This window comes from Thermopolyspora sp. NPDC052614, from assembly GCF_040678635.1.
In the GTDB taxonomy this organism is placed as follows: domain Bacteria; phylum Actinomycetota; class Actinomycetes; order Streptosporangiales; family Streptosporangiaceae; genus Thermopolyspora.
In genome coordinates this window covers 495281-610623 of record NZ_JBFATZ010000002.1, presented here as the reverse complement: position 1 = coordinate 610623, position 115343 = coordinate 495281, and the positions used below count along the sequence as shown (strand labels likewise).

General features: G+C 71.3%; 101 protein-coding genes, 1 tRNA gene, 2 pseudogenes and 2 riboswitches (1 of these 106 cut by a window edge). Of the genes and pseudogenes, 34 read left to right on the top strand and 70 right to left on the bottom strand.

The annotated features are described in order from the left end of the window. From AB0K60_RS06235 to AB0K60_RS06170, 14 genes are all read right to left on the bottom strand, one after another. Positions 1-343: the beginning of a ribonuclease HII gene (locus tag AB0K60_RS06235; RefSeq protein WP_364049161.1), read on the bottom strand. Its footprint begins 344 nt before the window's first position; only the first 343 of its 687 coding nucleotides appear in the window; it begins with the start codon at positions 341-343; its stop codon lies beyond the left edge, outside the window. Between the two features lie 118 nt (positions 344-461). Then, entirely contained in the window at positions 462-1190 is a 729-nt protein-coding gene (gene lepB / locus AB0K60_RS06230) for a signal peptidase I (RefSeq protein ID WP_364049159.1), read from the bottom strand. A gap of 158 nt (positions 1191-1348) precedes the next feature. Further along, positions 1349-2251 carry a signal peptidase I gene (gene lepB / locus AB0K60_RS06225; RefSeq protein WP_364049157.1) on the bottom strand — a complete coding sequence of 301 codons (903 nt, stop codon included), beginning with the start codon at positions 2249-2251 and terminating at the stop codon, positions 1349-1351. A 179-nt stretch (positions 2252-2430) separates the two neighbouring features. Beyond that, positions 2431-2790 (bottom strand): 50S ribosomal protein L19, encoded by a 360-nt coding sequence (gene rplS / locus AB0K60_RS06220; RefSeq protein ID WP_364049155.1) that lies wholly within the window; start codon positions 2788-2790, stop codon positions 2431-2433. Between the two features lie 288 nt (positions 2791-3078). Beyond that, positions 3079-3894 (bottom strand): tRNA (guanosine(37)-N1)-methyltransferase TrmD, encoded by an 816-nt coding sequence (trmD, locus tag AB0K60_RS06215; RefSeq protein ID WP_364049153.1) that lies wholly within the window; start codon positions 3892-3894, stop codon positions 3079-3081. After that, the gene (gene rimM, locus AB0K60_RS06210; RefSeq protein ID WP_364049151.1) at positions 3894-4409 is read right to left on the bottom strand and encodes a ribosome maturation factor RimM; all 516 of its coding nucleotides are present in this window, start codon (positions 4407-4409) and stop codon (positions 3894-3896) included. Before rimM ends, trmD begins: the two co-directional genes overlap by 1 nt. 237 nt (positions 4410-4646) lie before the next feature. Beyond that, a complete protein-coding gene (locus tag AB0K60_RS06205) occupies positions 4647-4889 on the bottom strand; it encodes an RNA-binding protein (protein ID WP_364049149.1) in 243 nt (80 codons plus the stop codon). 1 nt (position 4890) lies between these two features. Then, positions 4891-5343, bottom strand: coding sequence for a 30S ribosomal protein S16 (gene rpsP / locus AB0K60_RS06200; RefSeq protein WP_364049147.1), 453 nt, complete (start codon positions 5341-5343; stop codon positions 4891-4893). Positions 5344-5702: 359 nt separating this feature from the next. Then, positions 5703-5834: a hypothetical protein gene (locus AB0K60_RS06195; protein ID WP_364049145.1), complete on the bottom strand. Its 132-nt coding sequence runs from the start codon at positions 5832-5834 to the stop codon at positions 5703-5705. A 53-nt stretch (positions 5835-5887) separates the two neighbouring features. Further along, on the bottom strand, positions 5888-7438 hold the full coding sequence (gene ffh / locus AB0K60_RS06190; RefSeq protein WP_364049143.1) for a signal recognition particle protein: 1551 nt from the start codon (positions 7436-7438) through the stop codon (positions 5888-5890). A 238-nt stretch (positions 7439-7676) separates the two neighbouring features. After that, positions 7677-8267 carry an ATP/GTP-binding protein gene (locus tag AB0K60_RS06185; protein ID WP_364049141.1) on the bottom strand — a complete coding sequence of 197 codons (591 nt, stop codon included), beginning with the start codon at positions 8265-8267 and terminating at the stop codon, positions 7677-7679. Continuing rightward, a complete protein-coding gene (locus tag AB0K60_RS06180) occupies positions 8248-8631 on the bottom strand; it encodes a DUF742 domain-containing protein (RefSeq protein ID WP_364049139.1) in 384 nt (127 codons plus the stop codon). The genes AB0K60_RS06185 and AB0K60_RS06180 overlap by 20 nt, the downstream gene beginning before the upstream one ends. A 5-nt stretch (positions 8632-8636) precedes the next feature. Further along, complete coding sequence (locus AB0K60_RS06175; RefSeq protein WP_364049309.1) at positions 8637-9050, bottom strand: roadblock/LC7 domain-containing protein; 414 nt, start codon at positions 9048-9050, stop codon at positions 8637-8639. Positions 9051-9055: 5 nt separating this feature from the next. Continuing rightward, positions 9056-12226, bottom strand: a complete 3171-nt coding sequence (locus AB0K60_RS06170) for a nitrate- and nitrite sensing domain-containing protein (protein ID WP_364049137.1) — start codon at positions 12224-12226, stop codon at positions 9056-9058. Positions 12227-12734: 508 nt separating this feature from the next. On the opposite strand from AB0K60_RS06170, the gene AB0K60_RS06165 reads away from it, so the two are divergent. The 5 genes from AB0K60_RS06165 to AB0K60_RS06145 are packed head-to-tail and all read left to right on the top strand — an operon-like array spanning position 12735 to position 17224. Beyond that, on the top strand, positions 12735-13730 hold the full coding sequence (locus AB0K60_RS06165) for an ABC transporter substrate-binding protein (protein ID WP_364049135.1): 996 nt from the start codon (positions 12735-12737) through the stop codon (positions 13728-13730). Continuing rightward, positions 13727-14515 (top strand): ABC transporter permease, encoded by a 789-nt coding sequence (locus AB0K60_RS06160; protein WP_364049133.1) that lies wholly within the window; start codon positions 13727-13729, stop codon positions 14513-14515. Before AB0K60_RS06165 ends, AB0K60_RS06160 begins: the two co-directional genes overlap by 4 nt. A 23-nt stretch (positions 14516-14538) precedes the next feature. Next, complete coding sequence (locus AB0K60_RS06155) at positions 14539-15321, top strand: ABC transporter permease subunit (RefSeq protein ID WP_364049131.1); 783 nt, start codon at positions 14539-14541, stop codon at positions 15319-15321. A gap of 24 nt (positions 15322-15345) precedes the next feature. Continuing rightward, on the top strand, positions 15346-16137 hold the full coding sequence (locus AB0K60_RS06150) for an ABC transporter ATP-binding protein (RefSeq protein ID WP_364049129.1): 792 nt from the start codon (positions 15346-15348) through the stop codon (positions 16135-16137). Positions 16138-16183: 46 nt separating this feature from the next. Continuing rightward, the gene (locus AB0K60_RS06145) at positions 16184-17224 is read left to right on the top strand and encodes a methyltransferase (protein WP_364049127.1); all 1041 of its coding nucleotides are present in this window, start codon (positions 16184-16186) and stop codon (positions 17222-17224) included. A gap of 34 nt (positions 17225-17258) precedes the next feature. Here the strand turns inward: AB0K60_RS06145 and AB0K60_RS06140 are convergent, their stop codons facing one another. The 21 genes from AB0K60_RS06140 to hutU all read right to left on the bottom strand — a co-directional run bounded on the left by AB0K60_RS06140 (position 17259) and on the right by hutU (position 43855). Then, a complete protein-coding gene (locus AB0K60_RS06140; RefSeq protein ID WP_364049307.1) occupies positions 17259-17819 on the bottom strand; it encodes an ATP/GTP-binding protein in 561 nt (186 codons plus the stop codon). A 13-nt stretch (positions 17820-17832) separates the two neighbouring features. Continuing rightward, positions 17833-18234 carry a DUF742 domain-containing protein gene (locus AB0K60_RS06135; protein WP_364049305.1) on the bottom strand — a complete coding sequence of 134 codons (402 nt, stop codon included), beginning with the start codon at positions 18232-18234 and terminating at the stop codon, positions 17833-17835. A 62-nt stretch (positions 18235-18296) separates the two neighbouring features. After that, complete coding sequence (locus AB0K60_RS06130) at positions 18297-18710, bottom strand: roadblock/LC7 domain-containing protein (protein WP_364049303.1); 414 nt, start codon at positions 18708-18710, stop codon at positions 18297-18299. 5 nt (positions 18711-18715) lie between these two features. After that, positions 18716-21799, bottom strand: a complete 3084-nt coding sequence (locus AB0K60_RS06125; protein WP_364049125.1) for a nitrate- and nitrite sensing domain-containing protein — start codon at positions 21797-21799, stop codon at positions 18716-18718. Between the two features lie 298 nt (positions 21800-22097). Then, positions 22098-23387: a glycosyltransferase gene (locus tag AB0K60_RS06120; protein WP_364049123.1), complete on the bottom strand. Its 1290-nt coding sequence runs from the start codon at positions 23385-23387 to the stop codon at positions 22098-22100. 122 nt (positions 23388-23509) lie between these two features. Continuing rightward, positions 23510-24586: an ABC transporter ATP-binding protein gene (locus tag AB0K60_RS06115; RefSeq protein ID WP_364049121.1), complete on the bottom strand. Its 1077-nt coding sequence runs from the start codon at positions 24584-24586 to the stop codon at positions 23510-23512. 7 nt (positions 24587-24593) lie between these two features. Further along, the gene (locus tag AB0K60_RS06110; RefSeq protein ID WP_364049119.1) at positions 24594-25361 is read right to left on the bottom strand and encodes an ABC transporter permease; all 768 of its coding nucleotides are present in this window, start codon (positions 25359-25361) and stop codon (positions 24594-24596) included. Then, positions 25354-26286, bottom strand: coding sequence for an ABC transporter permease (locus AB0K60_RS06105; protein ID WP_364049117.1), 933 nt, complete (start codon positions 26284-26286; stop codon positions 25354-25356). The genes AB0K60_RS06110 and AB0K60_RS06105 overlap by 8 nt, the downstream gene beginning before the upstream one ends. A gap of 23 nt (positions 26287-26309) precedes the next feature. Then, positions 26310-27443: a spermidine/putrescine ABC transporter substrate-binding protein gene (locus AB0K60_RS06100; protein WP_364049115.1), complete on the bottom strand. Its 1134-nt coding sequence runs from the start codon at positions 27441-27443 to the stop codon at positions 26310-26312. Positions 27444-27645: 202 nt separating this feature from the next. Then, complete coding sequence (locus AB0K60_RS06095) at positions 27646-28170, bottom strand: ATP/GTP-binding protein (RefSeq protein ID WP_364049301.1); 525 nt, start codon at positions 28168-28170, stop codon at positions 27646-27648. A 52-nt stretch (positions 28171-28222) separates the two neighbouring features. Next, a complete protein-coding gene (locus AB0K60_RS06090) occupies positions 28223-28582 on the bottom strand; it encodes a DUF742 domain-containing protein (RefSeq protein WP_364049299.1) in 360 nt (119 codons plus the stop codon). A 114-nt stretch (positions 28583-28696) separates the two neighbouring features. Then, entirely contained in the window at positions 28697-29119 is a 423-nt protein-coding gene (locus AB0K60_RS06085) for a roadblock/LC7 domain-containing protein (RefSeq protein WP_364049113.1), read from the bottom strand. Beyond that, positions 29116-31818 (bottom strand): nitrate- and nitrite sensing domain-containing protein, encoded by a 2703-nt coding sequence (locus AB0K60_RS06080; RefSeq protein ID WP_364049111.1) that lies wholly within the window; start codon positions 31816-31818, stop codon positions 29116-29118. Before AB0K60_RS06080 ends, AB0K60_RS06085 begins: the two co-directional genes overlap by 4 nt. Positions 31819-32125: 307 nt before the next feature. Continuing rightward, complete coding sequence (locus tag AB0K60_RS06075) at positions 32126-34501, bottom strand: [protein-PII] uridylyltransferase (protein ID WP_364049109.1); 2376 nt, start codon at positions 34499-34501, stop codon at positions 32126-32128. A gap of 4 nt (positions 34502-34505) precedes the next feature. Continuing rightward, a complete protein-coding gene (locus tag AB0K60_RS06070) occupies positions 34506-34844 on the bottom strand; it encodes a P-II family nitrogen regulator (RefSeq protein ID WP_364049107.1) in 339 nt (112 codons plus the stop codon). After that, complete coding sequence (locus AB0K60_RS06065; RefSeq protein ID WP_364049105.1) at positions 34841-36226, bottom strand: ammonium transporter; 1386 nt, start codon at positions 36224-36226, stop codon at positions 34841-34843. The genes AB0K60_RS06070 and AB0K60_RS06065 overlap by 4 nt, the downstream gene beginning before the upstream one ends. A 363-nt stretch (positions 36227-36589) precedes the next feature. Further along, positions 36590-37540 (bottom strand): sigma-70 family RNA polymerase sigma factor, encoded by a 951-nt coding sequence (locus AB0K60_RS06060; protein WP_364049103.1) that lies wholly within the window; start codon positions 37538-37540, stop codon positions 36590-36592. Between the two features lie 189 nt (positions 37541-37729). After that, on the bottom strand, positions 37730-38938 hold the full coding sequence (gene hutI / locus AB0K60_RS06055; protein WP_364049101.1) for an imidazolonepropionase: 1209 nt from the start codon (positions 38936-38938) through the stop codon (positions 37730-37732). Positions 38939-39175: 237 nt separating this feature from the next. Then, positions 39176-40636 carry a formimidoylglutamate deiminase gene (locus AB0K60_RS06050; RefSeq protein WP_364049099.1) on the bottom strand — a complete coding sequence of 487 codons (1461 nt, stop codon included), beginning with the start codon at positions 40634-40636 and terminating at the stop codon, positions 39176-39178. Positions 40637-40730: 94 nt separating this feature from the next. Continuing rightward, on the bottom strand, positions 40731-42053 hold the full coding sequence (locus AB0K60_RS06045; RefSeq protein ID WP_364049097.1) for an allantoate amidohydrolase: 1323 nt from the start codon (positions 42051-42053) through the stop codon (positions 40731-40733). 149 nt (positions 42054-42202) lie between these two features. Next, a complete protein-coding gene (gene hutU, locus AB0K60_RS06040; protein ID WP_364049095.1) occupies positions 42203-43855 on the bottom strand; it encodes a urocanate hydratase in 1653 nt (550 codons plus the stop codon). A 469-nt stretch (positions 43856-44324) separates the two neighbouring features. On the opposite strand from hutU, the gene AB0K60_RS06035 reads away from it, so the two are divergent. The 4 genes from AB0K60_RS06035 to AB0K60_RS06020 all read left to right on the top strand — a co-directional run bounded on the left by AB0K60_RS06035 (position 44325) and on the right by AB0K60_RS06020 (position 51422). Beyond that, positions 44325-46274 (top strand): ABC transporter ATP-binding protein, encoded by a 1950-nt coding sequence (locus AB0K60_RS06035; protein ID WP_364049093.1) that lies wholly within the window; start codon positions 44325-44327, stop codon positions 46272-46274. Between the two features lie 144 nt (positions 46275-46418). Further along, entirely contained in the window at positions 46419-47819 is a 1401-nt protein-coding gene (locus tag AB0K60_RS06030; protein ID WP_364049092.1) for a DUF4331 domain-containing protein, read from the top strand. An 85-nt stretch (positions 47820-47904) separates the two neighbouring features. Further along, a complete protein-coding gene (locus tag AB0K60_RS06025; protein ID WP_364049090.1) occupies positions 47905-49641 on the top strand; it encodes a hypothetical protein in 1737 nt (578 codons plus the stop codon). Then, the gene (locus AB0K60_RS06020; protein WP_364049088.1) at positions 49638-51422 is read left to right on the top strand and encodes a High-affinity nickel-transporter; all 1785 of its coding nucleotides are present in this window, start codon (positions 49638-49640) and stop codon (positions 51420-51422) included. The genes AB0K60_RS06025 and AB0K60_RS06020 overlap by 4 nt, the downstream gene beginning before the upstream one ends. An 89-nt stretch (positions 51423-51511) precedes the next feature. Here AB0K60_RS06020 and AB0K60_RS06015 read toward each other — a convergent pair whose 3' ends face one another. From AB0K60_RS06015 to AB0K60_RS06005, 3 genes are all read right to left on the bottom strand, one after another. Further along, positions 51512-52507, bottom strand: a complete 996-nt coding sequence (locus AB0K60_RS06015; RefSeq protein WP_364049297.1) for a LacI family DNA-binding transcriptional regulator — start codon at positions 52505-52507, stop codon at positions 51512-51514. 470 nt (positions 52508-52977) lie between these two features. After that, positions 52978-53880 (bottom strand): hypothetical protein, encoded by a 903-nt coding sequence (locus AB0K60_RS06010; RefSeq protein ID WP_364049086.1) that lies wholly within the window; start codon positions 53878-53880, stop codon positions 52978-52980. Positions 53881-54000: 120 nt separating this feature from the next. Further along, positions 54001-54723, bottom strand: coding sequence for an FCD domain-containing protein (locus AB0K60_RS06005; RefSeq protein ID WP_364049084.1), 723 nt, complete (start codon positions 54721-54723; stop codon positions 54001-54003). 216 nt (positions 54724-54939) lie between these two features. Here AB0K60_RS06005 and AB0K60_RS06000 point away from each other — a divergent pair, with 216 nt between their 5' ends. From AB0K60_RS06000 to AB0K60_RS05970, 7 genes are all read left to right on the top strand, one after another. Continuing rightward, a complete protein-coding gene (locus AB0K60_RS06000) occupies positions 54940-56286 on the top strand; it encodes a glutamine synthetase family protein (protein ID WP_364049083.1) in 1347 nt (448 codons plus the stop codon). 13 nt (positions 56287-56299) lie between these two features. Then, the gene (locus AB0K60_RS05995) at positions 56300-57643 is read left to right on the top strand and encodes an aldehyde dehydrogenase family protein (RefSeq protein WP_364049081.1); all 1344 of its coding nucleotides are present in this window, start codon (positions 56300-56302) and stop codon (positions 57641-57643) included. 87 nt (positions 57644-57730) lie between these two features. Continuing rightward, complete coding sequence (locus tag AB0K60_RS05990; protein ID WP_364049079.1) at positions 57731-58495, top strand: 3-oxoacyl-ACP reductase; 765 nt, start codon at positions 57731-57733, stop codon at positions 58493-58495. A gap of 76 nt (positions 58496-58571) precedes the next feature. Further along, positions 58572-59282, top strand: coding sequence for a gamma-glutamyl-gamma-aminobutyrate hydrolase family protein (locus tag AB0K60_RS05985; protein ID WP_364049077.1), 711 nt, complete (start codon positions 58572-58574; stop codon positions 59280-59282). Positions 59283-59301: 19 nt separating this feature from the next. After that, positions 59302-59399: riboswitch (glycine riboswitch) on the top strand. After that, positions 59400-59497: riboswitch (glycine riboswitch) on the top strand. A 46-nt stretch (positions 59498-59543) separates the two neighbouring features. After that, positions 59544-60662, top strand: coding sequence for a glycine cleavage system aminomethyltransferase GcvT (gcvT, locus tag AB0K60_RS05980; RefSeq protein ID WP_364049075.1), 1119 nt, complete (start codon positions 59544-59546; stop codon positions 60660-60662). Next, positions 60659-61048 (top strand): glycine cleavage system protein GcvH, encoded by a 390-nt coding sequence (gene gcvH / locus AB0K60_RS05975; protein WP_364049073.1) that lies wholly within the window; start codon positions 60659-60661, stop codon positions 61046-61048. The genes gcvT and gcvH overlap by 4 nt, the downstream gene beginning before the upstream one ends. 198 nt (positions 61049-61246) lie before the next feature. After that, positions 61247-62623, top strand: coding sequence for an L-serine ammonia-lyase (locus tag AB0K60_RS05970; protein WP_364049071.1), 1377 nt, complete (start codon positions 61247-61249; stop codon positions 62621-62623). A 22-nt stretch (positions 62624-62645) separates the two neighbouring features. Here AB0K60_RS05970 and AB0K60_RS05965 read toward each other — a convergent pair whose 3' ends face one another. Both AB0K60_RS05965 and AB0K60_RS05960 read right to left on the bottom strand, forming a co-directional pair. After that, complete coding sequence (locus tag AB0K60_RS05965; protein ID WP_364049069.1) at positions 62646-62759, bottom strand: tetratricopeptide repeat protein; 114 nt, start codon at positions 62757-62759, stop codon at positions 62646-62648. A 23-nt stretch (positions 62760-62782) separates the two neighbouring features. Further along, positions 62783-64660: a tetratricopeptide repeat protein gene (locus AB0K60_RS05960; protein WP_364049067.1), complete on the bottom strand. Its 1878-nt coding sequence runs from the start codon at positions 64658-64660 to the stop codon at positions 62783-62785. A gap of 869 nt (positions 64661-65529) precedes the next feature. Between AB0K60_RS05960 and AB0K60_RS05955 the strand changes: the two genes are divergently transcribed. After that, positions 65530-67041 (top strand): hypothetical protein, encoded by a 1512-nt coding sequence (locus AB0K60_RS05955; RefSeq protein WP_364049065.1) that lies wholly within the window; start codon positions 65530-65532, stop codon positions 67039-67041. Here AB0K60_RS05955 and AB0K60_RS05950 read toward each other — a convergent pair. Next, positions 66931-67461 (bottom strand): hypothetical protein, encoded by a 531-nt coding sequence (locus tag AB0K60_RS05950; RefSeq protein WP_364049063.1) that lies wholly within the window; start codon positions 67459-67461, stop codon positions 66931-66933. The two genes, AB0K60_RS05955 and AB0K60_RS05950, sit on opposite strands and share 111 nt — an antisense overlap. 133 nt (positions 67462-67594) lie before the next feature. Next, complete coding sequence (locus AB0K60_RS05945; protein WP_364049061.1) at positions 67595-68317, bottom strand: DUF6286 domain-containing protein; 723 nt, start codon at positions 68315-68317, stop codon at positions 67595-67597. A gap of 176 nt (positions 68318-68493) precedes the next feature. Here AB0K60_RS05945 and AB0K60_RS05940 point away from each other — a divergent pair, with 176 nt between their 5' ends. Beyond that, positions 68494-69681, top strand: a complete 1188-nt coding sequence (locus AB0K60_RS05940) for an amino acid deaminase/aldolase (protein ID WP_364049059.1) — start codon at positions 68494-68496, stop codon at positions 69679-69681. 45 nt (positions 69682-69726) lie between these two features. Here the strand turns inward: AB0K60_RS05940 and AB0K60_RS05935 are convergent, their stop codons facing one another. Continuing rightward, complete coding sequence (locus AB0K60_RS05935) at positions 69727-70056, bottom strand: DUF3618 domain-containing protein (RefSeq protein WP_364049057.1); 330 nt, start codon at positions 70054-70056, stop codon at positions 69727-69729. Positions 70057-70275: 219 nt separating this feature from the next. On the opposite strand from AB0K60_RS05935, the gene bcp reads away from it, so the two are divergent. From bcp to AB0K60_RS05905, 6 genes are all read left to right on the top strand, one after another. Next, the gene (gene bcp, locus AB0K60_RS05930; protein WP_364049295.1) at positions 70276-70746 is read left to right on the top strand and encodes a thioredoxin-dependent thiol peroxidase; all 471 of its coding nucleotides are present in this window, start codon (positions 70276-70278) and stop codon (positions 70744-70746) included. 239 nt (positions 70747-70985) lie between these two features. Further along, a tRNA-Leu gene (locus AB0K60_RS05925) sits at positions 70986-71058 on the top strand. Positions 71059-71328: 270 nt separating this feature from the next. Further along, a complete protein-coding gene (locus AB0K60_RS05920; protein ID WP_364049055.1) occupies positions 71329-72528 on the top strand; it encodes a histidine kinase in 1200 nt (399 codons plus the stop codon). Then, complete coding sequence (locus AB0K60_RS05915; RefSeq protein WP_364049053.1) at positions 72525-73202, top strand: response regulator transcription factor; 678 nt, start codon at positions 72525-72527, stop codon at positions 73200-73202. The genes AB0K60_RS05920 and AB0K60_RS05915 overlap by 4 nt, the downstream gene beginning before the upstream one ends. A gap of 306 nt (positions 73203-73508) precedes the next feature. Further along, positions 73509-74207, top strand: coding sequence for an ABC transporter ATP-binding protein (locus tag AB0K60_RS05910; RefSeq protein ID WP_364049293.1), 699 nt, complete (start codon positions 73509-73511; stop codon positions 74205-74207). 3 nt (positions 74208-74210) lie between these two features. Next, the gene (locus AB0K60_RS05905; RefSeq protein ID WP_364049051.1) at positions 74211-76751 is read left to right on the top strand and encodes an FtsX-like permease family protein; all 2541 of its coding nucleotides are present in this window, start codon (positions 74211-74213) and stop codon (positions 76749-76751) included. A 310-nt stretch (positions 76752-77061) separates the two neighbouring features. Here AB0K60_RS05905 and AB0K60_RS05900 read toward each other — a convergent pair whose 3' ends face one another. From AB0K60_RS05900 to AB0K60_RS05865, 8 genes are all read right to left on the bottom strand, one after another. Then, on the bottom strand, positions 77062-77334 hold the full coding sequence (locus tag AB0K60_RS05900; protein WP_364049049.1) for a hypothetical protein: 273 nt from the start codon (positions 77332-77334) through the stop codon (positions 77062-77064). Then, positions 77331-78113 carry a toxin glutamine deamidase domain-containing protein gene (locus tag AB0K60_RS05895; RefSeq protein WP_364049047.1) on the bottom strand — a complete coding sequence of 261 codons (783 nt, stop codon included), beginning with the start codon at positions 78111-78113 and terminating at the stop codon, positions 77331-77333. Before AB0K60_RS05895 ends, AB0K60_RS05900 begins: the two co-directional genes overlap by 4 nt. A gap of 161 nt (positions 78114-78274) precedes the next feature. Beyond that, entirely contained in the window at positions 78275-79984 is a 1710-nt protein-coding gene (locus AB0K60_RS05890) for a molybdopterin-dependent oxidoreductase (protein WP_364049045.1), read from the bottom strand. Between the two features lie 35 nt (positions 79985-80019). Next, positions 80020-80658 carry an RdgB/HAM1 family non-canonical purine NTP pyrophosphatase gene (rdgB, locus tag AB0K60_RS05885; protein WP_364049043.1) on the bottom strand — a complete coding sequence of 213 codons (639 nt, stop codon included), beginning with the start codon at positions 80656-80658 and terminating at the stop codon, positions 80020-80022. Continuing rightward, a complete protein-coding gene (rph, locus tag AB0K60_RS05880; protein ID WP_364049041.1) occupies positions 80655-81371 on the bottom strand; it encodes a ribonuclease PH in 717 nt (238 codons plus the stop codon). The genes rdgB and rph overlap by 4 nt, the downstream gene beginning before the upstream one ends. Positions 81372-81381: 10 nt before the next feature. Then, positions 81382-82140: an MBL fold metallo-hydrolase gene (locus AB0K60_RS05875; RefSeq protein ID WP_364049039.1), complete on the bottom strand. Its 759-nt coding sequence runs from the start codon at positions 82138-82140 to the stop codon at positions 81382-81384. Between the two features lie 9 nt (positions 82141-82149). Continuing rightward, positions 82150-83010, bottom strand: coding sequence for a glutamate racemase (gene murI / locus AB0K60_RS05870; RefSeq protein ID WP_364049037.1), 861 nt, complete (start codon positions 83008-83010; stop codon positions 82150-82152). Positions 83011-83120: 110 nt separating this feature from the next. Continuing rightward, positions 83121-83933, bottom strand: a complete 813-nt coding sequence (locus tag AB0K60_RS05865) for a thioesterase family protein (protein WP_364049035.1) — start codon at positions 83931-83933, stop codon at positions 83121-83123. 212 nt (positions 83934-84145) lie between these two features. On the opposite strand from AB0K60_RS05865, the gene AB0K60_RS05860 reads away from it, so the two are divergent. Further along, the gene (locus AB0K60_RS05860; RefSeq protein WP_364049033.1) at positions 84146-85975 is read left to right on the top strand and encodes a DUF3352 domain-containing protein; all 1830 of its coding nucleotides are present in this window, start codon (positions 84146-84148) and stop codon (positions 85973-85975) included. Between the two features lie 81 nt (positions 85976-86056). On the opposite strand, the gene AB0K60_RS05855 is transcribed toward AB0K60_RS05860, so the two are convergent. From AB0K60_RS05855 to clpS, 6 genes are all read right to left on the bottom strand, one after another. After that, entirely contained in the window at positions 86057-87004 is a 948-nt protein-coding gene (locus AB0K60_RS05855; RefSeq protein WP_364049031.1) for a cysteine synthase, read from the bottom strand. Positions 87005-87043: 39 nt separating this feature from the next. Further along, complete coding sequence (locus AB0K60_RS05850; RefSeq protein ID WP_364049029.1) at positions 87044-87322, bottom strand: MoaD/ThiS family protein; 279 nt, start codon at positions 87320-87322, stop codon at positions 87044-87046. Between the two features lie 134 nt (positions 87323-87456). Continuing rightward, positions 87457-87591: a hypothetical protein gene (locus tag AB0K60_RS05845; protein ID WP_364049027.1), complete on the bottom strand. Its 135-nt coding sequence runs from the start codon at positions 87589-87591 to the stop codon at positions 87457-87459. Positions 87592-87628: 37 nt separating this feature from the next. Next, complete coding sequence (locus tag AB0K60_RS05840; RefSeq protein WP_364049025.1) at positions 87629-88075, bottom strand: M67 family metallopeptidase; 447 nt, start codon at positions 88073-88075, stop codon at positions 87629-87631. Between the two features lie 10 nt (positions 88076-88085). After that, positions 88086-88619, bottom strand: a complete 534-nt coding sequence (locus AB0K60_RS05835) for a DUF2017 domain-containing protein (protein ID WP_364049023.1) — start codon at positions 88617-88619, stop codon at positions 88086-88088. 7 nt (positions 88620-88626) lie between these two features. Then, positions 88627-88914 carry an ATP-dependent Clp protease adapter ClpS gene (gene clpS / locus AB0K60_RS05830; protein ID WP_364049021.1) on the bottom strand — a complete coding sequence of 96 codons (288 nt, stop codon included), beginning with the start codon at positions 88912-88914 and terminating at the stop codon, positions 88627-88629. A 147-nt stretch (positions 88915-89061) separates the two neighbouring features. Here clpS and AB0K60_RS05825 point away from each other — a divergent pair, with 147 nt between their 5' ends. Both AB0K60_RS05825 and AB0K60_RS05820 read left to right on the top strand, forming a co-directional pair. Continuing rightward, positions 89062-90390, top strand: coding sequence for a nicotinate phosphoribosyltransferase (locus tag AB0K60_RS05825; RefSeq protein WP_364049291.1), 1329 nt, complete (start codon positions 89062-89064; stop codon positions 90388-90390). A 45-nt stretch (positions 90391-90435) separates the two neighbouring features. After that, positions 90436-91011 carry an isochorismatase family protein gene (locus tag AB0K60_RS05820; protein ID WP_364049019.1) on the top strand — a complete coding sequence of 192 codons (576 nt, stop codon included), beginning with the start codon at positions 90436-90438 and terminating at the stop codon, positions 91009-91011. Between the two features lie 10 nt (positions 91012-91021). On the opposite strand, the gene AB0K60_RS05815 is transcribed toward AB0K60_RS05820, so the two are convergent. The 6 genes from AB0K60_RS05815 to AB0K60_RS05790 form a co-directional block, all read right to left on the bottom strand. Then, the gene (locus tag AB0K60_RS05815) at positions 91022-91450 is read right to left on the bottom strand and encodes a hypothetical protein (protein WP_364049017.1); all 429 of its coding nucleotides are present in this window, start codon (positions 91448-91450) and stop codon (positions 91022-91024) included. Positions 91451-91571: 121 nt separating this feature from the next. Next, entirely contained in the window at positions 91572-93329 is a 1758-nt protein-coding gene (locus tag AB0K60_RS05810) for a DEAD/DEAH box helicase (protein ID WP_364049016.1), read from the bottom strand. A 91-nt stretch (positions 93330-93420) separates the two neighbouring features. Beyond that, positions 93421-94218, bottom strand: a complete 798-nt coding sequence (locus tag AB0K60_RS05805; protein WP_364049015.1) for a hypothetical protein — start codon at positions 94216-94218, stop codon at positions 93421-93423. 116 nt (positions 94219-94334) lie between these two features. After that, positions 94335-95228 carry a zinc metalloprotease gene (locus AB0K60_RS05800; RefSeq protein ID WP_364049014.1) on the bottom strand — a complete coding sequence of 298 codons (894 nt, stop codon included), beginning with the start codon at positions 95226-95228 and terminating at the stop codon, positions 94335-94337. Positions 95229-95766: 538 nt separating this feature from the next. Beyond that, entirely contained in the window at positions 95767-96015 is a 249-nt protein-coding gene (locus AB0K60_RS05795; protein WP_364049012.1) for a DUF3039 domain-containing protein, read from the bottom strand. Between the two features lie 252 nt (positions 96016-96267). Continuing rightward, positions 96268-97845, bottom strand: coding sequence for a DHA2 family efflux MFS transporter permease subunit (locus tag AB0K60_RS05790; RefSeq protein WP_364049010.1), 1578 nt, complete (start codon positions 97843-97845; stop codon positions 96268-96270). 182 nt (positions 97846-98027) lie between these two features. Between AB0K60_RS05790 and AB0K60_RS05785 the strand changes: the two genes are divergently transcribed. Then, entirely contained in the window at positions 98028-98759 is a 732-nt protein-coding gene (locus AB0K60_RS05785) for a TetR family transcriptional regulator (protein WP_364049008.1), read from the top strand. 21 nt (positions 98760-98780) lie between these two features. On the opposite strand, the gene AB0K60_RS05780 is transcribed toward AB0K60_RS05785, so the two are convergent. The 4 genes from AB0K60_RS05780 to AB0K60_RS05765 all read right to left on the bottom strand — a co-directional run bounded on the left by AB0K60_RS05780 (position 98781) and on the right by AB0K60_RS05765 (position 104210). Continuing rightward, positions 98781-99359: a YqgE/AlgH family protein gene (locus AB0K60_RS05780; protein ID WP_364049006.1), complete on the bottom strand. Its 579-nt coding sequence runs from the start codon at positions 99357-99359 to the stop codon at positions 98781-98783. A gap of 275 nt (positions 99360-99634) precedes the next feature. Then, positions 99635-101044 (bottom strand): NAD-dependent malic enzyme, encoded by a 1410-nt coding sequence (locus AB0K60_RS05775; RefSeq protein ID WP_364049004.1) that lies wholly within the window; start codon positions 101042-101044, stop codon positions 99635-99637. 254 nt (positions 101045-101298) lie between these two features. Continuing rightward, entirely contained in the window at positions 101299-102198 is a 900-nt protein-coding gene (locus tag AB0K60_RS05770; RefSeq protein WP_364049002.1) for a tetratricopeptide repeat protein, read from the bottom strand. Between the two features lie 344 nt (positions 102199-102542). Beyond that, positions 102543-104210 (bottom strand): methylmalonyl-CoA mutase family protein, encoded by a 1668-nt coding sequence (locus AB0K60_RS05765; protein ID WP_364049000.1) that lies wholly within the window; start codon positions 104208-104210, stop codon positions 102543-102545. A 169-nt stretch (positions 104211-104379) separates the two neighbouring features. Here AB0K60_RS05765 and AB0K60_RS05760 point away from each other — a divergent pair, with 169 nt between their 5' ends. Next, entirely contained in the window at positions 104380-106185 is a 1806-nt protein-coding gene (locus AB0K60_RS05760; RefSeq protein WP_364048998.1) for a S8 family serine peptidase, read from the top strand. Positions 106186-106438: 253 nt separating this feature from the next. On the opposite strand, the pseudogene AB0K60_RS05755 reads toward AB0K60_RS05760, so the two are convergent. After that, positions 106439-106951, bottom strand: a pseudogene (locus AB0K60_RS05755) (MarR family transcriptional regulator); the annotation flags it as partial. 324 nt (positions 106952-107275) lie between these two features. On the opposite strand from AB0K60_RS05755, the gene AB0K60_RS05750 reads away from it, so the two are divergent. Both AB0K60_RS05750 and AB0K60_RS05745 read left to right on the top strand, forming a co-directional pair. Beyond that, positions 107276-108592 (top strand): hypothetical protein, encoded by a 1317-nt coding sequence (locus tag AB0K60_RS05750; RefSeq protein ID WP_364048996.1) that lies wholly within the window; start codon positions 107276-107278, stop codon positions 108590-108592. A 75-nt stretch (positions 108593-108667) separates the two neighbouring features. Continuing rightward, positions 108668-109414: a DUF4230 domain-containing protein gene (locus tag AB0K60_RS05745; RefSeq protein ID WP_364048994.1), complete on the top strand. Its 747-nt coding sequence runs from the start codon at positions 108668-108670 to the stop codon at positions 109412-109414. A 775-nt stretch (positions 109415-110189) separates the two neighbouring features. On the opposite strand, the gene meaB is transcribed toward AB0K60_RS05745, so the two are convergent. Together meaB and AB0K60_RS05735 are read right to left on the bottom strand one after the other, a co-directional pair. Next, entirely contained in the window at positions 110190-111314 is a 1125-nt protein-coding gene (gene meaB, locus AB0K60_RS05740) for a methylmalonyl Co-A mutase-associated GTPase MeaB (protein ID WP_364048992.1), read from the bottom strand. Between the two features lie 265 nt (positions 111315-111579). Beyond that, positions 111580-112767: an acetyl-CoA C-acetyltransferase gene (locus tag AB0K60_RS05735; protein WP_364048990.1), complete on the bottom strand. Its 1188-nt coding sequence runs from the start codon at positions 112765-112767 to the stop codon at positions 111580-111582. Between the two features lie 95 nt (positions 112768-112862). Here AB0K60_RS05735 and mce point away from each other — a divergent pair, with 95 nt between their 5' ends. The 3 genes and pseudogenes from mce to AB0K60_RS05720 all read left to right on the top strand — a co-directional run. Beyond that, a complete protein-coding gene (gene mce / locus AB0K60_RS05730) occupies positions 112863-113300 on the top strand; it encodes a methylmalonyl-CoA epimerase (protein ID WP_364048988.1) in 438 nt (145 codons plus the stop codon). Between the two features lie 270 nt (positions 113301-113570). Continuing rightward, positions 113571-114881, top strand: a complete 1311-nt coding sequence (locus tag AB0K60_RS05725) for a cellulose-binding protein (RefSeq protein WP_364048986.1) — start codon at positions 113571-113573, stop codon at positions 114879-114881. Between the two features lie 195 nt (positions 114882-115076). After that, positions 115077-115343, top strand: a pseudogene (locus tag AB0K60_RS05720) (hypothetical protein); the annotation flags it as partial.

The window sequence follows — 115343 nt, the reverse complement described above, 5'->3', positions numbered from 1 at the left end:
CCACCGCGCGACGCATTCCCGCGATGTTGCACCGGTGCAGCCCCGAGGCGTCGATCTCGGCCGGGGGGATGACCACCACGTGCACGGCGCGCGCGGTCGCCATGATGCGGTCGTACAGTTCGCGGCGTCTGGCGGGCGGGATCAGTTTGGAGTCGGTCAGGCCGTCGATCTCGCGCCCCAGGACGACGGCGGCGACCACCAGCGGACCGGCGCAGGCCCCCCGTCCCGCCTCGTCGACTCCGGCGACCGGGGACAGCCCCCGCCGGGCGAGCGCACGCTCGTAGCCGTAGAGCCCCGAATCCCGCCGGACGATGCTCGGGCGCGGGCGATAGGCAACAGTCATGACAGTACGCAGCGTACGCCCCATTGCGTCGGGGCGGCCATAAGATACCGGCCACTCCCCGGCCGCCATCCTTTGTGCACCTGGGCACACTTTGTGTGGTGCGAAGTAACGCTTGGCGTTAACGGATCTTCTCGAATGCCGGCGGAGTCGACAGCAGCCTCATCCGGGACGGCGGCCAGTAGATCGCCCACGCCCGGCCCAGCACCACGTCCTCGGAGATGGTGCCGTAGAACTCGTCGTTAAGGAAGTACCGCGAGTCGCGGGAGGCGACCCTGTGATCACCCATCACCCACAGCCGTCCCTTCGGCACCTTGACCTCGAAGTCGTCGCCCGAGGCGTAGTCGCCGGGGTAGAGGTAGTCCTCGTCCAGCGGCACGCCGTTGACCGACAGCCGATGCTTGGAGTCGCAGCACGTCACCGTGTCGCCGCCGACCCCGATCACCCGCTTGATCCAGTCGGTGCCGTCCCAGCCCTTGAACACCACCACATCGCCTCGATCGGGCGAGCCGGACAGCCGGTTGACCAGCACCCGGTCGTTCTCCAAAAGGGTGTTCTCCATCGACTCGGACGGGATCCAGAACGTCCCGATGACGAACATGCGCAGCAGCAGCGCCACCACGACGCCGCCGGCGATGAGCAGGATGGTCTCCCGCCACCCGCTGCGCTTGCCCGCCGCCGCGGCCCTGTCCTTGTCGGCGCTGTCCTTATCGGCCCTGTCGGCGCTGTCGGCGCTCTCCCCGCCCGTGCCGTCCGCGATCTGGGCCGCGCGCCCGCCCGGCTCCTGATGCGGGTCCCGGCCGGGGGCACCCTCGGTGCCGTCCACCGCGCCGCTCGTCGCGCCGTTCACGGCACCGCCTCTCGGGTCTTTTCCGTCATCGCCTGCCAAGCCGCTTCCCGGGCCCCTTCTCAATCCGCGACCCGGGCCGCCGGCGTCGCCGCGCGGATCGTCAGCGGAACCGTCGCGGGCACCGCCGTTCGCGCCCGCGACCGTGCCGTCGGCAGGGCTCACGACAGATCGATCCGTGGCCGGGTCAGCCGTCGCCGCAACGCCATCAGCGGTATCGCACCCGCGAAGCCCAGGACCAGCGGGGCCTGGCCGGTCAGCGCGCCGGCCGCGTGCAGCGCGGGCTGGGTGAACGTCTCGGGGATCGGCAGCGTCGCGGCCCGGGAGAACGGCCACACGATCACGAACGCGCGGCCGATCACCTGGTCCTGCGGGATCGTACCGCCGCCCGGGTCACCCTGGTGCGAGCGCGAGTCCAGCGACACCGACCGGTGATCGCCCATCACCCACAGGCGGCCCTCCGGCACGGTGATCTCGAAGGACTGGTCGGAGGGCTTGTCGCCGGGGTACAGGTAGGAGTGCTCGTCGATCGGCACGCCGTTGACCGTGATGCGCCCGGTGCCCTTCTCACAGCACCTGACCTTGTCCCCAGGGACGCCGATGACCCGCTTGATGTAGTCCTTCTCGCCCGGTACGACGCCGAACGCGGTGCCGATCCAGCGGCCGAACGCGGCCACCGGGTTGGACGGCTCCTCAAGGTCGATCTCGGGATCCCAGGAGTCGACGCCGGAGAACACCACGATGTCGCCGCGCTCGATGTCACGGGTGTGATAGACGAGCTTGTTCACCAGAACCCGGTCGTTGGTGAGAAGCGTGTTCTCCATCGACTCGGATGGAATGTAGAAGGCCTGGACGACGAACGTCTTGATCACTAGCGCGAGAATGAGCGCGACCACCACCAAGACGGGAAGTTCGCGCCAGAAAGAGCCCTTCTTCTCCTTCTTCTCGTCCTTCCCCTTGCCACCCTTTGCGGCAGGCGGCTGAGTGTCTTCAGCGACCACTTCCACCTCGTCCCCGGCAGGGCTCCGGGCCGGTGCGCCGTACCCCTGGTCTTCGCTAGCCATCGCTGACGAGCCTAGATGATTTGCCGCGCCGTGCGAGCGGCCGACTCGGCACGGCGGCGAAAGAAATGGCCCGCACTAGTACCGATACGGGCCATCCCATTGCGTTCGCGTCCGCGCCTACTTGCTTGGTTACCTTGCTTGGTTACCTTGCTTGGTTACCTGCCCACTTACCTGCTCGGTTACTTGCTCACCGTCTCGCGCTTCTCGCGGATACGGGCGGCCTTGCCGCGCAGGTCGCGCATGTAGTAGAGCTTCGCCCGGCGGACGTCGCCGCGGGTCACCACGACGATCTTCTCGATGACCGGGCTGTGCACCGGGAAGGTGCGCTCGACCCCGACGCCGTAGCTGACCTTGCGCACGGTGAAAGTCTCACGGATGCCGCCGCCCTGACGGCGCAGCACGAAGCCCTTGAAGACCTGAATGCGGGACCGGTTGCCCTCGACGACGCGGACGTGCACCTCCAACGTGTCGCCGGGGCGGAACCTGGGGACGTCGCTGCGCAGCGAGGCCTTCTCGAGATCCTGGATCGCGGTGTGCATGACAGCGGTTCCTCATTAAACGCGAGCGCGCGGAGGTCCACCCGGTCACGCCGACGCGCGACGACGAGGGGGACACACGCACTGGGCTGAATACGTCTTCCGGACCGGGCTCCTGCGCCCGGCCACGCCGCGCCGACCGCGCCCGAGAATGAAGTCGGAAGACAGTCGGCAACAGCGATTCAGTCTGCCATATCTTCGCGCCCCGCGCGAAACGAACCCTGCGGGAGGCGCTGTCGAAAAGGCCGTTCCGGTCGTGCCCGGCCGCGCACGGCGGCTCTTCGCCCGATCTCATCCGGCGCTCTCGACGGACTCCTCGCTGCGGACCGCCCGCCACGCCTCGTCCAGCACCTCGCGATCGTGCTCGCCGAGCTCGCCCGGATCGAGCCCCGCGGCCAGGTCGGGCCGGTTCCGCACCGTACGGCGAAGCGCCTGATCCCGCCGCCAGCGCGCGATGGCCGCATGGTGGCCCGACAGCAGAATCGGCGGCACCTCGTGCCCCCGCCACACCGGCGGCTTGGTGTACACGGGCCCCTCAAGCAGGCTCTCCATGGCCCCCGGCGCGAAGGAGTCGTCGGTCACCGAGGCGGCGTTCCCGAGCACGCCGGGCAGCAGCCGGGCCACGGCCTCGACGATGACGAGCACGGCGGCCTCGCCGCCCGCGAGCACGTAGTCGCCGATGCTCACCTCGTCGGCCCGCAGCGACTCGCCGTACTCGGCGATGACGCGGGCGTCGATGCCCTCGTAGCGGGCCGGCGCGAACAGCAGCCACGGCTCGCCCGCGTACTCGAGCGCGACCTGCTGCGTGAACCGCCGCCCGCTCGGCGTGGGCACGATCAGCCGGGGCCGGGCGGCCTCGCCCCCGGGCTCGGCGGCGCCCGAGGCGACGACCGCGTCGATGGCCTCCGCCCACGGCTCGGGCTTCATCACCATGCCGGGGCCGCCGCCGTACGGCGTGTCGTCCACGGTGCGGTGCACGTCGTGCGTCCAGTCCCGCAACTGGTGCAGCCGGATGTCGAGGATGCCGCGGTCGCGGGCCTTGCCGATGAGGGAGACGCCGAGCGGCGCGAAATACTCGGGAAAGATGGAGATGATGTCGACGCGCATCAGACGGCCTCGTCGGGGTTGAGGAGTCCCGGCGGAGGATCCACCACCAGACGCCCGGCCTTGAGGTCCACCTCGGGCACCAGCGCCTTGACGAACGGGATGAGCACCTCACGCCCCTCGTGCCGGACGACCAGCAGGTCCTGGCCGTGGTGCAGCACGTCGCTCACCTCGCCCACCGGCTCGCCGCCGGTGGTCGCCACGGACAGGCCGATGAGCTGGTGGTCGTAGAACTCGTCGGGGTCCTCCGGCGGCGCGACGTCCGCCGAGTCGATGACGATCAACGTGTCGCGCAGTTCCTCCGCCGCCGAACGGTCGCCGACCCCCTCCAGGCGCAGCAGCAGTACGCCCGAATGCCAGCGCATCGACGACACCACCAGCGGTCCGGCCGACTCCGGGTCGGTCCTGAGCGCGGTGCCCGGCGCGAAGCGCAGCTCCGGATCGTCGGTGCGGACCTCCACCGTGACCTCACCGCGCACCCCGTGCGGGCGCCCGATCCGGCCGACGACGAGTTGCACTGGCGGTCCCTCTTCTCATCGAGTCTGTACAGGCCCCTCCATGGCGTCAGGGGACCGTCCGCACGCCCCGAGGGGCGCGGGCAGGTCCCCTGAGAGGGCCGATGCCTGTGCCGCGGCCGTCGCGGCTGCCGCCGGGCACCGCAGCGCGCTCGCGGCATGACAGTCCGCCGATGGACGGGTGGCCTCAGGCGCGCGACCACCCGTCCATCGGCGTGAGCCCGGCGCGAAGCGCCGTGCTCAGCGGCTTTCGTGCAGGTCGAGCAGGTCGACCCGGACGTACTTGCCGTCGGCGAGCGCGTTCACGACCGTGCGCAGCGCCTTGGCGGTACGGCCGCCCCGCCCGATGACCTTGCCGAGGTCCTCCGGATGCACGCGGACCTCAAGGACCCGCCCGGAACGAATGCGACGCGCCCGGACCCGGACGTCGTCGGGATTCTCGACGATGCCCTTGACCAGATGCTCGAGGGCCTCCTCGAGCACCTCAGGCCCCGCCTTCCGAGGGCTGCTCGGCCGGGGCGGACTCCGCGGCGGTCTCGGCGGACTCCTTCTTCTTGGCCTTGCGCGGCGTCGGCGCGGCGGCGCCGGTGTCGCCGGACAGCGCCTCCTTGGCGGCGGCCTCGTAGATCGCGTGACGATCGGGCTTCGGCTCGGCGGTCTGAACCTTGGAGACCGCCTCCTCGCCCTTGAAGCGCTGCCAGTCGCCGGTGAGCTTGAGGATCTTCAGCACCGGGTCGGTCGGCTGGGCGCCCACCCCCAGCCAGTACTGCGCACGCTCGGAGTTCACCTCGATGCGCGAAGGGTTTTCCTTCGGGTGATAGAGGCCGATCTCCTCGATCGCGCGACCGTCCCGCTTGGTGCGGCTGTCGGCCACGACGATGCGGTACTGCGGATTGCGGATCATTCCGAGCCGCTTAAGCTTGATCTTGACTGCCACGGGTGTGGTCAACTCCTGGACTTCGAACGTGAGCGGGCGCCGTCACATCGAGTGGGGCACGATGAGAGGACGCTCCAGGGACAGGCGCGACCGGCGGAGACGAGAGGGCACCCGCCCGGCCACGGTGTTCCAACATGTCATTGTGCCAGACGCGGAGGGTGTTCGCGACGCACGCGACGCCATCGCGCCCTCGGCGCCGGGACGCCCCCGGGGTGCCGTCAAGCGACCGTCAAGAGGCCGCACGCCCCCCTACGGCGTCTCTGCGGCGCCACGACGCGACGCCCTTTCGGCCAAACCGGGCTCAGGCGGCGTCCTGACGTCGCCGGGATGCCGGGTCGCGGCGGGCGGTCATCCGCGCCTCACTTCGGGCGTACCCCGAGCAGCTCCAGGGTCGTGACCGCGATCATCGCGACGACGACGGCCGCCCACACCAGGTGCATCCGGCGGTCGAACCTCGCGCCCTTCTCATCGTCGTCGTGCTCGTCGCTCATGCGGACCTCCTCCCGTCCCCGGGCCGGCGCCGCCGCCACAGGTCAGTGGCAGGTCACTTCTTGCCGGGGAACCTCAGCTTGGACGGATCGAACCCGGGCGGCAGCTCGATGCCAGGCGGCAGCTTGCCGCTCAGCGCGCCCAGCCCGAGACCGGACGGCGGCTTCGCCGCGCCGTCCTGGGCGGCGGGCGAACCGGCCTTGCCGAGGGCGGCCTTGCGCGGGTCGCCGCTCACCCTGCGGCCCTTCTTCGCCTTCTTCTGCGCCTTGGCCTTGCGACCGCCCGGCATGCCCGGGATGCCGATGCCGCTCGCCATGCGCTTCATCATCTTCTGCGCCTCGAAGAACCGGGTGACCAGGTTGCTCACCTCGGTGACGGTCACCCCGGAGCCGCGCGCGATGCGCTCCCGCCGGGACCCCTTGATGATCTTCGGGTCGGCCCGCTCGGCGGGCGTCATCGAGCGGATGATCGCGGCCACCCGGTCCAGGTCGCGCTCGTCGACCTGGTTGAGCTGCTCGCGCATCTGCCCCATGCCGGGCATCATCCCGAGCAGGTTCTTGATCGGCCCCATCCGGCGGACCATCATCATCTGCTCGAGGAAGTCGTCGAGCGTGAAGTTCTCGCCGGAGGCGAGCTTGCCCGCCATCTTGGCGGCTTCCTGCTCGTCGAACGTCTTCTGCGCCTGCTCGATCAGGGTGAGGATGTCACCCATGTCGAGGATGCGGGACGCCATCCGGTCGGGGTGGAAGGCGTCGAAGTCCTCCAGCTTCTCACCGGTCGAGGCGAACATGATCGGCCGGCCGGTGATGTGCCGCACCGACAGCGCCGCGCCGCCGCGGGCGTCGCCGTCGAGCTTGGTGAGCACGACGCCGTCGAAGCCGACCCCGTCCATGAACGCCTGGGCGGTGGTGACCGCGTCCTGACCGATCATGGCGTCGACGACGAAGAGGATCTCGTCCGGCGTGACCGCGTCGCGGATGTCGGCCGCCTGCTTCATCATCTCCTGGTCGATGCCGAGACGGCCCGCCGTGTCGATGATGACCATGTCGTGCTGCTGGTGGCGGGCGTGCTCGATCGAGCGGCGGGCCACTTCCACGGGGTCCCCGACGCCGTTGCCCGGCTCGGGGGCGTAGACGTGCACGCCCGCGCGTTCGGCGAGCACCGAGAGCTGCTGGACCGCGTTCGGGCGCTGCAGGTCGCAGGCGACGAGCAGGGGCGCGTGGCCCTGCTCGCGCAGCCACCGCGCGAGCTTGCCCGCCAGGGTGGTCTTGCCGGAGCCCTGCAGACCGGCCAGCATGATCACGGTCGGCGGGGTCTTCGCGTACCGCAGGCGGCGGGTCTCGCCGCCCAGCACCTCGATCAGCTCGTCGTTGACGATCTTGACGACCTGCTGGGCGGGGTTGAGCGCCTGGGAGACCTCGGCACCCCGCGCGCGCTCCTTGACCCGGGCGACGAACGCCCGCACCACCGGCAGCGCGACGTCCGCCTCCAGCAGGGCGATCCGAATCTCCCGGCAGGTCGCGTCGATATCGGCGTCCGAGAGCCTGCCCTTCGAGCGAAGGGAGGAGAATACCGATGTCAGCCGGTCGGATAGGGTCTCAAACACGTGATGGCCAGCCTCTGCGCGAAAGGTCTACGGGTTCCTGCGTCGTCTGCGACTGGCCCCAGCCTATCCGCTTCCGCCTCCCGGCGAGGGCACGCGAGCGCCCGCCGTCGGCCCGCCCGCCTCTGTCGTCCCCCTGTCGCTCTCCCTTGTCGCCCCCGCGTCGCCCCCTCGTCGCCCCCTTGTCGCCGAGGCCCGCCCGGTGGCATGTTCCGGGAGGGCCGGGCCTCGGCGACGAGCGTCAGCGACCCCAGCCCGGTACGGCCACGCGCATGGTGAGCGCGTGCTCGACCAGGGTGATGAGGGTGCTCTTGACCGACTCGCGGGCGCGGGCGTCGGTGCGGGTGATCGGGATGTGCGGCGAGAGCGTGAGCGCCTCGCGCACGTCCTCCTCCCCGTGGGAGAACTGGCCGTCCCACCCGTTGATCGCGACGACGAACGGGAGCTGGGCCTCCTCGAAGTAGTCCACGGCGGGGAAGCTGTCGGCGAGCCTGCGGGTGTCGACCAGGACCACGGCGCCGATGGCGCCCTTCACCAGGTCGTCCCACATGAACCAGAAGCGGTGCTGGCCGGGGGTGCCGAACAGGTAGAGGATCAGATCCTGGTCCAGCGACACCCGGCCGAAGTCCATCGCCACGGTGGTCGTGGACTTGTTCGGGGTGAGTCCGGTGTCGTCGATGCCCACCGAGGCGTCGGTCATGATCGCCTCGGTGGTGAGCGGCACGATCTCCGACACGGCGCCGACGAATGTCGTCTTGCCCACGCCGAAACCCCCCGCCACGACGATCTTCGTCGAGGTGAGCGTGCCCCGGCTAGAGCCTGCGAAGTCCACTGAGCACCCTTTCCAGCAAGTTCAGATCCGGCTTGCCGGCATCAAGTTGCGGCTGATAAACGTGCACGAGCTGCTCGGCCGCCATGTCCGCGACCAGAACCCGCGCGACGCCCAGTGGGACACGAAGCATCGCCGAGATCTCCGCCACCGACCGCACCTGACGGCACAGGGAGGAAATGGCCTGGTACTCGGGCGTCAGGCCCGACAGGTCTCGCGGCGGCACGGTCGCCGACGACACCAGTGCTTCCAAGGCCAGGTTGGTGCGTGGCGCCGTCCGCCCCTTGGTCACCGCGTACGGGCGTACCGGAGACGGCGGCTCTTGTGGACCCGGCCCTCCGAATTGATGATTTCCCCACTGATCCATAGTCATCACCCGGGTTGCGTGGCCTGCAATTCGGCACGTACAGCCGGCGTCAGCACCTGGCCGGCTCGCTCCACCATCAAGGTCATCTGGTAGGCGACCAAGCCCATGTCGCAGTCGGGCGAGGCCAGCACCGCCAGGCAGGAGCCGTCACTGATCGACATGATGAGGAGCAGCCCGCGCTGCATCTCCACCACCGTCTGGGTGACCATCCCGCCCTCGAAGACCCTTGAGGCCCCCTGGGTCAGGCTGATCAGGCCCGCGGCCACCGCCGCGAGCTGGTCGGCCCGGTCCTTGGGAAAGCCCTCCGAGTACGCCAGCGGAAGCCCGTCCGAGCTGACCACGACCGTGTGCGCCACGCCGGGGACGCTTCTCACGAAGTCCGTGATCAGCCAGTTGATGCCACGGGCGGCCTGGCTCATCTCCCTCATGCGTCCTCCTTGTTGTCATCGGACCTGCTCCGGATGGCCCCGGGGTAGGCCTCTTCCTCGCTCAGCTCACCACGGGCCACGGCCCGGCCCTGACGGATGCCGTGCTGGAAGCTCGACAGCCTGCTTCGGGCGCGGTCGGGGGACAGCGTGGGCCGCGGCGGCGGGGCCGCGGCGGCCTGCCGGCCGCTGTCGGACGACATCGGCGACGATCCGGGCACCGAGCCCGGGATCAGGTTCGCCTTGGGCACCCGCTTGGGCAGCCCGGCGGCGGTCTTGCCTTCCCGCACCGGATCCCGCACCACCGCCGCGGCCTGCCAGCCCGCGTCGGCGGACGACGCGCGCCAGCCGCCGGAGTCGCCGGACTCGTCGGAGGAATTCACCGGCGCCCGCTTGAACCAGGCGGACTCGACCGCTGCGAAAATCGGCAAGAACTCCTCACCTTGGTGCTCGATGGGCGAGTCGTGTACGGCCGGCATCGGGCCGGTGCTGGCCACGTCGGTGTCGGGGAAGTCGAACCGGCGCGAGCGCATGCGGCCGATGGCCGGCGGCGGGCTGGAGAAGCCCTGCTGTGCGCCGGGCCGGGCGGGCTGGCCGCCGAACATCGGCCCGGAGGGGGCGTCGAAGGCGCCGCTCGGCGTACCGTCGGCGGGCTGGCCGCCGAAAGGCGAGTGGAAGGCCGACTCTCCACCCGGCGCAGAGTCACGGCCGAACGACGAATCACGACCGAACGACGAATCACGGCCGAACGAGGAGTCACGGCCGAACGACGAATCCCCGCCGAACGACGAGTCCATCGTCGCGTTGCCGGACTGGGAGCCGGTGAACACCGGGCCGGAGGGGGTGTCGTAGCTCTGGATGCCCGACGGCAGGCTCTGCCCGGAAGCGGCGGAACCGCCGCCGAAGCCCTGGGCGCCCGACGGACCGCCGAAGCCCTGGGCCCCGGAGAAGCCGTCGAAGCTGTCGAACTGGCCCGTGCCGCCGGACATGCCCGCGCCTTGCATGGCGCCCGACCGCGGGCCGCCCTCCAGCGCCGGGGGCGGCGAGCCGAACCGGCCCGGCCCCACCTCGGCCGGCTTGTCCCAGGACGCGGAGACCGGGGCGGCCGCGGCCATGCTGCCGGCGAACGCGGCGGGCTGGCCGAAGGGCATCGAGGGCCCGTTCACGCCGATCAGCGTCTCCGGCAGCAGCACCATCGCGGTGAGACCGCCGCCGTCGTGCGGGCGCAACTGCACCCGTACGCCGTGGCGCAGGGCGAGGCGGCCGACCACGAACAGGCCCATTCGGCGGGACACCGAGACGTCGACGACGGGCGGGTTGGACAGCCGCCAGTTGGCCTGGCTCAGCTCCGGCGGCGTCATGCCGATGCCGTTGTCGGTGATGCCGACCATGATGCCGCCGCCGTCGATGCGGTTGGCGGTCACGATGACCTTGGTGTCGCGCGAGGAGAAGGAGATGGCGTTCTCCACCAGCTCGGCGAGCAGGTGGATGATGTCGTTGACGGCCTGCCCGGCCACGGAGACGTTGGGCATGCCCTGCATGTCGACCCGCTCGTAGTTCTCGACCTCCGACAGCGAGGCCCGCACCACGTCGACCAGGGGAACCGGCTGGCTCCACCGGCGGGCGGGCTCCTGGCCGGCGAGGACCAGGAGGTTCTCGGAGTTGCGGCGCATGCGGGTCGCCAGGTGGTCGAGCTTGAACAGGTTGGCGAGTCGGTTCTCGTCCTGCTCGCCCTGCTCCAGGCCGTCGATCAGGCTGATCTGGCGCTCCACCAGCGTCTGGGTGCGGCGGGAGAGGTTGACGAACATCGCGCTGATGTTGCTGCGCAGCGCGGCCTCGTCGCCCGCGAGCCGTACCGCCTCACGGTGGACCTCGTCGAAGGCCCGCGCGACTTCACCGATCTCGTCGGAGGAGGCGACGCCGATGGGCTTGACCTCGTTGACGCCCGCGCCGGAGTCGGCCTCGCGCAGCCGCTGGACCACGGAGGGCAGCCGGTGTCCGGCGATCTCCAGGGCCTCGGTACGCAGCCGCCGCAGCGGCCGCACCAGCGAGCGCGCCATGATCGAGGTGACGATGAGGACCAGGATCAACAGGCCCGCCACGAGGATCGCGTTGAGGGCCGCGAAGCCCTGGTCGGCGCCCTGCAGCTCGTCACTGGTGGTGATGATCTCCTTCACCAGCTCGGACTCGACCTTTTGCATGCGGTTGAGCGTGTCGCTCATCGCGTCGTACCAGCGCTTGCTGTCGCGGGCGACGGTGCTCGGGTCGAGCCGGCGCAGCGGCTGGCCGGTGTCGCTGAGGAATCGCGCTCGCAGCTTCAGGCTCTCGGCGCGGTCGACGAGCTGGCCGGTGACGGTGTCGTCGAAGAACTGGTTCTGCGCCAGCGTCGCGGCGTTGCTGAACGCGAGGATCTGGCTGTCGAAGCCGGCGTCGGCGGCGATGAACGCGTCCCGCTCGGTCGGTTCGAAGGACGGGATCGGCCTTCTGGCGAGGGCGGCCGCGAGCAGGCCGCGCTGCAGGGAGGCCTCCTCCTTGGCGCGGGCGAGAGCGGACAGCGCCGCGGCGTCGGCGACCAGCTGTTCGTTCGTGGTGCCCTGCGCGACCTGGTCGAACAGGACCAGCATCTCCTGGACCACCAGGGAGTACTTCTCCATGGTGGGCAGGGGCGGGAGTTTGAACTTGAGGGCGGTGTCGCGCAGCGCCGCGAGCTGATCAAGACGGATCAGCAGGCTGGCCAGTCGCTGGCGACCGGCGGCGGTGAGCGCGTCACGGGCGGGCTCCGCCTTCGCCTTGACCTGTCCGATGGCGTTGTCGACCGCGCCCTGTTGGTCGCGGATCTCTACCAGGGTGGGGCCGGCGGGACGACCGGCGGCGACATAGGCGGCCGTCTTGTCCCGCTCGTCCTGGAACTCGTGCGTAAGCGTGGCGAGAGCGTTGACCAGCTCGGCCACGGTGCGGACACGTTCGAACTGTGCGGCACTGCTGATCGACGTGGTCACCCGGAGCGCACCGAGCAGAACCGCGACGGTGGTGGGGACGAGGATCAGCGCGATGAGCCGAGTCCGGACCCGCCAGTTACGCAGGGCGAGGGAGCTCCCGGTGGATGGAGCCGCCCGGGTGGGCGGATCCGGCTCAGGGGGGCTGGTGCCCTCGGTTATTGCTGTCCTCACTGGTCGCGACCTCTCAACGGCTCGCCCTTGTGGAAGATGATTCTGTACACGCTGCTGAAAACTGCGTCAAGTCAGGGGCAATTTGAGCACAAGGAGACTACCTGCACCAATAGGACCTCAAGTTTCAAACGTTCCAATTTGGAAACATCTGGGCGACCTCACCGATCACAGTCGAGGCGTGCAACAATGTGAGGAAAAATGATCTTTGTCCGGATGAGGACACATCTGGAGCGATCCAGGTGCCTCCCAAGTCCCCCCGGAACGGAACAAACGGCGCATTAGGGTACGCATCCCGGCAAGATCCATTAAGTCGGAAACGCCTACAGGCAAAGGGCTTGGTAGGCCACTTCGCCATGACTCCTATAGGCTCGCCTCCGCCGGGCCGATTCGACGATCGGCAGCCGCTTCCTCCGCCACGGCTCGAGTCGTGACGCTCGACCGGGCGTGCGGGCAAGGCGTCGCCGAGAGGCCCAGGACCTTTCACCCTCCCACTCTCACGAGGAGAGACATGAAGCTCTCACTTATGGGTCGTTTATTCCTGGCCGGTGCGGTGGTGGCCCTAGCGGCCGGCGCGTGCGGCGGCGGATCCGACGGCGCCCAGCCCTCGTCCTCCGGCGGCAAGCCGGAGAAGACCAACCTGGTGGTCGGCGCGGTCCCCGTCCCCGACGTCGCCCCGCTGCAGATCGCCATACGGCGCGGGTTCTTCAAGGAAGAGGGGCTCACCGTCAAGATGGAGCCCATCCGCAGCTCCATCCAGGCGCTGCCAGCGCTGACCGCCGGGACGATGGACGTGACGCTGTTCAACTACACGGTGGCGTTCGACCAGGAGGAGAAGCAGCCGGGCTCGTTCAAGATCATCGCGGACGCCTTCCAGGCCGCCTCCAACACCTTCGTCCTCGTGGTCCCCGCGGACTCCCCGATCACCAAGCCCGCCGAGCTCAAGGGCAAGACGATCGCGACCCCCGGTATCACCTCGATCGGCACCCTGCTGATCGAGGCGACCCTGAAGACGTACGGCGTGAACGCGAAGCAGGACGGGATCAAGTACGTCGAGATGCCGCTGCCGAACGTCCCACAGGCGCTGAAGACCAAGCAGATCGACGCGGCGCTGCTCGCCGAGCCCTTCATCTCCGCGGTGCAGAAGGACCAGGGCGCCCGTAAGATCGCGGACCTGATCACCGGGCCCACCGCCGACTTCCCGATCGCGGGCTGGGGCGCCTCCGCCGAGTGGGTCAAGAAGTACCCCAACACCCTCGCCGCCTTCCAGCGGGCCATCGGCAAGGCGCAGCAGCTCGCCTCCTCCGACCGCAAGGTCGTCGAAGAGGTGCTCCCGGCCTACACCCAGATCACCAAGGAGGTCGCCTCCGTGATCACCTTGGGCACCTTCCCCACATCCATCAGTGACATCCGTCTCCAGCGCGTCGCCGACGTCATGTACGACAACGGGTGGCTCAAGAACAAGGGGAACGCCAAGGCGATCATCGTTGGTCAGACGGGAACATGAGCCGAATCCGCTCGGGCGGGGCGAGGATCGTCCGCGGCGCCGTGGGCATCGCGGTCTTCCTCGCCGTCGCCGAGGCGGCGGCGCGGACGGGCCTGGTCGACTCGTCCGTGCCGCCCGCCTCCGAGATAGTGATCCGGGCGGCGGGGCTCATGACCAACCCGGAGTTCATCGACGCCGTCGGGGCGACGATGCTCCGCTGGGCCGTCGGGCTGCTGCTCACCATCGCGGTCGTCGTCCCCCTCGGCATCGTGCTGGGCACGTTCCGGCAGGTGGAGCGCACCTTCCGGCCGATCATCGAGGTCATGCGGCCCATGCCCTCGATCGCGCTGATCCCGCTGGCCATCCTGCTGTTCCGGGACAACTTCCTGGCGGAGGTCAGCATCGTCGTCTACGCCTCGACCTGGCCGGTGCTGATCAACACGATGTACGCGGTGCGCGAGGTCGATCCGCTGGCCCGGGAGACCATGCGCAGCTTCGGTTTCGGGCCCGGCTCGATCCTGCTGCGCGTATCGCTGCCCAGCGCCGCGCCGTTCATCCTCACCGGCATCCGGATCTCCAGCTCGATCGCCCTGATCGTCGCCATCAGCACCGAACTGTTCGCCCCCGGATTCCCCGGCATCGGCAGTTATCTGCTCGCGGTGCAGAGCGGCACGGACATCATCCCCGGGGTGATCGCGACCGCGGTCTGGGCGGGCGTCATCGGCCTCGCCCTCAACGGGCTGTTCGTGGCCTTCGACCGCAGGTTCTTCCGCTGGCACCACGCCCGGGGAGGTGAGGTCACGTGAAGCGCGTGGGATTCGCGAGACGCGTGGGAAGGAGCCTGGCGCCGCTCTGGCCGATTCCCGTCATCGTCGTCTGCTGGGAGGTCGCCACCCGGCTGGCCGTCAACCAATACTTCCCGCCGCCGTCCCAGATCGCAATCCAGGTGTACGAGCTGTGGTTCTCGGGGCCGCCGAGCCACCTGTTCCTCACCGAGGACGTCTCCACCCACATCTGGCCCAGCCTGGGACGGCTGCTGCGTGCCTGGTTCCTGGCCTGCCTCGTCGGCGTGGTGATCGGCGTGGCGCTCGGCCGCTCCAGGAGGCTGGCCGACTACATCGACCCGCTGATCCAGTTCGGGCGGGCGATCCCGCCGCCCACGCTGCTGCCGCTGTTCCTGGCGCTGTTCAAGGTCGGGCCGCAGATGCAGATCGCGACCATCATCTTCGGGATCATCTGGCCGGTGCTGCTGAACTCGATCGAAGGCGCCCGCCACATCGATCTGTTGCACCTGGAGACCGCCGCCGTATTCAAGATCAGCCCGTGGCGGCGGCTCGTACGGATCATCCTTCCCGAGGCGGCCCCGAAGATCTTCGCGGGGCTGCGGGTCAGCCTGTCACTCGCGCTGATCCTGATGGTGATCTCCGAAATGATCGGCGGAACCGAGGGCATCGGCTTCAGCCTCGTGTACGCGGGAAACGACTTCGACTTCCCCGGCATGTGGGCCTGGCTGCTCCTGCTCGGCATCCTCGGTCTGATCTTCAACTCCATCCTCATCGGCACCGAACGTCGTGTCCTGTCCTGGCATCACCGAGAGCGGCAATCGACCTGACAATCTGATGAAGAAGGGAGCGTCGTGCTCCGCATCGAGGATCTTGCACATACGTACGGCCGAGGCGAGAAGGCCCACCGCGCGATCGACGGCATCACCCTGAACGTGGCGGAGAACGAGCTGGTGTCCATCGTGGGCCCCTCGGGGTGCGGCAAGTCCACCCTGATCCGCTGCATCGCCGGGCTGATCCGGCCCACCCGCGGCCGGGTCCTGCTGGAGGGCTCGCCGATCGAGCAGGTGCCGGACAACCTGGCGGTCGTCTTCCAGGACTACAGCCGCTCGCTGTTCCCCTGGATGTCGGTCGCCGAGAACATCGCCCTGCCGCTGCGGCGCAAGGGATTGAACCGCGTCCAGCGCGCGGCGGCGACCCAGGAGGCGCTGGAGCAGGTCGGGCTGGACGGCGCCGGCCGCAAGCACCCCTGGGAGCTGTCCGGCGGCATGCAGCAGCGGGTCTCGATCGCCCGCGCGCTGGCCTACCGTCCGGCGCTGATGCTCATGGACGAGCCCTTCGGCTCGGTCGACGCGCAGACGCGGGAGGACCTGGAGGACCTCCTGCTCAGGGTGCGCGACCACCACAAGATGACCATCATTCTGATCACCCACGACATCGACGAGAGCGTGTACGTCGGCGACCGGGTGGTCGTGCTCAGCTCTGCCCCCGCCACGGTGCGGGGGGACCTGCCGGTCCGGCTGCCCGCGCCCCGGGACCAGATCGCCACCCGGGAGCTGCCCGAATTCGTCAGCCTCCGTGCGGAGGTCGGCAGGCTCGTCCGCCGCGACACGCAGCGGACCGCGCGTGTCGGCCAGTCCGCGTGACGGCCGCGTTCCGGCTCTGTTCCACCCCAGTACGAGGAGAAAGTGTATGTCTGAAGCGACGATCGACCACGCCGGCACCGCGGGCGACGACCCCACCTTCACGGTCTGGGAGCTCATCCGCGGCCTGTCCCGGTTCGCCGCGGTGCACACCATGGTCGATCTACGCTGCGCGGACCACCTCAAGGACGGCCCGTTGACGGTCGAGGAACTCGCCCGCAGGTGCGAGGCGAACGCCTCGAACCTCGGCCGCGTCCTGCGCATGACCGCCGCGCTGGGCCTGATCCGCCAGGTCGCGCCGAACACCTACGAACTCACCGAGTCGGGCATGACGTTGTGCGAGGACGCGCCGAACTCGATGCGGCCGGCCGTCCTGGTCAACTCCGAGATCGGCTCGTGGCTGGCCACCAACGCGGTGCCGCAGACGGTGCGCTCGGGGCGCGGCTACATGGCGCGGCACGGCACGTACTACGACTATCTCGCGGGCATCCCGGAGATCAATCACGCCTTCAACGAGTTCATGCGCAGCCGGACCGAGCCGGTCGCGGCAGCGGTGGCGAGCCGTTACGACTTCTCCGGGGTCGGCACCCTGGTCGACGTCGGCGGCGGCAACGGCACGATGCTCGCGGCGATCCTGCGCGCCAATCCCGGCATCCGCGGCACCCTGCTCGATCGGGACAACGTGGTTCCCGACGCCCGCGCCAACCTGTCCGCGCAGGGGCTGGCGGATCGCGCCGAACTGGTGATCGGGGACTTCTTCGCCTCGGTGCCGGCGGGGGCGGACGCCTACGTGATGGCGAGCATCGTGCACAACTGGGGCGACGAGGACGCGCTGCGCGTCTTGGGCGTGGTCCGCGAGGCGATGCCCGACGACGGCCGGGTCCTGCTGGTGGACATCCTCCTGCCCGACGACGACCGGCCGCACGTGGGCAGGGAGATGGACATCCGCATGCTCACCGTGTTCGACGGCGGCCGGGAGCGGACCAGGTCGGAGTACCTCGACCTGCTCAAGCAGGCCGGCCTGCGCGGCCGGGTCGTGGCCGACCTGCCGATGGGGCTGTCCCTCATCGAGGCGCTGCCCACCGGCTGAGCCGTGCCGCGTCGCGGTTCCCGGCCGGTACGGCTCAGCGCCCCCAGCCGGGAACCGCGGTCCGCATGGTGAGCGCGTGCTCCACCAGGGTGATGAGGGTGTTCTTGACGGCCTGCCGGGCGCGGGCGTCGGTGCGGACGATGGGGACGTTCGGCGTCAGCGACATCGCCTCGCGCACCTCCTCCTCCCCGTGCGGGTACTGGCCGTCCCAGCCGTTGATCGCCACCACGAACGGAAGCTGGGCCTCCTCGAAGTAGTCGACCGCGGGGAAACTGTCGGCCAGGCGGCGGGTGTCGACGAGCACGACGGCGCCGATGGCACCCTTCACCAGGTCGTCCCACATGAACCAGAACCGGTGCTGACCCGGCGTACCGAACAGGTACAGGATCAGATCCTGGTCCAGCGACACCCGGCCGAAGTCCATCGCGACCGTGGTGGTCGTCTTGTGCGGGGTCAACCCGATGTCGTCGATCCCGACCGACGCGTCGGTCATCACCGCCTCGGTGGTGAGCGGCATGATCTCCGAGACCGCGCCGACGAACGTCGTCTTTCCCACACCGAAGCCGCCGGCAACTACGATCTTCGTCGAGGTCAGCGTGCCGCCTGACCTAGAGCCTGCGAAGTCCACTGAGCACCCTCTCCAGCAAGTTCTGATCGGGCTTGCCGGCATCGAGCCGCTGCTGATGCACGTGCACAAAGCCCTCGGCCGCCATATCGGCTATCAAGATCCGTGCCACGCCGAGCGGCATGCGCAGCAACGCGGAGACCTCCGCCACCGATCGCACCTGGCGGCAGAGCGAGATGATCGCCTGATACTCCGGCGTCAACGACGACACATCCTGATGGGCCGACATCGCGGAAGAGACCAGGGCCTCCAGCGCCAGTTGCGTGCGCGGGGCCGTACGGCCGCCCGTGACCGCGTACGGCCGAACGAGTGAACTGGACTCCTCGTCGAGCTCCGGCCCAGGCGGTGCAGACGACCCGTAGGGGTAGAGCGGCCCGCCGGTCAGCGGGTCGCTCTCACCTCCCCAGCCGCGTCCTGCCACAGTGCCCTCCTGTCATCGGACAGCTATCACCTGGGATGCGACGCTTGCAGTTCGGCGCGCACGGCGGGGGTCAGGACCTGCCCGGCGCGTTCCACCAGAAGCGTCATCTGATAGGCGACCAGCCCCATGTCGCAGTCGGCGGCGGCCAGCACCGCGAGGGAGGAGCCGTCGCTGATCGACATGATGAGCAGCAGACCGCGCTGCATCTCCACCACGGTCTGGGTGACCAGGCCGCCCTCGAACACCCGGGAGGCCCCCTGGGTCAGGCTGATCAACCCGGCGGAGACCGCCGCGAGCTGATCGGCGCGGTCCTTGGGGAACCCTTCGGAGTAGGCGAGGGGAAGTCCGTCGGACGATACCACCACCGTATGTGCCACTCCAGGCACATTGTTCACGAAATCTGTGATCAGCCAGTTGATGCCGCGGGCTGCCTGGCTCATCTCCCTCATGGCTCCTCCTTGTAACCATCATCGACGTTGGGGACGGTGCCCGGAGATGGCAGGCCATCGCCGAGTTCACCGCGGACGGCGGCACGTCCCTGTCTGATGCCTCGCTGGAAGCTCGACAGCCGTCTCCGCATTCGTTCCGGCGACAGTACCGGTGCCGGCTCCGCGGCCGGCGCCGCATCGGCGGGGGCGGCCGTGCCGGGAACCAGGTTGGCCTTCGGCACACGCTTGGGCAGTCCGGAGGAGGTGAGTCCGCCCATGGCCGGCTTACTCGCCGCCTGGGCGGCCTTCCAGCCATGGTCGCCTGGTGAGGCCCAGCCGCCGCTGTCCACAGCCCTGTTCTCCATCGCACTCGTCCCTACGGGCCGGGCGTCGGGCGAGTGTTCCTCTCGCTCCGACTCTTCATCGGTCGCGCCCTCGGCCGGCCGTTCGACCCGCCTGAACCAGTCGGACTCGACGGCGGCGAAAATCGGAAGGAACTCGTCCTCCGCCTCCAGGGGCGAGCTCTCCACCGCCGGGAGCGGCCCCGTGCGGTCGCTCTCCCCCATCGCGGGAGCCGACTCCCGGCTCACGCTCCAGGAGTCGGCGCCCCTGTCATCCCAGGAGGAGGATCCCGGCGGCGGGACCTGCTGCGGCCACGGCGTGTCGACGGGGCTGCCGCCGAACGGGCCGCGGTCGTTCGGGTCGCGGATGAACGCGCTGGGGTCGAACCTCGGCGGGTTGTCGAAGGGATCCGGTGACGGCGAGGTGGGCTGGCTCGCCGTCGTGAACGCGCCGGACGCGCCGCCCATGCCTCCCGCGCCGAACGGACCCGATGGGCCGCCCGGGCCTTGCAGGCCTTGCGGGCCTTGCGGGCCGCCCGTGCCGAACGGGCCCGACGGGCCGGACGCGCCGAACGGGCCGGAGGCGCCGGACGTGCTGAACGGGCCGGACGGGCTGAACGGGCTGTCGAACGAGCCCGGCCCCTGGCCCGGCACCGGAATTCCGGGGGCGTCCGCGCCGAAGACCGGCTGCGGCCTGCCGGGCATGCCGCCCGCGTTCGGCGGGCCGAAGGACTGCGGCCCGGACGGACCCGGGTCGATGCCCGGCATCGTACGGGACATGACCGCCCCCGGCGACAGCGCGGGGACGCCCGGCTGCGCGCCCTGGCCGCCGAGCAGCGACTCGGGCAGCAGCGCCAGCGCGGTGAGGCCGTTGGCCTCCTGGCGGCGGAGCTGGACCCGGATGCCGTGCCGCAGCGCGAGCCGGCCGACCACGAACAGGCCCATTCGGCGGGACACCGAGACGTCCACGACCGGCGGCTCGGCCAGCCGCTGGTTCGCCTGGGCGAGCTCCTCGGGGGACATCCCGATGCCGCGGTCGGTCACCGTGATCATCACGCCGCCGCCGCCGATGCGGTTGGCCGCGACGTGGACCTTGGTCTCGTTGGGCGAGAACGAGATCGCGTTCTCCACCAGCTCGGCGACGAGGTGGACCACGTCGTTGACGGCCTTGCCGACCACGGTCACGCCGGGCTGGACCTTGAGCGTGACCCGCTCGTAGTTCTCGACCTCGGAGATCGCCGCGCGGACGATGTCGACCAGGGGAACCGGCTGGGTGCGCCGCCTGGCCGACTCCTGGCCGGCGAGGACCAGCAGGTTCTCGCTGTTGCGGCGCATGCGGGTCGCCAGGTGGTCGAGCTTGAACAGGTTGCCGAGCCGCTGCTCGTCCTCCTCGCCCTGCTCCAGGCTCTCGATCAGGGCGAGCTGGCGTTCGACCAGGGTCTGGCTGCGCCGGGAGAGGTTGACGAACATCGCGTTGACGTTGCTGCGCAGCCGGGCCTCGTCGCCCGCCAGGCGGACCGCCTCGCGGTGGACCTCGTCGAAGGCCCGCGCCACTTCGCCGACCTCGTCCCTGGAGGTCACGCCGATCGGCGGGATCTCCGGCGGAGGAGCCATGTCCGCGGACTCGCGGAGATAGGCGACGACCTCGGGCAATCGCCGGCCCGCGATCTCCAGCGCCTCGCTGCGCAGCCGCCGCAGCGGGCGGACCAGCGAGGTCGCCACCCGGCTGGTGATGAACAGGACGATCAGCAGCAGGGCGAAGATCGCCAGACCGGAGATGAGCGCCTGGCGCTGCTCGTTGCCCTGGAGCGTGGTGGTCTCCTGCACGACCGCGGCGGCCAGCCGCTGCTCCACCGTACGCATCTTCTCCACCATGGCGGTGGTGTTGTCGTACCAGAGCTGCACGTCGTTGCCGCCGCCGGGCGAGAGCGGCTGGCGGCGCAGACTGCGGTTCTCCCGCACCCGGGCGAGGATCAGCGCGCGCATCCGGTCGGCCTCGTCGACGTCGAGCCCTCGCACGGTGCGGTTGTAGAACGCGACGTCGGCCGGGGTCGCCTCGGTCAGGAACACGGCGAGCTCGCTCTCCTGGCGCTCGCGTGCGGCGAGGAAGTCGGACAGGTCGTCGTTGTTGACGAACCGGCCCGCGGTGAGGGTGGACAGCATGATGCCGACCTGCTGGGACAGGTCCTCCTTCGCGCGGCTCAACGCGCCCAGGGCCGTCGCGTCCCCGAAGAGCCGGTCGTCGCGGCTGTCCCGGCCGAGCTCGTCGTGCAGCGTGTTGAAGTCGGCGATCATGCGGGTGTAGGTGCCGTGCGCCGCGCGGGCGGGCGTGCTGCTCTGCAGGATCAGCTTGCGCAGACCGGCGAGACCGGTCAGCCACCGCTGGACGATCGCCACCTTGGCCTTGACACGGGCGCCCTGGCCGCTGTCCAGCTCGAGGATCTGCCTGAGCACCTGGTTCTTCGCCTGGTCGACCTGCTCGTGCTGCGCCCTGACCCGCTCCAGCCGCGCCCTGCGTCGATCGGCGATGTACCAGACGGTGAGGTCGCGCTCCTTGGCCGTCTCGTGGGAGAGCGTGCCCAACTGCTCGATGAGCCGGGCCACCTCGGTGAGCCGGCCGTACTGGACACCGGTGTTGATCGCGTTCGCGAGTTGCAGACCCGTCACCAGAACCGCGACGGCCGTGGGCAGCAGGATCAGCGCGACCAGGCGGGATCGCACCCGCCAGTTCTGCAGGCTGAACCTGCCCGCCTGCGACACGGGCTTACGCGAGGCAGGTGGGGTCCCCTGCCGGGAACCGAGATCACGCCGGGACTGGTCGTTCGTCAACGGTTTTCGCAACCTCTCACCGGGCCATGTGCGCGGGGACGTCGAGCACGTGTGTGGCCTACGGGACGTGGACGACTTCTACGGGCGAGGGTAATTGGAGCACAACAATACCGAATCGGCCAATGGTGCATATAACCATAAAACTCACCAAAGCGGACCACGCCACACCTATCAGTGCACACGGTAATAGACCTGATTCACCCCAGTACCCCGTCTCGCGACCGGTGCGTCACGCACCGGCCTTCCCCGCGGCCTCGATCAGCTCGGCCGCCTTGCGGAGCCCGTCGCGACGGCGGATCTCCGCTCCGGCGTCGGCCAGACGGCCGCGCAGCGCGTCGTCGCCGAGCAGCCGGTCGAGCGCGCCGAGCAGCTCGGCGTCGGTGAAGCCGTAGGTGGACAGGCGCACGCCGTACCCCAGCTCGTGGATCCGCTGGGCGTTGTCGTACTGGTCCCAGAACAGCGGCAGCAGGATCATCGGCTTGCCGAAGTGCAGGGCCTCCGTCGTGGTGTTGTTGCCGCCGTGCGTGATGACGAGATCGACCTGCGGGAGGATGCTCGTCTGCGGCAGGAACTCCGCGCCCCACATGTTGTCGGCGAGCTTGATCTCCTCGTGCAGCGGGCCCTTGGAGACGATGTAGCGGTGCGGGGTCGTGGCGAGCACGTCGATGACGCGCTGCATCAGCTCCACGTCGGCCGAGCCGAGGGAGCCGAGCGAGAAGTAGATCAGCGCGCCGTCGCGCTCGCGGAGCGCGGCGGGCAGCTCGAACGACTCGTCGGTCTCCCGCACCGAGGAGTCCAGGCGGTGCCAGGTCGGGCCGAGCGGGCGCCGGTCGACGTAGTCGGCGATCTCCGGGTAGACGTACAGGTTCAGGTCGCCCTCGTGGATGAAGGCGAGGTCGGGCAGGGCCGGCGCGCCCTGCGCCGTGACCCACTCGTTGAACTCGGTCCACAGGCCGCGGTGCGTGCGATCGTACTCGGCGCGGAAGGCGTCCCACTCGCCGCGGTCGTCGGACGGCAGGCCGGAGAACACCGGCGGGATGTCCGGGCCGGTCACCTCCAGCGGGTTGCAGGAGACGATGCGCACGAACGGCTTGCCCGCGGTGACCAGGGCGGGGAACGCGATGACGTTGTCCTCGACGATGACGTCCGGGCGTACCCGCTCGATGATCTCCTTGAGCTGCGGCTCGCAGTACTTGGCCCCGTCGATCAGGGCCTCCCAGATGGGCTTGGTGACCGTCTCAAGCTGCTCAAGCGTGGACTTGCGGTACTCCGGCGCGGTGTCGCGGATGAAGTCCTTCCAGAACTGGCCGGGGTCCTGCTCCTCCTCGGCGGGCGGGGCGAGGTCGACCAGGTCCTCCTCGAAGCCCAGCGCCTCAAGCTTGCCCTTCCACGACGCCTCGGCGGCGAACACCACCCGGTGGCCGCGACGCCGCAGGACGTCGCCGATGCCGATGCAGTTGTTGGTCGGCCCGTAGGCGCTCTCGGGCATGAACAGGATCGTCAGCGAGCGGTCCGTCATGATCACTCCAACCGAGGGTTATCGATTTGATTTCATTTCGACTACGACGCGGCTGGAGGGCGGAAACGACCCCATCCGCGCGAATTTTTCGGCTTGTTCGGCTCGCGAGCCGACCCGGGCGCTCATCGCGGCACCAGCACCGCGTCGTCGGCCTGCCAGGTGAGCGACACCGTCGCCCCGGGGCGCACGCGGGTGGCGCCCTGCGCGGCCACCAGGACCGGCTCGGGGCGTCCCGCGACGCGTACCGAGATGTGCGAGACGCCGCCGTAGAAGCTCACGTCCGCGACCTCGCCGCGGAGCAGTCCCTGCTCCTCGGCGAAGCGCACCTTCTCCGGGCGTACGGCGAGCAGCGCCTCGGCCCGGTCCGGCAGGCGGTCGGCGGCGGGCAGCTCGCCGAGCCCCGGCACGTCCAGGCCGCCGGCGGTCGCCCGGCCGGCGAACAGGTTGTTCGCGCCGATGAACCCGGCGACGAACGGCGTGCGCGGGCGCTCGTACAGCGTGATGGGCTCGTCCACCTGCTGCACGCGCCCCGCGTCGAGCACGGCGATCCGGTCGGCGAGCGACATCGCCTCCTCCTGGTCGTGGGTGACCACGACGAAGGTGATGCCGACCTCGTGCTGGAGCCGTTTCAGCTCCAGCTGCATCTCGCCGCGCACCTTCTTGTCGAGCGCCGAGAGGGGCTCGTCGAGCAGCAGCAGCCGCGGCCGCTTGACGATCGCCCGGGCCAGGGCGACCCGCTGGCGCTGGCCGCCCGACAACTGATGCGGGCGGCGCTTGGCCTGCTCGGTGAGGCCGACCGTCTCCAGCACCTCGGCGACGCGCTTGGCGATCTCGGCGCGCGGCAGCCGCTCGCGCTCCAGCCCGTACGCCACGTTCTTCGCCACGGTCATGTGCGGGAACAGCGCGTACGACTGGAACATGAGGTTGACCGGGCGGCGATGCGGCGGACGGCTGAGCAGGTCGGCCCCGTCGAGCGTGACCGATCCGGTGTCCGGCGACTCGAACCCGGCGAGGATGCGCAGCAGCGTGGTCTTGCCGCAGCCGCTCGGCCCGAGCAGCGCGAAGAACTCGCCCTGCCGGATGTCGAGGGTGACGTCGTCGAGCGCGACGACGTCGCCGAACCTCCGGCTGACCCCGTGGATGCCGACCAGCGGGGCCGGCAGGGCCCGTTCGGCGTCCGGGAGCACGGACTGCGTCATGGCTGAATCACCGCAAGGACTCCGTGAGTCGGGTCATCCGCTGGGCGACGATCACCACGGTGAAGCTCACCGCGAGCAGCAGGGTCGCCAGCGCGTTGATCTCAGGTGTGACGCCGAAGCGGACCATCGAGTAGATCACGATCGGCAGGGTCGGCTCGGCCGGGGCGCTGGTGAAGAAGGCGATCACGAACTCGTCGAGCGAGAGCGTGAACGCCAGCAGCGCGCCCGCCACGATGCCGGGCGCGAGCTGGGGCAGCGTGATGCGGACGAACGTGGTGAACGGCGAGGCCCCAAGGTCGCGGGACGCCTCCTCCAGCGTGGTGTCGGTGTGCCCGAGCCGGGTGCGCACCACGGCCGTCACGAACGCCATGCCGAACACGGTGTGCGCCAGCAGCACCGAGTGCAGGCCGAGGGTGAGCCGGACCGCGGAGTAGAAGATCAGCAGCCCGAGCGCGAGCACCAGGTCCGGCAGGATCGCGGGCAGCAGGCCGAACGCGTCCAGCAGCCGTGACCGGGTGTAACGTGCCAACCCCACGGCGAGCAGGGTGCCGAGCACGGTGGACAGCACGGTCGAGCCCGCGGCCACGATCAGCGTGTTGGTCAGGCCGTGCAGCACCGTGCCGTTCTCCGCCAGGCGGCCGTACCACGACAGGCTCAGGCCCTCGAAGTTGTACGGCGACTCGCCCGCGTTGAACGACATCACAACGAGAACCACGATCGGCGCGTAAAGGAACAGATAGGAGAACCAAAACGGGACGTATCGCAGCTTACCCACGCCGTGCCTCCCCTCCGGAGTACCGGCGGGCGGCCCACGCCTGCAGGATCAGCAGGACCAGCAGCACGGCGATGAGGGCGAGGGTGAGCGCGGACCCGAACGGCCAGTCCCGCGCCTTGAGGAACTGATCGCGGATCAGGTTGCCGACCATGATCGACCGGCCGCCGCCGAGCAGCTCGGGGATGACGAAGTTGCCGAAGCTCGGCACGAACACGAACACGCATCCGGTCAGCGCGGCGGGCACGGTGAGCGGCAGCGTGATCGACACGAACGTGCGGGCCGGCCGCGCCCCGAGGTTCGCCGACGCCTCGCGCAGCTGCGGATCGAGCCGCTCGATCGCGGCGTACAGCGGAAGCACCATCAGCGGCAGGTACGAGTAGAGCAGACCGGTGATGATCGCGCCTTGGTTGTAGAGGAGTTCGAGCGGCTCGTCCACCAGTCCGAGCTTGGTGAGGGCGGTGTTGACCAGACCGGGGCCGCTGAGCAGGACGATCCAGGCGTAGACCCGGATGAGGAAGTTCGTCCAGAACGGCAGCACGATCGCGACCAGGGCGATCGTCTTCCACTTGCGCGGCAGCTGCGCGATCACGTACGCCGTGGGGTACCCGATCAGCAGCGCGAGCACCGTCGTCACGACCGCGATCCGCAGCGAGGAGACGACGATGTCCAGGTAGAGCGAATCGAACAGACGGGTGAAGTTCTCGCCCGTCGCCTCGTACACCACCCCGCCGAACCGGCCGCGCCGGAAGATCGTGTAGCTGAGGACGAGGACCAGCGGGATGGCCAGGAGCACGATGAGGTAGGCGAGCCCCGGCCCGAGGAAGACGAGCCGGGGCAACAGGGTTCCGCCTGCCCAGCGCGGCGTGCGGCCCGTTCCGGTGTCCTGCTTCGGGACGGGCCGTGCCACGACGTCGTTCCGGGTCATGCGTCAACCGCCGAACACGAGCGTCATTGCTGCGCCGCGACCTCGGTCGACAGGCGGGTGTACTTGCTCGAATCCTCGCCGAGGTCCACCAGCGACTCGCCGAGCAGCAGGTCGGCCGGGGTCATCGCCAGCGGGGTGTTGGCCTGCAGCAGCTTCTTGTCGACCCGGTCCATGGCGGCCTTGTTGGGCACCTTGTACAGGATGTTCTCCGCCACCCAGCTGTGGATCGACGGGTCGAGGATGTAGTTGATGAAGGCGTGCGCCGCCTCCTTGTTCTTCGAGCTCTTCATGATCACCATGGTGTCGGCCCAGAGGTCGCTGCCCTCCTTGGGCACCACGAACTTGATCCTCTTGTCGCTCGTCGGGCACCAGCCGTCCCACGCCTCGACCATGACGGCCTCGCCCTTGGTCAGCCGGTCACCGAAGGTGGTGTCGTCGTACGCCAGCAGGTTGGGCTTGGCCTTCTCCAGCAGCTCCTTGGCCTTGGCGAGCTGCGTGTCGTCGGTGGTGTTGACCGAGAAGCCGAGCGACTTCAGCGCCGGCAGCGCCAGCCACCGCTCGGTGGTCATCATGGTGACCTTCTTGCGGGCCTCCGCAGGCGGGTTCAAAATGTCGTTCCAGCTCGTCGGCGGAGTCTTCACGAGGTCGCTACGGTAGCAGATGCCCGTTGTGCCCCAGGTGTAGGGCACCGAGAACTTGTTCCCCTTGTCATAGGAGAGCTGGGTGGCCTCCGGGTAGAGGTTCGCCAGGTTGGGGATCAACTCGGGGTGCAGCGGCTCCAGCAGTCCGGCCTCGTTGAGCGCCTGGGCGTACTGCCCGGACACGAACGCCACGTCGACGCCTCCGCCGCCGCTCGCGGTGAGCTTGGCCATCGCCGTCTCGTTGGTGTCGTGAATGCCGACCTTGAGGTCGAAGCCAAGCTTGCTCTTCACCCGCTGGGGGAGGTCCTTGGGGCTGTAGCCGTCCCAGATGGTGATGGTGAGACTCTGCTTCGACAGGTCCGCATTGGGGTCAAGACGCGCGGCTTCGGCTGTGGCGCTCCCGCTCCCCGCCGGGCTCGGTTCCCCCGAGCCGCCGCCGCACGCGGCGAGGGCAAGCGCCAGTCCGGCGGCGGCGGCAACAGCGGAAAGACAACGGGTGCGCCGATTTCGGGACACGACCGCTACTCCTTAAGAGTCTGGATTAGGTGGTACAAAAAGTGGCCTTGTACGACTACGGCACACAGGACCAGGAGTTTCGCAGCCCTGATCAACGCTCGGCAAGGACTTTCCGGACATCGTTAGCTGGACGTGCACTTTTCGAGTCGCGGATGAAGCCCTGTGCACACACGCCGTTCACCGGCGGATCCCGCCGGTGAATCTAGTGATGCGTACGCACCGTGAGGACGTATTCCACAAGGCTGATCAACGTGGACTTGACCGCGTCCCGTTTGCGCGCGTCCGTGCGCACGATGGGGACGTGGTTCGGGAGCGACAGCGCCTCGCGCACCTGGTGCTCATCGTGCGGGAACTGGCTGTCCCAGCCGTTGATCGCCACGATGAACGGGAGCCGCGCCTCCTCGAAGTAGTCGATCGCGGGGAAGCAGTCGGCCAGGCGGCGGGTGTCCACCAGCACGACCGCGCCGATCGCGCCGCGCACCAGGTCGTCCCACATGAACCAGAACCGATGCTGACCCGGCGTACCGAACAGGTACAGGATCAGGTCCTGGTCGAGGGAGAGCCGGCCAAAGTCCATGGCGACCGTGGTGGTGGTCTTGTGCGGCGTCAGTCCGAGATCGTCGATCCCCGCGCTGGCGTCGGTCATCACCGCCTCGGTCGTGAGCGGGAGAATCTCGGACACCGCGCCCACGAACGTCGTCTTGCCCACGCCGAAGCCCCCCGCCACGACGATCTTCGTCGAGGTGAGCGAGTGTCCCGAGCCCTGACGGCTGTGGGGGTCAGAGCCTCCGAAGTCCACTGAGAACCCTTTCGAGCAGATTGAGATCTGGCTGCCCCTCATCCAGCCGCGGCATGTGCAGCCGGACCAGACCCTCATCGGCCAGGTCGGCTGTGAGTACACGTGCCACGCCGAGCGGAACCCGGAGCAACGCGGAGATCTCGGCCACAGAACGCACCGAACGACACAACATGATGATCGATTCCTGCTCGGGGGTGAGCATGGAAAGATCATCGGCGACGACGGTCGCAGACGAGACGAGCGTCTCCATCGCGAGATGGTAGCGCGGCTCGGCACGACCGCCGGTAACCGTATAAGGACGGAACAGCGGCACTTCCTCCACATCGACGCTGTCGCGCATGTCCCTCCGTCTCACTCCCCCGCTCGGACGGATCTCCCGCCCGGCCGTCACCGTCATCACCCCGGCCGTCACCCCGGCCGTCAGCCCGACCATCGCCCTGACCATCGCTGCAGCTCAGCGCGCTTGGGCCGAGCGCAGCTCGGCGCGCAGGGACGGCGTCAGCGCCTTTCCCGCCCGATCGCACAGCAGCGTCATGTTGTAGGCGACCAGACCCATGTCACAGTCGCGCGCGGCCAGGACCGCGAGGCAGGAGCCGTCGGCGATCGCCGTCACCAGCAGCAGGCCGGCCTGCATCTCGACCACGGTCTGGGAGACCGACCCGCCCTCGAAGATGCGCGCCGCGCCCGAGGTGAGGCTCTGCAGCCCCGCGGCCACGGCGGCGAGCTGGTCGGCGCGATCCGGGGGGAAGCCGACGGATCCGGCCAGCTTCAGCCCGTCGGAGGAGACCACGATCGCGTGGGCGACGCCCGGGGTCTCTCTGACGAACTCGGTGATCAGCCAGTCGAACCGGCGAGCCTCCGTGCTGATGTCGATCACTGGTCCTCCTCCTCTTCATGATCGGAGCGTTCCACGGGATCGCCCGCCACCTCCGCCCGGCCTCGCCGGGTGCCCTCCTGCAGCCGCGCCAGGCGGTCGCGCGTCTCCTCGGGCGACGGGGGCGGGGCGGACGTGCCCGCGGCGGGGGTCGTCTCCTCCCGGGGCACTCGCGGTTGTCGCTTGGGCAGTCCGGCGGGGGTGAAATTCTCGCCCGGCGGTTGATTTCCGCGTGCGGCCGCTTCCCCGGGGTCCTCGGGGTGGCCCTCTCGCGGGGTCCGCGTGCCGTCCGTGGGGCCGTCCGTGCGGGCGTCCCTGGGATCGTCCGAGGAGTCACGCGGGCCGTCGCCCGGCGGTCGGCCGGGGTGTGCGCGGGGCGGCTCGGCGTCTCTCGGAGGCGACTGGCGCGGGATCGGAGGGTGAATCACCGGCATTCCGTACGCCTCGGGGTCCCAAGCGGCCTTCGGCCCCGGAGGACCGCCGCCGCCCGGGCGGTCCTGGCCCGAGGGTGACCAGGGCGGGGTCGCGGACGGCGACCGGGACGGCGATTCGCCGGAGGGTTCGGCCGCGTGCCGGGGCTCCGCAGGGCGCGGCCCCGCGGACCCGATCGAGGCGTAGATCGGCAGATAGTCGTCCCCATGCTCAAGCGGAGATTCCGCCACGGCGGGCAGGGGGTCGGCGTCCTCGGGCACGGGGGCGTTCCACAGGTACGGCCCGGCCGGATGGCCCGCGAAGGCGGGGAACGGCCCGGTGGGCGGCAGGACGCCGGTCCCGGAGACCGGCGGCTCGGGCCGGGGCCGGGGACGGACGACGAGCCCGGCCGGGAAGAGCACCATCGCGATCACGCCGCTGTCCTGCCCCGGGCGCAACTGCACGCGGATGCCGTGCCGCAGCGCGAGACGGCCCACCACGAACAGGCCCATGCGCCGGGACACCGACACGTCGATCTCCGGCGGATCGGCGAGCCGCCGGTTGGCCTCGGCCATCTGCTCGGGGGGCATCCCGATGCCGGTGTCGCCGATCGCCAGCAGCGCCGAGTCGCCGTCGAAGACGCTGCTTGAGACGACGACCTTGCTCGGGCGGGGCGAGAACGTCAACGCGTTCTCCACCAGTTCGGCCACGAGGTGCACCACGTCGTTGGCGGCGTGCCCGGCCACCGACACATCCCGCTGCACCTGGATCGAGACGCGCTCGTAGTCCTCCACCTCCGACACCGCCGCGCGCACCACGTCGATCAGCGGCGCGGGGCGGCTGCGCCTGCGGGCGGGCTCGTGACCGGCGAGGACGAGCAGGTTCTCGCTGTTGCGGCGCATGCGGGTGGCCAGGTGGTCGAGCTTGAACAGGTCGCCGAGGCGCGCGCCGTCCTCCTCGCCGCGCTCCAGCCGGTCGATCAGGTCGATCTGCCGCTCGACGAGCGTCTGGGTACGGCGCGACAGGTTGACGAACATCGCGCTGATGTTGGCGCGCAGCCGCGCCTCCTCGGCGGCGAGCCGTACGGCCTGGCGGTGCACCTCGTCGAAGGCCCGCGCCACCTCGCCGATCTCGTCGCGGCCGACGAGGTCGATGGGGGTGGGGCGTGGGATCCGCGGCACGTCCTCCTCGCGCAGGCGCTGCACGACCTCGGGCAGCCGGTGCCCGGCGATCGCCAGGGCCTCGGCGCGCAGCCGCCGCAGCGGCCGGACCATCGAGCGGGCGATGGCGACCGTGGTGGCGAGCACGAGCAGGAGCAGCAGCAGGATCAGGCCCGCCCCGATCCAGGCACCGCGCTGCTCGTCCTCCCGCAGGGCGCGGGCGCGGGCCTCGACAGCGGCGGCGAGGCGGAGCTCGACGGCCCGCATCCGCTCCACGGTCTCGGTGTTGTCGGCGAACCACTGGCGGGCCGCCGCGACGCGGTCGCCGGCGGGCGCGGGCGGCCGGTCGCGCCCGGCCAGCGCGATCGCCCAGGACTTGGTGAGCTCGGCGCGGATCACCCGGGGCCCGGAGACGGTCACGGCGAGGTGCCAGGCGTCCTGCGGCCCCGCGTCGGCGTGGAAAGCGGCGATCCGCGCCCGCTGCCGCGCCCGGGCCGCGATGAGCTCCTCCAGTTCGTCGGCGGTGAGGCGGCGGCCCCGCGGCAGTACGCCGAGCAGGGTGGCCCGCTGCCGGGAGACCTCCTCCTTGGCGTGGGCGAGCGCGCCGAGCGCGCGGGAGGCGGCCGCGATCCTGCGATCCTCGCCGGTCTGCGTCAGCTCGTCGTGGAAGGCGAGCAGGACGGCCACCAGGCGTCCGTACTCATCGGGCCGGCCCGTCCGGCGCAGCGACGCCAGATCGCCGAGGCGGCCCGCCACCTGGCGGGCCTCGGCCGCGACGTCCGGGCCGTACGCGGCGTCGACGGCGTCGAGACCGGCCCGCAGCCGGGGGACGAGCGCGTCGACGGCGCGCCGCTGGGCGGTGAGCGCGTCCCGGTCCCGACCGGTGACGCGAACCCAGATCGTCCTGTCACGTTCCATGCCCAGCGCCTCGGCGAGGTCGCGGGTCTGCGCCGACAGCGCGATGGCCGCGTGGGTACGCCGATGCGCGGCGAGGGTGTCGATCGAGGAGAGCACGCGGGTTCCGGCGAGCACGACGCCGACCACGGTGGGGGTGAGGATCAGCACGGTCAGCCGGGTGGGGACGCGCCAGTTGCGCAGCAGCGGGCCGCGCGGGGCGTCCGCGCCGTCCACGCCCTTTCCGGCGCCGCTGCCGGTGCCCCCATCGGTGCCCCTCTCGGCGCCCCTTGCGGTGCCCCTCTCGGCGCCCCTTGCGGTGCCCCTCTCGGTGCCCCTCTCGGTGCCCACTGCCCGCCCATCCCTCGGCACGTATCCGAGCATGTCGCCAACGACCACGGTCCCCACACGGTGACCGCATGCGGCGGCATCGCCTCAACGAGCTGGGGCAATCCATCCGCGGGTTCCCGATGGTAAAGCGACCGTCAGGTTCCGGCTCTCATTCTTTACCAATGGGCATGGGAAATCAGGACTTCGGCATTACTCACCGCAACGCGGCGAGCACGTATTCGCGGACCTGCACCCGCTGGGCGTCGTCGTCGATGGGACGGCCGGCCCGGTCGACCACGTAGAAGACGTCGACCGCCTCCGCGCCGAGGGTCTCCACCCGCGCCGCCCGGACGTCGAGGCCGCAGTCGCCGAACGCCCGGCCGATGCGCCACAGCAGCCCGGGGCGGTCGTGGGCGCGCACCTCCACCACCGTGCCGATGCTGGAGGCGTCGTCGAGCAGGTTGACCCGCGGCGGCGCCACGGGCACCCGGGGCGGGCGCAGCGATCTGGTCCTGCGGGCCAGGCGCTGCTCGATGTCGAGGCGTCCGGCCAGGACCAGGCGCAGGTCGGCCTCGATGGTGGCGGGGTCGGGCGGCGAGCCGTACTCGGGGACCACGGAGAACTCGATCACCGCGGTCGAGCCCGCGGAGGCGGCCGAGGCGGCGCGCACGACCAGGCGGTGCGCAGCGAGCACGCCCGCGGCCCGCCACAGCAGGCCGGGGCGGTCCGGGGCCACGACGGTGACGGAGGTGCCGGCGACCCGGACCGCGCCGCCGCCGTGCCGGGCGAGCGCCGCCTGCTCGGGCGAGAGCGTCGGAGCGGGCGGCGGCGGGGTGCCCGACAGCACCGAGCGGACGCGGCGCACCAGGTCGGTGACGAGGCCGGCCTTCCACGAGTTCCACGCGGTCGGGCCGGTGGCCGCGCCGTCGGCGACGGCGAGCGCGGCGAGCAGCTCCAGCACCTCGCGGGAGCCGACCGCCTCGGCCACCCGGTTGATCGTCACCGGGTCGTCGAGGTCGCGGCGGGTGGCGGTCTCGGGCAGCAGCAGGTGGTGGCGGACCACGGTGGCGAGCACGTCCACGTCGGCGGGCGGCAGGCCCATGCGGGCGCCGATGTCGCGGGCCACGATCTCGCCGGTGGTGGAGTGGTCGCCGGGCCAGCCCTTGCCGATGTCGTGCAGGAGGGCCGAGATGAGCAGCAGGTCGGGCCGGGACACCTCGCGGGTGAAGGACGCCGCGCCCGCCGCGGTCTCGATCAGGTGCCGGTCGACGGTGAAGCGGTGCACCGGGTTGCGCTGGGGGCGGTGCCGTACCCGCTCCCAGTCCGGGATCAGGCGCACGATCACCCCCGCCTGGTCCAGTTCCTCCCACACCGGTACGGCCGCGCGCCCCGCGCCGAGCAGCGCGACCAGGGAGTCGCGGGCCTCGTCCGGCCACGGCACCGGCATCGGCGGCGACTGGGCGGCGAGCGTCGTCACGGTGGCCGGGGCGAGCGGGAGTCCGGCCTCGGCGGCCGCGGCGGCGGCGCGCAGCACGAGCACCGGATCGTTGCGGGGGGTGATCCCCCGGGCGAGCACGACCTCTCCCCCCTGCTCCACAACGCCGTCGGCGAGCGGGCGGCGCCCGCGCGGCACGGGGCCGGACAGCAGCCGGTCCACGGTGCGCCAGGTGGCGTCGAAGGAGTGCGAGATCGTACGCCCGGCCTCGGCGACCCGCCGCATCAGCGCCTCGGCGTCGAGCAGGCCGAGCGTGCCGGCGACCGCGTCCTGCTCCTGGAGCACCAGGCGGTCGGTGCCGCGCGCGGTGACCAGGTGCAGACAGTGCCGGATGTCCAGCAGCAGCTCGTACGCCTCGCGCACCCGCGGTCCCGGCGCGGAGGCGACCCAGGCGGCGGCCACGGCCTGCATCGCCTGCACGTCGCGCAGCCCGCCGCGGGAGTCCATCAGATCGGGTTCCAGCAGGAAGGCCAGCTCCCCGCTGGACTCGGCGCGCTTGTCGGCCGCCTCGCGCAGCTCGGCGAGCCGGCGGCGGGCCTCGGCGCGCCATTCGGCGAGCACGATCTCGCGCACCGCGCGGGTGAGCTCGGGGTCGCCCGCCACGTGCCGGGCCTGGATGAGGCCGAGCACCGCCTTGAGGTCCTCGCGGGCGACCTTGGCGGCCTCGTCGACGGTCCGCACCGAGTGGTCGAGGCCGACGCCGGAGTCCCAGATCGGGTACCAGATCCGATCGGCGATGCGGGCCACGTCGTCGCGGCCGTTGTGCAGCAGAACCAGGTCCAGGTCGCTGCCCGGGGCCAGCTCGGCGCGCCCCAGGCTTCCGACGGCGACGAGCGCGACACCGCCGCCCGCCCCTTGTGGGCCGCCGATGCCGCGCTCCTCGGGCGCCGTCGCCCTGTCGGGTCCTCGATCGGGCCCTCGATCGGGCCCTCTGTCGTAACCGGGCGGCCCGCTCTTCGCCCCCAGTCCGCCTCGGCCCTCCCGGCCGTACGGCTGCGCCGTCGCCGTACGGAACAGGTCGGTGAGCCAGCGGTCGATGTCCGCGGCCCGCTCCTTGCGGGCCGCGGCGTACGAGCGAGCTTCGCCTCTCATCATTCGGCTAGAGCGCCTCCGGCCCGCGCTCCCCGGTGCGGACCCGGACGACCGTGTCCACGGGAACGGACCAGACCTTGCCGTCGCCGATCTTTCCGGTCTGGGCGGCCTTGACGATGACGTCGAGCACGTCCTCGGCGTCGTCCTCCTCGGCCAGGACCTCCACGCGCACCTTCGGCACCAGGTCCACCTGGTACTCGGCGCCGCGGTAGACCTCGGTGTGGCCGCGCTGCCGGCCGTACCCGCTGGCCTCGCTGACCGTCATGCCCTTGATTCCGGCCTGCTCCAGGGCGGCCTTGACGTCATCGAGTTTGAACGGCTTGATGATGGCCGTGATCAGCCTCATGCGTCCACCTTCTTTTCAGTTGTCACGGTGACGGGACCGTTGACGGAGGCCACACCCGAGGCGTGGATGGTGCCGAGGTCGTAACCGGTCTCGGCGTGGGTGGTGATGTCGATGCCGGTGACCTCCTTCTCCTCCGCGATCCGGAAGCCCATCGTCTTGTCGATGATCTTGCCGATGATCCAGGAGGCGATGAAAGAGTAGAGGCCGACGGCGACCGGGCCGAGCACCTGGAGGCCGAGCTGCGACAGACCACCGCCGTAGAAGAGGCCGAGGCCCTGCTCCCTGCTCATCCCGAGGCCGTCGGCCACGTCGCCGACGAGGAACGGGTAGGCGGAGATGAAGCCGAGGGAGACCGCGCCGATGACGCCGCCGACCAGGTGCACGCCGACGACGTCGAGGGAGTCGTCATAGCCGAGCTTGTACTTCAGGCCCACCGCGTAGGCGCAGACCGCGCCGGCGAGGAGGCCCAGGATGACCGCCACCCAGGGGTCGATGAAGCCCGCCGCCGGGGTGATGGCGACCAGGCCGGCGACCGCACCCGAGGCGACGCCGAGCGTCGTGGAGTTGCCGTCGCGCAGCTTCTCCACCAGGATCCAGGCGCCCGCCGCGGCGGCCGTGGCGACCTGGGTGTTCATGAACGCCAGACCGGTGGTCTGGTCCACCGCGAGCTCGGAGCCCGCGTTGAAGCCGAACCAGCCGAACCACAGCAGGCCCGCGCCGAGCAGCACCAGCGGCAGGTTGTGCGGGCGCATCGGGTCCTTGCGCCAGCCGGCGCGCTTGCCGAGCACGATCGCCAGCGCCAGACCGGCCGCTCCGGCGTTGATGTGGACCACCGTGCCACCGGCGAAGTCCTCGATGCCCAGGCCGTACAGCCAGCCGCCGCCCCAGACCCAGTGCGCGACCGGGAAGTACACGACCGTGGCCCACACGATGCTGAAGACGACCCACGCGCCGAACTTCGCGCGGTCGGCGATGGCGCCGCTGATCAGGGCGACGGTGATGATGGCGAAGGTGAGCTGGAAGGCGGAGAACACCAGCGCGGGGATGTTGTCGTTGAAGGTCGTGGGGTCCTGGGGGTTGTCGGCGACCAAGCCGGCGAGAACGGCTCCGTCACCGCCGAACAGACCCGACAGCCCGATGCTGTCCAGGCCGCCGACGACCTTGTTGATGAGGTCGTTCCCCGACGCGTCGAACGCGAGCGAGTATCCGAAGAGCACCCAGAGTATGGTGACGGTGATGATGCTCGCGAACGACATCATCATCATGTTCAGGACACTCTTGGCCCTGGTCATTCCCCCGTAGAAAAGCGCGAGACCTGGGGTCATCAGCAGCACCATCGCGGTGGCTGCGATCATCCAGGCAGTGGAGCCGGTATCGATCATACGATCCGACCCTCCTTCCACATTGGCGTATGGCCGGCTATCGCTGTCACGGTGTCCTTCGCCTCCTGAGGCGTCGTTGACCAGCTGGCGCACGTGTCCGTGACCCGGACCAAACCGCCTTACCCGTACATCTCACGACCGTGAGGCCAGCGCTCGCTCCGCTGTCGCGCCCTGCCCACGGCCGCTGATGTCCGATCCGGCCGATCAGCCCGTCCGGCGTCAGCGTGTTCTTCCGCCGTTTCAGGCCGTGACCCGGTGTGTTTCGCAAGTGTGAAACTCGCCGCTCGCGTGTTTCATTTAGGTTTCAGGCACGCCAAATCTCACCGCCGGGTGCCCCCGGCGGTGAGATCGCGGAAACAAAAATCAGGCGGCGGCGAGTTTGCGCAGCCTGGCCAACGCGTCGCGCTCGATGCGACGTGCCCTGTCACGGCCGATGCCGTACCGCTCGCCCACCTCGGTGAGGGTGTGCTCACGACCGTCGACGAGGCCGTAACGCCAGCGCAACATTTCGCGGGTGCGGCCCTCCAGGCCGGTGAGCCACTCCTCCAGGCGCTCGCGCTCCAGCGTCGAGATCGCCTGCTGCTCGGGGTCGGCCCACGTCTCGTCGGCGATCATGTCGCCCAGCTCGGTCTCGTCCTCGTCCCCGACGCCCAGTTGCAGCGAGACCGGGTCGGACGCCCAGCGGCGCAGCTCCTGCACCCGCTCGATCGGCAGGTCGAGCACCTCGGCGAGGTCGGCGTCGGTCGGCTCGGCGTCGAACTCGGCGAGCATGTCGCGGCGCACCCGCATCAGCCGGGTCATCTGCTCGCCGGCGTGGGTGGGCAGGCGCACCGGACGGGCCTGCTCGTGGATGGCGCGGCCCACCGACTGGCGGATCCACCAGGTCGCGTAGGTGGAGAATTTGTAGCCCCGCCGATAGTCGAATTTCTCCACCGCGCGCACAAGGCCCAGATTTCCCTCCTGGACCAGATCGATCAGCGGCATCCCCCGGCCTGAGTACTTACGCGCGACGGCCACCACCAGGCGCAGGTTCGCCTGGATGAACTCGTCCTTGGCACGTCGCCCCGAAATGGCGATGCGCTCCAACTCCTCGTCGGTCGCGTCCGACGTCGCCGTACGGCTTGCCTCCGGCCCCGGCGCCGGGCCGTCGAGCAACTGCTCCGCGTACAGGCCGGCCTCGATGCGTTTGGCGAGGTCGACCTCCTGTTCGGCGGTGAGCAGCGGGACCTTGCCGATCTCGGCCAGGTAGGTCCCCAGCAGGTCCCGGTCCCCAACCAGGTTGTCCTGCACGCGATTCCCCGTGGGCCTTGCCATGCGATGGCACCTCTTCCGCCGCGCCCTAGTCACTTGCCCCGACAACGTCTCGCCCGAGGCAAAGATTCCCTCGATTAATACGACCGGGGAACGGTTTTGGATTCATCCCTAAGGAGGATGCGCAGATCTCCGCACGTCAACCTGCGGATGTAAGAAGGATGTAAGCAATTACCGCCGATAAAACACCTGTCACGCCACCCGGGATCCGGCACGCCACACCTGCGCGACCAGGGGCACGCCCGGCCGGTAGGCGAGATGCACGTACGACGGCGCGTCCAGCACCACCAGGTCGGCCCGCGCGCCGGGGCGCAGCGTGCCCACGTCGTCGCGGCGCAGCGCCGCCGCGCCGCCCCGGGTCGCCGCCCGCACCGCCTCCAGCGGGGTCATCCGCATCTCGCGCACCGCCAGCGCCACGCAGAACGGCATGGAGGAGGTGTACGACGATCCCGGGTTGCAGTCGGTGGCGAGCGCCACGGTGACCCCGGCGTCGAGCAGCCGGCGGGCGTCGGGGTAGGGCGAGCGGGTGGCGAATTCGGCGCCGGGGAGCAGGGTGGCGACGACGCCGGAGTCGGCGAGCGCGGCCACGTCGGCGTCGGACAGGTGGGTGCAGTGGTCGGCGGAGGCGGCGCCGAGCTCGCAGGCGATCCGCACGCCGGGGCCCTCGCCGAGCTGCCCGGCGTGCACGCGGGCGCCGAGCCCGGCGCGGATCCCGGCCGACAGCACCGCGCGGGCCTGGTCGCCGTCGAACGCGCCGCGCTCGCAGAACACGTCGATCCATCGGGCGTACGGCGCGCAGGCGGCGAGCATCGGGCCGGTGACGAGGGCGACGTACTCGTCGGCGTCCCCGGCGTCCTTGGCGCTCGCGGAACTTCCGGCGTTCCCGGCGGATATCTCCGGCGGCACCACATGGGCACCGAGGAACGTGGTCTCCTCGGTGAAGGCCCTGGCGATCTCCAGGCTGCGGCGCTCGTCCTCGACGGTGAGGCCGTAGCCGCTCTTGATCTCGACGGTGGTCGTACCCTGCGCGGTCATCTCGGCGACCAGACGGGCGGTCCGCTCGGCGAGGCAGGCGTCGGAGGCGGCCCTGGTCGCCTCGACGGTGACGCGGATGCCCCCGGCCGAGTACGGCTCGCCCGCCATGCGCGCGGCGAACTCCGCGGACCGGTCGCCGGCGAAGACCAGGTGGGCGTGGCTGTCCACGAACCCGGGGAGCACCGCCCGTCCCTCGACGTCCACCCGCTCGTCCGCCGCCGGGGCGTCCGCGGACCGGCCCAGCCAGGCGACGCGATCGCCTTCGATGATCAGGGCCGCGCCGGTCAGTTCCTCGCGTTCCGGGTCCGCCGTGTAGAGCTGCCCTATCCGGTCGAAGAGCACCGAACCAGCCGACGACGCGTCCACCGGATCCTCCTTCGCGCCTTCCCGATGCCTCTGCTCTTCGATGCCCCCAACGCCACCGACGCCCTCGGTATCCCTCACGCCCTCGATGTCCTCGATGCCCCCATGTCCTCGATGCCCCGGTGTCCTCGATGCCCCGGTGCCCTCGGGTTCAGCCGGGCGTCCCCGCGCGGTCGCACCGGTCACGCCGTGGTCGTCCGCCGGGCGCCGGGTCCGCAGGACGCGGCTCCTGTCCGCCGGTCACGCCTTCTCCCAGGGGATCGCCGCGATCGCCTCGCGCAGCAGCGCGCCGACGTCGCCGAGCTCGTGCACGCCGTCCGCCACGACGCGGCGTCCCCCGGCGACGACCGAGTGCACGTCGGCGGCCGTGGCCGCGTACAGGACGGTTTCGGCCGCGTTGTCCGGGGCGGCTCCCGCCGTACGGGGGGTGTCGAGGCGGATCGACACCAGATCGGCCCGCGCCCCCGGCAGCAGGAACCCGGCGTCGGGGAAGCCGAGCGCCGCGTTGCCGTCCGCGGTGAGCATGCACAGCAGCCCGGCGGCGTCCCAATGTCCCCTGCGGTTGGTGGTGACGCGCTCCCCCAGCTCGACCGCGCGTGCCTCCTCCAGCAGGTCGATGACGGCCTGGCTGTCGGAGCCGAGCGTGATCGGGCATCCCGCGTCGGCGAGGCGGCGGGCGGGGCCGATGCCGTCGGCGAGGTCCCGCTCGGTGGTGGGGCACAGGCACACGTGCGAGGAGGATCCGCCCAGCAGCGCGAAGTCGACGTCGGACAGGTGCGTGGCGTGCACCGCCGTCGTCCGCGGCCCGAGCACCCCCCGGTCGTGCAGCACCTGCGCGGGGGTGGCGTAGTAGGCCGCCACGCACGCCTCCACCTCGGCGCGCTGCTCGGCCAGGTGGGTGTGGAGCGGACCGGCGTGCCGGTGGGCGAACTCGGCGACGACCGGCATCTGCTCGGGGGGTACGGCGCGTACCGAGTGCACGGCCGCGCCGATCTCCACGTCGGGGGCGTCGGCGTAGGCGGCGGCGAGCTCGTCGGCCCGAGCCGCCCACCGGAGGGCGTCGCCGTCGCCGAACCGGGTCTGCGGTCCGGCGAGGCCCGCCCCGATTCCGCCGGTGAGGTAGCAGGTGTCCAGCAGCGCCACCCGCAGGCCCGCGTCGCGGGCGGCCTGGATGAGCGCGTGGCCCATGATGTTCGGCTCGTCGTAGGGGACGCCGCCGGGGCCGTGGTGCAGGTAGTGGAACTCGCCCACGCAGGTGATCCCGGCCAGGGCCATCTCGGCGTAGGTCGCCCGGGCGAGCGCCAGGTAGGCGTCGGGGTCGAGGACGGAGGCCAGCTCGTACATGCGTTCGCGCCAGGTCCAGAAGTCGCTTGGGCCGGCGGGGGCGATCGCGTCCACGGCGTGGCCGGGGGCGCTGCGGGCGGGAGCGTGCTGGGCGCGTCCGCGCAGGGCGCGGTGGAAGGCGTGCGAGTGCGCGTTGGCGAAGCCGGGGAGGGTCAGGCCGGCGAGCCGTACGGCGCCTGGCGGGGCGACGACGCCGGGCGTGACCTCGGTGATACGGCCCTCCGCGACCCGGACGAGCACCCCCTCGGCCACCTGTCCCGGCGGCAGCCAGGCCAGCTCGCACCAGTACTCCTGCCCGGCCTCGCGATCAGCGGCGCCGGTCGCCGGGCCGCCGTCCTCCAGGTCCTGGCCACTCACGCCCTTGGCGCCTCCCCTCCTCGGGCTCCTCCTCTCCGGACGCCCCCTCCCTGGACGCCGTAACCGCTCCGTGCCGCGCCCGGCCGGACGCCCCTCACCCCGCGCACAGGTCCTCCAGGACGGCGGCGAGGACGGCGACCCCCGTCTCGCAGTCGCCGGCCTCGGCGTGTTCCTCCGGGGAGTGCGACACCCCGGTCGGGTTCCGTACGAACAGCATCGCGCTGGGCACGCCGGCGGCGGCCAGAATCCCCGCGTCGTGCCCCGCCCCGGTCGGCAGGATGGGAACGGCGTCGGGATCCGTGGCGCTCTGAGGACTCATCCCGTTCACAGCCTTTCCGTCCCCTGTTTCCTTCATCTTTCTTTTGGCGGTCTTTCTCCCGGATGCTCCCGCGGCCGCCCCGATCTCCTTCACCGTACGCCCCGCGACCCAGGCCACCCGGTCGCGGAGCGCGACGTCGAAGGCGACCAGGGGAATCCACGACTCGCAGGTCACCTCGTGCCGTTCGGCGACCTCGGCGACCATGCGGCGCACGGCGGCCTCGTCGGCGCCGCGGGCGTCGAGCCAGGCCGTGACCCGGCCGGGGATCGCGTTGGCGTTGCCCGGCGCGACGCGGACCTTGCCGAAGGTGGCGACCACGCCGTGCTCGCGGGCGGCCTCACGGGCGGCCAGGACGGCGGCGGCGAAGGGCAGCATCGCGTCCTCGCGGTCGTTCAGCGCGGTCGTGCCAGCGTGGTCGGTGCGGCCGTGGAACTCGAACCGCCAGCGGCCGTGCGGCCAGATCGCGCTCGCCACCCCGATGGGGGCGTCCATGGGGGCGAGCCCGCGTCCCTGCTCGACGTGCAGTTCGACGAAGACGCCCACGCGGCGGAGCGTCTCGCCGTCGCGGCCGAGGGCGTACGGGTCGCGTCCGGCGCGCCGCAGCACCTCGCCGAGGGTGTCGCCGGCGTCGTCGATGAGCCCGCGCGCCCGGCGCGGGTCGAGCAGGCCGGTGAGCAGCCGGGACCCCACGCACGGCACCCCGAACCTGGCGCCCTCCTCGTCGGCGAAGCACACCACCCCGACGGGCCGGGCCGGTTCGCACCCGCGCTCGCGCAGCAGGTCGATCGCGGCGAAGGCGGAGGCCACGCCGAGCGGCCCGTCGAAGGCGCCGCCGTCGCGTACCGAGTCCAGGTGGCTGCCGGTCACCACGCCGGGGCGGCTCGCCGGGTCGCCCCACCAGGCCCACAGGTTGCCGTTGCGGTCCTCGTGCCGGTCCAGCCCGCGCCGGTCGGCCTCCTGCTCGAACCAGGCGCGCAGCTCCAGGTCGGCGGGCGACCAGGCGTCGCGCCGGTAGCCTCCGGTCCGCCCGTCCCTGCCGATGTCCGCGAGGGCGTTCCACATTCCCTGGAGGCTCTGGCTCTCCGCGCTCATCACCATGCCCGCCCACCCCCGGGTTCGTACGCCTCGGATGCCCGTCCCCCTGTCGCCCGCTCACGCGCTTGGGCACCCGAAGTGCCTTTCCCCGATCTCGCCCTCCCCATTCCTCATTCCGCCAGTACGCGGGCGGGGACCGCTCGGCGTTCCGGTCATTCCTCGCGCATGGGGATGCGGACTCCGTGCTCCTCCGCGACCTCGATGGCCCGGTCGTAGCCCGCGTCCGCGTGCCGGATGATGCCCATGGCCGGGTCGTTGCCGAGCACCCGGGCGATCTTCTCGGCCGCCAGGGCGGTGCCGTCGGCGACGGTGACCTGCCCGGCGTGGATGGACCGGCCGATGCCGACGCCGCCGCCGTGGTGGATCGACACCCAGGAGGCCCCGGAGGCCACGTTGACCATGGCGTTCAGCAGCGGCCAGTCGGCGATGGCGTCCGACCCGTCGGCCATCGCCTCGGTCTCCCGGTACGGCGAGGCCACCGACCCGCAGTCGAGGTGATCACGCCCGATGACGATCGGCGCCCGGATCTCCCCCCGCGCCACCAGCTCGTTGAACCGCTCCCCGGCCAGGTCCCGCTCGCCGTGCCCCAGCCAGCAGATCCGCGCGGGCAGCCCTTGGAAGCGCACCTTCTCGCTCGCGAGCCGGATCCACCGGGCCAGCGCCCGGTTCTCCGGGAACAGCTCCAGCACCGCCCGGTCGGTCCGGGCGATGTCGGCGGGGTCGCCCGACAGCGCCACCCACCGGAACGGGCCCTTGCCCTCACAGAACAGCGGCCGGATGTAGGCGGGCACGAAGCCGGGGAAGTCGAAGGCGCGCGCGTACCCGCCGAGCTTCGCCTCCCCGCGGATCGAGTTGCCGTAGTCGAACACCTCCGCCCCGGCGTCGAGGAACCCGACCATCGCCTCGACGTGCCGCGCCATCGACTCACGGGCCCGGCGCGCGAACCCCGCCGGATCCTTGTCCCGCTCGGCGGCCATGTCGGCGAACTCCACGCCGAGCGGCAGGTAGGTGAGGGGGTCGTGCGCCGAGGTCTGGTCGGTGACGACGTCGATCTCGGCGCCGCGCCGCAGCAGCTCGGGCACGACGTGGGCGGCATTGCCCTCGACGCCGATGGACAGCGGCCGCCGCGCGTCGCGGGCCTCGTAGGCGAGCCGCAGCGCCTCGTCCAGGTCGTCCGCGCGCCGGTCGAGGTAGCCGTGCCCGATCCGGCGCTCGATGCTGCGCGGGTCGCAGTCGACGCAGATCGCCACGCCGCCGTTCATGGTGACCGCGAGCGGCTGGGCGCCGCCCATGCCGCCGAGGCCCGCGGTGAGCGTGATCGTGCCCGCGAGCGAGCCGTCGGCGGTGCCGAGCCGGGCGGCGACGGCCGCGAAGGTCTCGTAGGTGCCCTGCAGGATGCCCTGGGTGCCGATGTAGATCCACGAACCGGCGGTCATCTGGCCGTACATGGTCAGGCCCGCCTGCTCCAGCCGCCGGAACTCCGCCCAGTCGGCCCAGTCCGGCACCAGGTTGGAGTTGGCGATCAGCACGCGCGGCGCCCACTCGTGCGTGCGCAGCACGCCGACCGGCCGGCCCGACTGCACCAGCAGCGTCTCGTCGTCCTCCAGCGTGGTGAGCACCCGCGTGATCGCCTCGAAGCTCGGCCGGTCCCGAGCCGCCTTGCCCGATCCCCCGTAGACCACGAGCCGTTCGGGGTGCTCGGCCACCTCCGGGTCCAGGTTGTTCTGGATCATGCGGAGGGCCGCCTCCTGCGGCCAGCCCTTGGCCGTGAGGGTGCTCCCACGCGGAGCGCGAACTGTCGCCATTGTCCGCCCTTTCGTCGTATGTGGTCGTCGCCGGTGACGCCAGGGGCGCACGGAGGTATCTGCCCTGCCCGGTGGGCGAGAAATCAGGTGGTACGCGGCGGAGGGCGGTGAGGTGGGGCATCCCGGTAGGTTGCCTACCTGGGATGCCCCGATATCACGCCGCCAGTCCCGGAACGCCCCGCACGAGCGTGTACTCCGAGGACCGGATCTTCAGCGAAGGAGAGGCTCCGCCTTGGCGGAGGTTCCCGCTTTCCCCCCTCGTCAATCTGCCTGAACGGCAGGTGCCCGAACTATCCCGCTACGCGCCGCCGTCTCCGGGGCCGTCGCGTCGCCCATCGGCCGATGTTGCCGCGTAAGCCCCGTTAAAGATTGATATCGATTTCGAATGCAGCGCGACATCCGACGCCGCCGCACAGACTGGAAATCGCGATACGTCGCGTTCGTACCGTCGGCCGAAGGTTGGAGCGTCGTGACCGTCACCCATCCGGACCGGATGCCCAAGGCGTCTTTGACCGATCGCAGCGCCTGGCGGCTGCTGCTGGCGCACATCCGCCCGCACTGGCCGGCCATCGCGGCCGGCGGCGTGCTCGGGCTGCTGGCCAGCGGGGTCGGCCTCGCCCAGCCGCTGATCGCCAAGAGCGTGATCGACGCGTTCGGGCGGGAGGGCTCGCTCGCCGGGCCGATGATCACGCTCGGCGTGCTCCTGACGGCGGGTGCGATCGTGTCGGCTACGGGCCAGTACCTGCTGTCGCGGACGGCCGAAGGCGTGGTGCTCGACGCCCGCACCCGGCTCATCGGTCACATGCTGCGGCTGCGCGTCCCCGACGTGGACCGGCTCAAGCCCGGCGACCTGCTGTCCCGGGTGTCCGCCGACACGACGTTGCTGCGTACGGTCTCCACCACCGGCGTGGTCAACGCGATGACGGCGCTCTTCCCGCTGGTCGGCGCCATCGTGCTGATGGCCGTGCTCGACGTGGTGCTGCTGGGGGCGACCCTGGGCGTCCTCATCGTCGTCGGCACGGTCAACGTGCTGGTGTTTCCGCGCATCCGTAAGGCCTCAACACGGGCGCAGATCGCGCTGGGCGAGATGTCCACGGCGCTCGACCGGTCCCTGCAGGGGTTCCGCACCATGAAGGCCTCCGGTGCCGAGGAGCGCGAGACGGCGTCGGTACGCGCCGCCGCCCGGGAGGCGTGGCGGCAGGGGGTGAGCGTGGCCAAGTGGACCTCGCTGCTGGAGACCTCGTCCTTCGTGGTCGTGCAGCTGTCGTTCATGGCCGTGCTGGGCATCGGCGGCGCCCGGGTCGCGAGCGGGGTGCTGGAGGTCTCGGCCCTGATCGCCTTCCTGCTCTACCTGTTCTACCTGATGGCGCCGATCGGCATGCTGGTGCAGGCCGCCATGCAGTTGCAGATGGGACTGGCGGCGGTGACGCGGCTGCGCGAGGTGGAGGAGCTGCCGATCGAGCAGCTCGACGCGGCGCCGGGCGACGACGCGGGGACGGCCGGGGTGAGCGCCGGGATCGGGCACGCCGCCGGATACTCCGGAGCGGACTCCGCCGGGCGCCCCGATGACCACCGCGCCGGAGGCGTCGGCGCGTTTACCGACGTATCGGGCGGTGGCGTCGGCGAAGGACGGCGCAACGGTCACCGCGCGGGACCGGGGTCCGGCCCGGCCGAGATCCGGCTGCGCGACGTCTGCTTCCGCTACTCCGAGGATCGCCCGCCGGCGCTGCGCGAGGTGACGTTCGAGATCCCCCGGGGCGGCATGACCGCGCTCGTCGGCCCGTCGGGCGCGGGCAAGACGACGATCTTCTCCCTGCTCGAACGCTTCTACGACCCCGACTCCGGCACGATCGAGGCCGACGGGCTGCCGATCGCCGAGTTGCCGCTGGACCTGTGGCGGGCCTCGGTCGGCTACGTCGAGCAGGACGCGCCCGTCCTCGACGGCACGCTGCGGGAGAACCTCGTGTTCGGCGCCCCCGAGGCCACCGACGCGCAGATCGCCGAGGTGCTGGGCCGTACGCGGCTGGAGGATCTGGTGGCGCGGCTGCCCGAGGGGCTGGAGACCCGGGTGGGCCATCGCGGCCAGTTGCTGTCGGGCGGGGAGCGTCAGCGCGTCGCGATCGCGCGGGCGTTGCTGCGCCGGCCGCGCCTGCTGCTGCTCGACGAGGCCACCTCCCAGCTCGACGCGGTCAACGAGATGCGGCTGCGCGATGTGATCGCCGAGGCCGCGGGCGACACCACGGTGCTGGTCATCGCGCACCGGCTGTCGACGGTCACCGGCGCGGACCGGATCGTGATCCTGGAGCACGGCCGGGTACGCGCCGTGGGCACGCATGACGAGCTGGTGGACGGCGACGATCTCTACCGCGAGCTGGCCACGACCCAGTTCCTGTCCGGCACCGGCGAACCTCGGGCGTAGGCGGCTCCGAAGAAAACCTAAAAAATCACCAATCCGCGAGCGGTCCGGCGGCGAATAGGCGGGCGAGGACTCCGGCCGGAAACCTCACCTGACAGTTCCCCAACGCTCGGCTGCCCCGCAGCCGGCGGCCGAAAGGACCGATAGATGGAGCTCCGGATCAGCCGACGATCGCTGATCGCCCTGGGCGTCGCGGGGGCGTTGGCCGCCTCCTCGCTCGCCCTGTTCCGCCCGGAGAGCGGAGTGGCGTCCTCCCATCGCGAGGCTCCCGCCATCGCGGGTGACCCCCGCAACGACAACACCGACGTGTACGCGTTCGTGAGCCCGGACCGTCCGGACACCGTCACGCTTCTGAGCAACTTCATCCCGTTCCAGGAGCCGAACGGCGGCCCGAACTTCTACACGTTCGACACCAACTCCCGCTACAACATCAAGATCGACAACGACGGCGACGCCCATCCGGACGTGATCTACCAGTGGCGTTTCCGCGACGAGGACCGGCGCGGCAACGGCACCTTCCTGTACAACAACGGACCGGTGACCTCGCTGGACGACGAGAACCTGCTGTTCCGCCAGCGGTACCAGCTCCTTAAGATCACCGAGCGGGGCACCCGCGTCCTGGTCCACGACGGCATCGTCGCGCCGAGCAACGTCGGCCCCGCGTCGATGCCCGACTACGCCACCCTCCGCGACCAGGCGATCAAGCGGCTGCCGGGCGGCGGGCGCGCCTTCGCCGGCCAGGCGGACGAGTCGTTCTTCCTCGACCTGCGCGTGTTCGACCTGCTGTACGGCGGCAACCTGTCCGAGGTCGGCCAGGACACCCTGCGCGGCTACAACGTCAACACCCTGGCCGTGCAGATCCCCAAGCACGAGCTGGCGCTGCACGGCAACGCCCGGCGCAACCCCGTCGTCGGCATCTGGTCGACGGTGGACAAGTGGAGCCCGCGCGGCTACGTCCAGGTCTCGCGCCTGGGCAACCCGCTGGTCAACGAGGTCGTCGTCCCGGCGAAGCTGAAGGACGCCTTCAACTCGATCGGCCCCGACAAGGACGCCGGCATCCGCCAGGTCGTCAAGCGGGTGACCGAGCCCGAGCTGCCCAAGCTGATCGAGGCCATCTACAAGATCCCCGCGCCCCGGACGCCGCGCAACGACCTGGTGCAGATCTTCCTGACCGGCATCGCCAAGGACACCGGCCCGATCAAGGCCGACCTCAACTCCCAGCTCCTCAACCGGGACGTGAACGCCAGGCGGTTCCGCCCGTCGGAGATGCTGCGGCTCAACATGGCCGTGCCGCCCGCCAAGCAGCCCAGCCGCCTCGGCGTCCTCGGCGGCGACCTGGCCGGCTTCCCCAACGGCCGTCGGCCCTTCGACGACGTCGTCGACATCTCGCTGCAGGCGGTCGAGGGCGCGGCGCAGAACGGCAAGCTCGTGCAGGCGCTGGCCGCGGGCGACAAGGTGGACCAGAACGACAAGGCGTTCCTGGGCTCCTTCCCCTACCTCGCGCTGCCCGGCAACGTCGCCGTGAACTCCTCCGGCAGCGGCAGCTGACCATCCCCGCCGGTGCGGGGCCCGTCCACCCCGGGCCCCGCACCCCTCTCGGGGCCGTTCCCTCCCGTGAAGGGGCTCGACCAGCATGCGACCCACCGCCACCTCCGCCGCGCGACGGCCGGGCGTCCGAAATCTCCTGGACACCGGCGACGCGCATGAGACGCGCCACGCGGACGGCACACACCACGCGGACGACACGCACCACGCGGACGACACGCACCACGCGGACGACACAAACGACACAAACAGCGTGCTCGGCGCTGACGAGGTGAATCACACCGACGACGCCACCCCCGTTGCGAACCCCGCGGACGCCGTGAACCAGATCGACCATGCGCGCCGCGCGGACCACGCCCACGCCGGGGACGCCCGCGACGAGCGGACCGGCACCGTCCGATCGGGCATCGACGGCGGGACTGCCGGCGACGGGCCGAACCCCGCATCGGGCCGCAGGAGCGGCCGGGAGGACGACGGTGACGCCTCGGCGGACGGCAACGGCGGCGCGGCTCCGGGGCCGCGTGCCCGGCGTCCGAGGCTGCGGACGGTCTTGGTGGCGGGCGCGGGAGGGCTGGCGGTCGCGATGCTCCTGACCGGTGTCGCGGCCCTGCTCCCCGGAACGGAGCCCGCCTCCCCGCCCGTCGCCGCGAGGGTCGAGCTCCGCGAGGCGCCGGTGTCCCCGGTGTCGGTCGCGCGTTCCGTGGAGTCGCTGCAGGTCCGGCTCCAGCGGCTGCCCAAGGACCACCTGGCCTGGGCCCGCCTGGGGGCCGCGTACGTCCAGCAGGCGAGGATCACCGCGGACCCCTCGTACTATCCGAAGGCCGAGCAGGCGCTGGCCCGCGCCGCCGCGCTCGCCCCCGGCGACCCGGAGGTGCTCACCGGCCAGGCCTCGCTCGCGGCCGGCCGCCACGAGTTCGACCTCGCGGTACGGCTCGCCGACCAGGCGATCGAGGCCAACCCCTACGGCGCCCTCGCCCACGGGATCCGCGCCGACGCCCTCACCCAGCTCGGCAGGTACGACGAGGCGACCGACGCGATCAACCGGATGATGGACCTGCGCCCCGGCGTCTCGTCCTTCACCCGCGCCTCCTACGACGCCGAGCTGCGCGGCGACGTCCGCAAGGCCGCGGACTTCCTCGCCTACGCCCTGCGCGACGCGCTCGCCCCGGAGGACGTCGCCTACTGCCGCTACTACCTGGGCGAGCTCGCCCTGCACTCCGGAGACGTCGACCGCGCGGCCCGCGAGTACGACGCGGCGCTCGCGGCGGCCCCCGACTACGTGCCCGCCCTCGCGGGACGCGCCCGCGCCCTGGCCGTGTCGGGACGCCTGGCGCAGGCCGCGGACGCGTACCAGGCCGTGGTGAACCGGCTTCCGCTCGCGCAGTACCTGGTGGAGTACGGCGAGGTGCTGGTCAGGCTCGGCCGGGATCCCTCCGCCCAGTGGACCCTGCTGGACGCGCAGCGCCGCCTGATGGCCGCGGCGGGCGTACGCGACGACCTGACCTGGGCCGAGTTCGAGGCCGACCACGGCTCCGCGGAGCGGGCGGTGCGGCACGCCCGGGCCGAGTACGAGCGCAACCCCAACCTGGTCGCCGCGGACGCGCTGGCCTGGGCGCTGCACAAGGCAGGGCGTTCGAAGGAGGCGCTGCGGTACGCCAAGCAGGCCACCTCGACCGGGTGGCGCAACGCGCTGCTCCACCACCATCGCGCGGTCATCGAGCGGGCGCTGGGCCGTACCGGCGACGCCAAACGCTCGGCCGCGCTCGTCAAGGAGATCAACCCGCGGTTCGACCCCGAACTGCCCGCCCTCGCGAGATTCTCATGACGCCCAATCGACCCACCTCCACCCAGCCGGCCTCCACTGACCCGGCGCAGGCCCGCGACGCGGCCCGTCCGCGCGCCACCGTTCCCCCGCTCGACGAGTCGTCGCTGCGCGGGGCGCCCGGTTCCGGGAGCCGGATCTTCCTGTGGGAGACGCTCCGGTCCTCCTCCCCGTCCGGATCGCCGTCCCGCGGCCTGCTCGGGACGTTGTCGCCCGGCAAGAGGCTGCGGGAGCTGCGGGGCGGATGGCGCGGGCTCGTCGCCGCCGTGCTGCTGGCGGCCCTGGTGCTCGGCCTCGGCATGGCGGTGCTGCTGCTCGCCATGCCCTCGGCGGCACGGGCCGACGCGGCGGCCCATCCGCTGGGGAACTTCACCGTCAACCACTACAACGGACTCCGCGTCCACCCGGACCGGGTGGAGAACCGGGCGATCGTGGACTACGCCGAGTTGCCCACGCTGCAGGCCCGGCCCGGCGTCGACGCCGACGGCTCCGGCACGATCACGCCCGAGGAGGCCGCCGCTCACGCCCGGGCGCGGTGTGCCGAGCTCGTCGCCAACCAGCGGCTCACCGTGAACGGCGCGGCCGCGGCCTGGCGGGTGGTGACGTCCTCGTTCGCCTACCACCCGGGCCAGGGCGGGCTGCAGACCAGCAAGCTGATCTGCGAGCTCTCGGCCCCGGCCCCCGGCGGGACGGTGTCGTCGGTCGGGTTCACCGACTCCTACCTCGTCGACCGCATCGGCTGGCGGGAGATCACCGCCACGTCCGAGGGGGTCCGGCTCGCCTCCTCCGGCCTGCGCGCGGACAGCGTCAGCGACGAGCTGCGCGCCTATCCGGAGGATCTGCTCACCAGCCCGCTGAACGAGCGCACGGCGGAGCTGCGGGTCGAGGGCGCCGCCGCGCCCGGCGGCCCGATGCCGACCGCCGCGCCCGGCGGATTCTCGCTGGGGCTGCCCTTCGGCGGGCCGATCGCCGACGCCCTCGCCAAGCTTGATCGCACCTTCACCGACCTGATCGGCACCTCGTCGCTGACGGTTCCGCTGGGTCTGCTGGCGGTGGTTCTGGCGGTGGTGCTCGGGGCGGGTCACGCGCTGATCCCCGGGCACGGCAAGACGATCATGGCGGCCTATCTGGCGGGACGCCGTGGCCGTCCGCGTGACGCGTTCGTCGTGGGCGCGAGCGTGACGCTCACCCACACCTTCGGCGTACTGGTGGTCGGGCTGCTGCTGAGCGTCTTCTCCACCCTCGCCGGGGAGTCGGTCCTCGCCTGGCTGGGCCTGGCCAGCGGCGTCCTCATCGCCGTCGTCGGCGCCCGCCTGCTCTGGTCGGCGTTCCGCGCCGACGCGCCGGACGAGGATGAGCACGGCCATGGGCACGGCCACGGGCATGGGCATGGACACGGCCACGGACATGGGCACGGGTTCCGGTTCGGACACGGCCACGGGCATGCTCTCGGCGGCAACGGCCGTGGCGGGCTGATCGGGCTGGGCATCGCGGGCGGCCTGGTGCCCAGCCCGTCGGCGCTGATCGTGCTGCTGGGCGCGATCGGGCTGGGGCGGACCTGGTTCGGCGTCGCGCTGGTGGCCGCCTACGGGCTGGGCCTGGCGGCGACTCTCACCGCGACCGGGCTGCTGCTGGTCAAGCTCGCGGGCCGCCTCGACCGGCTCGCCGCGGCCCGGCGGGGGCTGCTCGGCCGCGTCGCCGGTCTGGCCCCCGTGGGCACGGCGGCGATGGTCGTCGCCCTCGGCACCGGCATCGCGGTACGCAGCCTCGCGTCCGCGATCTGACCGCGGTCGCCCGCCGGTCGCGAACCGGCCCTGCCCCGGCGTCGCAGGCCCTCGGCGGGTGGGCATTCGGTGAACGCCCACGGGCGCGCTCAGCGGAGGTCGCGGGTGCTCTCCCTGATGATCACCTCGGCGGGGATGCGCTCGGCGCGCCACTCCCCCGCCGAGTCCGGGTCGAGGGCCAGGTCGAGGACGCGTTCGCCCATGTCCTCCAGCGGCAGCCGTACCGTGGTCAGGGCGGGAACGGTGTCGCGCGAGGTGGGGATGTCGTCGAAGCCGGCCAGGGAGAGATCGGCCGGCACCGAGACGCCGCGGGCGCGCAACGCCGCGAGCGCGCCGACGGCCATCACGTCGTTGGCGGCGAACACGCACGTCGCGTCGGTGCCCTCGGCGAGCAGGCGCTCGGCCAGCGCGTGGCCGCCGTCGCGGTCGAAGTCGCCGTACAGCACCTGGGGGTCGGGCAGCCCGGCGTCGCGCAGGCCCTCGGCGAACCCGGCCAGCCGTTCGCGCACGACCATCAGCTCCGGCGGCCCGGCCAGTACGGCGAAGCGGCGATGCCCGAGCGCCGCCAGCGAGCGGGCCAGCCGCGCCGCGCCCCCGTGGTTGTCCGGGACGACGGTGTCGGCCGGCAGCACGGTCCGGCCCACGCACGCCGCCCGGCCCCCGGCGGCACGGTAACGTTCCAATTCCGCCGCGAGGCGGCCGGTGAGCCGGTCGTCGGTCACCCGGGTCCCGGCGAGCACGATGGCGCGGGCCCGCTGCGCGCGCAGGGTGGCCACGTGGGCGATCTCCCGCTCCGGATCCCTGCGGGTCGCGCTGATGAGCACCACCAGGCCCCGGCGCTCGGCGGCGCGCATGACGCCTCCGGCCAGCATGGCGAAGTAGGGATCGGTGAGGTCGTGCACGATCAGGCCGACGACGTCGCTCGCGCCGTGCGCCAGCGTCCGGGCGACCAGGTTGGGGGTGTAGCCGAGTTGCCGGGCGGCCTTCTCGACGCGATGCCGCAGCTCGCTGCCGACGCGCCGGGTGCCGGCCGGGCCGAGCACCCGCGAGGCGGTGGCCAGCGAGACGCCGGCCAGGCGCGCCACGTCGTCGAGGGTGACGGCCTTGCGCGGCGCGCGCGAGCGCCCGCCGCCTCCCGTGGCCCTTCCGCCGCGCGGCCCGCCGCTGTTGTCCACGCTCTGAACGGCTCCGTCGGCCGCCTCGGTTCCGCCGCCCGCCTGCTCCGCCACGCTCCGCCGGGACCGCCGCGCGGCCCGGCCGGCTAATTGGCCCTCGGACCCGCCTCCGTTCCTCTCCTCCGCGCCCTGACCGGCCCGCCGACCGGTCCGGCCGGCTAATTGGCCCTCGGGCCTGCCTCCGGACTCCTCTCCGGACCTCTCACCGGCGGCCCCACCGGCCCCTTCGCCGAGGTCTCGCGCGTTTCGTGCCGCGCCCGGCCGGTTCTTTCCGTCCGCGCGTGTGACTCCACCCACGACGTCCCACCCCTTGAACACGTTTCCGCGCCCTTCCGCCCCATTGTGGTACGCGCCAAGTATCTCGCCGTTGCGGGAAATCGTCAGCGGAGAGATCCCGGCGGACGGCGTCGCCGACGGACCGTCCGCGACGCGATGAACGGGCCTTTGCGCATATGGGCGCGGGGACGGCGTGGCATCCTCTGGTACCGCTCACGACGTCGCGGCAGTTTCATGGACGGCACGGACGGAATGGACGGCAGATCGTGCCGACCGGAGAGGAATTCCTGGAAGGCGATCTTGGCCCGGATGACCGGGCGCCGCCAGTGGGTCTCCCGGCGTACGGCCCTGGCCATCTTGGCGGAGTTGGGGCGGCGGGAGCCCGGGGCGAAGAACCAGCGGGCCCACGGCGAGCCCGGCCGGGCCAGCCGGACCGCGCCGACGACGAGGAGGACCGGCACGAACAGGCCGGCGAGCCCGGTCCAGATCTTGCCCTTGAGCAAGGTGACCACGGCGAGCACGAGATTGACGGCGAGCAGGCCGACCGCGACCTGGCGCCCCGCGGGCACGCCGTCCGGGGTCTGCCAGGTGAGCGGGCGCAGGCCGAGCAGCAGCAGGCCGGTGACGGCGACCGCCACGAACACCGCGTCGACCGAGGTGCGGCCCTCCTCGGACCAGTACACATCGCGCAAGTGCAGGATCAGCGCGAACTCGTCCAGGACCAGGGCGGCCCCGACGCCGAAGACGGCCGCGGCGAAGGCGTACCAGCCCGTGGACGCGGCCGAGACGATCAGGCCGGTCACGCCGCCGACGAGCATGAGCACCACGCCGAACACCACGTGGTGGATGTGCAGGTCGCCGACGCTGATGTTGCGGAACCAGCCCACCCCGGCGCGGATCAGGCGGACGTGCACCCGGGTGACGACGAACGCGAGAATGAGGGCGACGAAGAAGCAGAACAGCGGCAGGCGCTGCGTCTCGACGATCCTCTCCTCGAACCACGTCACCTTCGGTCACCCCCCGTCCGTCCAAAGTACGTCCCCCAATACCACCATTTCGGCGCCATTGGTCGCGACGATCGGCCACTCTCAGATCGGCCACTCTCAGATCGGCCATGGTCGGATCGGTCAGACAAGGAAGCCGCGCAGCAGCGCCGCCGTACCCTCGACGTGCTCCATGACGGCCTTTCGAGCCGCCTCCGGGTCCCGGGCGAGGATGGCCTCGACGATCGCGGCGTGCTGCTCGGCCGAGTGCTCGATGTTGGGGCCGAGCACCGGGATCGCGTTGAGCAGGTCGGTGACGCGCAGGCGGGCGTCGGCGCAGGCCGCGGTGAGCAGGGCGGAGCCGGTCAGCTCGGCGATGGACAGGTGGAAGGCCGTGTCCAGGCGGCGGTAGTCGGCCGGGCTCGCCTCGTTGACGTCCGCCAGGCGACGCCGCAGCACCGCCCGCTGCTGTTCGGTGTGCTCCATCGAGGCCAGGGCGAGCGCGGCGCCGCAGTCCATCGCCATGCGGTAGGTGAGCGCGTCGGCGACCTCGGCCGGGCCCATCGCGTCCACGGCCTCGCGCAGGTCGCCCTGGCCCGGGTCGGGCTGGCGGTAGGTGACGAAGGCGCCGCCGTACCTGCCGCGCCGTACCTCCAGATAGCCGGAGTCCTGCAGGGCGCGGATCGCCTCGCGCAGGGTGACCCTGCTGATCCCGAGCAGGGCGGCGAGCTCGCGCTCGGGCGGGAGCTTGTCGCCGTGGGCGACGCCGCCGAGTTTGATCGCCTGAAGCAGCCGCTCGACCGTCTCCTCGAAGGCGTTGCCCATGCGGACCGGTCGCAGGAACGCGGTCAGCGGGGGTCGGCCCATGATGTTCCCTCCCCTTCGCCCGCCCCGACCGCTCGCCTGCGCACGTCCCGCCCGGCGGTACCGTCGGCGGGCCGTTGCTCCGAGAATAGACCGGCGGAGGCCGGGGCGGCGTCCAGGTCCGATGCGCCGGTGAGGGCCCGTTGACGCCGGGGCGTCGCTGGTGCTTGCATTCCGTCAATGGTCTGATTCCAGACTTTTTCTGGAGGGGAGTTCGCGGTGCTCACCGTCGATCAGTTGCGGGTGGAGGTCGAGGCCGGCCGGGTGGACACCGTGCTCCTCGCCATCGTGGACATGCAGGGGCGGCTCCAGGGCAAGCGGCTGTCGGCCCGGTACTTCCTGGAGGAGGTGCTGCACCACGGCGCGGAGGGCTGCAACTACCTGCTCGCGGTGGACGTGGACATGAACACGGTGGACGGCTACGCGATGTCCTCCTGGGAGCGCGGCTACGGCGATTTCATGATGAAGCCGGATTTGTCGACCTTGCGGAGGGTGCCGTGGCAGGAGGGCACCGTGCTGCTCCTGGCCGATCTCGGCTGGGAGGACGGCACCGACGTCGTCGCCTCGCCGCGGCAGATCCTGCGGGCGCAGACCGCCCGCCTCGCCGAGCGGGGCTGGGCCGCGTACGTCGGCACCGAGCTGGAGTTCTGCGTCTTCGACGACAGCTACGAGGACGCCTGGCGCAAGGGCTATCGGGACCTCTCCCCGGCCAACCTCTACAACGTCGACTACTCGCTGCTCGGCACCGCCCGGGTGGAGCCCCTGCTGCGCCGCATCCGGCTCGGCATGGAGGGCGCGGGCATGTACGTCGAGTCCGCCAAGGGCGAGTGCAACCTCGGCCAGCACGAGATCGCCTTCCGGTTCGCCGAGGCCCTGGTCACCTGCGACAACCACTCGATCTACAAGAACGGCGCCAAGGAGATCGCCGCCCAGGAGGGCAGGTCGATCACCTTCATGGCCAAGCCGAACGATCGCGAGGGCAACTCCTGCCACATCCACATCTCGCTGCGTTCGGCGGACGGTGAACCGATCATGGCGGGCGACGGGCCGCACGGCCTGTCGGAGATCGGGCGACAATTCATCGCCGGGCAGCTCGCCGCGCTGCGGGAGCTCACGCTCTTCTACGCGCCCAACATCAACTCCTACAAGCGGTACGTGCCGGGCAGTTTCGCGCCCACGGCGGTGAAGTGGGGCGTGGACAACCGCACCTGCGCGTTGCGCCTGGTCGGTCACGGGCCGTCGCTGCGGGTGGAGAACCGGGTGCCGGGCGGCGACGTCAACCCCTACCTCGCGGTGGCGGCGCTGATCACCGCCGGGCTGTACGGGATCGAGAACGAGCTGGAGCTGGAGGACGCCTATCCGGGCAACGCCTACGACTCCGACGCCGCGACCGTGCCGCACACGCTGCGCGACGCGCTCGAGCTGTGGGAGCGGTCGGACATCGCGCGGGCGGCGTTCGGGGACGAGGTGGTCGCGCACTACGCCAACAACGCCCGGATCGAGCTGGCCGCCTTCGACGCGGCGGTGACCGACTGGGAGCTGCGGCGCGGCTTCGAGCGGATGTGAGCGGGGAGGGCCGATGAAGATCGTCAATCCGGCGACCGAGGACGTACTCGCCGACGTCGAGATGGCCGACGCCGCCGAGGTGGACCGGGCGGTCGAGCGGGCCCGGCGGGCCTTCGCCGCGTGGCGGGGCGTCGCGCCCGGCGATCGGGCGAGGCTGCTGCGGCGCTTCGCCGTACTGGTGGACGAGCACGCCGACGAGCTGGCGCGGCTGGAGATCGCCAACGCCGGGCACACGGTGGGCAACGCCCGCTGGGAGGCCGGCAACGTGCGCGACGTGCTGCACTTCTACGCCGGGGCGCCGGAGCGGCACCACGGCCTGCAGATCCCGGTGCCCGGCGGGGTCGACGTGACCTTCGCCGAGCCGCTGGGCGTCGTCGGCGTGATCGTGCCGTGGAACTTCCCCATGGTGATCATGATGTGGGGGGTCGCGCCCGCGCTCGCCGCCGGGAACGCCGTGATCGTCAAGCCCGCCGAGCAGACCCCGCTCACCGCGCTGCGGCTGGCCGAGCTGGCGCTGGAGGCGGGGCTTCCCGAGGGGGTGCTCCAGGTGCTGCCCGGCGAGGGGGAGGTCGCGGGGGCGCGTCTGGTCGGGCATCCCGGCGTACGCAAGATCGCCTTCACCGGATCGACCGAGGTGGGAAAGCAGATCATGGCCGCGGCGGCGGGCACGGTCAAGCGGCTCACGCTGGAGCTGGGCGGCAAGAGCGCCAACATCGTGTTCGCCGACGCGGACCTGGAGAAGGCGGCGGCGACCGCGCCGTACGCGGTGTTCGACAACGCCGGGCAGGACTGCTGCGCGCGCTCCCGGGTGCTGGTGCAGCGGGAGGTCTACGACGAGTTCCTGCCGCTGCTCGCGCGGGCCGTGCAGGGGGTGAAGGTCGGCGACCCGCTCGACGAGGCCACCGAGATGGGGCCGCTGATCAGCGCCGAGCATCGGGAGCGGGTGGCCTCGTTCGTCACCGGCACGCCGTACGCCCAGGGGAACTGCCCGCGCGGCCGGGGGTTCTGGTTCCCGCCGACGATGCTCACGCCGGATCCGCGCGATCCGGCGTTCACCGAGGAGATCTTCGGGCCGGTGGTGTCGGTGGCGCCGTTCGACGACGAGGCCCACGCGATCGCGATCGCCAACGACACCGAGTACGGCCTGAGCGGCTCGATCTGGACGCGCGACGTCGGGCGGGCGCTGCGGGTGGCGCGTGCCGTCGAGGCCGGCAACCTGTCGGTGAACTCGCACTCCAGCGTGCGGTACTGGACGCCGTTCGGCGGCTTCAAGCAGTCCGGTCTCGGCCGGGAGCTGGGGCCGGACGCGCTCGCCGCGTTCAGCGAGACCAAGAACGTCTTCATCGCGACCGACTGATCGTCACGCCCGGCGGGCGGACGGCGGAACGTGACGCGGATTGTGACGCGGAATGTGACAACGAGAGAACCGGGAGAACGGACGGACATGCAGCGATTGCTCGACCGGGTGGCTGTGATCACCGGGGCCGGCAGCGGGATCGGGCTGGCCACCGCGCGACGCTTCGCGCGCGAGGGCGCCACAGTGGTGTGCGTCGACCTGGACGAGGACGCGGGCGCGACGGCGGCGGCCGAGGTGGACGGCCTGTTCGTGCGGGCCGACGTGTCCGTCGAGGACGACGTGATCCGGATGTTCCGCACCGCGCACGAGACGTACGGCAGGATCGACATCGCGTTCAACAACGCGGGCATCTCGCCGCCGGACGACGACTCGATCCTCACCACCGGGCTCGACGCCTGGCGGCGGGTGCAGGAGGTCAACCTCACCAGCGTCTATCTGTGCTGCAAGCACGTGATCCCGTACATGCGCGAGCAGGGCAAGGGGTCGATCATCAACACCGCGTCGTTCGTGGCGGTGCTGGGGTCGGCGACGTCGCAGATCTCCTACACCGCCTCCAAGGGCGGCGTGCTGGCGATGTCGCGGGAGCTCGGGGTGCAGTTCGCGCGGGAGGGGATCCGGGTCAACGCGCTGTGCCCCGGGCCGATCAACACGCCGCTGCTGCGGGAGCTGTTCGCCAAGGATCCCGAGCGGGCGCAGCGGCGGCTGGTGCACGTGCCGATGGGGCGGTTCGGGGAGGCCGACGAGATCGCGGCGGCGGTGGCGTTCCTGGCGAGCGACGACGCGTCGTTCATCACGGCGTCGGAGTTTCTGGTGGACGGAGGGATTTCGGGGGCATATGTGACTCCGCTGTGACGGTCGCCTCGGGGGATGCCGGCCTGGCGCCGGGGCTTCGGGGGACGGGGGATTTTTCAGTGGACCAGGAGAGTTGATGAGCGACGTGCCCGTGATCGGGATCACCTGCTATGCCGAGCCCGCGAGGTTCACCGTGTGGGAGACGCGGGCCGCGCTGCTGCCGTACGACTATGTCGATCAGGTGGCGCGGGCCGGCGGCCAGCCGGTGCTCCTGCCGCCCGCCGGAGAGCCCGCGTCGGTGGTCGGGCGGCTCGACGGGCTGATCCTCGCCGGCGGCGGGGACATCGACCCGGGACGGTACGGCGCGCCGCCCCACGAGGCCACCGGATATATCCGGGAATTTCGGGATGATGCCGAGTTTGGGGTGGTGAACGCCGCGCTGGCGAACGGTCTCCCGCTGCTGGGCATCTGCCGGGGCCTGCAGGTGCTCAACATCGCCCTCGGCGGCACCCTGCACCAGCACCTTCCCGAGACGGTCGGGCACACCGGCCACTCCCCCGCCCCCGGCCGCTACGGCACCCTCCCCGTACGGCTCACGCCCGGCAGCCGCCTGGCCAAGATCTTCGACGGCGAGCACCTGGCCGACCCCAACCACTACCACCACCAGGCCATCGACGCCCTGGGCGCGGGCCTGACGGTGACCGCCCGGGCCGACGACGGGGTCATCGAGGCGGTGGAGCTCGACGACCATCCGTTCTGCCTGGCCGTACAGTGGCATCCCGAGACCGGGGAGGACAACTCGCTGTTCGCCGCGCTCGTCGACGCCGCCCGGATCACGCGCCCCTGATACATTGTCCCCGACACCGATTTTCCGTGCGGGAGAGCGCCCTGGCAGCCGGTCAGGGCCGCCGAAGGAGCAAGCCCTCCCCGCGAACCTCTCAGGCCCATGGACCGTACGGAAAGGTGCCCTCTGGAAAGCAGGCCGGTGAGGGGCCTCGCCGAAGGTGAAAGTCCGGCAAAGCCCGGGCGAAGCTCTCAGGCATCGATGACAGAGGGGGAGGATGCCCGACGATACTCACCGCATCCGACCCTGCTGAGGTGCACAAGCATGTCCCAGACCACAGCGCTGCACGGTGTGCACGAGAGCCTCGGCGCGACCATGATCGACTTCGCCGGATGGCTCATGCCGCTCCGGTACGGAAGCGAGTCCGCCGAGCACAGGGCCGTCCGCACCGCGGCGGGACTGTTCGATCTGTCCCACATGGGAGAGATCTTCGTCAGCGGGCGGGAGGCCGCCGCCGCCCTCGACCACGCCCTGACCGGCCATCTGTCGGCGGTCGCGCCGCGCCGCGCCCGCTACACCATGATCTGCGCCCCCGACGGGGGCGTCATCGACGACCTGATCGTGTACCGGCTGTCGGCGGAGGAGTTCCTCGTCGTCGCCAACGCCGCCAACGCCGAGCGGGTCGCCGCCGAGCTGACCGCGCGCGCGGCGGGCTTCGACGCGGTCGTGGACGACCGGTCCGCGGCCTACGCGCTCATCGCCGTACAGGGGCCGAGGGCACAGGCGATCCTCACCGAGACCGGGCTCACCGAGGCCGACCTGGACGGGTTGAAGTACTACGCGGTGCTCCCCGGCAAGGTCGCCGGGACCGGGGCGCTCATCGCCCGGACCGGGTACACCGGCGAGGACGGGTTCGAGCTGTTCGTCGCCGCCGACGACGCCGTGCCCCTGTGGCGGGCGCTGATCGCGGCGGGCGAGCCGTACGGGCTGCGGCCCGCGGGCCTGTCGGCGCGCGACACGCTGCGCCTGGAGGCGGGCATGCCGCTGTACGGCAACGAGCTGACGGCCGATCTGACCCCGTTCGACGCCGGGCTCGGCCGGGTGGTGGCGTTCGCCAAGCCCGGCGATTTCGTCGGCCGGGCCGCGCTGGAGGCCGCCAGGGACGCCTACGCCGCGGGCCCGGCGCGCCGCCTCGTCGGCCTGGTGTCGCACGGCCGCCGGATCCCCCGGCACGGCTACCCCGTCGTACTCGACAATGACGGAACCGTCGTCGGCGAGGTGACCAGCGGAGCGCCCTCTCCCACCCTCGGAAGACCGATCGCCATGGCCTATGTGCGGGGCGAGGTGCTCCGCGATCGGGCCGAGGGGCTGGCGGTGGACATCCGCGGCGTCCACGAACCGGTCGACGTGGTCGACCTTCCCTTCTACAGGAGGAACACGTGAGCAGCATTCCCGAGGAGCTCGGCTACAGCAAGGAGCACGAGTGGGTCGCCGGGCTCGACGAGAGCTCGGTGGTGACCGTGGGCATCACCGCCTACGCGGCCGAGCAGCTCGGCGACGTCGTCTACGTCCAGATCCCCGAGGCCGGCTCGACCGTCGAGGCCGGAGACGCCGTCGGCGAGATCGAGTCCACCAAGTCGGTGAGCGACGTCTACTCGCCCGTCGCCGGCGAGGTGGTGGAGATCAACCAGGCCGTCGTGGACGACCCGTCGCTGGTCAACTCCGACCCGTACGGTGAGGGCTGGCTGTTCCGGGTCCGCGTCAGCGGCGAGGCCGAGGACCTGCTCACCGCCGAGGAGTACGCGGCGCTCACCGCCGGAGACGCCTGACCCGGCGTGGCCCGCTCCCCGCGTGCGGGCCACGCCGAATAATTTGCCTCATCACATGCCGCACGACATGCCGCACGACATGCCGCGGGGGGCCGACGGGGGTAACCACCGGGGGCGCCCGCACGGGCGAGGGACACGCTCTGACACACGCGCCGGACGGCAGGGCCGCCGGGACAGCCCGTGGAAAGGCAACGACACATGGCCATCAGCGTCTTCGACCTCTTCAAGATCGGCATTGGCCCGTCCAGCTCCCACACCGGCGGCCCGATGGCGGCCGCGCACAAGTTCGCCCGCTCCCTCCACCAGCAGTCCCTGCTGAAGAAGGTGCGCCGGGTCGAGGCGATCCTGTACGGCTCGCTCGGCCTCACCGGCAAGGGACACGGCAGCGACAAGGCCGTCCTGCTGGGCCTGTCCGGCGAGAAGCCCGAACTCGTCGACGTGGACACCGTCGACGAGCGCCTCGCCGCGATGCGCGCCTCCGGCACCGTCCACCTGTACGGCACCCACGAGATCCCCTTCGTCGTCGGCGAGGACCTGATCTTCGAGCGCAAGGTGTCGCTCCCCCACCACCCCAACGGAATGCGCTTCACCGCCTTCGACCACTCCGGCGCCACCCTGCTGGAGAAGGTCTACTACTCGGTCGGCGGCGGTTTCGTCGTGGACGAGACGGCCACCGGCGCCGACCGCATCAAGCCCGACGACACCGTCCTGCCGTACCCGTTCACCACCGCGGCCGAACTGCTCGCGCACTGCGCCGACACCGGCCTGTCCATCTCCGGCGTGATGCTGGAGAACGAACGCGCCTTCGGCCGCGACGAGCCCGAGATTCGCGCCGACCTGCTCAACCTGTGGCGGGTGATGGCCGAGTGCGTCCGCCGCGGCTGCACCCGCGAGGGCGTGCTCCCCGGCGGCCTCAAGGTCCGCCGCCGCGCCCACCAGCTCTACCGGCGCCTGCAGAGCGAGACCCCGGAGAAGGACCCCCTGCAGACCATGGACTGGGTCAGCCTGTTCGCCCTCGCCGTCAACGAGGAGAACGCGGCGGGCGGTCGGGTGGTCACCGCCCCCACCAACGGCGCGGCGGGCATCGTGCCCGCCGTCCTGAGCTACTACGACCGTTTCATCCCCGGTTCCGACGACGACGGCGTCATCCGCTTCCTCCTCACCGCCGGGGCGATCGGTGTGTTGTTCAAGGAGAACGCCTCCATCTCCGGAGCCGAGGTCGGCTGCCAGGGCGAGGTCGGCTCCGCCTGCTCGATGGCCGCCGCCGGCCTCACCGAGGCCCTCGGCGGCACCCCCGAGCAGGTCGAGAACGCCGCCGAGATCGGCATCGAGCACAATCTCGGCCTCACCTGCGACCCTATCGGCGGCCTGGTCCAGATCCCCTGCATCGAGCGAAACGCGATCGCCAGCGTCAAGGCGATCGCGGCCTCCCGGATCGCCCTGCGCGGCGACGGCCGCCATTTCGTCTCCCTCGACAAGGCCATCGCCACCATGCGCGCCACCGGCCGCGACATGCTCGACAAGTACAAGGAGACCAGCCGCGGCGGGCTCGCCGTGAACGTAATCGAATGCTGACCGGAGTGGTGAGGCCGTCCCGTCACACCGCGGGCGGATCGAAGTCGAAGTCGAGCCGCTCGCCGCTGAGCGCCACACGCGTGTCGGGGTGGTCACGGCCCAGAACCCGCTCGTAGCGGGCGAGGGTGTCGGTCACCGACTTATCGGCGAGCTTTCACGTTACTCGGCTACTGCGCCATTCTCACCTCCCGCGCCCTCCTCGTCCGGCCGCGCCACTTCGCGTAGTCCGTTCTGCGCGGCGATGGTGTGCGGGTGGCTGCTACCGAGAGCGCGTTCCGCGAGTTCCAGGGCCCGAGCATACAATCCGCGGGCAGAGCTAAGCTGTCCCTGTAACCGCAGAATGCGAGCCAGATTGTTCATCGACACCACTGTCAGCGGATGAGTTTCGCCGAGCACGCGCGCCCTGCGCTCCAGTGTGTCCGCATGAATTTGTCGCGCCGCATCCAGTCGCTCCTTCACCCGGCAGACCTCGCCTAGATTGTTGGAGTAGATCAGGGAGTTCGGGTGATCAGGGCCGAGAGTCTCTACCGCCAACCGCACCGCCCGCGCAGCCATGGCATAAGCCTCATCGATCTTCCCCCTCCTGCGTAGGACCTTGCCTAGGTTGTTCACGGCGGACACCGTCAATGCGTGGCGTTCGCCCAGGGCCGTTTCACGTACGGCCAGCACGTGCCTGAGGAGCATCTCGGCTTGCTCAAGGCGATCCTCCATCTCCATAAGGATCCCGGCAAGGTCGTTCATGACCGCGACCGTCTCTAGATGCTCTTCCCCCAGATCATCCCGCACGATGGAAAGCAGCTGTTCACAAGCGGTTCGTGCATCGTCCAGTCGCCCCAAGCCCGTCCATGTTTGAGCGAGGTAGAACAAGAGCCTACGGGTGTGCGGATCATAGTCCGGCAGATGCTGCCTGGCAACCGCATGTGCATGACGGCAAAGCTCTTCTGCAAGCAGGTACTCTCCGCCGCGATACAGACGAATACCCAATTCAGCCTCTAGACCGGTATAGAGCTTGACCTCGTCCGTACGCAGCGACACGTTTAGCTCATCGAGTCTCTTTGACAGTTCCTGCACATGCGGGAACAAGGCGGCCGCGATTGCCCAGTGCTCCGGCGTCTTCGGGTCTTCGATTGGAAGATTACGGGCCAGCACCCGCAATCCCAGCTTGATCCACCGAGTCGCACTCCACCCCTCGGTGGGGTCGATTCGCACCCAGGGAACCATCCCCAGCACTGGGCTGAAAAGTCTGTTCGCCAGCCTACCCTGCTGGCTAATCACATACTCACGCATGAGATCGGAGACAAGCTGGTGGATGCGGAGGTGGGTGGGTGCAGCAGATGTGATGAGTGAGGTCTGTCGAAGGGCGGAGACGACCTGATCGAAAGTCACGCTGTCCCTTGCGAGATCCGCCAGAGGACGCGGCAATATGTCCGAGGCCCCAGACAAGAGGTCACGAGGTATGTCCGCCACAGCCATGAAGGAGCATAGCTTCATCCACTGCGGTGCGGCCAAATTAACTCTCTTTGCCCGGTCATATGACAACCGAAATGTCGTCGCAAGCCCGACTTTCCTGGCCTGGGGTCCCGAGTGGAGAATCTTCCCCCTGCCCGCTCGGTATCGCTCCAGGTACTGGGCGATCCCGATCCCCGCATCCCTGCAGTATGCCCCGGCCTGCTCCAAGGCCAAGGGCAGTCCTTCGAGGGAGTTGGCCGATTCCTCCGCAGACGTCCCACCAAGGTCCCCGCTGCGCACGCGCAGGAATTCGGCCGCCTCCTTCGCCGGAAACGGCTCCAGCAGCAGTGCTTCGGCGAGTTCTTCGAACTGCGGATTCCTAGACGCGATTATGACCGTACCGTTATCTCCGACCGGAATCAAATCGATCAGGTCGTCGACATTTCCCGCATCGTCGTATATAAGCAGCCACCCTTTGTTATGATTCAGCTGCTCGACAACGCGATAGGCTACGGACTCCCGTTCGGGAGCATGCACCCCCAAGCGAGCACCGAAATCGGCGAGGGACTGGGCGCGGGTATGTTCCAAATTTCCTCGGCCGTTTTCATATCCGTGACGGCAGGTGGTGCGGGCGCCCCTTCCACCATGGTGCGATGCGACTGGATCTCCCAGACGAGCACCGGAATAGCGAGTATCAGGCAAATGGGCCAGGCAAGCCACAGATGCGACCGCCAAGCCTCCGGCAGACTACTTGCCGCGATATTCATGGCAACCGGCAGGAGGAAGATCGCGATTATCGAGACCAGGGTTACCAGCTTGCGACGAGGCACAGGTCACCCTCCGAATAAATTCGGGTGAATGGGCACGAAGGAAATGGGAAATGTACAGGCGAGAACTTAGCGTAGCATACATGACCAAGGCCAATCACGCCTGCGACATCGATCTTTCACCACATGCCACACAGAGGACAAATGACCCAAATGCGGCAACAGACGCCAGCACGCTCATCGCGATCGACCGCTGCCGATCATCCGTCAGTGATTGTGTCGTCAGTATGCGCAGGAGATCTGGAGACTCCATCTGGGTCGACTGGATAAGTACACAACTTCGTCCACATGGATCTACTTGGTCCCGGCTTCGCGAACTGACCCTGGGTAGTCGCCAGGAATGTTGAGATCAGCCGCGTGCGCAATGGTCGAGACCCGCCGCCGACGTTCAGTGGAGCAACTTCCAGGAGTGACCACACGATTACCGGTGAAGGCGCATACGGAAACGCGTTGGCCCGGCCTCGGTGCCCGGCATGCCGCGACGAGAGCCGCGTACGCCTTTATTCATCGCTAAAAAATCGGCTGCCCGATTTCCGCGGCCATTCGTGATCATTCATCCTTGATCGCGCTTCGCGCACAGGTTGAAGGTCTATCCTGATGCACCTGGTCAGGGCTTCGGGAGGTCTTCTGGTGTCGACGGGCACGCGACCGGTACGGCGAGCCGCCCGGTGGGCGCGTGCGCACGGCGTCTTCCTCGCCGCGCTCGCCGCGGGGGCCGGGCTCAGGGCGCTGGCCGTACTCGGGTATCGGCCCGCGCTGTGGTTCTGGGCCGACTCCTTCGCCTACCTGAACGCCGCGCTGAGCCCGCGTCCGCTGGAGAGCCGGCCCTCGGGATACTCGCTGTTCCTGTGGCTGCTGCGGCCGATGGAGAGCATCCAGGCGGTGGTGATCGTGCAGCACCTGCTGGGGCTCGGCCTGGCGGTCTGCGTGTACGCGGTGCTGTGGCGGCGGACGAGGCTGCCGGGGTGGGCGGCGACGGTCGCCGCGCTGCCGGTGCTGCTCGACGCGCATCAGGTGCAGCTCGAGCACCTGATCATGGCGGATCTGCTGTTCACGTTCCTGGTCACGGCGGCGGTGACGATGCTGCTGTGGCGGGAGCGGCCGACGTCGTGGGTCGTGGTGGGCGCGGCGCTGCTGCTGGCCGCGAGCACCGTCACGCGGACGATCGGGTTGCCGGTGACGGCCGTCGTGTTCGGCTGCCTGCTGTTGGCCCGGACGCGGTGGACGCGGCTGGTCGCCGCGGGGGCCGCCGCGGCCGTGGTGCTGGCCGGGTACGCGGCGTGGTTTCACGCCGAGTACGGGACCTTCGGGCTCACCCGGGGCAACGCCTTCCTGTGGGCGCGCACCATGTCGTTCGCCGACTGCGCGAAGCTGGACCTCGACGAACGGACGCGGGTGTTGTGCCCGCGGGAGCCGCTGGACGCGCGCAAGGCGCCGCCGGAGTACATCTGGAGCGGCGACTCACCGCTGAACGGCAACGGGCTCGACGCCCGCGAACGCGACGAGCTCGCCGGGCGGTTCGCCACGCGGGCCATTCTGGCGCAGCCGTTCGACTTCGTGGCGACGGGGCTGGTCGATTTCGCGCACATCTTCACCTGGACGCGGCGCGTCTACCCCTCCGACGGTGACCAGAGCGCGTACGCCTTCCCCGACTCGGTACGGCCGTTCACCGACAAGCCGGCCTCCAAGGGACGGACAGCCACCGAGCTGACCACGCTCTACCAGGGCGAGAGCGGGGCGACCGAGGTCGTGGAGCCGTGGGCGGGGCTGCTGCGGGCCTACCAGACGCAGGGGTTCCTGCGCGGTCCCCTGCTGGCCGCGATCCTGCTCGCCGGGGCGGCGGGGATCGTGCTGCCGCTCCGGCGGCGGGCCGGGCCGCGGGAGGGCGTCACCCGGCTCGCCGTTCTGCTGCCGTGGGCCACCGCGATGACGCTGCTGCTGATGCCGCCGCTGATCGCCGCCTTCGACCACCGCTACGTGCTGCCGGCCGTGCCGGTGGCGTGCCTCGCCGCGGGGCTCGCCGCCGACCGGCTACGACGGCGTCCAGTGCGTGGGGGGCGGAGGGTTCGCGGCGCGGCGGCGCACGTGCACCCGGACGAGCACCTCGGCGTCGGGCACGCCGGTCGCCGCGCGCATTCGTGAGGCGGCCTGCTCGTCCAGCCGCGCGAGCAGCGCGCCGAGGTCCGTGCCCGGGTCGCAGGTGACGCGGACGCGCAACCGGCGATCGCCCACCAGCCGTACCCGCAACGCCGTGATCCCGGGGATGCCGCGCAGGGCGACGCCGAGCATCGCCGTACCCGAGCCGCTGCGCGCGCCGCGCCGCCCCCAGCCCGCGGCGAGCACCAGCCAGCGCGTCGCGGCCAGCGCGAGCAGGAAGGACAGCACGGCCGCCACCGGCACCACCCACGGGTGGGCGTAGAAGAACATCGGCACGCGCGGGTCGAGGATCGGCGCGGCGGGGCGGCGGGCCCGCAGCCACAACGCGACGCCGCCGACGGTCAGCGACGCGAGCCCGGCCACGACAAGGCCGACGCGGTTGCCCAGATGCGAGCGCATCCTCACCCTTCCGCTCCTCCTCACCCCTCCTCCGCGCGCATGCCCACGACGACCCGCCGAGCGATCCTGGCCTTCGTCGCCGGCGGCACGACCGCGATCACGACCGGGGCGGGCCGGACGCCGCGTGACGCGCGCACGGTCATCTCCTACCGGGACGCAGTCGCACGACGACCTGACGGTTGTGGTCGGCCCCCAGCCGGATCAGCGTGTGACCGGCCGCGGCCCCGACGCGTGGCAGCAGATCCCCGGTACGCCGGGCCGCGGCGCGTACCGTGATCTCGATCCGGCAGTTGCGCAGGGCCACCTGTACGCCGTCGACGCCGTCCACCGATCGGATCGCCGTGGCCAGCGTGCGGCGGAGCCCGGAGCGGGTGAGGCCGAGCGCCAGCAGGGGGTCGGAGGTCTCCAGGGGGATCAGTCGCGGGCGGCCCGGAATGATCGCGTGCGCGAGCAGCGCCACGCCGCAGACGATCATCAGGTAGGCGATCGCGCAGGCCAGCGGGTCGTCCCAGGTGCGCGCGCCGAGCGCGCCGAGCCGGTCGAGCGTGCCCCATCGCGGCCGCCCGCCCAGCATGACCCAGATCAGGTCGGCCGTCGCGGCCCACCCGGCGACCGAGAGCAGCAGGGCCGCGAGGATTCCGGCGGGGGTACGGCCCGGCCGCAGCGCGCGCAGCGACACGCGCGGGTCCGGCGCGGGACGGGCGCCGTTCCACCGCGGCTCGCCGCGGCCGCGGCCGTGCCGCGCCCGCATCCGTCCGGGAGGCCGCGCGTGCTCCAGGGCCCATGCGGGGTCCTGCTCGCCCGAGGACTCCGGCCGCATGGCCGCCCCCGCCCGCCGCCCCGTGCTGCTCGGACTCGTCACGAGAGCCACAGGTACACGCCCCGGGCCGAACGCCGCAGCGTCTTATCCCTTCCCTTGTGATTTCCAGAGCCCCGCCAGGACGAGACTTTGCCCGCACCGGGCCAAGCCACCCGGCCCGCACAAGAAAGGCGAATACCACTCATGATTTTCGCCGGGTGCGCCGTTAGGCTGCGCTTATGGACCAGCGCCGGCGCTACGACCACGCCACCCGGGATCTGGAGCCTCCCTTCGCGATCCTCGACGTCGAGGCGCTCGACGCCAACGCCGCCGCCCTCGTACGGCGAGCCGCCGGCAAACCGATCCGGGTGGCGAGCAAATCGGTCCGTTCCCGCGCGGTCCTCGAACGCGTCCTGGCGATGGACGGCTTCGCCGGAATCCTGGCCTTCACCCTGCCCGAGGCCCTCTGGCTGGCCTCATGCGGGTTCGCCGACATCGTCGTGGCGTACCCGACGACCGACCGGCGGGCCCTGGCCGCGCTCGCCGCCGACGCCGACGCCGCCCGCGAGATCACCCTCATGATCGACGCGGAACCGCATCTGGACCTGATCGAGGCGGCGATCCGGGACGTCCGCCCGCGCCACGAGATCCGCCTCTGCCTCGACATGGACGCGAGCTTCGTCGCGTTCGCCGGGCTGCTGCGCGCCGGGGCGCTGCGCTCCCCCGTGCGCGAGCCCGAGCAGGCGGCCGACCTCGCCGCCGCCGTCGCCAAGCGGCCGGGCATGCGGCTGGTGGGGCTCATGGCCTACGAGGGGCAGATCGCGGGAGTCGGCGACCGGGTGCCGGGGGCGTACGGGCGGGTGCTGCGCTGGATGCAACGAAGCTCGCAGCGCGAGCTGGCCGTGCGCCGCGGCGCGGTGGTGCGGGCCGTGCGTGAGTACGCCGAGCTGGAGTTCGTGAACGGCGGCGGCACCGGGAGCGTGGAGAAGACCGCGCTCGAGGACGCCGTCACCGAGATCGCGGCCGGATCGGGCCTGTTCCATCCGCGGCTGTTCGACTTCTACCGCGCGTTCAGCGGACGGCCCGCGGCGATGTTCGCCCTGCCGGTGGTGCGCCGACCGGCGCCGGGCGTGGTGACGGTGCTGGGCGGCGGCTACCTCGCCTCCGGGCCGCCGGACGCGAGCCGCTTGCCCCAGCCCTACCTGCCGCCCGGGCTGCGCTACCACCGGCACGAGGGCGCGGGCGAGGTGCAGACGCCGCTGCTCGGGCGGGCCGCGCACGAGCTGCGCGAGGGGGACCGGGTGTGGTTCCGGCACGCCAAGGCGGGCGAGCTGTGCGAGCGTTTCGACGTCCTGCACCTCGTCGAGGGCGATCGTGTGGTCGGCGAGGCCCTCACCTACCGCGGCGAGGGACACGCCTTCCTCTAGCCCGTCGGCCCTCGATCAGCACCGCCGATCTCAGCGCCCCCGATCTCAGCGCCGCCGGCGACGACGGCGCAGCAGCACGATCGCCGCGCCCACCGCCAGCACCGCCCCCACCCCGATCAGGACGGGCGCGAGGTTCGGCGGCGGCTCGCGCCGGGCGTCGTCCGCGGAGCCGTCGAGCGGCCGGTGGACGTTGCCGGTGAGCAGGTCGCCCACCGAGGTCACCAGGTGCCCGGCGTTGGCCTTCACCTTGGCGACGCTCCGCTCCGCGACCCGCTTCGGGCTCACCCGGTCCGCGATCGCGTCGATCGTGCGAGCGAGGTCGGCCCTCGTACGCTCGATGTCCCGCTCCAGCGCAGCGGGGTCGGAGTCCGCCATCGCGATCCCTTCTCCGTTCCTTCCCAATGGCCGGGAGCCCCTCGCCTCCGCGGCGCGCGGTCCCGGCCGCGACGCCGCCGGGCCGGCCGTCGTGATCATCGATCCGTCCAACTGACGCGATCAGTCTTCCAGGTCCGGGTACGGCATGGCACCTCGGCCATGCCGCTAAATTGGTCAGGACCCGGCCTCGGCCGGCCGAACCGCAGGAGGGACCTCGTGATCGACGACAGGCTCGCACCGGGCGACCCGGCACCGGACTTCACCCTTCCCGACGCCGCCGGTGAGGACGTCGCTCTGCGGTCGTTCCGCGGCCGGAAGGTCATCCTCTACTTCTACCCCGCCGCGATGACCCCCGGGTGCACCAAGCAGGCGTGCGATTTCCGCGACAGCCTCGCCGACCTGACCGACGCCGGATACGTGGTGCTGGGCGTGTCCAAGGACGCCCCGGCCAAGCTCGCCCGCTTCGCCGAGCGCGACGCCCTGACCTTCCCGCTGCTGTCGGACCCGGACCTGGCCGTGCACAAGGCCTACGGCGCGTACGGCGAGAAGACCATGTACGGCAAGACCACCGTCGGCGTGCTGCGCTCCACCTTCGTCATCGACGCCGACGGCAAGGTGGACAAGGCCCTCTACAACGTGAAGGCCACCGGCCACGTCGCCCGGCTGAAGAAGGAACTGGGCGTCGCCTGAACTCCCCCCACCGCGACTCCCCCACCCCAGACTCCGCCCACCGCTACATCGCCCACCGCTATTCACCCAACACAGGAAATGTCGCGCGAAAGCCGCCCCTGCCCCGGTCCTCCTGCCGCGCCGCGGCCATGGTTGTAAGATCGAGGAGATCTGGCGATGCTCGCGAACCGCCGGTCGCCGATCCGATCAGGGCGATCAAGACGATCCGGGCGATCAGGGAATGTCGCGGGATGGGATTCGGGGCCGTAGTCCAATGGCAGAGACACACGGTTTAGGTCCGTGCCAGTGTGGGTTCGAATCCCACCGGCCCCACTGTTACCGGGCCGCGCGACGCGATCTTCTCGCCGCGCGGCTCGTCACGGTGGTTACCGTCATCACATCATCCCTTTACCGCCCCCTCGGGCGTTTCCCCGTGACCAGGATGCCCCCGTGCCCGTAAACACGGCGTAAACACGCGTGCCTCGTACGCCCGGGCCTACGACCTTCTGCGATCGCCACAACGCCGGCTGCGACCTGAGTCGTACGACGGGATCCGCCCGCAGACGGAACCACTCTGAGCAGTCGCGTCCATATCGTTGAGCCATGTTCGGGGAACCGCGCCGGTGGGCTCGGCGGCGCCGCAGGCTCGTGGACGCGCTGTGGCTCACGCCGCTGGCGCTGACGTGCCTGATCAGCGTGCTCTACTACGATCGGCCCGACGGCTCGGCCTGGCCCGAGACGTCCGTGGGCACGGTCGGATACGTGCTGCTCACCGTCGTGCTGCTGGCGCCGCTGTGGTGGCGGGCCGACCGGCCGCGCGAGGTCTTCGCGGTCGTCGCGGGGATCAGCCTCCTGCAGTGGCTGGCCGGATTCGACCCGATCCCAGCGAACATGTCCGTCCTGGTCGCGCTCTTCGCGGTCGCCGCCGGGTGCGCGGCCCGGTGGGCCGTGGCGGCCTGGCTCATCAGCGAGCTGGGCCTGTGGCTCTCCCTGGCCCGGTTCGTGGACGGGGGGACAGGGATCGCGAACCTGAAGGGCTTCGCCTCGGCCTCGGGGTTCGTCATCACGATCGCCATCGCCGGAATCTACGTCAACACCCGCCGCCGGTACCTGGAGAGCCTGGAGGAGCGGGCCGAGCGCGCCGAGCGGGAACGCGACCAGCGAACCGCCATCGTCGCCGCGGCCGAGCGCGCCCGGATCGCCCGGGAGCTGCACGACGTCATCGCGCACCATGTGAGCGTGATGGTGGTGCAGGCCGACGGCGCGGGCTACGCCATCGACGGCGACCCCGAGCAGGCACGCGCGGCGGTCCGGACGATCTCGGCCACCGGCCGCCGGGTCCTCGCCGAGATGCGGCGGCTCGTCGGCGTGCTGCGCGAGGACGACGGATCGGCCGAGGAGTACGCCCCGCAGCCGGGCCTGGCGCAACTGGAGGATCTGCTCCGCCAGGTGCGCGCGTCCGGCCTGCCGGTGGAGTCGTCGATCACCGGCGTGCCCCGGGACCTGCCCGAGGGCGAGCAACTGGTCATCTACCGCGTCGTGCAGGAGGCGCTGACCAACGCGCTGAAGCACGGCGGCCCCGCGGCGAGCGCGGTGGTCGAGGTGGAGTACCGGACCGGCGAGGTCGTGGTGCGGGTCCGCGACGACGGACGCGGCGCGGCGGCCCCCGCCGGCATCGGCGGCCACGGCCTGATCGGCATGCGCGAACGCGTGGCCATGTACGGCGGGGCGGTCGAGGCCGGCCCCCGCAGCGGGGGAGGATTCCAGGTGACGGCGCGGCTTCCGGTGGGCAGGGCGGCATGACGATCCGGGTGTTGCTCGTGGACGACCAGGAGCTCGTGCGCACCGGCTTCCGCATGGTGCTCGGCGCCCAGCAGGACATCGAGGTGGTGGGCGAGGCCGCCGACGGCGCGGCGGCCGTGGAGGCGCTGCGCCGGATCGCCGCCGACGTGGTGCTGATGGACGTGCGGATGCCGCGCATGGACGGCGTCGAGGCCACCCGGCTGATCTGCGCGGGGTCCGCGGACGGCCCCCGGGTGCTCATCCTGACCACGTTCGACCTGGACGAGTACGCCTTCGCCGCGTTGAAGGCGGGCGCGTCGGGCTTCCTGCTCAAGGACGTGCCGCCGGGCGACCTGGTCAGCGCGATCCGGGCGGTGCACGGCGGCGACGCGGTGGTGGCGCCGAGCACCACGCGGCGGCTGCTCGACCGCTTCGCCGTACACCTGCCGCCGGGCGACGCGGCCGAGCCGTCGGCGCTCGGGCTGCTCACCGCGCGGGAGCGGGAGGTCCTGCTGCAGGTGGCGCGCGGCCTGTCGAACGCGGAGATCGCCGAACGGCTGGCGCTCGCCGAGGCGACGGTGAAGACCCATCTCGGCAGGATCCTGGCGAAGCTGGGCCTGCGCGACCGGGCCCAGGCCGTGGTCTACGCCTACGAGAGCGGCCTGGTGGCCCCCTCGGATCGGCCGAAAGGCTGACCCCCGGCTACCACTCAGGTCGGACGCCGCCGTCACGGCTCCCCACAAAGGGCGGCCGAAGTCCGGCTCCATGGCCGATGGGCCGGACGCCTCCGATCAATACCGTTGATCTCATCGTTTATCGCTCAATCGGGCTGAATTTTGTGGATCACCACACTCCGCCGAAGGGCCGACGGGGGCCGGAGCGGACGAGGATCGGAGGCCATAGTGACCATCATCGAAGCCGGGCGCCGGCTCGGGGGACATCACGCGTACGGACAGGGCCAGGGGCAGGCTCGGGAACGGTTCGCCGTCTCGGCCCACGGGCTGACCAAGGTGTACGGCACCGGCGACGCGGCCGTGCGGGCGCTGGGCGGGGTGGACATCGCGTTCGCCGCCGGAAGGTTCACCGCGATCATGGGACCGTCGGGGTCGGGCAAGTCCACCCTCATGCACTGCCTGGCCGGGCTCGACAGCGTCACCGGCGGCGAGGTGTACATCGGCGACACGGAGATCACCAAACTGAACGACCGGCAGCTCACCGGGCTGCGCCGCGAGCGCGTCGGGTTCATCTTCCAGGCGTTCAACCTGCTGCCGACGCTCACCGCCGAGCAGAACATCCTGCTGCCGCTGGACATCGCCGGCCTGCAGCCGGACCGTGAGTTGTTCGACCTGGTCGTGGACACCGTGGGGCTGCGCCCCCGGCTGAAGCACCGGCCCTCGGAGCTGTCCGGCGGCCAGCAGCAGCGCGTCGCGGTGGCCCGCGCGCTCATCGGGAAGCCGCTGGTCATCTTCGCCGACGAGCCGACCGGAAACCTCGACTCGCGCAGCGGCGCCGAGGTGCTGTCGTTCCTGCGCAGATCGGTGCGCGAGCTCGGCCAAACGATCGTCATGGTCACCCACGACCCGGTCGCCGCCTCCTACGCCGACCGGGTGGTGTTCCTGCGCGACGGCCTGCTCGTGACCGAGCTGTACCGGCCGACCCCGCAGTCGGTGCTCGACACGCTGGTGAAGCTGGAGGCCTGAGCCGTGCTGAAGACCACACTGGCCGGACTGCGGGCGCACCGGCTGCGGCTGCTGCTCACCTCGGTGGCGATCGCGCTGGGCGTGGGCTTCATCACCGGCACGTTCGTGCTCACCGACGCCCTGCAGGCCGGCTTCGACCAGACGGTCACCGCGGCCGCCGACAAGGTGGACGTCGCGGTGCGGACGCCGGCGGCCGATTCCGAGACCACGCCGGTGATCCCCCTCGGCGTACTGGAGAAGGTCCGCTCCGTGCCCGGCGTGGCCGATGCCCAGGGACTCGTCACCGGGGTGACGCCGCTGCTCGGCAAGGACGGCAAGGCGGTCGGGTCGACGGCGACCGCCGGCATCTCGATCTCGACCGGCCGCCTCAATCGCACCGTCATCGTCGCCGGCGCCCCGCCGGCCGCCGCCGACCAGGCCGTCCTGGACGACAACACCGCCAAGACCCGCGGCTTCGCGGTCGGCGACACCATCACCGTGCTCGACCACCGCGACCAGCGGCACACCTTCCGCCTCGTCGGCCTGATGGACCTGGGCGTGCAGCAGGACCTCGCCTACCGCGGCGCGGTCGGGTTCACCGCGGACACCGCCCTGCGGATGACGGGCGTGAAGGGCTACAGCGAGATCGACGTGGCCGCCGCCGACGGCGTCACCGCCGACCAGTTGCGCAAGGCCGTACGCACGACCGTGCGGCAGGCCGCCGGATCCTCCTATCCGGTGATCACCGGCGCGAAGCTCGGCAAACTGCTGGCCAAGGGCAACGGCGTCGACAGCGGGCTCCTCGCCGCCTTTCTGCTGGCGTTCGGCCTGGTCGCGCTGCTCGTCGCGGCCCTGGTCATCTACAACACCTTCAGCATCCTCGTCGCCCAGCGGGTACGCGAGCTGGCGCTGCTGCGCTGCATCGGCTCCTCGCGCGGCCAGGTGTTCGGCTCGGTGCTGCTGGAGGCGCTGGTGGTGGGCGCGATCGCCTCGGTCGCCGGGCTGCTCATCGGGTACGGTTTCGGGGCCGGCGCGCTGGCCGTGCTCGGTGCCCTCGATTTGAACCTGCCGCAGGGCGTGCTCACCCTGGAGCCGCGCACGATCATCGTCGCCCTCGCCGCCGGCCTGCTCGTCACCGTGGCCGCGGCGGTGCTGCCCGCCCGGACGGCCACCAAGGCGCGCCCGATCGCCGCGCTCGGCGCCCAGACCGAGGAGCCCACGCCCAAGACCGGGATGTTGATGCGCGTCTGCGCCGCCGTGCTCGCCCTGCTCGGCGCGGGCCTCACCGCGTACGGCATCGTGATCAAGGCCGGCCGGGACGCCCTGTTCTTCGTCGCCGCCGGGGGCACGCTGGTCTTCCTGTCGGTGCTCGTCATCGGCCCCGTGATCGTGAGGCCGCTGAGCGCGTTCGTCGGCTGGCTGCCGCGCCGCCTGTTCGGCGTGCCGGGCAGGCTGGCGGTGGACAACTCACGGCGCAACCCGCGGCGCGCCGCGACCACGACGATCGCGCTCACCGTGGGCGTCGGCCTGATGACGCTGATCTCGGTGGTCACGGCCTCGTCCCGGGCGTGGCTCACCAGCGAGATCGACGAGCAGTTCCCGGTCGACTACACGGTCAGCGCCCAGTACCGGGACGGCGCGCGGGAGGAGCGGGTCCCCCGCGCCATCGCCGACGACCTCAGGAGCCGCCCGGAGATCGACTCGGTCATCGAGATCCGGCGCGCGACGTCCGAGGTGAAGGGCGACGACCAGGAGGTCGGCACGGTGACGGCGCAGGCGCTCGGCACCGAGTTCCGGCCCGCGACCATCGCCGGCGACCTGCGCGGGCTCACGCCGGGCACCGCGGCGGTCGTCAAGGGCGCGGCCGAGTACCTGCACCTGGGCGTCGGCGACACCGCCACCATCCAGGTGCGGGGCGGCCGGTCGGTCGGCCTGCGGATCGTCGCGATCATCGACAGCGAGGTGCTGCCGCTGCCGACCTTCATCGTGCACGAGAGGGTTTTCGACGATTACTTCGGGCGGGTGGGCGACAGCCAGATCCTGGTGAACGCCAAGGACGGCGTCCCGGCGGCGACGGCGCGACTGGCGGTCGAGGCGGCGGCGAAGCCGTACCCCAGGGCGCAGGTGGGGAGCGCGGCCGAGGTGCGCGGCGAGTTCGAGTCGGCCCTGGACATGCTGCTGCTGATCGTGGCCGGGATGCTCGCGCTGGCGGTGATCATCTCGCTGCTCGGCATCGCCAACACGCTCGCGCTCTCGGTGCACGAGCGCAGTCGGGAGTCGGCGCTGCTGCGCGCGCTGGGGCTGAACCGGTCGCAGTTGCGGCACATGCTGTCGATCGAGGCGCTCATCCTGGGCCTGGTCGGCGCGCTGATCGGGGTGGTGCTCGGGATCGTGTTCGGCTGGGCGGTGGTGCGCGCACAGGCCGACGACGTGCCGTTCCAGGTGCCGGTCACGCACGTCCTGCTGCTGATCGCCGCCTCCGGGCTGGCCGGGGTGATCGCGGCGATGCTTCCGGCCCGGCGCGCGGCCCGCGCCTCGATCGTCGGGGCGATCGCGTCGGGCTGACCGCCGGAGCCCGCACCGGTGGCCGGGACGCCTCTCGGGGCGGCGTCCCGGCCACCGGCCGCTTCGGGCGGACCGTCGGGAGGTACGGTCGCGACGTCCTAGGCCAGAATGACCATCACACGACCTTCCTGCAGTGCTCCCGTCGCTCCCGCCCGACCCTGTTCTCCGACCTGTTCTCCGAACCGTGTTCCCGTGCCGCCGTGGAGGTTTACGACGTGGTGGTACTTGTCGGTTGGCCCGGCCAGGCCCGACGAATAGGCGTCATGTCCGGCGTCGCCGGGCACGGCGGCGGGTCCCATCGGGGCCTGCCCTATCGGGGACGGCGTCCCGGCCACTGCTCGGCCACGATGTCGGGGGCGAGCAGCGGGCGGATCTCGATCTCGCCCGTCGCGCGGTCGATGATGACGCAGCCGCCGCCGACCACGTCGGGCAGCACGCTCGGGTCGTCGGGCTCGGGCTCCTTCGCCCACACCACGTAGCCCTCGTCGAATCCCCACAGGCCCACCTCGCGGGCCTCGTCGAACGGGCGGGCGCCGTTGATGTACTCCTCGGCGAGCGCCCGCGCCTGATCCGAATTGATCACAGCCGTCGCCCCTGACGATCGACGATCACACAGAACACCCCGGTGACCACCTCGTACGGCGGCTCCACCGACATGTGGCCGCGCTGCGCGTCGATCCACAGGATCTCGCCGGCGGCGTTGACGGCGTTCCAGGCGTGGCTGCCGCCGCTCGGCCAGCGGGTGATCAGGATCGCCGCGGCGCCGTGGCCGCCCCCGAGCAGCCGCTGGGCGATCGGCACGAACGCCCGGCGGCCCAGCCCGACCAGTTCGAACCGATGGCCCAGCCACTGCTCGGCGCGGGCCACCCCGCCCGCCTCGCCCAGCAGCGACGGCCTGCCCACCGCGTCGTACTCGGCCCGGCGCGGCGCGGCCACCACGGGCTCGCCGTGCCAGGTGGACATCACCGCGAGCGCGCAGTCGACCGCGTTCGTGGCGCGGAACGGGTCCTCCGACGGGCCCTCCGCGTTGATCAGGCGGATCCAGGTGCCGCGCGGGTCGGGAAAGCGCCCGTGGTCGCGCACCGCCTGGACCAGGTCGTCCTGGGCCCTGGGATCGGGCCGGGTCAGGCCGCCGCGCCTGCCGTACGGGCGGGCGAGGGCGAGCGGCGGCGGACGGCCCGAGCGGTCGAACCAGTCGCCGCGGGAGGGGTCGTCGAGCGTCGGCGTCTCGGCCGCCAGTTCGTAGTCACGCCACCGCCAGCCGCCGGCCACGACCGGGTTGTACATCCCGGTGGGCAGCCGCCACCGGGACGCGCCCGGCCGAAGGTCCCGCTCGTGACGGCCCGGTACACCCGCTAGCACGAGCCCCACCTCCGCACGCTCCGCCCGTCCCCCACTCCTCACCGATGGTAGGCGGGCGGACACGGCGCGCACCCGCGGGTTTAACCGGACTTTGCCCATGCGACGGGGCAGATGCGCCGGGCCAGATGCGCAGCGGCGGTCGCCTCGGCCGGGGACGCCGCTCAGCCCACCGTGACGCTGATCGAGTGCCGGCCGGTGGCGCCGTCCGGCGCGGGCTCGGCGAGTTCCTCGGTCTGGGTGTATCCGGCGGCGTCGGTGGCCCGAACCTGGATCCGGTGGCTGCCCGGCGTGGCGTCCCAGTCGTCGATCACCCACTGCCGCCAGGTGTCCGGGCCGGGCACCTCGGCGAGCCGGGCCTGCCGCCACGGCCCGTCGTCGACGCGCACCTCCACCGCCGCGACGCCCTTGTGCTGTGCCCACGCCACGCCCGCGATCGTGGTGCGGCCGGGCTTGACCGAGGCCCCGTACGCGGGGACGTCGATGCGGGACTGGGTCTTGATCGGCCCCTTGGCCGACCAGCCGCGCGGCGTCCAGTACCCCTCGTCCTGGTCGAACCTGGTGACCTTGATCTCGGTGACCCACTTGGTCGCCGAGACGTAGCCGTACAGGCCGGGCACCACCTGGCGGGCCGGGAAGCCGTGCTGCACGGGCAGCGCCTCGCCGTTCATCGCGACCGCGAACAGCGCGTCGCGGCCGTCGAGCACCACGTCCACGGGGGTGCCGCAGGTCCAGCCGTCGGCGGAGGTGCTCAGCAGCATGTCGGCGCCGGACTTGATGCCCGCCTCGCGCAGCAGGTCGGCCATGCTCGCGCCGAGCCATCGGGCGTTGCCGATGTACGGCCCGCCCACCTCGTTGGACACGCACGTCAGCGTGACGTCGGCCTCGATCAGCGGGCGGCGGATGAGCTGGTCGAAGGTGATCTCGATGGGGCGGTCCACCATGCCGTGCACGCGCAGGGTCCAGTCCGCCGGGTCAACGCGGGGAATGATCAGGGCGGTGTCGACGCGGTAGAAGTCGGCCGTCGGGGTGACGAACGGGGCCAGACCCCGGATGCGCAGGTCGGCGCCCGCGGGAAGCGGCGCGGCGGGCCGTGCCGGGCGGGGCAGCGTCAGCGTGGTGCGCGCCGTGTCCACCTGCCTGCTGCCGGACAGCGCGCCTCCGGCGAACCCGGTCGCCCCGGCGACCGCGAGGCCGGCGACGGCTCCGGTGAGCAGACCGCGCCGGTCGATCGCGTAGGGGTGGTCGGGGGACACCATCACCGGCGGGCGCTCGACGTCCCGCCGACCGGGCTCGCCGTCGTCCTCCTCCGTGTCCGGGGCCTGCAAAGCCTCCGGCCGGTCCGCGTAGGCGTGGGACTCGTAGGTGCGGGACTCGTAGGCGTAGGAGAGGTCCGCCACCGGCGTCGCGCGGCGCAGGAGCAGCGTCAGCGCCCAGGACCCGGCGAGCGCGCCGACGAGCGACGGGACCACGTCGATCACGCCCGCCGCCGGGCGGGTCATGGCGGCGACCGCGCCGACGACGCCGAACAGGAGCAGGCCGGTCGTGCCGTACCGGGGGGAACGCTGCGACAGGACGCCCAGGGCGGCGGCGATCGCGGCCAGGACCACGACGATGCCGGCGAGCAGGACGGTCTTGTCGTTCTCGCCGAAGGTCCTGATCGCCCACTCCTTCAGCGGGGCCGGGGAGAGGTCCACGGCCACGCCGCCGACGGCGGCCACCGGGGCCGCTTCCGGCGCGAGCACCCCGGCGGCGAGCTGGGCGACGCCGAGCGCGACGGCCCCGGCGACGATTCCAATCGCGGCGGCGGCCCAGGGGGGCAGGATCGGAGGTCGGGCCGCGACGAGCGTGCGCACATCACGAACAGTTTCCACGTACCGAACCTAAACCCCCCAGAGGGGGACAGATCTTACGCCGGGCTTACGAGCACCTGGGAGATGACCGGGACCAGGGCGCGGAAGGCCCGGCCGCGGTGGCTGATGGCGTCCTTCTCCTCGGCGGACAGCTCGGCGGTGGTGCGGTCCCCGCCCTCGGGCACGAAGATCGGGTCGTAGCCGAAGCCGCCCGTGCCCCGGGGCTCGAAGATGAGCGAGCCGTGCATCGCGCCCTCCACGACGTGCTCCTCCCCCGACGGCAGCGCGAGCGCCGCCGCGCAGGCGAAGTGCGCGCCCCTGCGGCCCTCGGGCACGTCGCAGAGCTGGGCGAGCAGCAGGTCGAGGTTGGCCTTGTCCTTCGCCAGGGCATCTCCCGTGCGCACCCCCGCCCAGCGGGCGGAGAAGACGCCGGGCATGCCGCCCAGCGCGTCCACGCACAGGCCGGAGTCGTCGGCGATCGCCGGCAGGCCGCTGCCCCGGGCCACCGCGTGCGCCTTGAGCAGGGCGTTCTCGGCGAACGTGAGGCCGGTCTCGGCGACCTCGCCGATCCGCGGGAACTCCTCAAGGCCGATCAGCTCGATCGGGACGGCGGCGTCGGCGAGGATGCGGCGCATCTCGCGGATCTTTCCCGCGTTGCGGGTGGCGAGCACGACCTTGGGCGCCGGCCCGGTCACGCCAGCACCTCCTTCTGCAGCCGGTTCAGCTCCGCGCAGCCGGTGGCGGCGAGGTCGAGCAGCGTGTCGAGCATGCGCCGGTCGAACGGCGCGCCCTCGGCGGTGCCCTGGACCTCGACGAAGTCGCCCGCGCCGGTCATCACCACGTTCATGTCGGTCTCCGCGGCGACGTCCTCGGTGTAGCACAGGTCGAGCAGCGGCGTGCCGTCCACCACGCCCACCGACACCGCCGAGACCGAGGCCACCAGCGGGTCTCCCGGGCACATGCGGCGCTCCCGCATCCACGTCACCGCGTCCACCAGCGCCACGTACGCCCCGGTGATCGCGGCGGTGCGGGTGCCGCCGTCGGCCTGCAGCACGTCGCAGTCGAGGATGATCGTGTTCTCGCCGAGCGCCTTATAGTCCAGGCAGGCCCGAAGGGACCGGCCGATCAGGCGGGAGATCTCCTGGGTACGCCCGCCGAGCCGCCCCTTGACCGATTCGCGGTCGCCGCGCGTGTTCGTCGCGCGGGGCAGCATCGCGTACTCGGCCGTCACCCAGCCAAGACCGCTGCCCTTGCGCCAGCGCGGCACCCCCTCCTGCACCGACGCCGCGCACAGCACCCGGGTGCCGCCGAATTCGACCAGCACCGAGCCCTCGGCGTGCGCGAGCCAGCCGCGGGTGAGGGTGACCGGGCGAAGCTGATCGGGATTGCGTCCATCTGCTCGAGACATGGGGCTCACCCTACGCGCCGCCGAGGTCGTACGTGGCACCGCTGCGGGCGAGCTCCATGCGGCCGGTGAACCCGCCGCGGGCGGCGTCGTCGAGCACGCGCGCCCGGTCGTACCAGGGCACCAGGTGGGTGAGCACCAGCGTGCCGACGCCCGCGCGGGCGGCGTGCTCGGCGGCCTGGCGTCCGTTCAGATGCAGGTCGACGGGCATGCCGGGCTGGTCGAGGAAGGAGGCCTCGCACAGCAGCACGTCGACGTCCTTGGCCAGCTTGACCAGCTCGGAGCTCTCGCCCGTGTCGCCGGAGTAGGCGATCGAGGCGCCGCCGTGGGAGACGCGGAAGCCGTACGTCTCCACCGGATGGTTCATCTGGCCGACGGTGACCTCGAACGGGCCGATCTGCAGGGTGCCCGGGGAGAGCGCCCGGAAGGAGAACGCGGTCTCCAGGCCCGGCTCATCGGGCATGCCGTACGCGGCGGCGAGACGCCGGGGCGCGTCCGCGGGGGCGTACACCGGCAGGCGCTCGAACGGGCCGTACGGCGAGTAGGTGCGCACCACGTGGTAGGGGCACAAATCGAGGCAGTGGTCGGCGTGCAGGTGGGACAGGCAGACGGCGTCGATGTCGGCGAGGGCCGCGTGACGCTGCAGTGCCCCGAGGGCGCCGTTGCCCAGATCGAGCAGCATGCGGAACCCTTCGGCCTCCAGCAGATAGCAGGAGGAGGGGCTGTCGGGTCCGGGGAAGCTCCCCGAGCAGCCGACGATTGTCAGTTTCACGGCGGCCTCCTAACCGGGCGTCACAGCCTGCGCGGCTGCGGCCCTACTGAGCGATACGTCCCCCACCGACGCCAGTTCAACAACCTGCATCTCCGGCCCGAGGAATCGGCGGCCGAGGCGGGTGAACAGCGTGGCGTCGCCGGTGGTGTGGAATCGGTGCCGCACGGCGGAGCCGGTGGCGGCCAGGCCGCGGTCGCGCAGGACGCGGTAGACGTCCTTGGCGGTCTCGTCGGCGCTTGACACGAGCGTGACGCCGTCTCCCGCGACGTAGGAGATGGCGCCGGTGAGCAGCGGGTAGTGGGTGCACCCGAGAATGAGGGTGTCGCAACCGGCCTCGAGCAGGGGCTCCAGGTAACCCCGGGTGACCTCGATCAGCTCGGCGCTGCCGGTGTCGCCGCGCTCGACGAACTCCACCAGCCGGGGCGCCGCCATCCCCATCAGCTGCACGTCCGGCGCGGCGGCGAAGGCGTCGTGGTAGGCCATCGACTCGATCGTGGCGCGGGTGGCGATCACGCCGACGCGGCCGTTGCGGGTCGCCCGGGCGGCGCGCCGTACGGCCGGCTGGATCACCTCGACGACCGGCACGTCGTAGCGCTCCCTGGCGTCGCGCAGCACGGCGGCGCTGGCCGTGTTGCACGCGATCACGAGCATCTTCACGTCGTGCGCGACGAGGTGATCCATCACCTCCAGCGCGTACGCCCGCACCTCGGCGATGCGCTTGGGCCCGTACGGCTGCCGCGCGGTGTCGGCCACGTACAGGATCGACTCCCGGGGAAGTTGATCCATGATCGCCCGGGCGACCGTGAGGCCGCCCACACCGCTGTCAAATACTCCGATTGCCTGGTCCGCCCGGCCCTGTGGTTCCGACACGGTTCCCAAGGGTAAGCGACCTGCCACGATCGCTCACGGTAATAATGCTCACAGTGGAGTGTCGCTTCGGGCGGCCGTAATATCCGCCAACCGCCGTGGCGGACGACGCTTCATCCGCGTCCCAGCCGGGCGAGCTGGCGGCTCTGCGCGACGAGCCGCCCGGCGGAGTCGCGTACCTCGACGTTCTCGTCGAACCAGCCCTCGGCGATGAGGTCGCCGTCGGCGATGAGGACGAGCGGGCCCGGCGCGGGCAGCGCGCGCAGGTACCAGGTGAGCTCGACGGTGGGGGCCCAGCCGCGCGCCCCGGCGGAGAACACCACCGGCGGGAGGGCGTCGACGGCGAGGGCGAGCACGAACGGGTCGGGGTCCTGGGGTTCGGCCATCCGGAAATAGGCCCGGGACTCGGGCCGGCCGGTCGGCTCGCCGGTGAGCCAGCCGATGGTCGGCGGGTCGAACAGCAGCTCCATCTGGGCGTTGAGCGCCATGTTCGACTCCGGCTTGGGGGCGGGCAGCGCGCGGCACTCCTCGATCGGGGGCATCGTCGCCCGCGCGGGCGCCTCCCAGGTCAGGCCGTCGGGCTCGGCGCCGGGGTCGTACGGCCGCAGGGTGGCCGTGGTGACGAAGGCGGTGAGGAAGGGCGTGTCGTCCTGGACCATCGTGGCGCGGGTCACCGTGGTGGTGCGGCCCGACTTGATGCGGTCCACCCGTACGGTCGCCGGTCCGAGTTTCGGGACCCGCAGGAACTGGGCGCTGGTGGCGACGGGGTGCTCGTGCGGAGAGTCGTCGACGACGGCGCGGAGCATGACGGCCATGAGGTAGCCGCCGTGGATCGCCGCGCCCATGGTGTAGGCGGCGTCCAGGCACACGTCGTAGGTGGTGTCGTCGACCCTGATCGCCTGTGTCGCGTCGTCGAATTTGGTCATGCGCAACCCCTGGGTACCCGAATTATGTTCTAGCGATCACAACTGTACCGGCACAGGCCAATTCAGTGCGTACCGGGGAAATCGGGTGCCGGGCGACATGAGGGGTTCTAGGGTTGAACTCATGTCAGCGATCTTTAGTTTGTTGCAAGCGGATCGCTAGCGCGGTGTCCTATCTTCCCAATCATCCCGAAGCCCACGTTGTGAGCGAGAAAATGCCTGCCAACGACCCGCCCCAGCAGCCTTACTCTCCGGACCAGGATCCCAACCGGACCGTGTCCTACCGCCCGCAGTACGGCCGGCAGCCCCAGTACGGCCAGCCCCAGGGTCAGCCCCAGGGCCAGCAGTACGGGCAACAGCCCTACGGCCAGCAGTACGGCCAGCCCCAATACGGCCAGCCCCAATACGGGCAGCCCCAGTACGGGCAGCAGCAGTACGGCCAGCCCGGCTATCAGCAGCAGGCCGCTCACGAACCGCAGACCCTGCGCGCCCCGCAGCCCCCGTGGGCTCAGGGCGGCGAGGTCATCGGCACCGGCCCCGGCGGGCAGGAGCCGCCGCGCAAGAAGCGCGGCTGGATCCTCGCCGTCGTCACCGCGATCATCGTCGCCCTGCTCGGCGGTGGCGGCTACGCGGCCGTCAACCTGCTCAGCGGCGGCGGCGCCCAGCCGCAGGACGTGCTGCCCGGCAACGCGCTGGCGTACATCCGGCTGGACCTGGACCCCGCGGCCAACCAGAAGGTCGCGCTGTTCAACCTGGCGCGCAAGTTCACCGTCACCAAGGACTCCTTCACCGGCGACGACCCGCGTAAGGCCGTCATCGAGATGCTGAAGCAGAGCTCCCCGCAGCTCAAGGACATCGACTACGCCAAGGACATCGAGCCGTGGCTCGGCCAGCGCGTCGGCATCGCCATCCTCGCGCCGAAGCAGAGCGGAGGCGAGCCGCAGGTCGTCGCCGCCGTGCAGGTGACCGACCAGGAGGCCGCCCGCGCGGGCATCGCCAAGCTCAACGGCAAGGACAGCGACACCGCCGTCGCCTTCCGCGACGACTACGCCCTGATCGGCGATGACAAGGGCCTGATCGACCAGACCGCCGCCGGCGGCGAGACGCTCGGCCAGAACGCCGACTTCAGCGGCGACATGTCCGCCCTCGGCGAGCCCGGCGTGCTGTCGTTCTGGATGGACCTCGACGCCGTCGCCAAGGCCAGCGGCGCGCTCACCGCCCAGCAGCAGCAGAGCCTCAAGCAGATCGAGGGCGCCCGGTTCGCCGGCGCGCTGCGATTCGACAGCAGCTACGCCGAGCTGGCCGGCGTCGTGCGCGGCGCCAAGAACATCGTCACCGGCGAGCCGGCGGGTGCCCAGCTCACCGGCCTGCCCGCCTCGACCGTGGGCGCGCTGTCGATCTCCGGCCTGGGCGAGGCGCTCACCAAGCAGTGGGCCGAGATCATGAAGATGGCCGACGCCTCCGCCTCCCCCGGCGGCCAGACCTTCCAGCAGCAGGTCGACGCCTTGCAGCAGGGCACCGGCCTGCGGCTCCCGCAGGACCTGGCGACGCTGCTCGGCAAGAACGTCACCCTCGCGCTGGACGAGCAGGGCCTCGACCAGCAGATCCCGAACATCGGCGCCCGGCTCGCCACCGACCCCGCCGCGGCCGAGCAGGTCGTCGCCAAGCTGGAGCGGGCGCTGAACCAGGCCGCCACCGCGACCGGCACCACGACCGGCACCGCGACCGGCACCACGACCGGCGCACCGCAGATCTTCAAGGCCAAGGGAGACGGGACCTACATCATCGCGAGCTCCCAGCAGTACGCCGACCAGCTCGCCAAGGGCGGCACGCTCGGCGACAGCGAGGCCTTCCAGACCGCGGTGCCGAACGCCGACGAGGCCACGTTCGCCCTCTTCGTCGACCTCGACAAGCTGGAGAAGCTCTACCTGCAGAACCTGCAGGGCGACGAGCGGGCCAACGTCCAGGTGCTGCGCGCGGTGGGCATGAGCGGCAGCTCGACCGCCGACCAGGCGAACTTCTCGCTCCGCGTGCTGTTCAACTGATCGGGCCGCCGATCCGATCCTGACGCCCTCGGGCCCGGAGACTCCGGTCTCCGGGCCCGAGGCGTGCGTGCCGTGACGGGTTCAGGCCCAAAGCTGCCCTTCGAGGCGCTCCTCCGCCTCGTCGAGCGTGCCCTCGTACGCGCCGGTGGACAGGTACTTCCAGCCGCCGTCGGCCACGATGAAGACGATGTCGGCCCGCTGCCCGGCCTTGACCGCCTTGGCCGCCAGGCCCAGCGCCGCGTGCAGCGCGCATCCGGTGGAGATGCCGGCGAAGATGCCCTCGGTCGCCAGCAGTTCCCGGGTACGGCGCAGCGCGTCGGCCGACGTGACCGAATACCGGGTGGTCAGCACCGACTCGTCGTACAGCTCGGGGATGAAGCCCTCATCGACGTTGCGCAGGCCGTAGACCAACTCGCCGTACCGGGGCTCGGCGGCGACGATCTGCACGCCCGGCACCCGCTCGCGCAGGAACCGGCCGACGCCCATGAGCGTGCCGGTGGTGCCGAGCCCGGCGACGAAGTGGGTGACCGACGGGAGGTCCGCCAGGATCTCCGGCCCGGTGGTCTCGTAGTGGGCGCGCCAGTTGGCCGGATTTCCGTACTGGTAGAGCATCACCCAGTCCGGATTGCGCTCGGCCAGCTCCTTGGCGACCCGCACCGCCTCGTTGGAGCCGCCCGCGGCCGGCGAGGAGATGATCTCCGCGCCCCACATCCGCAGCAGCTGCCTGCGCTCCTCGGAGGTGTTCTCCGGCATGACGCAGATCAGCTTGTAGCCCTTGAGCCGGGCCGCCATCGCCAGCGAGATGCCGGTGTTGCCGGAGGTCGGCTCCAGGATCGTGCAACCGGGGGTGAGCAGGCCCTCCTTCTCCGCCTGCTCGACCATCCACAGCGCCGGGCGGTCCTTCACCGAGCCGGTGGGATTGCGGTCCTCGAGCTTGGCCCAGACGCGCACCTCGGGCGACGGGGACAGCCGGGGCAATCCCACCATCGGGGTTCGGCCGACCGAGTCGAGGAGTGAGTCAAAACGCATGATGTCCGGCCTTCCGCGCGGAGCGGTCGCCGCGGCGGCTCAGCGGGCCCCGCCGGCGACCGCGGGCAGCACGGTCACGGTGTCGCCGTCCGACAGCGGCGTGCCCAGGCCGCCGAGGAAGCGCACGTCCTCGTCGTTGAGGTAGACGTTCACGAAGCGGCGCAGACCGTTCTCGTCCATCAGGCGGCCCTTCAGGCCCGGGTGACGGGAATCCAGGTCGCCGATCAGGTCTTCCAGGGTGGCGCCCTCGCCGCTGACGAGCTTCTCGCCGTCGGTGTAGCTGCGCAGGATGGTGGGGATGCGAACCTTGATGGCCATCGCGGGTCAATCTCCTTGTTCGGTGGTCGTCGTGGAAGGCGCCACCCCTATCCAACAACGGGCGGGCCGGAGGCGATTCCTCGCTCCTGCCTCGGCGTTCGGCCCCGGCGGCGCGTCATGCGCCGGGGCCGCCGCTAGCGGAGGCCGGGCGTGTCGCGGCGGCCGGAACAGTCGTAGACGACGACGGATCGACGGTGGCCGAACAGGAAGCTCTGCACGGGCGAGCCCGGCGGCGCGCTGGACGTCGGCTCGGCGGTCGGCATGGCCACAAGTTTACCTGTCCGGTTCCGGCGGGAACGGGCCGCCTCAGCCCTCCTCGACCTCGGCCTTCCTCGACTCGGCCCCCTCCTCGACGATCTCGACCTCCTCCTCGGTGATCTCGCCGTCGAGGATGCGGTACGAGCGCAGCGGGACGTGCTCGGGGTCGGCCGTGGAGACCAGGACGTAGTGCGCCTCCGGCACGGAGGCCAGCGAGACGTCGGTACGGGACGGGTAGGCCTCGGTCGCGGTGTGCGAGTGGTAGATCACGACCGGCTCCTCGTCGCGATCCTCCATCTCGTTCCACACCTTGAACCACTCGGTGGAGTCGAACTCGTAGAACGTGGGCGAGCGGGCGGCGTTGATCATCGGGATGAACCGCTCGGGACGGTCCGACCCGGCCGGACCGGCGATGACGCCGCACGCCTCGTCCGGGTGGTCGGCCCGAGCATGGGCGACGATCCGATCGACCAGGGCCCGTGAGATCCTCAGCATGGCATGGAAGCTACCAAAGGGCCTGAACCAGGCTGTCCTGCAGGTAGGTCAACCAGTCGTAGGTGACGAACGCCGCGTAGCGCTCGTCGTCCTCGGCCATCTCCTCGATCTCCAGGTGGACGTCCTCGGTGACGTCCAGGCGGGTGCCGAGCGCGAGCCGTACGTCGTTGAGCGAGCGCAGCCAGGCCTGGGCCTGGTCGGCGTCGAGTTCGACCAGGCCCGGCGAGGCGGTCTTGAGCACGGTCTCGGCGTCGGCGCGCTTGCCGTCGCGCAGGCTCGCCTCGGTGTAGCGGCGGAACTCCGTCGCCGCCGCCTCGTCCTCGGCGTACGCGGAGGGGAACAGCCGGGCCAGCACGGGATCGGACGGCGGTTTCGCCTCGGCCGTGCCGATGCCGAGCGCGCGTTCCAACGGGTCGTCGCCGGTCGAGCCCGGCTCCACGAGTTCGAGGATCTGCGACACCAGGGACCGCAGGATCGACACCTCGCCGTGGTCGAGACGGATCGACACCGCGCCGCCGCGTCCGGCCCTGAATCCACTCCCCACGCCGCGCCTACCGATCCTGCTGGATGGTGGCCCACAGGCCGTAGGAGTGGAGGGTCTGGGCGTCGCGCTCCATCTCCTCCCGGGTGCCGCTCGAGACCACGGCCTTTCCCTTGTGATGCACGTCCAACATGAGCTTCTCCGCCTTCTCACGGGAGTACCCGAACACCATCTGGAAGACGTAGGTCACGTACGACATCAGGTTGATCGGGTCGTTCCAGACGATCGTCAGCCATGGCAGGTCGGGACGGACATCCTGCGACGGACGCTCGACCTCGACTGGAGCAGTGCTAGCCACCCCACCAGTCTGCCCTAAGCGCGCCGTAGTCTTCGACACGTGAAGACGACCACGAGCACGACGCCGCAGGGCTCGGCGGCCCAGGGCTTGGCGGCCCAGGGCTTGGCGGCCCAGGGCTTGGCGGCCCAGGGCTTGGCGAGCCAGGATTTGGCGAGCCAGAGCCTGGCGCTGCACACCGACCACTACGAGCTGACGATGCTGCGCGCGGCCCTGGCCGACGGCACCGCCCATCGACGGGCGGTCTTCGAGGTCTTCGCCCGGCATCTGCCCGGGGAGCGCCGCTACGGCGTGGTGGCCGGGACCGGCCGGGTGCTCGACGCGCTGGAGCGCTTCCGGTTCGGCGAGGAGGAGCTGGCCTTCCTGCGCCGCGCGGGCATCGTGGACGAGCCGACGGCGGAGTTCCTCGCCGACTACCGGTTCCAGGGCGACGTGCACGGCTATCCGGAGGGCGAGTGCTACTTCCCCGGCTCGCCGATCCTGGTGGTGGAGGGCACGTTCGCCGAGACGGTGCTGCTGGAGACGCTGGTGCTGTCGATCCTCAACCACGACTGCGCGATCGCGACGGCGGCCTCGCGGATGGCGCACGCGGCCGGGGGCCGGCCGCTGATCGAGATGGGCTCGCGCCGCACCCACGAGGAGGCGGCGGTGGCGGCGGCGCGGGCCGCCTACATCTGCGGGTTCGCCTCCACCTCCAACCTGCGGGCGGGGCAGCGGTACGGCGTGCCCACCACCGGCACGAGCGCGCACGCGTTCACGCTGCTGCACGACTCGGAGACGGAGGCCTTCCGGGCCCAGCTCGACGCGCTCGGCGCGTCGACCACGCTCCTGATCGACACCTACGACGTGCCGACCGCGGTGCGCACGGCCGTCGAACTCGCCGGGGCGGACCTCGGCAAGGTCCGCATCGACTCCGGCGACCTGGCGGAGGCGGCCCGGCAGGTGCGGGCGCAGCTCGACGAGCTGGGGGCGCGCCATACCGGGATCGTGGTCACCGGCGACCTGGACGAGCACTCCATCGCCGCGCTCGCCGCCGCACCCGTCGACGCCTACGGCGTGGGGACGTCGCTGGTCACCGGCTCGGGGGCGCCCACCGCGGCCTTGGTCTACAAGCTCGTCGCCCGGGAGGACGCCGACGGCGTCCTGCGGCCGGTGGCGAAACGCTCGGTGGGCAAGCCCAGCCGCGGCGGGCGCAAGTCGGCCTTCCGGGTGATCGGCCCCGACGGGCACGCCCGCGCCGAGGTCATCACGACGGCCCCGGCCATGCCCACCGAGCGGCTCGGCTCCCTGACCGAGGCGAGCGGCGGCGAACGACCCGGCCGACCGCTGCTCGTCCCCCTGGTGAAGAAGGGCGAGATCGTCGGGCGGGAGCCGCTCGACGACGCCCGGGAACGGCACCGCCGCGTCCTGGCCGAGCTGCCGCCGGTCGCGCTCCACCTGTCCCGGGGGGACACCGCCATCCCCACCGTGTTCGCCTGACGTACGATCAACGATGGGTGGCCGGATCCCGAGGAGAGCACGACCATGAGCACGGCACTGGTGATCGTCGACGTCCAGAACGACTTCTGCGAGGGCGGGAGCCTCCCGGTGGCCGGCGGCGCCGAGGTCGCCGCCGCGATCACCCGGCATGTCGCCGCCGGGAGCTATGACCACGTCGTGGCGACCCGCGACCACCACGTCGACCCCGGGGACCACTTCGCCGACTCCCCGGACTACGTGAACTCCTGGCCCGCCCACTGCGTCGCCGGCACCACAGGCGCGGACTTCCACCCCCAACTCGACACCACCGCGGTGGAGGAGATCTTCAGCAAGGGCGCCAACGCGGCGGCCTACAGCGGCTTCGAGGGCTCCGCACCGGACGGCACCTCCCTGGCCGAATGGCTGCGCGCCCGGGAGGTGTCCTCCGTCGACATCGTCGGCATCGCCACCGACCACTGCGTCCGGGCCACCGCGCTCGACGCGGTCGAGCACGGCTTCGCCACCCGCGTCCTGCTCGATCTCACCGCGGGCGTGGCCCCCCAGACCACCGAGCAGGCCCTGACTCGGCTGAAGGCCGCCGGCGTCGAACTGACCGGTACCCCGATCGTCCGCTCCGCCTGACGGCCCCGGCCTATTCCGGCGGCAGCCCCAGGAACGCGAGGACCCTGTCCATCTTCGCGTTCATCGAGCCAACCTCGGTACGGACGTCGTTGACCTCCGCACGAACGTCCTTGAGCTCCGCCCGGACGTCCTGGATCTCGCCCATGAGCTCCGTGCGGACCCCCTGGATCTCGCCCATGAGCTCCGTGCGGATCTCCTGCATCTCGTTGCGGACGTTGCGGATCTCGTCCTTGAACTCGGTGCGGATCTCCTGCATCTCGTTCCGGACGTTCCCGATCTCGTCCTTGAGCTCGACGCGCACCGCCTCAACGTCGTTCTTCAGCTCCGTACGGAAGCTGTCCAGCTTGACGTTGGTGGCGTCGATCCGGGTTAGGACCTCTTCGAACATCGGTGTCACGTATTCGCGTACCTCCGCTCGAATCAGGGCCGTCAGGTCCACAGAGAACTCCTTAGAGAGAGTAGACGAGTCGCGAAGGTTCCGGAGCGCCGGAACACAACACGAAGCGTACTCGCTTCGCCACTCTCAGGTAGGGAAAAGGTCAAGCCTGTGGATGACGGTTTCAGCGTGAGCGCTGGGTGGCCCACTTGCGGATCAGGGCGATGCGCTCGCGGATCTGCTCGGCGCTCGCCTGGGCGATGGGCGGCCCTCCGGTGATCCGGCGCAGCTCGGCGTGGATGATGCCGTGTGGCTGGCCGGTGCGGTGGTTCCACGCGCCGACGAGCCCGTTGAGCTCCTTGCGCAGGGCATGGATCTCCTCGTGCGGCGACAGGGCGGGCTCGGGGGCCGACGCCGCGGGACGGCGGCGCTTGGCGGCCTGCTGGTCGGATTGGCGTTTCCTGAGCAGCGTCGCGACCTGGTCGGGCTCCAGCAGGCCGGGCAGCCCGAGGAAGTCCTCCTCCTCGGGCGAGCCGGGCGCCGCCGCGGTGCCGAACTCGCCGCCGTCGAAGAGCACCCGGTCGAAGGTCGCCGAGGCCTCGACGGTCTCGAAGGGGAGTTCGTCTCCGACGACGTCGGGGTTGTCCTTCTTCTGGCGGGCGTCCTCGACGAGGAAGTCGTCGAGCCCCTCCTCGGGCGTCCGGCGGTCAAGCACATGGTCCCGCTCGGTCTCCATCTCCGCCGCGAAGCCCATCAGCAGCGGCACCGAGGGCAGGAACACCGAGGCGGTCTCGCCCCGCCGCCGGGCCCGCACGAACCGGCCGATGGCCTGGGCGAAGAACAGCGGCGTCGACACGCTGGTCGCGTAGACGCCCACGGCGAGCCGGGGGATGTCCACCCCCTCGGAGACCATACGGACCGCGACCAGCCAGCGCTCGTCGGAGGCGGAGTACTGCTTGATCTTCTTCGAGGCGCCAGGGTCGTCGGAGAGCACCACGGTCGCCCCGTGGCCGGTGATCTCACGCAGGTGCCGGGCGTACGCGCGGGCCGACTCGTGGTCGGAGGCGATCACCATGGCGCCGGCGTCGGGCACGCCGCGCCGCACCTCCGTCAGCCGCTTGTCGGCGGCGCGCAGCACCTGCCGGATCCAGTCGCCCTTGGGGTCGAGCGCCGCCCGCCACGCCTGGGAGAGCTGATCCTTGGTGAGGGGCGTGCCGAGGGTGGCCGCGATCTCGTCGCCGGCCCTGGTCCGCCACCGCATCTCCCCCGCGTACGCCAGGAAGATCACGGGCCGGACGACGCCGTCGGCGAGGGCCGGGCCGTACCCGTAGGAGTAGTCGGAGACGCTGCGCAGCGCCCCGTCGGCGTCCTCCACGTAGGACACGAAGGGGATGGGATTGGAGTCGGAGCGAAACGGCGTGCCGGTCAGGGCGAGCCGCCGGGTGGCCGGCTCGAAGGCCTCCCGTACGCCGTCGCCCCAGGACTTGGCGTCGCCCGCGTGGTGGATCTCGTCGAAGATGACCAGCGTGCGGCGGGCCTCGGTGCGAGCCCGGTGCAGCGCCGGATGCATCGAGACCTGGGCGTAGGTCACCGCGACGCCGATGTAGTCCTTGGAGGTGGCGCCCTGGCTGTTCTTGAACTCCGGATCGATGGCGATGCCCACCCGGCCCGCCGCGTCGGCCCACTGACGCTTCAGGTGCTCGGTCGGCGTGACGATCGTCACGGCGCGCACGACGCCGCGGGCGAGCAGCTCGCTCGCGATGCGCAGCGCGTAGGTGGTCTTGCCCGCGCCGGGCGTCGCCACGGTGAGGAAGTCGCGCGGCTCACGCCGGAAGTACAGGTCGAACGCCTCCTGCTGCCAGGCGCGCAGCTTCGGCGCCGTGCCCCACGCGGCACGGTTGGGGTACGACGGTGACAGATGAGACGCGGCAGAAGTGCTCACAATGAATCGAGAGTAGCCTGCGGATCCGACAGACGTGCCGATCGAGCGGCATACTCGCCAACCGGTCGCGCATCCGCCGCTCGCCCGGCCGCTAGCGCAGACCCCGCATCATCGCGTCGATGTCGGCGCGCAGGCGCGGGTCGTCGGGCTGGACCAGACCCACGACGACCGCACCGACCTCGCCCCCGCCGAGCACCATGACCCGCAGGTAGGAGGGCCGGTTGACCACGTCGTGGTACTCGGCGCGCAAGGCCCGGATGTAGGCGGTGCGGCCGTTCACCGTCAGGCCCCCGTCCTCGACCACGGTCACCTTGTCGCCGTGCAGCAGCAGCCTGGAGTAGATGTCGGTGAGCTCCTGCGCGGCCTGACGGAGCCCCGAGGGCTGTACGGCGTCGCCCGGCCTGGCCATCACGACCGCGTCGCCGTCGTGCGTGACGACCGAGGTGAACGCGGTCACCGGAGCCACCTTTCCCTCGTGCCACCCGGGCGGCACCGGGTAGGTCACGCCGGCCAGGCGGTCCACGGCGTTCACCGGCGGCGCCGTGGCGGCCCGTACGCGGTCGAGGACCAGGTATCCAAGACCCGCGATCAGCCCGCCGACGACGAGGAAGACGGCGACGCCGACCAGCGCCCGGGCCAGTCCGGGCGGGATCTTCGGCGGTGGGGGCGCCTCGGGCGTGCCGTACACGCGGGCCGAGGGCGGCAGGGCGTCCGCGGCCAGGGCGGCCGCGTCCGGGGCGGCCGGGGCGGTCGGGTGCAGGGCGAGATCCCCTGCCGGCGGCGGCCGATCGCCGGACGCCGCGTCGGGCCCGTGCGTCGTCTCCTGTTGTCGCGGCGGCCAGACGCGGCTCGCGTACGGCTGCCGGCGTGATGGCGGTCGTTCGTCCACGCGGCCTCCTGGTCGAGGTCCCAGGAGTATTCAAACCCACTCCCCCGCCTCGGCAACCAAGATCCGCATATTCGGAATCGAAGATGCGCGAGTCGGCATGGCCGGAAGCCCCGGAACTACGTGGACGCGGGCTTGCGGTAGGCGTTCCACATCTGCCGGAGACGGGTGGCCTGGCCGGGGGTGAAGTGCGTCATGCACCGGTCGTGTGAGTAGTCCATGAAGTTGTGCACCGGATCCTTGCCCGGCGCTGGGCAGGTGTCCTTGTTCTGCGGGCAGCCCTGGGTGGCGACCGCCTCCGGCGGGGTGTCGTCGACGTGGTCCCCCGGCTCGGCGCAGCCGTTCTCGAAGGTGTGCAGCAGGCCGAGCCAGTGGCCGATCTCGTGCACGCCGGTCATGCCCCGGTCGAAGTTCGGCATCGACCCCCCGGGCAGGGTGCGCCAGTCGATCACCACGCCGTCCAGGACCGGCGCCGCCGGGTACTGGTAGGGGTAGGTCGCGTAGCCGAGCACGAGCTCCCCCAGCTCCGCCACGTACAGGTTGAGGGTCTCGGGTCCGCCGCGGCGCAGTGACCGTTTCAGCGCCTCCTCGTGGCCGAGGGGGTTGCGGAACCAGGCCGGGTTGTCGGTACGCGTGATGCCGCGCAGGCGGAAGGAGATTCCGGTGTCGGCCCCGCCCTGCTTTCCGCCGTAGGCGTCGTTGAGCGTGGCGATCTGCCGTCGCACCGCGTCGTCGGTGGCGCCCGTACGCCCGGAGGTCACGACATGGACCCAGGTGGGCACCTCGATGGGCGCGGCCTTGCGGGAGGGGTCCGCGAGCGGCGCCCGGCGCCGGAAATCGGCCATCATGCGGGCGATCTCGGCGGCGTCCGGGGCGTACGGCTCCTGCCCGCGCTCGCTCAGCCGTAGGCCGTAACGCGGCCCGCAGCGGCCGTCCCAGGCGTCGGCGCTGCCGGGAACGATCGCCACGACGAGCAGGAACAGCAAAGAGGTGGCGATCGGACGCCGGGCCATGCACTCCCCCGATTGCAGTAGGCGGAGTGCTGACCGTAACCCGGAGCACACGGCCGACGGGCGACCAACACACGGTGACGGTCACCGCACACCGGGTTTTGACCTCGCCCCCGCGCAAGAAAAGGCGACCGATGCCGGTCGCCTCTCCTCGCACCGTGGTGGGCGGTCGTCCGTGGCCGTCCGCGGCGTCCGCCCCGCTCGGGAGGCCGCCACCCTCACCTACCGCTTCGCCGCCACCCTGGCCCGCACCTGGCGGCCCGGCGACGAGATCGTCCTCTCCCGCCTCGACCCCGACGCCAACGTCCGCCCCTGTATGAAGGCCGCCCAGGCGGCCGGGGCCGTGGTGCGCTGGGCGGAGGTCGTCGGCCGGTCTCGCCGGGCCGCCCTGCCGGGCCTCACCCCGCGCGTCGCCAGCAGCGACGATCCGCCCGCCACCGTCGTCGGCGACGACCGCGCCGACGTGGAGCAGCGCGTCCGCGCGAGGGACGGACACGCGAGCGACGGGCGCGCGGGAGCGGCTCGTGTCGTGTCGGCCAGGTCAGTCGTTGGCCGGCTCGCCCGCGGGCAGCTCCTCGTAGATCTTCTTGCACTCGGGGCAGACCGGGTACTTCTTCGGGTCCCGGTTGGGGACCCACACCTTGCCACAGAGCGCCCGGACCGGGATGCCGGTCACGTTGCTTTCGACGATCTTGCTCTTCTCCACGTAGTGGGCGAATCGCTCGTGGTCGCCGTCGCCGTGGGAGAGATCGGGGCGGACGTCGCTCTCAGGAAGGATCTTGGTGCTCAACTGGCCTCCTCCTCCGGCCAGGCGAGCACAGGTTCACTGTGCGCACTGGCTCGCTCGCTTCGCTCACTCACGACATCCGAGTGTATTGCGTCCATGCCGGTCGCGCGGCGGGCGAAACGTCCGGGTCGCACGCATCCCCGGTTCGAGCACGGCCCGCTTGACGCTTGACGCGAGGACGCGCCGCGGCCCCCGCCTTCCGCCGGACGGCCCTCCGGGGTGTGCTGTGGCCGCGGCGCGCCCGACACACGCGTGTCAGCCGACGTGCACCGGGGCGTCCGCGGACGTCTTCCGGCCCGCCTTCACGAACGCGGCGAGCACGGCCGCCCCGACGGCGACGCTCGCGCTGATGAGGAACCCGAAGTGCATGCCGTCCAGGAACGACAGGTGCGCCGCCTGGGTGAGCGCCTCAACGACCTGGGGCGGCGTCCCCGCAGGCGCGGGAACGACTCCGGCGGCCACCGCGCCCGCCATCTGGTCCACCTGCTGCGGGGTGGGCGCGGGCAGCTTGGCGTCGGTGAAGTGCCCGGGCAGCACGTCCGTCACCCGCGCCGTGATGATCGCGCCGAGTACGGCGGTGCCGAACGACCCGCCGACCTGCATCGCGGACTGCTGCATGCCGGACGCCACGCCGCTGAGGTCCTCGGGGGAGTTGCCGACGATGACCTGGGTGGCGCCCACCATCACCGGCGACAGGCCGAAGGCGAGCAGCGCGAACGGCACGGCCGAGGCGAGGTAGGAGGCGTCCAGGTCCAGGCGCGACAGCAGGAACATCGACGCTGCCGTGATCAGCATGCCGGCCACCATCGGAATCCGGGGTCCGAGTTTGCTCATCGCGAGCCCGGCCAGCGGCGAGGCGACGATCATGCCCGCGCTCATCGGCAGCATGCGCAGCCCGGAGTCGAGCGGCCCGAGGCCGTGCACCCCCTGGAAGTAGAAGGTGATGAAGAACATCGCCCCGAACATGGAGAAGGCCACCAGCACCATGAGCACGGTGCCGATCGAGACCGACGCGTTGCGGAACAGGCCGAGCGGCAGCAGCGGCTCGGCGGCCTTGGCCTGCCAGGCGATGAAGATCGCCCCGATCACCAGGGCGCCGGCGAAGAAGCCGATCGTCCTGGCGTCGCCCCAGCCGTACTGCGGAGCCTTGATGATCGCCCAGATCAGCAGGAACATCGCGGCCGAGAGCAGCAGCACGCCCAGGTAGTCGATCTTCGACAGGAACTTCGCCTTGCTCTCCTTGATCACCCACGCGCCGACGGCGACGGCGAGGACGCCGATCGGCACGTTGATGAAGAACACCGACTGCCAGCTGACGTTCTCCACCAGCAGGCCGCCGACGATGGGGCCGGCGGCGGAGGACAGCCCCATGATCGCCCCCCACACGCCGAACGCCACGTTCAGCCGCTCGCCGGGGAAGGCGACCCGCAGCAGGGCGAGCGCGGCCGGGTTCAGCAGCGCACCGAACAGCCCCTGCAGTACGCGGAAGGCGATCACCCAGCCGATCGAGGAGGTGAGGCCGATCGCCAGCGAGGCGAGCGCGAACCCGGCGATGCCCACCAGGAACAGCTTCTTGTGCCCGAACAGGTCACCGAGCTTGCCTGCGGTGATCATGAAAACCGCGAGGGCCAGCAGGTAACCGCTGGTGACCCACTGCAGGTCGGCGAGCGAGGCGCCGAGCTCCCTGCCCATAACCGGGTTGGCGATCGACACCACGGTGCCGTCGAGCAGCACCATCATCACGCCGAGCGAGACGGCGAGCAGTGTCAGCCACGGATGGCCGTGACCCCGGCGCGTCGGCGCCTCGGGATCGGCGGTCAACGCTTTCTCCATGGACGTCCCCCATTGATCGCGTGGTGCCGCGGGTCAGGGCCCCGGCCCGGCCACACGTCGTACAGACCCTAAAGTGACGGTGGCGACTATATGTCAGCAGCTGACACAAGACAAACTATTTAATCTGTCGGTCCCTGTCATCTGGCATACTGTGAAATCCAGATGTCATAGAGGTGACAGGAATGGCGCACGAGATCGGCCTGCGCGAGCGCAAGAAGCGGCAGACCCGCCTCGCCCTTATCGACGCCGCCCTGGATCTGTTCCTGCGCCAGGGCTACGAGCAGACGACGATCGACCAGATCACCGAGGCCGTCGAGGTCTCCCAGCGCACCTTCTTCCGCTACTTCGCCGGCAAGGAGGACCTGCTGGCGTACTACACGGGGACCGCGGAGGAGATCCTGGTCACCGCGCTGGCCTCGCGCCCGGCCGACGAACCCCCCTTCGTGGCCGCCGCCGAGGCCTTCCGCGCCTTCCTCCGCTACCTCGGCGAGGCGAGCCCCGAGGAGAGGGAACGGTTCGACCGTGCGCGTCGCGTCCTCGAGGCCGAGCCCGCACTGCTATGGGTGCACTGCACCCACATGGAGGAGATCGAGCAGCGGCTCGGCGCGATCATGGCCGAGCGCATGGGGGTCGATCCGGCGGTCGATCCACGTCCGCGCATCGTGGTCGCGATGATCGGCGGCGCCGTCCGGGTGGGCTTCATGGGTTCGCCGTGCCACGACGCGGCGTCTTCCGCCCACTCCTCCGCCATGACTTCCGCCATGACCCCCGCTGTGACCCCCGCCGTGACCCCCGCCGTGACCTCCGTCGTCCGGCAGGTGGAGCAGGCCCTCGCCCTCGCCGAGGAGATGTTCGACCCCGCCTGGCACACGTGCGCTCCCGGCACGGTCCGCGCCGCCGCGCGTCTCACCTGAGATTCAGTTCATTTCGCTTGCCTAATTCATTTGTGGATCGTCCGGGCAGGTCGCCACGAAGGCCAGTTCTCCCGGCTGCCTGCGCAACACCATACGCCACAGCTTTTCCGGATCATCATGGAAGGTGTCCCCCGGCTCCGCGTCGATGAGGTACCAGGCACCCTGCTTGATCTCGGCCTCGAGCTGCCCCGCCGTCCACCCGGCGTACCCGGCGAAGATCCGCATCTGGGCGATCTCCCCCGCGAGGATCTCGGGCGGCGCGTCCAGGTCCACGGTGCCCAGCCGGGCGACCGCCGGGGTCGGCGAGTGCAGGCGACGCCAGCCCAGCGGCTCCTCGCCGCTCGGCACCGCCGCCAGCGCCAACGCGCTGTCGGTCTGCACCGGCCCGCCCTCGAACAGCACCGACGGCCCCGTGACCAGGGAGTCCCAGGAGGGAAGCACCTGGGTCACGGAGATCTCACTGGGGCGGTTCAGCACCACGCCCAGCGTGCCGCCGTCGTCGTCGTGCTCCAGGATGAGCACCACGCTCCGCCGGAAATTGGGGTCGTCGAGCAGTGGCGTCGCCACCAGCAGCGCCCCGACGTAGATCCCCTCTGCCATACATCCATGATGGCGGGTATTGCGCGGAACGCGAGCCTCGCCCCCTACTTAGACACGACGAACCGCTCACGATTCCGCCACAGCGTCCTTACATGCCCATATACGGCCTATACGCCGTTGCACGCCCTACACCGGTCTTTCACGGCCTTACACGTCCGGACGCGCTCGTACGCGTCCGGACGCGCCGGGCCGTGGTGGGCCGCGCCGGGCCACGCCGGGCCGTGGTGAACCCTCGGAGTGGCTCGGGCGAGCGGAACGCGCGCCCGAGCGCGGGCTCACGCCTCGGTCATGCCCCGAGCGCGGCCCCCGGCCGACTCCCGTACGGCGGCCGCCACGGTCGCGGCCACGTCGGGGTGGAAGACGCTGGGGATGATGTAGTTGGGGCCGAGCTCCTCGTCGGTGACCACCGCCGCCAGGGCCCGTGCCGCCGCCAGCAGCATCTCCTCGGTCACGGTGCGGGACTGCGCGTCGAGCAGGCCGCGGAACACGCCGGGGAAGGCCAGCACGTTGTTGATCTGGTTCGGGTAGTCCGACCGCCCGGTGGCCACCACGGCGGCGTGCTCGCGCGCGTCGTCGGGCGAGACCTCCGGATCGGGGTTGGCCAGCGCGAACACGACCGCGCCCTCGGCCATGGTCGCGATGTCGTCGCCGGTGAGGATGCCGGGCGCGGACACGCCGATGAAGACGTCGGCCCCCTTGACCGCGTGCCGCAGGTCGCCGCTGTAGCCGTCGGCGTTGGTGTTCTCGGCGATCCAGCGCAGCGAGTCGTCCAGGTCGTCCCGGCCCAGGTGCACCGCGCCCCGGTAGTCGCACACCACCACGTTGCGGGCGCCCGCCGCGAGCAGCAGCCGCAGCACCGCGGTCCCGGCCGCGCCGGCGCCGGCGAGGGTGATGCGCACGGTCTCCAGGGACTTGCCCACCACGCGCAGCGCGTTGGTGAGCGCCGCGAGCACGCAGATCGCCGTGCCGTGCTGGTCGTCGTGGAAGACGGGGATGTCCAGCAGCTCGCGCAGCCGCCGCTCCACCTCGAAGCAGCGCGGGGCGGAGACGTCCTCCAGGTTGATGCCGCCGAACCCGGGGGCGAGGATCTGCACGGTCCGCACGATCTCGTCCACGTCCTGCGTGTCGAGGCAGATCGGCCAGGCGTCGATGCCGGCGAACCGCTTGAACAGCGCCGCCTTGCCCTCCATCACCGGCAGCGCCGCCGCCGGGCCGATGTTGCCAAGCCCCAGTACGGCCGAGCCGTCGGTGACCACCGCGACCGTGTTCCGCTTGATGGTCAGCCGCCGCGCGTCCTCGGGATTGCGCGCGATCGCCATGGAGACCCGCGCCACGCCGGGCGTGTACGCCATGGACAGCTCGTCGCGGTTGCGCAGCGGCACCTTCGACTGCATCTCGATCTTGCCGCCGAGGTGCATGAGGAACGTGCGGTCGCTGACCTTGTGGATGAGCACGCCCTCGACCGCGCCGAGGCTGTCGACGATGGACTGGGCGTGATCGGTGTCCTTGGCCGCGCAGGTGACGTCGATGCGCAGCCTCTCGTGACCGGCGGTGCTGACGTCGAGCGCGGTGACGACGCCGCCGGCGTTCTCGACGGCGTGGGTGAGCTGGCTGACGGCCTTGCCGCCGGCTGGCACCTCGAGCCGGACGGTGATCGAATATGAAACGCTGGGCACGGTGGCCACGTCACTACGCTCCTTCGCCCCGGACCTGGGTGGGTTTTTCCATCGTGCCACGGTAAAGGATGTGACCGTGGGGATGCCGCCCATCCTCCGTGCCTGTTCACCGCACGTGTGCCACGCCCTCGGCGATTTCCGGGCAGGCGTGAGCGGCCCGGTGCCCGCAAGGAACCGGGCCGTGCCGAAGACGACCTCCGGGGCCGGTCAGAACCAGGACGCCAGAACCAGGGGGCCAGAACTAAGGGGCCAGAACAGGGAGGTCAGAACAGGGCGTTCGCCAGCGACCTGCGCGCCTTGGCCACGGCCGGGTCGGCGGTGGGCAGGGTGTCGAACAGGCCGATCAGGTGGGTGCGCACCCGGTCCCTGTCGTCTCCCGCGGTACGGCGTACCAGGCCGATGAGGCGGTTGAACGCCGACTCGACCGAGCCCGCCAGCATCTCCAGGTCGGCCGCCTGAAGCTGCAGCTCGATGTCGTCGGGCGCGTCCGCGGCGGCGCTCAGCACCTGAGCCTGGTCGAGTCCCTGGGTGCGCTTGAGCAGCCCCACGCCGGCCAGCCCGATCTTGGCGTCGGCGTTGCCCGGGGCACGCGCGAGCAGGCGCTCGTAGGCCGCCTCGGCGGCGTCGAGGTCGCCCTCCTCCACCGCGCGCTCGGCGGCGAGCAGGTCGGGGTCGGCGGGAGGCCCGTCGCCGGCCTCGGCGGTCTGCTCGCCGACCGGGCCGAGATACTGCGCGAGCGCCTCCATGAGCTGCCCGAGCCACTGGCGTACCTGCGCCTCGGGGATCGCGCCCTGGAACCCGGTGACCGCCTGCCCCTGGAAGATCGCCAGCACGGTCGGGATGCTCTGCACCCGCAGGGCCTGACTGATCTGGGGGTTGGCGTCGACGTCCACCTTGGCGAGCACCCACCGGCCGCCCGCCTCGGCCGCCAGCTTCTCCAGCACGGGGCTGAGCTGCTTGCACGGCTCGCACCAGGTCGCCCAGAGGTCGAGGATGACCGGAACGCGCATCGAGCGCTCGATGACCTCGGCGGTGAACGTCTGGTCGGTGACGTCGATGACCGTGGCGGTCGGGGGCGGGGCGCCGCCGGCCTTGGCCTGGGCCGCCGCGGCCTCACGCCGGGCCTGGGCCTCCAATGCCTGCTTGCGTGCGCCAAGGTCCACGGCGCCGTAAAGCGATCCGGGTCGAGTGAAGTCCGCAGGGCTCATATGTCCAATCCTGCCATCGCCCGCGCACTGGTGGTCACCCGCACGCCGGTGCCGGTACGCCCCGCCCGCGAAGGCGCCGAAAAGCGATCGCGGGGCGCGTCGGTACGGGCTGGCGACGGGCTCTCGGTGAGGGCTCGGTGAGGGCTCAGTGCGGGTTCGGTGAGGGCTCACCAGTGAGGGCTCGGGTGCGGGCGACGCGTGGTCGGCGCGGGCTCTTGAAGCGGGCGGGCTCTTGAAGCGGGCGGGCTCTAGAAGCGGGCGGGCTCTAGAAGCGGGCGGGCTCTAGAAGCGGGCGGGCTCTAGAAGCGGGCGGGCTCGGAGTAGGTGCCCCACACCGCGCGAAGCGCGTCGCAGATCTCGCCGAGCGTGGCCTCGGCGCGCGCCGCTTCCAGCATCGACGGGATCAGGTTGCCCTCCCCACGGGCGACGGCCGTCATCTCCGCCAGGGCGCGGTCGACGGCCCCCTGATCCCGGGCCGCCCGCCGCTCGGCGAGCACCCGCCGCTGCTCCACCTCGACCTCGTGGCCGACCCGCAGGATCTCCAGCGGCTCCTCCACGGTCGCGGTGTGGCAGTTCACGCCGACGACGCGCTTGTCCCCCTTCTCCAGTTTGCGCTGGTAGTCGAAGGCGGCCTCGGCGATCTCGGAGGTGAACCAGCCGTCCTCGATGCCGCGCAGGATGCCCGACGTCATCGTCCCGTCCCCGCCCATGTCCCGGATCCTCTCGAAGATCGCCTCCGCCTCGGCCTCCAGCCGGTCGGTGAGCGCTTCGACGTACCAGGAGCCGCCGAGCGGATCGACGACGTTGACGACCTCGGTCTCCTCCATGATCACCTGCTGGGTGCGCAGCGCGATCTCGGCCGCCTTCTCGCTCGGCAGCGCGAGCACCTCGTCCAGCGCGTTGGTGTGCAGCGAGTTGGTGCCGCCGAGCACGGCCGCGAGGGCCTCGATCGCGGTGCGGACGATGTTGTTGTCGGGCTGCTGGGCGGTGAGCGACACCCCGGCGGTCTGGGTGTGGAAGCGCAGCCACTGGGCGCGCTCGGTGGTGGCGCCGTAGACGTCGCGCATCCACCGGGCCCAGATGCGGCGCGCCGCCCGGAACTTCGCGATCTCCTCGAAGAAGTCGATGTGCGCGTCGAAGAAGAACGACAGCCCCGGCGCGAACACGTCCACGTCGAGCCCGCGGCTCAGCCCGAGCTCGACGTAGGCGAACCCGTCGGCGAGCGTGAAGGCGAGCTCCTGCGCGGCGGTGGAGCCGGCCTCCCGGATGTGGTAGCCGGAGACCGACAGCGGCTTGTACGCCGGGATCTCGGCGGCGCAGAACTCCATCAGGTCGCCGATCAGGCGCAGGTGCGGCTCGGGCGCGAACAGCCACTCCTTCTGCGCGATGTACTCCTTGAAGATGTCGGTCTGCAGCGTGCCGTCGAGCGCGCGGTGCGGCACCCCCTGCCGCTCGGCCGCCACCAGGTACATGCAGAAGATCGGCACCGCCGGCCCGCTGATCGTCATCGAGGTGGTGACCTCGCCCAGCGGAATGCCGTCGAACAGCAGGTCCATGTCCATGGCGGAGTCGACGGCCACCCCGCAGTGGCCGACCTCGCCGAGCGATCGGGGGTCGTCGGAGTCGCGGCCCATGAGCGTCGGCATGTCGAAGGCGACCGACAGGCCGCCTCCCCCGGCGGCGAGGATCATCTTGTAGCGCTCGTTGGTCTGCCGGGCGTTGCCGAACCCGGCGAACTGCCGGATCGTCCAGGTCCGCCCCCGGTAGCCGGTGGCGTACAGCCCTCGGGTGAACGGGTACTCCCCCGGCCAGCCGATGCGCTCGAAGCGCGGGTCGTCGCCCTCCGGCCCGTACACCGGATCGACCGGCAGACCGGACAGCGTCCGGAACTCGGCGTCACGCTCGCGGGCCGCGTCGTAACGTGCCTGCCAGCGGGCTCGGCCGGCCTCGATCTCGCGACGCTCCATCGTTCCCCCTCGATACGACCTTGACGCCAACAAATACTAGGACGTCCTACTAATTCTTGCCAGAACACCGTCAGATCACGCCTTGGTCGCGGAATTCCGACAGCTCCTGACAACGTCGGTAAATGCCCCCAAGATGACTCATCGTGATCTCTACCTGTAAGGAGGTAGTGTGAAGCGCGTCATCATCGCCGCCACCACCGCCGTCGTGGTGGCCTCCCTGGCGGCACCCGCCCACGCCTTATCCGCGGCCCCCACCGGCGTCGGCTCCCCCACCGGCGTCGGCTCCCCCACCGGCTCCCCCACCGACACGGCCGCGGAGCACGAGTACCTCGTCCTCTACAAGGAGGGCGCCGACCCCGCCGCCGCGAGAAGCGCGATCGAGGCCGCGGGCGGCCGCATCGTCAAGGAGAACGGGGCCGTCGGACTGGCCACCGTGACCAGCGCCGCCGCCGACTTCGCCGCCGCTCTCGCGGGCAACCCGACGATCGAGGGCGTCGCGCGGGACCGGATCATCGGCTCGGTCCCGCGCGCCGCCCGGACCGCCGGGGCGAACGTCCGCACGGCCGCCGACCGCGCGCTCGAACGGGAGGGGAACCTCGACCGCAGGCCGAACCGCCACACCCCCCGCAAGCCGCGCGACCTCACCGAGCCCCTGGCCCACCTGCAGTGGGACCTGCAGCACATAGGCGCCACCGCGTCCGGCTCCTACCGCGTGGAACAGGGCGACCGGCGCGTGCTCGTCGGCATCATGGACACCGGCGTCGACGCCTCCCACCCCGACATCGCCCCCAACTTCAGCAGGGCGCTGAGCCGCAACTTCACCGTCGACATCCCCGTGGACGCCAACGGCGACGAGGTGGACGGCCCGTGCGAGGCCGAGCCCGACGGCTCCTGCCAGGACCCCGCCGACGTCGACGAGAACGAGCACGGCACGCACGTCGCCTCCGCGATCGCCTCCCCGATCAACGGCCTCGGCATCGCGGGCGTGGCGCCGAAGGTGACCCTGGTCAACCTGCGCGCCGGCCAGGACTCGGGCTACTTCTTCCTCCAGCCGACCGTGGACGCGCTCACCTACGCGGCGGACATCGGCGTCGACGTGGTGAACATGAGCTACTACATCGACCCGTGGCTGTTCAACTGCACCGACAACCCCGACGACTCCCCCGAGGACCGCGCCGAGCAGGCCACGATCATCAAGGCCACCCAGCGCGCGCTCAACTACGCCCACCGCCGCGGCGTCACCCTGGTCGCCGCCCAGGGCAACCAGGCGATCGACTACACCAAGACGAACGTCGACGCCACCAGCCCGGACTTCGCCTCCGTGCCGGGCGAGGCGCCGCGCAGCCGTACCGTCCCGCCGGCCTGCCTGTCGCTGCCGACCGAGGGCGACCACGTGATCTCGGTGAGCTCCACCGGCATCTCCAAGCGCATGGCCTACTACTCCAGCTACGGCAACGGCTCGGTGGACGTCTCCGCCCCCGGCGGCGACGTCTACAACACGCCGACCAACGACCTGGACCGCACCTACGGCACGCTGTCGGCCTACCCCAAGGCGATCGCCGAGGAGCGCGGCCAGCTCAACCCCGACGGCACCCCGATCGTGCCGCAGGTGGTGCGGGACTGTGACGCCAAGGGCGTCTGCGCGTACTACCAGTACCTGCAGGGCACGTCCATGGCCTCCCCGCGCGCCGCGGGCGTCGCCGCGCTGATCGTCAGCAGGTACGGCAAGCCGGACAGGTTCCGCGGCGGCCTCACCCTCGACCCGGACACGGTCGAGCGCGTCCTGAAGACGACCGCGACCAACATGTCCTGCCCGCCGGGCGGCACCTACACCTACACGCGCAGGGTTCCGCAGCCCGACGGCTCGGTCAACACCGTGGTGACCACGCACACCTGCGAGGGCACCACCGCTCGCAACGGGTTCTACGGCGAGGGCATGGTCAACGCCCTCAACGCCGTGCGCGCGCGGCACTGACGCGCGGATCCACGCGCTCCACGCATCACACCTGACGGCCGGCGGCGAACGCGTTTCGCGCCGGCCGTCAGGCCGTTCCGGCCCCGGCCGGGTCCGCGGATCCGCGGTTCGCCTCGGCGGTGAACGCGGTGTCGCCCGGACCGCCGGCCTCCCCGCCGACCTTCCCGCCCGTCTCCCCGTCCGCCACTGCCCGCGCGCCGGTGTCCGTGCCCGAGCCGGTCCCCGGGGCCGTGCCGGGGCCGGCGAGGGCCGGGTCGAAGTCCCCGGCGGCGACGCGCAGCGTGCGCAGCAGGTCGAACAGGCCGTCCAGTTCCCGCTCGCCGTACATGGTCATGCAGAAACCGGCCGCCATGAGGTCGCCGGTGGCCCTGCGGACCACGTCGCGGCCGGAATCGGTGATCTCGGCGAGGACCCCGCGGCCGTCCCGGGGGTTGCGCAGGCGGCGGACCAGGCCCGCCCGCTCCAGCCGGGTCACCGTGTTGGTCACGCTCGTCGGATGCACCATGAGCCGTTCGCCGATCCGCGACAGCGGCAGCGCACCGGTCCGGCTGAACGTGAGCAGCACCAGCGCCTCGTAGCGGGCGAAGGTCAAGTCATACGGCCTGAGCAGCGTGTCCAGTTGTGCGAGCAGGATCTGGTGCGCTCTCATGATCGACGTGACCGCAGCCATGGCCGACGACGCGCCGAAGCGATCGCGCCAGGTCTCGGCGGCGCGCTCGATGGGGTCGAAGGGCAGATTGAGAGGTTTGGGCCGACCGGTACGCACAGCCGTACGGTAGCGTGCCTCGCGCCGGTTCGCCCAAACACATAACGTAATAGGATCACCCGTTTAACCAAGAAACACGACGGCAAACATCACGCTCAGTTATGGTTGTCGCGTCGAAAGGGTGAGGCTGCGGCAAAATCCGCGAGGAAGGCCGCGTCGCGACCACGCGCGGGGGCGCACGGTCGCGACGCGACAGGGGGCCGACCTCGCAGCGGTGCCGGGGGGAAACGGCATCGTGCGGATCGCCGCCGCCCTCCCGCACGGGGGGTTGGCAGATGAACATCAGCCAGCGACGGGCGGCGTGGCCGGGGGCCACGCGGGCTCGTGCGTAGGCACAGGGGCGTCACGCGGGAGGAGTTGAACCAGAGCGCGGCGGTCGCGGTCGCCGTGCTGCTCGGGCTCGGCCTCGTCACCGCGTGGAACGTCCTCATACCCGGCGTGGCCGCCTGGGAGAACACGGTGGGCGCCGTGGTGGGCTCGCTGCGGCTCACCGGGCCGGTCGCGGCCGCGTTCGCGGCCTGGGTCGCCTTGCGCAAACGCCGCGCCCGGCGGCGTCGCGCGCCGGTCCCGGGGGCGTGGCGGGCGTTGCGCGCGCCGCTGGCGGTGCTGCTGGTCGTCGTGGCCGCGTTCGGCGCGACCGTGCTCGTGCTGGCGGTCAGGAGCGCGCTGAGCGAGCAGGCGGGCAGGCTGCCGCCGAGCGGTCTGGCGGCCGGGGCGGCCGGGCTGACGTTCTTCGTGGCGCTGGGCTGGCTGGCCGGGTGGGCGCTGCCGCGCGGCATCACCCCGTTCGCGGTGCTGGCCGGCGGGTACGCGCTGTCCCAGTGGGCGGCGAACGGGCCCGGCTGGGCCGAGCGGCTCGCGCCGGCGATCCGCGAGCCGTACGACCTGTTCGGCGGGCTGAATCCGGAGGCGTTCGCCGACCAGGCGCTGTGGCTGGCCGGGGCCGGCGCGGCGGTGCTGCTCGGGTGGGCGGCCGTCGTCAGCCGCCAGGTCCTGCCGGCGCTCGCCGCCGCGGTCGCGCTGACCGCGGGCGGCGCGGGAGTGGCACGGCTGCTCGCCGGGCCGGACCGGCCGATGGCCGCGAAGCCGGTCGCGTACGCCTGCCAGGAGTGGCCCATCACCGTCTGCGTGCACCCGGGCATGCGCGCCGGCCTGGACGAACTGAGCGCCACCTTCATCACGCTCGCCTCACGCCTCGCCGGCACCCCGGGGGCCTTCTCCAGGGTCGAGCAGCACTCCCGGCGCGAGCGGCCGGATCTCGCCCCCGGCGTCGTGCCCGTCCACGTCGACGACCTGCGCCCCGGCTACGCCGACCGCGCCGTCGCCGAGTTCACCGAGCGGCTCGCCCCACCCTGCCCCGGCACGGCCGGCGGCTACCGCGAGATCGTCCTGGCCTGGCTGCGCGGCGACCCCATCCCCGCGGGCGACCTGCCCGAGCACCGCCGGGCCGCCGCCTGGTTCTCCGTCCTCACCGAGCAGCAGCGGCGCGACTGGCTGCGCATGTTCTTCACCGACTTCGCCCGCTGCCGCCTCGCCACCAACCACTTCGCCGGAGGAAACTCCCATTTCTCTCCCCCGGCGCCCGCCGTCCGAGACGTCTATCCCGTCAACCCGTCCCCCGGCTATGTCCCCTCGCGGTGACTCACCCCGGTACGCCCCGAATGGGGATCGAGCGGGCATGGCGTGTGAAGTCGTACCGTTCCAGGGAATGTAAGGATGGTGAACCGGCAGACCTCCTCCCCCAGGGCCGCCTCCCCCGCACCAAAGGACTCCGCGGTCCCATCCGGTGCCGCGGACGGCCCGGGCCTGCCGCCGCCCCCGGCGCCGCCCCGAGGACGCCGACGCCCGCGGCTGCTCGCCGGGTTGCTCGTGGTCGCGGTCCTGCTCGTCGTCGGCGTACGGCTGACCTGGTCGTGGCTCAACCCGTTCGCCGAGACCACGATCGACCGCAGCCCGCCCGTGCTGCTGCAGTCCATCCAGAACCTGAGCCGCTTCGAGGCCGCCTCCGGCACCTTCCAGGTGATCGTCGATCTGGAGAAGGACGCCGCATTCCTGCCCGACGCGATCAAGGGCAGCCGGACCCTGTTCGTGGGTGTGGGCAGCGTGGACGCCTACGTCGACTTCAGCCGGCTGGCCTCGGACGCGCTCATGGTCTCCGCCGACGGCGAGACGGTGACGGTACGCATCCCCCACGCGCAACTGGAGAAGACCAACATCGACAACCGCCGCTCCTACGTCTACGCCCACGAGCGCGGCCTGCTCGACCGCGTGCAGGAGTTCATGTCCTCCTCGCCCCAGAACCAGCAGGAACTCTACGTGCTCGCGGAAAAGAAGATCGCCGAGGCCGCGGCAGCGAGCGACCTGCGCGCCCGAGCCGACCAAAACACCCGGGCGATGCTGGAGGGCATGCTGAAGTCCCTGGGTTTCACCACCGTCATCATCCAGTGGTCCGGCGAAGCCTGAGCGTCCCGTCGCAAGCACTGCAACCGATCACCACGCCACACCGCCGTCCGCCACGAGGGCACCGCCGACCTCGCCCCAGCGCTGGTCACCCACCCCCACGAACCCAGAGCACCCGGTCACACCCGCCGGACGTGGCGAAGCCTGAGCGGCCCCTCGCAAGCACCGCAACCGACCACCACGCCACACCGCCGTCGGCCACGACGGCACCGCCGACCCCGGCCCACCGCTCATCACCCACACCCACGAACCCAGAACACCCCGATCACACCCACCGGACATGGCGAAGCCTGAGCGGCCCCTCGCAAGCACCGCAACTGACCACCACGCCACACCGCCGTCGGCCACGACGGCACCGCCGACCCCGGCCCACCGCTCATCACCCACACCCACGAACCCAGAACACCCCGGTCACACCCACCGGACGTGGCGAAGCCTGAGCGGCCCCTCGCAAGCGCCGCGTCCGCCATGACGGCACCGCCGACCTCGGCCCAGCGCTCATCACCCACGCCCACGAACCCAGAGCACCCCGGTCACACCCGCCGGTCGTCACGCTGCCTTCGGCCTTGATGTCACCGTGGCGGCGCCGCGTTCATGTCAATTTCATGTCGCCGACGTCCGCCGACGCGTCCGTGACGACGTGCACGAGGTCGACGGCGGTCTTCGGATGCGGTCTGCGAATGACGCCTGGAAGTACGTCCCCGACCCACGCGGGGGGCTCGGGAGCCCCGGTGGTCCTGCGGCACATCGTGGTGCCATCCGCCGGTGGCCCTTGGGCTCAGATGTCGGCGATCAACTCGGCGGCGGCCGTGTAGGGATCGATCCGGCCGTCGAGGACCCGCCCCGCCAAGGCGTCGAGGCGGGCGTCGCCGTGCACCCGCGCGAGCCGGGAGCGCAGGCTCGCGACGGCGATGGCCTCGATCTCGTCGCGGGCCCGTGCGCGGCGGCGACGTTCCAGGTCGCCGGACTCGGCGAGGTAGGCCAGGTGCTTGTCCAGGGCCTCGACGAGCTCGGCCGCGCCCTCCCCGCGGTTGGCCACGGTGGTGACGATGGGCGGGCGCCACGCGGCGTTTCCCAGCGCGACCATGGTGCGCAGTTCGCGGACCGTCGCCTGGGCCCCGTCGCGGTCGGCCTTGTTCACCACCAGCACATCGCCGATCTCCAGGATGCCCGCCTTCGCCGCCTGGACGCCGTCGCCCATTCCCGGGGCGAGCAGCACGATCGTGGTGTCGGCGAGCCCGGCGATGTCCACCTCCGCCTGCCCGACGCCGACGGTCTCGACCAGGATGACCTCGCAGCCCGCCGCGTCGAGCACGCGCAGCGCCTGCGGCGTGGCCCAGGCCAGCCCGCCCAAATGGCCGCGGCTGGCCATCGAGCGGATGAAGACGTCCGGGTCGGTGGCGTGCTCCTGCATGCGTACCCGGTCGCCGAGCAGCGCTCCGCCGGTGAACGGGCTGGACGGATCGACGGCGAGTACGCCCACCCGCATCCCGCGCCGCCGCAACTCCCCGATGAGCATCGAGGTGGTGGTCGACTTGCCCACCCCGGGCGATCCGGTCAGCCCGATGATCCGCGCGCTGTACGGCTTGCGCCCGCCCGGCACCGGCACGGCCAGTTCCGCCATCACCCGGCGCAGCGTCTCGGCGGCGGCCTCCCCCGCGCCCGGCCCCGGCTCGTGGCGGCGTACCGGACCTGATACCGGGCCGCGTACCTCACCTGGTACCAGGCCTCGTACCGGACCTGGCGCCGGGCCCGATACCGAACCTGGTGCCGGACCTCGTACCAGACCTGGTGCCGGAGCGGAGACGGCCGCGGCGCGCTCGATCAGGGAGATCAGCCGCGCCACCGCGCGCGGCCGTCCCTCCCGAGTACCCGCGATCAGCTCACCGATGTCCGCGGCCACGCCCGCCTCCGATCACGTCGCGATCCGATCCGCACGCCTCCGCCGCACGCCCTCGCCGCACCTCCAAGCCGCCGGTGAGGCGCCGGCCACCTTGAGGATGAGGGCGTCGCCCTGGCCGCCGCCGCACAGCCCCGCCGTGCCCACGCCGCCGCACCTCCCGGGCCGCCGGTCAGGCGCCGGCCACCTTGAGGATGAGGGCGTCGCCCTGGCCGCCGCCGCACAGCCCCGCCGCGCCCACGCCGCCGCCGCACCTCCAGGCCGCCGGTCAGGCACCGGCCACCTTGAGGATGAGGGCGTCGCCCTGGCCGCCGCCGCCGCACAGCCCCGCCGCGCCCACGCCGCCGCCGCGGCGGCGCAGCTCGTGGGCGAGGGTGAGCACGATGCGCGCGCCCGAGGCGCCGATGGGGTGGCCGAGGGCGATGCCGCCGCCGTTGACGTTGACGATGTCGAGCGGCACGCCGAGCTCCTTGACGGACTGGAGCACCACGGCGGCGAACGCCTCGTTGATCTCGATCAGGTCGAGGTCCGCCGGGGTGAGGCCCTGCTTGCCGAGGGCGTGCCGGATGGCGTTGGCCGGCTGCGACTGCAGCGAGTTGTCGGGGCCGGCCACGTTGCCGTGCGCGCCGATCTCGGCGAGCCACGGCAGGTTCAGCTCGTCCGCCTTGGCCTTGGACATCACCACCACGGCGCACGCGCCGTCGGAGATCTGGGAGGCGGAGGCCGCGGTGATCGTGCCGTCCGGGGCGAAGGCCGGCTTGAGCCGGGCCAGCGCCTCAAGGGTGGTGTCGGGGCGCACGCCCTCGTCGGCGGCGAACATCACCGGCTCGCCCCTGCGCTGCGGCACCGGCACCGGCACGATCTCGTCGTCGAACACGCCGTTCTTGATCGCGGCGGCGGCGAGCCGGTGCGAGCGGACCGCGTAGGCGTCCTGCTCCTCGCGGGTCAGGCCGAGCGGCTTGTTGTGGCGCTCGGTGGACTCGCCCATCGCCACCTGGTCGTAGGCGTCGGTGAGCCCGTCGTACGCCATGGAGTCGACGATGCCGGCGCCGCCGTACTTGACGCCCTTGCGCATGCCGGGGATCAGGTGCGGCGCGTTGGTCATGGACTCCATGCCCCCGGCCACGACGATGTCGAACTCCCCGGCGCGGATGAGCTGGTCGGCCAGCGCGATCGCGTCGAGGCCGGACAGGCATACCTTGTTGATCGTGAGGGAGGGCACGGTCATCGGGATGCCGGCCTTGACCGCCGCCTGACGCGAGGGTATCTGGCCCGCCCCGGCCTGGAGCACCTGACCCATGATCACGTACTCGACCTTCTCGGGCGACACGCCGGCGCGCTCCAGCGCGGCCTTGATCGCGATGCCGCCGAGGTCGACGGCGGACAGCTCCGACAGGGATCCCAGCAGCCGACCGATGGGCGTACGCGCTCCGGCGACGATGACAGAAGTGGACATCAGGGCCTCCCTACTCCCGCGGCCTGGTGACTTTGCCACCATACCCATGAGGCCGCGTCCGGCCGTGAAGGAGGGGGAGACCTGTGGATAACCGCATGTTCCTGCGCATCGACCATGTCGGGATCGCGTGTCACAACCTGGAGGAGAGCGTCGCGTTCTACGAGTCGACCTTCGGCCTGACGGTGGTGAGCCGGGAGGTCAACGAGGAGCAGGGCGTACGCGAGGCGATGCTGCGCGTCGCCGACGGCGGCCCGGCCGCGCTGGGCGGGTCGTACATCCAGTTGCTGGAACCGCTGAGCCCGGAGACGGCGGTGGGGAAATTCCTTGCGAAAAGGGGTGAAGGCGTGCACCACGTGGGCTACGGTGTGGCTGATGTGGCAGGAGCGCTTGCCGAAATCGAGGCCAAGGGGGTAAGGCTGATCGACAGGCGCCCGCGGCATGGATCCATGGGCGCCTCGATAGCGTTCTTGCATCCGAAGGACGTCGGGGGGGTTCTGACGGAGCTGGTCGAGGCACCGAGGCACGACTCGTGATGTAAGTGATCACGAGGAGGGTTCATTCGTAACAAGTCGCGCATAAAGTCGGAGGGGGCGTCCAACAAGGCGACGCCGGAGTACGCTGGCCTTCCACCGAACGTGGACCGTGCCGCTGACGCAAGGAACCGGGCATACGGGGCGAAGGGTGAGCTTCGGCTAACCCTCGATGTCGAGTGCCCGGCCAATGCCATGCGGCAGGGGCCACGTCGGGAGTCCGAACCCCCCGTCCGGCCCGTGTAGCCGTCTCGACAACCAGGATCGAGCCTCATGCAGTCCGACATCGACGCCCAGCTCAATAATTTCTTCGAAGACGCCCCCATGCGGGAATTCGACGTGGTGCTCCGCGGCTTCGACCGGCACCAGGTTCACGACCACCTGAAGCAGCTCGACGCCGAACTGCGCCAGGCCCGTGAGCAGATTCTCGCGCTGCAGCGCGAACTCGCCGACTCACAGCGGCAGCTCCAGGAGCAGGAGCGCCCGACCTACTCCGGATTGGGCGCCCGCATCGAGCAGTTGCTGCGGCTCGCCGAGGAGCAGGCCACCGAGCTCGTCCAGGCCGCCCGCTCCGAGGCGAACGAGATCAAGGCTGCGGCGAAGGTGGAGGCGGCCGACACGCGCGCCGCCGCCGAGAACGAGGCCGCCGAGAAGCGCGCCCTCGCCAGCCGCGAGGCCGACGACATGCGCTCCACCGCCGAGCGTGAGGCCGACGAGATCCGGTCCACGGCCCGCCGTGAGGCCGAGGAGCTGACCGCGACCACCGAGCGCGAGGTCGCCAAGCTCCGCTCGACCGCCGACCACGAGGTGGCCGAGAAGCGCGCCGACGCCGAGCGCGAGATCGCCAAGCTGCGCACCACGACCGAGCGCGAGGTCGCCCAGCTGCGTGCCTCCACCAAGCGCGAGCGGGACGAGATCCTCACCACCGCCAAGCGCCAGGCCGACGAGATGCGCGCCCAGGCCCAGCGGGTACTGGAGGAGAGCGAGGCCAAGCGCGCCCAGGACGAGGCCGAGTTCGAGATCCAACTCGCCGCCCGGCGCGAGGAGGCCGAGCGCCAGGAGGCCGAGCGCCACGCCAGCGCCCAGGCCCACACCCAGAAGATGGTCACCGAGGCCGAGCAGCGGGCCGCGACCGCCGAGCAGCGGGCCAGCAAGGCCACGCAGCAGGCCGAGCAGACCCGCCGCGAGGCCGACAACCACGCCAAGCAGCTCATCGCCAACGCCCGCAAGAACGCCGACCAACTCGTCGCCGAGGCGAAGGCGAGCGCCGAGTCGATCGTCTCCGAGGCCAAGGCGGAGGCCGAGCGCACCCTCACGATCGCGCAGCGCCAGGTCGACGAGCTGACCCGCCAGCGCGACAGCATCACCAGCCACCTCGCACAGCTGCGTCAGCTCCTCGGCGGCGCCCCGCTGCCGGGCATGGAGGAGCCCGCCCCGGCGGTGGCCGCGCCTGCGCCCAAGCCGGCCCTCGCGCCGACCGTGAAGCCCGCCGTCGAGAAGCCGGTGGCCGCCCCCACCACTCCCGCTCCGGTGTCGAGCAAGAGCACCGAGCCCGCCGAGGACGCGGAGTGGTGGCAGGAGTGACCCTGCGGGGATGATCAAGTGACCCGCCGGGGCACGATCCGGCACGGTATCGGGGATTAAGGCACGACGGAGGAGAGCCTGGCGACGTTACGATCGCTAGGCTCTCCTTCGTTGCGTGTCGCGGCCGGTTCGCGGCCTTCTCCGGCGGGGCGACGCGCCTGCCGGGCGGGGACATGACTCGATCAAGGAGCGGAAGTGGCCGATTCCATCGCCCCCTCGGCGTCGCAGCCGCACGAGGGCGAACCGCCGCAAGCAGGCGCGGGCGACATCGGCGCCGGCACCCAACCCCCTGCCGAGGCCAAAGCCGGGGCCGGCACCGGGAGCAAGGCCGAGACCGGCACCGAGACCGGCACGGGAACCGAAGCCGGGAACGGTGCCGGACATCAGGGTGCCGGACATCAGGGTGCCGGACATCAGGGTGCCGGACATCAGGGTGCCGGACATGAAGGTGCCGCAGGCGAG

Excerpts from the sequence above, each read along its gene's own strand:
- lepB (WP_364049157.1), bottom strand. The coding sequence starts at position 2,251 with ATGGCTAGCGAAGACCAGGGGTACGGCGCACCGGCCCGGAGCCCTGCC.
- rplS (WP_364049155.1), bottom strand. The coding sequence starts at position 2,790 with ATGCACACCGCGATCCAGGATCTCGAGAAGGCCTCGCTGCGCAGCGAC.
- trmD (WP_364049153.1), bottom strand. The coding sequence starts at position 3,894 with ATGCGCGTCGACATCATCTCCATCTTTCCCGAGTATTTCGCGCCGCTC.
- AB0K60_RS06195 (WP_364049145.1), bottom strand. The coding sequence starts at position 5,834 with ATGAGCGACGAGCACGACGACGATGAGAAGGGCGCGAGGTTCGACCGC.
- AB0K60_RS06180 (WP_364049139.1), bottom strand. The coding sequence starts at position 8,631 with ATGGATCAGTGGGGAAATCATCAATTCGGAGGGCCGGGTCCACAAGAG.
- AB0K60_RS06175 (WP_364049309.1), bottom strand. The coding sequence starts at position 9,050 with ATGAGCCAGGCCGCCCGTGGCATCAACTGGCTGATCACGGACTTCGTG.
- AB0K60_RS06165 (WP_364049135.1), top strand. The coding sequence starts at position 12,735 with ATGAAGCTCTCACTTATGGGTCGTTTATTCCTGGCCGGTGCGGTGGTG.
- AB0K60_RS06160 (WP_364049133.1), top strand. The coding sequence starts at position 13,727 with ATGAGCCGAATCCGCTCGGGCGGGGCGAGGATCGTCCGCGGCGCCGTG.
- AB0K60_RS06145 (WP_364049127.1), top strand. The coding sequence starts at position 16,184 with ATGTCTGAAGCGACGATCGACCACGCCGGCACCGCGGGCGACGACCCC.
- AB0K60_RS06130 (WP_364049303.1), bottom strand. The coding sequence starts at position 18,710 with ATGAGCCAGGCAGCCCGCGGCATCAACTGGCTGATCACAGATTTCGTG.
- AB0K60_RS06120 (WP_364049123.1), bottom strand. The coding sequence starts at position 23,387 with ATGACGGACCGCTCGCTGACGATCCTGTTCATGCCCGAGAGCGCCTAC.
- AB0K60_RS06115 (WP_364049121.1), bottom strand. The coding sequence starts at position 24,586 with ATGACGCAGTCCGTGCTCCCGGACGCCGAACGGGCCCTGCCGGCCCCG.
- AB0K60_RS06105 (WP_364049117.1), bottom strand. The coding sequence starts at position 26,286 with ATGACCCGGAACGACGTCGTGGCACGGCCCGTCCCGAAGCAGGACACC.
- AB0K60_RS06090 (WP_364049299.1), bottom strand. The coding sequence starts at position 28,582 with ATGCGCGACAGCGTCGATGTGGAGGAAGTGCCGCTGTTCCGTCCTTAT.
- AB0K60_RS06075 (WP_364049109.1), bottom strand. The coding sequence starts at position 34,501 with ATGATGAGAGGCGAAGCTCGCTCGTACGCCGCGGCCCGCAAGGAGCGG.
- AB0K60_RS06070 (WP_364049107.1), bottom strand. The coding sequence starts at position 34,844 with ATGAGGCTGATCACGGCCATCATCAAGCCGTTCAAACTCGATGACGTC.
- AB0K60_RS06065 (WP_364049105.1), bottom strand. The coding sequence starts at position 36,226 with ATGATCGATACCGGCTCCACTGCCTGGATGATCGCAGCCACCGCGATG.
- AB0K60_RS06060 (WP_364049103.1), bottom strand. The coding sequence starts at position 37,540 with ATGGCAAGGCCCACGGGGAATCGCGTGCAGGACAACCTGGTTGGGGAC.
- AB0K60_RS06045 (WP_364049097.1), bottom strand. The coding sequence starts at position 42,053 with ATGGTGATGAGCGCGGAGAGCCAGAGCCTCCAGGGAATGTGGAACGCC.
- hutU (WP_364049095.1), bottom strand. The coding sequence starts at position 43,855 with ATGGCGACAGTTCGCGCTCCGCGTGGGAGCACCCTCACGGCCAAGGGC.
- AB0K60_RS06030 (WP_364049092.1), top strand. The coding sequence starts at position 46,419 with ATGGAGCTCCGGATCAGCCGACGATCGCTGATCGCCCTGGGCGTCGCG.
- AB0K60_RS06025 (WP_364049090.1), top strand. The coding sequence starts at position 47,905 with ATGCGACCCACCGCCACCTCCGCCGCGCGACGGCCGGGCGTCCGAAAT.
- AB0K60_RS06020 (WP_364049088.1), top strand. The coding sequence starts at position 49,638 with ATGACGCCCAATCGACCCACCTCCACCCAGCCGGCCTCCACTGACCCG.
- AB0K60_RS06005 (WP_364049084.1), bottom strand. The coding sequence starts at position 54,723 with ATGGGCCGACCCCCGCTGACCGCGTTCCTGCGACCGGTCCGCATGGGC.
- AB0K60_RS05995 (WP_364049081.1), top strand. The coding sequence starts at position 56,300 with ATGAAGATCGTCAATCCGGCGACCGAGGACGTACTCGCCGACGTCGAG.
- AB0K60_RS05990 (WP_364049079.1), top strand. The coding sequence starts at position 57,731 with ATGCAGCGATTGCTCGACCGGGTGGCTGTGATCACCGGGGCCGGCAGC.
- AB0K60_RS05985 (WP_364049077.1), top strand. The coding sequence starts at position 58,572 with ATGAGCGACGTGCCCGTGATCGGGATCACCTGCTATGCCGAGCCCGCG.
- gcvT (WP_364049075.1), top strand. The coding sequence starts at position 59,544 with ATGTCCCAGACCACAGCGCTGCACGGTGTGCACGAGAGCCTCGGCGCG.
- AB0K60_RS05970 (WP_364049071.1), top strand. The coding sequence starts at position 61,247 with ATGGCCATCAGCGTCTTCGACCTCTTCAAGATCGGCATTGGCCCGTCC.
- AB0K60_RS05940 (WP_364049059.1), top strand. The coding sequence starts at position 68,494 with ATGGACCAGCGCCGGCGCTACGACCACGCCACCCGGGATCTGGAGCCT.
- AB0K60_RS05935 (WP_364049057.1), bottom strand. The coding sequence starts at position 70,056 with ATGGCGGACTCCGACCCCGCTGCGCTGGAGCGGGACATCGAGCGTACG.
- AB0K60_RS05920 (WP_364049055.1), top strand. The coding sequence starts at position 71,329 with ATGTTCGGGGAACCGCGCCGGTGGGCTCGGCGGCGCCGCAGGCTCGTG.
- AB0K60_RS05915 (WP_364049053.1), top strand. The coding sequence starts at position 72,525 with ATGACGATCCGGGTGTTGCTCGTGGACGACCAGGAGCTCGTGCGCACC.
- rph (WP_364049041.1), bottom strand. The coding sequence starts at position 81,371 with ATGTCTCGAGCAGATGGACGCAATCCCGATCAGCTTCGCCCGGTCACC.
- AB0K60_RS05865 (WP_364049035.1), bottom strand. The coding sequence starts at position 83,933 with ATGACCAAATTCGACGACGCGACACAGGCGATCAGGGTCGACGACACC.
- AB0K60_RS05860 (WP_364049033.1), top strand. The coding sequence starts at position 84,146 with ATGCCTGCCAACGACCCGCCCCAGCAGCCTTACTCTCCGGACCAGGAT.
- AB0K60_RS05855 (WP_364049031.1), bottom strand. The coding sequence starts at position 87,004 with ATGCGTTTTGACTCACTCCTCGACTCGGTCGGCCGAACCCCGATGGTG.
- AB0K60_RS05850 (WP_364049029.1), bottom strand. The coding sequence starts at position 87,322 with ATGGCCATCAAGGTTCGCATCCCCACCATCCTGCGCAGCTACACCGAC.
- AB0K60_RS05840 (WP_364049025.1), bottom strand. The coding sequence starts at position 88,075 with ATGCTGAGGATCTCACGGGCCCTGGTCGATCGGATCGTCGCCCATGCT.
- AB0K60_RS05820 (WP_364049019.1), top strand. The coding sequence starts at position 90,436 with ATGAGCACGGCACTGGTGATCGTCGACGTCCAGAACGACTTCTGCGAG.
- AB0K60_RS05800 (WP_364049014.1), bottom strand. The coding sequence starts at position 95,228 with ATGGCCCGGCGTCCGATCGCCACCTCTTTGCTGTTCCTGCTCGTCGTG.
- AB0K60_RS05790 (WP_364049010.1), bottom strand. The coding sequence starts at position 97,845 with ATGGAGAAAGCGTTGACCGCCGATCCCGAGGCGCCGACGCGCCGGGGT.
- AB0K60_RS05785 (WP_364049008.1), top strand. The coding sequence starts at position 98,028 with ATGGCGCACGAGATCGGCCTGCGCGAGCGCAAGAAGCGGCAGACCCGC.
- AB0K60_RS05780 (WP_364049006.1), bottom strand. The coding sequence starts at position 99,359 with ATGGCAGAGGGGATCTACGTCGGGGCGCTGCTGGTGGCGACGCCACTG.
- AB0K60_RS05765 (WP_364049000.1), bottom strand. The coding sequence starts at position 104,210 with ATGGAGCGTCGCGAGATCGAGGCCGGCCGAGCCCGCTGGCAGGCACGT.
- AB0K60_RS05745 (WP_364048994.1), top strand. The coding sequence starts at position 108,668 with ATGGTGAACCGGCAGACCTCCTCCCCCAGGGCCGCCTCCCCCGCACCA.
- AB0K60_RS05735 (WP_364048990.1), bottom strand. The coding sequence starts at position 112,767 with ATGTCCACTTCTGTCATCGTCGCCGGAGCGCGTACGCCCATCGGTCGG.
- mce (WP_364048988.1), top strand. The coding sequence starts at position 112,863 with ATGTTCCTGCGCATCGACCATGTCGGGATCGCGTGTCACAACCTGGAG.
- AB0K60_RS05725 (WP_364048986.1), top strand. The coding sequence starts at position 113,571 with ATGCAGTCCGACATCGACGCCCAGCTCAATAATTTCTTCGAAGACGCC.